We start from the raw sequence: 105973 nt of genomic DNA, 5'->3' as shown, positions 1-105973 counted from the left end.
TGGCGTCGAACGTCCTTCCGCAGAGGGAGGCATCGTCTTCAGCTGCGGCCAGGTCCTCGGTCCCGTGGCTGCAGATCCTGCTGCTGACCCTGGCCGTCATCAGCGTCTCCCTTGGCAGTACATCCTCGAGCGCAGTCAACAATTTCGTTGGCATCGTGATGGCCGTGTTCCTCGCAGTGGTGCTGATGAGGATCGAGTCCCGAGCGAAGCAGACGCTGCTTCCTTCCGGCGCTCTCCGGCTCCGCTCGCGGCTGGCCGCGTTGTATGGGCTGATGTCGCTGCTGGTGGTGATGATCACCAGCGGCGAGGTCTTCGTGCCACTGTTCCTGCAGGTGCTGCATCAGCAATCACCGCTTGCTGCGGGCTACCTCGCGGCGCTGATGGCGGCCGGTTGGACGCTCGGGTCGTTGGTCGGCTCCGGCTTCAGCGGGCGCGCCGTTGACCGGGCGTTGATGATCGGCCCGGCGCTGGGGTGGGTGGGCATGATCGGGCTGGCGCTGCGGGTGCCGGCTGCGGGCAGCGGTACGTGGTTGCAGATGGTGCCGATCTGCGTGGCGCTGGCCGTCATCGGGATCGGCGTGGGTCTGGCCTGGCCTCACCTGCTGACACGTGTTCTGACCTCTGCACCGCCGGAGGAACAGGAGCGCGCCGGTGCGTCGATCACCACCATCCAGCTGTTCGCCACCGCGGCCGGGGCAGCGCTTGCCGGGATGGTCGCCAATGCAGCGGGACTGATCGAGCCGGGCGGGGCCGAGGGAACCGCGCGTGCGGCCCGGTGGCTGTTTGCCACCTTCGCGTTGGCGCCGATGCTGGGCATGCTGCTGGTGAAGCGATGCCGCTTTCCGGCAGACGTGAACTGAGGAACGGAGGAGGGCGCAGCGACCTTGCCGGGCCGCTGCGCCATGCCATCAGTTGCTGGCTGCCTTCACGGCTTCGGCCGCGTCAATGATGCCTGGCCCGCAGCCACCCGGGCAGTTCGCTGCGGCGATCGGGTGCGCAGTGCGACGCAGGATGTCCTTGACCTGGTCGGTGGTCTTGGGCACCGGCGCCACCGCTTGCATCAGCGCGACGATGCCAGCGACGTGAGGCGCCGCCTTCGAAGTGCCGGACATGAAGTCGAAGGCGTTGTTACCCACCGTGGACAGGATGCCCTGCGCCGGATGCTGACGGGTCGGGGCGCAGTTGGCCTGGCTAGGCGGCGTGGCCAGCGGCAGGAACTCGCCGACGGACGCGCGGCAGGACCAGGTTTCACCACCGGGTGCGGTGATATGGATGCCTGCGCCATAGTTGGAGTAGAACGCGCGTCGCCCGCCCTGATCGTTGGCAGCCACCGCGATCACGCCCTTGCAGTTCGCCGGAGCAAACTCGGACACATCCAGATTGCTGTTGCCGGCGGCGACCACCACGATCGTGCCCTGCGCGGTGATGTCGTCGATTGCATCCTGCTCGGCCGGCGAGCAGGCGCGGCGGCCGCCCAGGCTGAGATTGATGACTTCGGCCGGGTTCGCATTGGCCGGGACGTTGGGCACGTTGATACCGGCACTCCAGAGCATGCCATCGATGATGTCGGCGGAACCGCCATTGCCCTGGTTGCCGAGTACGCGTACCGGCACGACCTTCGCGTTGTAGGCCACGCCGGCCACGCCGATCTGGTTGTTGGTCACCGCAGCGACCGTTCCGGCGACGTGGGTGCCGTGTGCGATGCCCGAGGCATCGAAGGCATCGGCGTCGCGTCCATCGCCATCGTCGGATCCGCCACAGCCGGGATTCATTCCGCCGATGATGCACTGCCAATCACTGAACGGACGGGTCGACGAGATCATGTCGTAGCCCGGCAGCAGGTTGGCCTGCAGGTCGTTGTTGTTGAGGTAGCCCGAATCGACCACAGCCACCACCACGCCCTGGCCAGTGGAGCGATCCCACGCGCCGGGCAGGCGCGCGCCACTGGTCGGATTGCTGTAGTGCCACTGCTCGCCGTAGCGTGGGTCGTTCGGTGTGGCGAATGCGCTCATCATGTAGTTCGGCTGCACATACTCGACATCCGGATCGTCGGCGATGCGCTGCATCAGGATCTGCGCTTCCGGGAGGTCCAGTGGCTTGTCCGTAGTAACGACGTCGGCCCCGCCGCCCATGCGGCGTTGATGGGTTACGGACGCGGCTGCTGGCGGTGCGCTTCCGATCGAACGCTTGCTGCGCTGCTGGACGCCGAGGCGTTTCTTCAGCGCATCCTGCGCGGTGGTGGCGGAGACGCGCTTGCTGCTGCCGTCCCGGTACTTGACGATGAAACTGCTGTACTGCTCGTTGCTGGCCATGCCTCGCGTCCATACCCGTTCGGTGGGTTGGGCGAAGGCGGGGGCGCTGGCCAGGACCAGGGTGATGGCGCTGGCAAGGGAAACCCGAAGCGACGTACGCATGGATACAGTTCCTTTGTGGAAGATGTGTCGAACAGGCCGTGCCCTTCGGGCTCGGCTTGGATGTGAAGGGTGCAGGTGTCCCGTGGTCTCCTTTTGATGGCGACCAAGGACGAACGGCTTCGCGGACACATCCCCCCCAAGGAGAGGGTAGGAAATTTCTGAAGTGGTTTAGTGATGTCGAAAGCGAGAGAAGATGACCGATGCCGACATGTCCTGTCGGACTTCGATCTATGTGGCGCCTTTTCAGGGAGTTTCACAGCGAAGCTGGTCGGGAAATGAAAAAGCCCGGAAACCCACGCTGGTGGAATTTCAGGGCTTCTTCGGTTCGTGACGAACCGTTTACTGCTGCCGGTCCAATCGAGCCATCGCGTACTAGCCCTTCAGCCTTCCGGACACAGAATAGAGCGGTTCCAGCAGCCATTCATAAAGCTTGCGACGCTCCCCCATGATATCTGCCTCGATTTGCATGCCAGGGCGAAGCGGCTCCATCCTCCCGTATGCCAGCACTCCCTGCTGATCCAACGAGACCAGGACTCGATATAGAGACTGCTTCGTGTCGCCGTCCTTCTGGTTCCCCGTCAAGGCGCTGCGAGAGTGTTGCCATGATGCGAGGCGACCATGGCCAGGCAGGCGAGCCCGCATTCAGCTGCCTCGGATTGAATCACGACTTCAATGGGCTAGACCCTCAATAATGTGATCTTGGGATGGAAAGAGAAGGCAGCGGAGACGCAAAGCGATGGTGCTGTCAGAATCGCCAAGCGGGCAGAAGCAGGGGAGGCAATTGATGGTTCCCGTTCCCCATGCTTTAGCGATAAATTATTCTAAAAAAGCGCCAACCCCGCTCCTGTGGTTACGATGACGAACCAAAGGTTGACTGAATAAATTCACGGAGTGTCGGATACAGAAGAACCCAATGCAGCATAGATAAATTGATGATGCCGTGAATTATTGATCGCTGCGCTGAGTTGAGATTGAAGAATTGCGTTCCGATGCAGAGGGTTACCGAGACGAGGAAGGCCGAAATCATTCCATCGACATGAACCGCTGCAAATAGCGCGCTTACGCCGATGGTGGCTGCCAGTTTCCCAAAGTAATGGGAGGCTCCATCCCAAAGGAGATGCCTCACAGTCTTCTCCTCAAATAGTGGAGCTACGATGCAGCTTGTCACTAGACCGAGGATATAGAACTTCAAGGGCACGTCCGATAGGAGGGGGAAGTTGGTTTCGTGCCTCTGGGGGAATCCAATGAAAAAAACCCAAATTGCCCCTCCCAATAGCCCGATAGTCACCAAGCTCAATCCAAGGGGGAATGTCCACTTTCTCCCCGGCTCATTGGGGAAAAGCCAAACGCAGACAAGGAAGGCTAGAAGTTCGGTCATGGCTTTCGATCCGAAAACGTCGAAATGGTTTAGAATTCCTTGCGCCGCACCGACGCTGACTATTGCGATCGCCGCCGCGAATATTTTGTTTTCTGCGATGGGGCGAGGCTTCCAGAGCGCTATCTTGTTGATCACAAATGTTGTTCCCATGTTCCAGGCCCCGACTCAGGTCGGGGCTTTGGTTACTGCATCACTTCATCATGATGTGCTTCCAGATCATCCCTGCAGCGCCGATTCCACTGAATGGTGCGATTCGGCCATAGCGGTACGCCATTTCTCCGATTTTCTCGGAGTTTCCGCGCACGTGAGTGCCGTTGCTCCGACCAATCTGGAATTGAATGCTACCCGAACCACCCGAAATCTCTGCAACTTCAGTTCTATTTAGATCACGGATATGGAATCCTTGTTTCCCCGTTGTTGGGGTGGTCATCCTTGCGAGCCCCCTCTGGACCTGTCAACCGTGTTGTGAGATTTCGTTTCTCGCAGCGCCGCCGCCGAGACGTGAACTTCGCCAAAAAAATGATCTGAAATCTCCGCAGCGATGGCTTCAGAATATGGGGCGAGTTCCAGTTCTACGATGCTCGATGGAATTCGAGATGCAGCGACTTTAGTGCTGAATCCTCGTTGGGGCGGCAGGGTGGATGTGGTCGAAGGCGACACCAAATTGTTCTGCAGCCCAATTAGTAGGCGCGCCTTGGGTCAGAATTGATATCGGAGATCATGAGTTTCAGCGACATTGTCCGGCCAGTCTGGGCCAAAGACGTCACTTTCGAGCTGAACTATGCCGTGGTGTACAACGACGGGGTCGGGTACTGGATCTCCCCGGCTAACGAAGTGCAGACCTCCCGCCGGGCGTGAAGTGGGAGGGTGCGTGAGAGCGACCGATGCTGGTGCAATGGTCGTAGGGATTGACCAGCTGGAGGCGGGCAACCGATTCAGAAATTGGTCCGGCTACAGGCCAATCGACGGCAGCTTCTCCTTGCCCGCGATGCGGTACTTCCAGCGCCCGCTGCGTGCATCGGTCGGGGTGAGGTAGAGGTACAGGTACAGGCCGCCGCCGTCGGTGATCTTCTGCGGCTTGGCGCGCCTGATGGCTGCGTCGGTCAGAGGCATTGGGGGTATCGCTTCAGTGGGTGCGGTCGGATACCCCCTGATATACCCCCACCGTCTCATGGATTGAAACGGATTGCCCCGGTCTGCTGCGGACAATAAAAAAGCCCGGAAACCCTTGTGATGCGGGGTTTCCGGGCTTCTCCGGTCCTTGACGAACCGTTCGTTGGTGGAGGTGGGCGGAGCCATTTGCGCCCATTTGCAACCTATTGAAAGCAAAAGATATTTAGCTTCCAAAAGGTGCAAATTTTGATGCCTCTGATGATACCCGGCATGGGGCCGAGGTGCAAAGCGCAACTGCTTAGGAGCAGTTGTGCGCATTGCATCGGTGATGGTGGTGTTGACCATTTGGCTTGGAGCGTGTGGTGAGGCCGTGGCGCAGGCCGGTTCAGTTCCGCCCGCCGGAACCAAACAGGGTTGGGAGCGCCAGCATCTGGGCGACCATGTCAGCGAACCCGGCGAGGCTTTACCGGACTTCCTCCGGCGCACCGGGCGAGTGCTTCATGACTACACCCGCCAGAGCGGGAACGAGGCCTGTGGCGCGATTGCCAGCGACGGCCAGCGTTTTTCCCTGCGCCTCTACACAGATGGTGTGCCACACGGCTGTGCCATACGGACCAGCGAGGTGATGGAAAGTTCTGCTTTCACCGGCGAAACCATCCACAGCCATCCTTGGCAGAAGTTGCTGACGATGACACCGGCCGCCAGGGCGTGGAGCCATTTCTACAAGGACGGCAATGCCGGGGCCCCGACCCTGCGCAACGACGGAGCAGTAGGGTTTAGCAGAGCCGACCGCGCTAACGGAGACGGTTGGCTGATTGCTGGCGGGCAGTTGCTGCATCTGGTCAACGGAAAGACCGAGCGCCTTGGCCCGGTCTTCCTCTCCACGGAGTGATGCAGGTCCGTGGCTTGACAACGCCTTGAGCTGCCTTAGATTTGGAACGTCGGCAGTTCACTGCCCTATGGGCAGCTTAGAAAAATTAAGGAAATTGCTTTGCCCGCCGATACCCAAAGCCCTCGCTCACGCGGTGGCTTTGCTTTTTTTTGGCTTGGCGCGGCTTGGCCTGGTCTCCCTCTCCACGGAGTGAACCAATAGCCGTTTACTGGCATTGGAACTCGAAGGCTGACCAGTCCGATGCGCCCACGGTCTGCCAGTAGAACGCCGAGCCATTCCCGACCACATCACAGGCGCACTCTGTTGGCCAATTGACTGGTCCGGTGCTTGGGGAACCAAATCCAGGCATTGGAGTCAGCTTCTGTTTAAGTGCGGCGACGCAGGTCCGGCACTCTGGCGTCAATGTCTGTTCTTGAGGTCTCGCGAGGCCGCCCGAAAACGTCGCGTCATCGTTGGTATTAACGCTCTGCGTGCAGTGAAATTGGTCAGCGAGGAACTGCGACACCGAGCAGAACACGCCCCAGCCGTAAAGCCCACCGTCGCCCCAGGAAATCCACGATTTTCCGGTGTAGGTCGGATAGGTTCTTGCCGGAGGCGTGCAGGTGTTGGAGGTGGTAACCCAGCCACTGGATGCCGTGTAGGTGCCGCTCCAGCTCTCTGAGGTGCTCGACACCGGGGACCCAGTCGCGGCCGGGCAGGACCAGGACGTGGTGCGCGTGCCGTTCTCAACGCGGTTGCGTTGTTGCCAGTGCTGACCTGCCTGCCCAGCCGGGCAACCCACGTTCTGGCTCTCTGCTGGCGAGGCGCGCGTGATTGCAACGCTGGTTGGCGGCGCAGACGTGCATGCGGGAGCACAGATACTCGCTGCTGCCGGTAACCAGGCTGACCATGGTCCCGTCAGCGCGATTGGGCTTGCGAACGGGTCGGGGCATGAATACGTCGTAGTGCGGGTGCGGGTCTGCGGAAAAGAAGTGGCGCCACTGATGGTGAGAGTGCCTGAAGGACAAACGCCCGTTTGCGCCGCGCTTTCGCTCAACGGTAATGGCGCTGAGCAGGCGGGTGTGATGACGGGAGGGACAATAGGAGGAGTGACGGCGGGTGGCGCCGGTGGTGCGGTTGGGATTGGAGGTTGAGCGGCGATTGGCACGCATAACGCCAGCGGAGACCAGCAAGCAGGAGCAGCTACCGAATTCCAAATAAACGAACACGTTTGACCCGTAGGTGCCGTTCCTGTGGCTGGAGCCGTGGGAGCCGCTCCGCAGCCAGGAGATGGAGCAGGTGGAGTAACAGCTACGGGCGGTGGCGCCACCACCGGGGCCGGTGGTGGCGGAGCTGATGTTGGAGGGGGCGGTGGCAGTGCAACGGGTGTGAGAACTTGCGCAGACAGGCCAGTAGCGCCGCCGTAGTATGTGAACGCGAGCCGTGCTGGATTCCTGCATCGTTGAGTCGCGGCCTGGATGTCCAATTGGGTCGGACGATGATTATTGCCGCGATTGAAGACCGATGTGTCGTCTATTTCGAGGTCATACATGCCTCCACTCGCTGCAGCAGCTAGCTTTAGGCACGCACGCGTTGGAACCGCATGGTAAACAATCTTCAACCCTGCGTTGGGGCGGCCATCAATAGTGGCAGGCTCAAGAATAACGGGTTGCGCCCATCGGCTCGTTAGGCCAATGCCAGAGTTCATTGAAACGGGTGGAACGCGGTCGGCAATAGCCTGAGCGGTTGTCAGTCCCGCATAGGAGCCGAGCGCTCCATAAGTCATATCTGCATTTCGAGCAATGGTGTGAATATTCGCTTGTTCCGCGCGAACATCTGCGTTGTTTTCCGATGCCTGATAGATAGCGAATGCCGCACCGGAAAGAAGTGTCATAGCACCCGTCGCAAACATCAGCTCGATCAATGAGATGCCACGCTGCGGATGCGGGCGGCTTGATGGCTTCATGGTTAGCGCTTCTTTGCGCGAGAGACTTCTCGCTCGGCTAGATGCATTCGCCCGCGCGTGCGCATCTCATTTCGTTGTTGAACGAAGGCCGGCTTTGAGATGTGCTCTCGATACCCAAGTAGGAGGCCAACAAGCTCAGCCTCATCCAGTGAATCAGCCCCAGCGGCGATGACCGCGCCGCCCAGGAGAATCTTGCGGTGCGCGTCTGCTTTGCGTTCGCTAGCTCTTGTCTTTGCTTTGATCTTTGCTCGGCCAGCATCTCCCGTGCTTTCAATTTTGCGAGACGCTCAGTAGCGGCGGTGATTTGTTCTTGTATAGAGCGTGTTGCCATTGTTGAGTTCTCGTAATGTCCTAAACCTCATGCAAACAGAAAATCGGCTATTGGCAAGTCATCGACTTGTCATATTGCAGTTCCCTGTCATCCTGAAATAGAGGGGCACAGGCGAGCGAGAGCGAGCCAGCCCTAGCGGGAAACGCGAGCGAAGCGAGCCCCGGTCTCTTGCCTGAAGCCGTCACGAATAGGGGCGGCAAGGATCAAAGCAAGAGCGCACTTATGGTTTCCCTGCGGGAAACCGTGCGCCGGGGCTCCGCCCCAGACCCCGGCCCGCTTCGCAGGCCGCCCCCGATGCTAGCCCCCTTCGGGGTGTCGCCAAAAACAAGAATAGGAGCAAGGACAAAAATCGAAATGGCCATTTATCACGCCACCGTCAAAGCCTTTTCGCGCGGCAAGGGTCATTCCTCTACTGCCGCTGCGGCGTATCGTGCGGGCATTGTGATTAATGACGAATTGACCGGTATCAAACACGGCTACACAAGGCGCAGTGGCGTTGCCTCGGTTGATATGTTGGCTCCGCAAAATGCCCCCGAATGGGCGCGAGATCCGGTCGCCTGTTTCAATCGCTCGGAAATGGCCGAGACCCGGCTAAACGCCAGGACGGCGCGAGAGCTTGAAGTTGCTCTGCCTGCAGAGCTGAACGAAGCGCAGCGTCGTGCGCTCGCGTGCGATTTGGGTCAGATGTTGGTTGACCGCTATCAGGTTGCGGTGCTTGTTGCAGTCCATGAGCCCGATAAGAAGGGAGATGAGCGCAATCACCATGTGCATCTCCTGATGACACCGCGTCAGATCGGTCCTGAAGGCCTGGGTGCACGTGCATGCGCTGAATTTGATGCGCGTGGTGGCGCAGGTCCGGAGGCTATCCGCATTCTTCGTGAAGCGGTTGCTGACCGTATCAATTCGCATCTGGAACGAGCACAGGTCGCTGAACGTGTCGATCATCGCAGTCTGGCTAAGCAAGCGCATGCCGCCGAAGCTGATGGCCATATTGGGTTCGCAGCCGTGTTGGCTCGTGAAGCCGCCCAGCACGAGGGTAAGGCAGCAACCGCGATGCGTAGGAGGGGTGAAGATAGCGAGCGGGGCACGGTAAACAACCAAATCCAAAACGCCAATCGCATTGAACTGCGTGACTACCTGGAACGCTTGGAGAAAGAGGGAAGGGTGATGGCGACGCCACGCTCCCATACGCAAGAAGCAGCTCAACGTGAGAGGCTTGCAGCGGTTGGAAAAGAAGTGCGGCAACCACACCTCGGGCAGTTTGCGGTGGCGCCCCCACGAGTGCAAACATGGCCAGTATCAGTAGCGCAGCGCGCTGGGCGAGTGGGGTCGGGCGCCTCGCGCTTTCCGCCAAGTCTCAAGCCAGCTTTGATGAAGGCGGCTAGCCGCCTTCGTAGCAAGATTGCGAACAAGCAAGCAGACGAGGCCATGGCTCGTTACGAAGCCGAAATAGAGCAGCTGGAGATGGAAGCGAGGCGGGTGTGGCTGGAGGGTATAGATGCCACCGTTCGGCAAAGCCTTTCGACGGTCGCCACGCTCTTTGACATGTCGAGCAGGGCGGGCGCCTACCCCCCCGAGGGCGTCATATCGAAACGATATGCGCGAGCTTCACAGTTCATTGAAACAGGTGGCTCGTGACACCACTCGATGGGAGCGCAGGTTACAGGCCGAAGTTAAGGCAGACATTTCACTCACGGAAGCCAAAATGAAATTGGAGACATGGGAGAGGAAGAATCCCAAGCCGTCGCCCTGGAGCAGTAGCAGGCGCGATTGGGCGCAGCGGCGTCGGAGTGGTGAAGAGCGCATTGAGCGACGCCGGACGCGGCGCGATGCTGCGCGTCTAGCGACAGGCCTGGCAGCACAGGTGAAGTATGCGGCACAGGCAGCTACGAGTGTAGAAGCTTTGGATAAGCTCGCAGCATCAATGCTGAAGCGCTATCCAATCACTGCTGATACAGCACAGCCGCACAAATCGCAGCGCTCTGGAACGACCCCAACGCGCACGCTTTCGGAGCAACTGACAAGGAGCGGGCAGCAGGTGAGCCAAGGCAAACAGCGCGGGCCTTGCCTCTGATACCTAGGATCCTTGGGTGGCCGAGCACCAAGTGAAGTGGCACGCGCTTTCTCAGCTCCACGCAAAATTATGAATGAATGATGAATATGGCCTCGAGTTGCACCGGGGGTGATGCGCTTCGTTCAGCGTTTTTGCTCTGTACAAGGCGGCGGAAGACCTAGAACCTTGCCTTCCTTCCCTTGTAATTGTTCCGTTTCGACGGAGAAGTGAGATCGATAGATGAAGAAGAAGCTAATTGGAATCTTTGTAGCCGCAGCAGCAGGGGCTGTCGTGATTGGTGCAGTTTTCGGCCACCGACTGCAAGCAAATGATGCGCAGCGAAAATCTGAGGAGAAGGAGGTCCAAGAGAATGCACCAATTGGAAGGGGCGATTCACCCGCCTTTCCCGCAACAAGCGCACGTAAATTGGAACTGGAGAAAAAGATCCCGCCCGGATCATATAAGGCTCTGGGCCCTAAAGCCTACGAGATCATCCGTGGTCGTGAATTCCGTCCTCCTGGCGACGCACTGGCCCATGTTAAGCAGTTGATTCAACGATCCGAATCGGGCGACGCCACGGCAACCTACGAAATATATCTAACCATTGATCAGTGCCGAACCTTCACATCAGATCGGGCCGACGAGTTGGCCGATTCTGCCTCGAGTCTCGGATCAGGCGGTTGGTTCCTTGAAAGATCAGAGCGGCTTCTCAAGGAGTGTGAATCATTGGTGCTGGATCAAAAAATTTACCGGGCCGATTGGCTCTCAAAGGCCGCGGCCATGGGGTCGCAGGAGGCGATGCTCGCTTATTCAGTATCGCCACAGGAAGTTATCGGATCGCTCGATGACGTTATTCATGATCCAGAGAAGCTTGCTCAATGGAAAGAGAATTCATCTAGATATCTCAATGAGATGGAAAGCCAAGGAAATTTTGCCGCGCTGGGAAGTTTAAAAAGAGCCTACACCTATGGGCGGACCCGAGAAAGAGACCCGGTCGCAGCAACGGCCTATACCCGTGTGCTTAGTCGCATCAATCCTCGACTTTACACCAGCGACGACGTTATCAAAGCGGAGAGCGATCTCAGCAGTAGGGAGCGAGCCGATGCGCTAGCGTTGTCTGAAAAAATCTTCCATAACTGTTGTGTCCCATGATAAAGGATGATCTATGCAAGCCATGAATGTGGGGGGTATTTTCCGTGTTAGCAATGCGTCCATTTTCACGCTGTTCGGGGTCGCGCTGCTGCTGGCATCTGGAGACCTCCTGGCGAGAAAACACCCGGGAGTAATTCAGTGCGCTATAGGTTGCACTTTAAGCACTCCAAATCCAGATGAGGGGACAAGTAAACTTCTTGCCGATGAGATAGATCGTCGCAACCCCACAAGAGGGAAAGTCTGGAATGTCTCACGGCCCGACCGAATTCTGGTGGGCGACATCGTTACCGTCTGCAATGGCATTTCCTGTGTTGAGTATACTTGGCGCGGTGAGCAATTCGACTCCGGCAAGGAAGTGTCGAACATCCTCCCGCCCCCCGCACGAGGTGGCGGTGGCGGTGGCGGTGGTGGTGGTGGTGGTGGTGGTGGTGGATGGATTGGTGGCGGTACCGGCGGCGGTGGCGGGTCTTGCTGTGGCAGAGTAACTGTAGACCCGCCAACGATGGTCCAATGATTTACAAGATCTGAAGAGTGCTGGCGGTAGCTTCCGAGCTGCCTGCGGTGTCTTAATCAACGCGCGCGTCCCGGCAATTCTCGTGTTTCATCCTGGTTAATCGCAAATTCCTTCCTCTTTTCATTTTCATCGGGTTGGCCCCTGTGCACTGGGGCCTTTTTTCTGGCAGAGCTGCCCCCCGGATAGTTAAGGCGCGATTGACGTTTCATGCCTCTGGAGCTGGAAAACAATGCCCCCGAATATTCTTCGGGGGCATTGACAGAATTGGCGTTGGCCTCATGCTGTTTTTTAGCGGCAGCGCGTTGTTAACAGCAACGGCTGCGAGTAGGTAGAAAGCAGCTCTACACACCCAGGCATCGGCCCCAAGCAACAACATAGCCGACATCGGGAAGAGCGCAACCCCTCGCAACCCAGCTAGAAGCAATGGCTATCGCACGGAGGTCCGATTAGTTCGCGCCCGGTGACAATCCGGGGCTATCCGTAGGACGCGGGTGGCGGCCTTGAACCGTGGAGGAATACGTCCACATCCGGCAGCATGGCTTCTGCGTCGCGGAGGTTCCAAGGCATGGGTTCCCTAGCTGGTCTTGGATTGTGTGCCCCGTCTCGGGTTGGCCATGTATGCGAAGGGCAAGATTGGATAGCGTCAGGCGACAGCCTGATCACGGGTCAAAGCCCATGGGAGAGACGCCAGTGAATGCTGGTGGCAGGACCCCAGCCCCGGCGCCATGTCAGGCGTGAACCTGCCGTAGCTGTGCATTGACAGTGATCACAGCGCCGACGATGGTCCTCTGCCCAGGCAAGAGTAGACCGACCCGGCAAAGGTCCCCAGACTCGCTTATTGTGGGTCGGGGGCGACTTTGCCTCGGTCGGTCGGCGGTTAGAAGCAAAGACCGAGGCAAAACAGCGGGCCCATAGTGTCCTGAGTCAGCAGGAGGATGTGTCCTGAATCAGATGCCGGAGGTGGCCTTGTCGGTAAAAGAGCACTTGGAGTTCTTCAGCAGAAAAACGGAGCGCGCCGAGAATTTTCGGGCGCCGGTGAATTTTTCAATGCTGGTTCAAAGAGACATCAGATCTGACCCCAAGGAAGGAAGAAGCGTCGCCCTACCTTCAGGGCGCGAATTCGGGCTTGCCAGTCACTGATCTGCTTTATGAAGGTATCGACGGGATACGCCGAGTGCTTGCATGCTGCTATTGAATTTAGAAGCTCATTGTTAACTTCCATCAAAGAAACTCCGGCGCGCTTGTGCTTGAGAAGGAAGAGCTCGGATGCTATCAGGTGAAGCTCTTCACTCTTATCTGAACTGATGATCTGTGTGTTACTGGCATCGCCCATGTAGTTGATTGATCGAATAGCTCGAAGTGCCTCGTATTTCAGCGCATTGAACTTTGAGAGCTTGGCCATCAGCAAGCCCGAGTAGTATCCAGCGGCCGTGCCGGGAATCAATGCCATCAGGAGGTCGTAGGCGAGGCTTGCCATTAGGGTCTTCCTTGCTGGCACCTAGGCATAGCGTAGGAAGTCGCCAGGCCGTTCGGTGCGCGTCACTTGACCATGGCGATGATTTGAAGCGCTGACAGGTCCTTGTAGGCTGTCTTTTTCCTTGCGTTGCTGGGCCAGTCGTGAAGCCCACTAAGAAACGCACGCACATGCGTCTGGCTCAGCTGCGACATTGGAACGTCTGGGCCAGCAATTTCCTTGAAGATTGTCAGTGTATTTTCGCTGTCCAGCAGGTTGCCGCTAGAGGTCTTCGCATTCCTCAGATCCTGCAGATACAAGTCAATTCGCGTAGCGAGGCTGTCGTTTGGGACTGGCTCGATGACCGAGGGCAGTGCGGCGCCGCGAGTTGCAAATTGGGTGGAGGACAAGCCATTGATGGTGTGGAGCAGTGCTTGGGCATCATCCTGGCCATTGACCTGGAGGTCAGTCAGTTTGGTGCCGTTGGGCAGCTCGATGTTGCCGGTCCAGCGGTCAATGGTTCCGGCCAACGCTCTCAGCAGGGCGTCCCGATCCTTCTCGGTCATTGGACTGCGTCTCATGCGGTCGAATGCCTGAGAGAGTGCCACAGCGGCGCTCGCCGCTGTAAGCCGCATCAGATCGATTGAAGCAGGGGACAGGCGTCGCACCAGATAACGGGATCCGACAAGAGGCTGCAGATCCGTAGGCACAAAAAACGGACGTATAGCCCGCTCGGTCTGCGTAGGAAAAATGGCTTTGGCACGGAGTGATACCTACTTTGATACCTGCAGACAGGCTCAGTTCGTGTATCACTCCGATGCCAAAACCCTTGCAAAATCAGCCGCTTAGCGATAGATTCTGCAAGCAGTTGGTGGAGGTGGGCCCTACCGCAATGTGTACGTAAGTTGTTGATGGCGCAGGTGATTGGTGGTGGTGTTCGAAATCGATACCCCCAGCAATACCCCCATTCTATGCAGCCTTGGCGGGTTCAATTCCATCCCGCTCGGCGACCCGGGCGGCCTGCCAGGCATCCACCTCGGCCTCAATCCAGCCTACCGCGTTGCCGCCCAGCGGCACAGGCGCCGGAAAGGTGCCGGCGCTGATCCGGTCATAGATCGTGGTCTTGCCCAGGCCCGTGCGGCGCTTGACCTCGGGCATCTTGATGAAAACGAGCGGCTCGGTAGCCATGGTGTCCTCCTTCAATTCGTGGCCAGCGCAGCGCGCAGCTGCTCGGTGGCGGTGTTCATGCGAACAGGTCCAGTTGGGCCGGTAGCGCCGGCAGCGGGCCCGGGGACGCGCGTTCAACGGTGGCCCCGGATTCGCGCAATCCGAGTTGCTCCATTCGCACCAGAAGTCGCGCGGCGTAGTTCTCGTTATTCCTGATGAACCATGAGAGCTGGGCGGCCCTAAATCTGTCCCCGGCGTGGCCACGCAGTAACAGTGCATCCCGCTCTTTGCGCAGCTCCCGGATGTGATGGATCGTTTGGGAGTAGGCGCCGGGCAGACGCCGGCGGTCGTACTCATCCTCATCGGGGTCAGGCACGTGCCTTGTGTCCTGGGCGATCATCGGAACATCTCCAGTTGCTGCGGCACGGTCAGACGACGAATGGCGTAAGGGCTGGGATCTTGCTCGTTGAGCAGGTCCTGAGCGATATGGAAGTGGTAGCCGCGGCCGTTCATATCGGTGATGCAGACCATCGGGAAGTAGCAGACCGCGATGGCCCCGGAGCAGAACAGGTAGTAGCCGCGACCACACGGCGCGCGGCCGGCCTCGGTGCTGCTGTCCAGCATGTCGCGCGTCCAGCCGGCGGCAATGCGGACGGCTATCGCGTTCGATGCGATCTCCCATGCTTCGCCACGGTCGATGATCCGTGAGGACACCATGCCCATGGTGCGCAGCGCTGCGTCCATGTCGCCGGCAGCGAGTGCCTGCAGCGCGTGACCTCGGGCCTCCCACAGGCGGGCATCCTGGGGAGCGATCGAGTCGAGCTCGACCCCGGACATGCTGGCCAGCTGTCGGCCGACCTCGCGGTGGTCTATTGCTTCAGCCATGAGCGCACCTCCGCCAGCACCAGCGCAGCCCTGCGCGCGCGGCGCGGCATGCGCGGCTGATCGCCCACAGGGTGGCGATGCCGGCCAGGAAACCGGCCAGGGTGATCATGTGGACCATTGCAGCGGTGAGCAGCTGGTCAGCCACGGAGAATCTCCAGGGGGAGTAGCGGCGTGGCAGAATGCCGGCCAGTACAAAGGGGAGAGAGCAATGGATTGGTGGCTTGGATTCAACCAATGTTGGCCGATGGGCCTTAGGTGCTCTGTAGATTGGTCTGCTTGGACTGTGCTCGTCGCGTTGCTCGCGATTGCGGTTGCTTGGTGTGGGGTTGTGGTTACCGCCGCTTCTGCAGCTGCCGTGTACTGGCTGGGTCGCCAAGCTAACGCTGTGGCCGCCGCAACTCACCAGATTGAAAATGAGGCCCGCGTGCGCGAAGGCCGCTTCATTCTGGCCTATCTCTACTCTGAGATTCTCGATGCCTTTTCGTCGGTTGATAGCTGGCTGGTACAGGCCAACGTCGTCAGCAATTTCTACCTTCAAATGAATGAGCAGCAGCGTCGGGAAGTTATGGAGGTAGTGAGAGATTTGGCTTTGAATGAAACGGAGCGCCGATTCGATCGACTGCACGTCATTGAACCGATGGTTGGTCTCAGACTTGCGCGCGCGTTGAGCACAATTCAACTTCTGCGTCTCGCATACGAACCACTCATAAGGCTTCAGAACGATCAGGATGGCCGCACCAGAATTGAGGCGACAATTGCTCACGTGACCAGTGCCAGAGACGATCTCAAAGTGGTTCTGCAGGCAGGCTTGGAAGCACGCCGATTCGTCGAACACTAAACGACCCACCCATTCGCCTCCCTTCCCTTCGATGCGCTCGTCGGCCTGTGTCAACCACTGCCGATAGGGGGCCTTCGTCGGCTGCCGCATGCGGGCAGGGATGCCGGGCACCTCCGGCGCCGGCACCAGTACCAGGCAGCTCACCCCCGGGCCTCGCGGCGGGCCTCGGCGAGGATCTCGCGCAGGTCGTCCAGCACCTTGCGGTCCTCGCCCTGGGCGACAGCGGCGGCCAGAGCGCGCTCCAGCGCGTAGACCCGGTCGTTCGGATGGATGTAGGTCATGGCAGAATCGGCTCCAACAGGGACGGGGGTGCAGCGTGGTGGAATATTTCTGGCGGTTGGTGGCGGGTGCGCTCTCTTGCGATCCTCGTGCGCCGACCTGCGTTATCGACTGGGACGTTGTCTCCGCAGTGGCGACAGCTTCCGCAGTAGTCGTGGCCATGGGTGCAATCTGGGTAGAGAACAAGCATCGAAACAACGAGCGAACCCGGGCCGATAGAATCCGCAAGGATGATCTGGACGCAGCTCTGAGGCGCGAAGAGACCGAAGCTGAGCGAATTGCCCAGGCTCGAAAGTCGCGGGCCAGGCGCCTCGCGAAGATCTTTGATCGTGAACTGACTGAGGCAGCGAGGCATCTGACCACGCTGAGCAAACTGCTGGAGGGTGCTACCGCGAAGGACATCTCCCAGTTCGAAAAAATCTATGCGAGACCGCTGGCGCCCGACGTGTTTAGGATGCACGAGCGGTTTCTTGATCAGCTTGATGTTTTTCCGGACATGCTTGCCATCTCCATCGTCAACAACATGACCAACTGGTCGAGCATTCCGCTGTTCTCCGAAGGTCTGGAGCAATCTCCCGGCATTGACATGCTCCGAGTTCGCAACAGGCTTTTGGCAGATATTGAGGAGCGTCTGGAACTCTTCGGCGAGACGAAGAACGAGCTTGCGCAGTACTTCGCTGACCTCCCGGGGCTGAAGTCCTTCACGTTCGATGAGATCAGGGCGATGAATGAAGCAGGTGCGGAGCGACGCCGTCAGAGGCGGGAGGGTAGTAGCAGTGCATAGGTAGGTGATTGAGCACTCGTTCATGCCACCATCCCCATTGCCACAAGGTCGATGTCGTCCACTTTGTCGCGCAGATGGCGTCGCGCGCGGCGCAGATGCCCGGCGATCACCGCCCGGTCCTCATGGGCGAAGAAGGTCTCTGCGTGCATGTGCAGCGCACGGCGGTGGTCGCGGCGGTACAGGCGCCAGGTGACGGCGCTGCCGTCCGTGGTCGGGAACCGGCCCCAGGCGAATCCTACGGTTTCCTTGGGCGCGCGGCGGGCGATGTGGCGGCTCATGCCTTCGCTCCCTTCTTCCCGGCGCGGCGGCCGTGGCCACCCTCGACCACCTGCCGGCGGCTGATCGTGCTCTTGTCGATGCCGGTGGTGCCCAGGACCTGGACCTTCCCGCCGGCGGCTTCGAAGCGCGCCATGTCTGCCTCCAGCTTCTGCCGGGCCTGGTCCTTCTCGCGGTCGGTCTCGCCACTGAAAGCGGGCTTCACGTGGATGCTGGTCATGCTGCATTCCTCAGCGGCACGCGGCGCACCGGCCCGTGCCACAGGTTGAAGGTGTTGTTGGGCCGGACTTGCTGCAGGTCTAGCTGCACAGGCGGCAGCGGCGCGCGCAGACGGCGCTGGTCGTTGAGGCACTGGACACAGTCCGGGCGGCGGCCCTGATCCCCTGCGCGCTGGAACGAATCCAGCGGCAGGGAGCGGCTGCACTTGCTGCAGGTCCGGCGTTCCATCACGCGGCCAGCGGGTACTGGTTGGCTGCGTGCTGCAGCCCGTGGATCATGGCCCGGCACATGTCCGGGAACTGCGCCTGGTCGTACAGCTTCGCCGCGCCGGTGGCGTTGATCGGCTTGAACCCCAGCAGAGCCAGACCTTCGGCGCTGATCGACAACGGGGTGATGCGCGCGTTGATGTCGCCCAGCTTGATCTTGACGACCTCGCGCGGCGCGGCGGCGGGTGCCGGGGCGCTGGCCACTGCCGTCGGGGCGGTACGCACCGGCGCTGCAGTTGCTGCCAGTGCGGCTGCCACCGGCTCGGCCTGCTGCTGGGGCGCTGCCGCCTGCGCTGCCTTGGAGGCCTGCTCCGCTGCTGCAGCTGCCGCATCGTCGGCTGCCTTCTTCTGCGTGCGGGCCTCCTCTTCCTTGCGGATCTTCTCGCGCTCGTCGTCCAGCCGCTTCTGTTCGGCCAGCTTGTGCTCAGAGATGCGGGCCGCCACTAGGTTGCGCAGATCGTCCGGCGCCTTGCTCGCGCACAGCTGGACGCGGTCAGCGAACAGGGTGGCGTAGTCCGGGTGCTCGGCGAGAATGGCGATGTTGGCGCGGATGCGGTCGGCCGCCTGGCTGGCAGTGATCTTGGCGTTGGTGGCCACCGCATCGACGGCATCTTGCATACTCGAGAACGAGCGCTTGCCCTTGATGGCGGCAGCAATGTCAGCCACCAGCGTCGCCGGCATCGGCACCGCGTGGGCGCCCAGCGTCTCGTTGATGCCGTGGATGTGCTCGATCACAGCGCGGCGAGCCGTGTTGCCGATCTCGGTGCGGCGTTCCTCCTTCCGCTTCGCAACCAGCTTGTCCAGCTCCAGGCGGATCTTGCGCGTCTCGGCCGCCACGTCGTCCATCGTGCGGAACACCGCATCGATGTCTGCCGTCTGGCCGAGAACCTGCTGCTTCGTCGCCTCGAGCCGTTCCTCGACGCCCTTGCACCAGCTGACAGTCTTCTCCGCATTGGCGAAGTCCTCATCGGACTGCAGTTCCCGGTTGATCGAACCCAGCACCGCCAGCGCGTTTTCCTTGAACTCGGCCAGGTTGGACGCGGTGACCATGCCCGTGACCTGGATGCTCAGCGCTGGCAGGGTCTCCGGCGCGCGGCCCACAGGCGCAGGCTCGCTGGCCGGCCCCGGCTCAAATGCTGCGACGTCCGCCTCCAGCTGGGCCCAGCCGGCGACGATGCGCGCGCGCAGTTCCGGGTTGGGCACGTACCAGCAGTGCCGCTGCTCGACCAGTTCCCAACCGCCGGAGGTCTGGCGCCACTCGGAAGCCATGAAGAACACGCGCTCGCTTTGGGAGACCATCGCCTGGTGCTCCATCTGGATCTGGTACATCAGCGGCAGGTCGGTACCGGTGCAACCATCGAACATGGCATCGCGCAGTGTCTGGTTCAGGCGCTTGTGCTCCCAGGCGATGTCCTCCAGCAGCGTCAGACCGTCGAAACTGGCCGAGTACTTCCCGACCACGCCGGTAACGGGGTAGAGATCCTCGCCCACCAGCTGCTCGGCAATGGCTCGGGCCTGGGCCTCGAACTCATGGCCCGGGTCGATAACGCGCTCCTGCACGAAGTCGCTGAACTCGCGCGGCACGCCTGCAGCCAGCTCCCGGATCAGATCGGTGCGGGAGTGGTTCGTGGAGGCACCGAGCATCGCCGGCGCGTCGCTGGCGTTTAGGTGCTGCGCGCGGTGCGCATGCCATTCCGGGGTGCCCTGGATCAGGTTCACGGTGCGCATGCTCAGCCCTCCACCGCTGTCTGGGTCGCGTCGTCGGCGGCGGAGGCAGCGTCGGTCGGTGCTTGGTTGGCATCCGCCTCATCCTTGGGAGGATTGCGGATCTCCTGCAGCTGGTCAGCGGTGAAGCGAGCCTTCGTCTGCAGCATGGCGATCAGGTCCTCGGCGGACTTCTTGCCGCTGGCGATGATGTCCCACCATTTCGGCAGGTTGGCCGCGAAGTCGGCTTCGGAGTAGAGCGGCAGCTGCTTGTCAGCCTGGCTCTCGATTGCGGCGCGTGCCGGCTCGCCGCTGGCAGCACCTGCCTGCGGGATGTCCATGACTTCCTCGGCGATGGGCATACCGCGCAGGACGTCCGGGAACACGTCGCGCAGGGCGAACGCCCGGGCGCGCATCTGGCGCATGCGCTTCGGGTACTGCGTCCAGGGACCGGTCTTGCCCAGCAGCCCGGCCACCTTGGCGTCGTCCATGTTGAAGGTGCGCACCTCCTCGGACTCTCCCCGACGCTTCACACGGCACACGGCGGTGCCGCCGTCGTCCGCCTCGGTGATGTACTCGCACAGCGGGGAGCTGCGCACCAGGGCGATGACCGCGTCACCCCACAGTGCGGGGCGGCCGTTGATGATGGCGATGTTCTGTAGCGCCTGGAGTGGCTTCAGGCCAAGCTCGGCCCCCCACTGCATTGCGATGAGGCAGTTGCCGGGCTTGCCCTTGAAGTCCTTCGGGACCAGGTCGCTGTCGGCGAGGATGTCGGCGAAGGTCAGGGCCTGCTCGAAAGTCTGCGGGCTGAGGTCGAATTGCTGGCGCGGCTGCACAACGAGGGCGCCGTCCTGCTGAACTTGGGCATTCATCGCGTTGGATCTCCAGCCGGCGGCGCCGGCGATACGGGAACAGGGGAGCCGGTTACGTCTCCGGCGCGGCCCGCTGCCGCAGCAGCTCCGCCGTCTGGGTTCGGTCAGGCCGCCTGCTGCTGCTCGGCGACCTTGTGGTACGGGTACTTCTCCGGGAACGGTTTGATGTACGCGCCGAAGTGCTTGCCGATGGACTCGGCGTCCTTGAACGCCTGGAACTCCTCGGCGCTGAAGTTGGCGTAGTGGTAGACCGAGCCCGGGCCGCGCGCATCGCCGCTGCCGCGCTTGAAGCAGATGGCGAGGGTGTTGGTGGCGGCGTCGTGGCCGATGCTGTGGATCTGCGAGCTGTCGACGTCGAACAGCTGGATGCGGCCGGTGGCCGTGGTGGTGCTGGTCATGTTGTGCTCCAGGGCGGTTAGAGAGGTGCCCGTCTGTTCCGGGCTGTCAGCCCTGCGCTGCAGGGGGAAGCGCAGGGCAGGGGATCAGGCAGCGATGTCTTCCTGCTGCGTGGCTTCGTTGGCCTGGCCCTGCTGCAGGGTCAGCACCACCGACTGGCGGATCAGCGCTTCGGTCAGCTCGGCCACTTCGTCGGGCGTCACGTTGCCGGAGGCCTTGAAGGTCAGGTCTACGCTGCCGCCTTCCTTCGCCGCCACGCCGAACTTCTTCACCTTCATGTCGGTGAGGAAGATCGGCTGGGTGCTATCGAGCTCACCGTCCAGCTGCAGCTCGTAGCCCTTGTATTCGTGGCTGAGCTTGATGGGCTCCAGGCCGGGATGCTTGATCTCGGTCAGCGGCTCACCGATGGTCGGCAGGGACTGCTGCTCGCCCTTCGCGGCCTTGCGGAACAGCGACTTGCGCAGGTCCTTGTCGAAGTAGTCCAGCACCTGGTTGCTGGTGCTGACGGAGAAGCTGATGTCGACCGCCAGATTCCGCTCCTCGCCGTGCTTCTCGATACGCACGTTGAGGTTGGTGATCGTGGCGACCTTCTTTTCGATCTTGAACATTGGGACCTCGTCGGTTGAGCCGGCCGGGCCGGCAGTGGGCTACTGCAGGTCGTCCGCCGCTACCGGCATGGCGGAGGTCAGCGACTGGATGGTGCTGCGGCGCTCGGCCAGTGCCTTTTCGGCACGGAACCACTCCAGGGCGGTCTGGTAGGCGGCACCGGCCAACACGGCGCGCGCCATCAGCAGCGACAGGTAGTTGCCGTGCACGACCGCGAGTAGGACACCAGCCACTGCAAAGCCGCAGATCAGCGCCCACATGGCCAGCGGCGCGAGGATGTAGGTCAGTCGCCGGCTCACGACATCACCGCCTGCAACAGGTCCTGGAAGATCAGCACGGCTGCCGCGCCGACGATGAAGCCGACCAGCGCGCCATAGGCCATGAACTCCAGCGACATACGCACCGTCTCCTTCCGGATGGTCTGTTCGAAGCTCATGCGGCCTCCGGACCGGGCTGGTTGTTGAACTCGGCGCGGAACTGGCGGCGCAGGCGCAGCGCGTTGTCGACCACCGACAGGCCGCGATAGCCCCGGCGCTGCTCGGCATTGAGGCGCTGGAACAGAGGCGCCGGGTTCAGGCCGGTGCAAGCGATCGCATCGCGCACGGCCTGGAACTCGCGGATCTGGCGAACGTTGGTGTTCATGGCGACTCCTTTGCGGTCGTGATCTGAATACGGCGCAGGCCGGCCAGCAATTCGTCGCTGACCTCTTCGCCTTGGCGGGAGAACCGGGCATCACCGGTGTCGAGTTGCTGCAGGTAGCGGCCGGCGTTCGTCATCGGCTCGGGCTTTGAAGCGAACAGGCCGCCGAACAGATAGAGGAAGGGGTTGTAGTCGGCGCTCATGCAGCCACCTGCCTGTCGGCCACGGCGACACGGGCCAGCTGCACGAGTTGCGCGTCCAGCGCTTCACCCTCGACACGGGCAAGCCGGTAGAGCTGGGTCAGCAGCTCCGTGCCCATGAGGTCGGCGGGGTGGGTGTGGTGGAGGCGGTGCAGGACCAGCTGCAGGTCGGTGTAGTACCGGCCGCCGAGCGTGCCGGCAGACCAGCTGGCCGCCTCGCGGCACAGGTCCGGATTGCTGCGGTAGCTGACGGCCAGCTCGGCAACACGCTCTTCGGCATACTCGGCCTCGAAACGCGCGTCTTCCTGGTTGTCTAGGCTGCGCTGGGCGCTACGTGCCCGGTCGCTGTATGGCTGCAGTGCCATGGTGAACCCCGTCATATGGCCCAGATGGGCCGACGGGTTCAATCTATGGCATCCCATAGTATATTGTCAATGGGATGCCATAGACCTGCGGCAAAAATTATGGCGACTCAGTGGCCGCCATTGGAATTGCTGATCTTCAGGAGCTGCAGGGGAACATTCTGGCCATCCCCAACAAGGCATACGTCGAGACACCTACCTCCACCCAACCCTTGTCCTTGTTGTAGGTTGAGGCGTTCTCGTTGATTTCTTGGTTTGCCGCAGCCTCAATCAATGCTGTCGTGACCGGCACCGATTTCGGCATGCAGATGAAAACCCCGGAGGCAACTGGGATGGGATAGTTGCTATCTCCGGATCGTTGCAGTGTCAGCACTTCCGCCATGGCCTGAAAGTACCCGTTCAGGGCACTGCCTGCATGGGATGCGAAAGGCTCCTTTCCATGCTTCACCGCATCTTTGAAGACTTTGTAGCCCTCAACATCAAGCGCATGCGCATACTGCAGTGACAGCGCAAAGATGAGCACCCCGCCTATCAGTCGTTTCATCCTTCCCAGCTCCCAATCCATCGAACACGGCCGATAATCTGGATAGGGTGGCGCGGACTATCCAGTCGTTTTGGTTTCCGCCAGTTGTGGTCGCCACGTGGGTTGTCGGCCTTGAAGAACACAAGGTCGTCGATCATCTCGCAGCGCTTTACGTGGTATTCCTTCGCCGCGCCACCACCGTCGACCATGACCACATACATCTGTCCGTCGCGAGGCGTGGTATCGCTCGTGTCGAACAGGATTGCGTCGCCGCTGCGAATGCGCGGCTCCATGCTGTCGCCCTTGCCGTACATGACTGCGAGGGCATTTGGGCGTAGGCGCTTTCGGGCCAGCGATTCGGCCCTGAACTTCAGCTTGTGGGTTTCGGCGTATTCCTGGGCTTCGGGACCACCGCCCAAGCCGATGGCCTGCGCGTAGCCACTGATATCGGCCCAATCGCTGTCGTCGTTGCTCGCTGCATTTCCTTCCATGGGTCCCCGGCCGGTTTGCAACCATTTCGGGGATACCCCAAGCGCCTCCGCTATCTGCGGTAGCTGCGTCGTCCCTGCCTGGTCGTTGTTCTCAATACCGGCGAGGGTGGGGTACTTCACGCGCGCAGCCTCGGCCAGCTGGGGGCGAGACATGCCCCGAACCTTCCGTGCTTCCTTGATTCGGTCACCTACGGTGTTCATGGAGGTGAGCATTACGGAAAGCCATTATGGGATGCCATTGACATGGATCTATGGCATTCCATAGAATCGACGCATCCCATAGGAACGCGCACATGGAAATCACCTGGGCAGACCGAATCAAGGCACTCGAACAGCGCGGCTGGTCCCTGACCGAGATCGGTCGGGCCATCGGCAAGTCGCCGCAGACCGTCAGTGATCTGAAGCAGGGCCGGACCAGAGAGCCGGGCGGGATGGCTGCGGTGAACCTGCACCACCTGTACAGCACTGGCGCTCGGCCGCCCGAGGCCGCCTGACATGGTGATCGATCGCTCAGCCGTTGAACTCGGAACCCCAAGTAAGGCGACTTCTGCTGTTGGCAGTGCGGTAGGTCTGCCGGCAAACCGGGCAACGCATGTATCCGTCGGCGCCGGGCTGCAGGACGACCTTTGTCCCGGCGTCGTAGCAGGGCTGGCAAAGGTAGTGGTCGGGCTGCGTGCGTCCTGGACTGTCGGTCCCGGCTTGCTGTGGGGCCAGGTTTGCGCGGTAGACGATGACGCCACCACCAAGGTCGAAAAGCTCATAGCCGGCCTTCTGCGAGAGAGCTTCCTTGAGTTCTCGCAGCTCCTTTGTGGCTTCGAAGTGCTCGTTCTGCAGCTGCAGCAACATGATGTTGTGCGCGAGCAGACCTTGCTGGGCTGCCAACAGTTTCTCGTTGATCTGAGCGATCGCAACAGCCGACTGGTTGAAGTCGCGCACAGCCAGGGTGGCAGCAGCGAGTTCCTGCGCGCTCTTGAGGGAGGCAATCGCCGTGGCGATTGAACTGAAATCCATGTCCGTCTCCGGTAGCAGTTTGGATGGGTCACACCCTCAATGCTACCGGCAGGCGGGCGCCGACGACGACCAGCAGGAGGCGCCCCATGCTGCCTGACCGGGATCGGGCCGGGCTCGCGAAGTGCGAGGCCAACTTCGAAGATCTGTACCGCCAGGTCGCTAGCGCAAGTTCGCCCTCGCGAACTCCAGCCATAGGTCTGCCTTCTGGTGAACCTTCAGCACGTATGCGGCTTGAGAGGGCGTCGGCGTTTCCATCGCCGCACGTGTCCCGGCCACCGACTTCAGTCTGGCGAGCGATTGCTCGATTTCTAAGAGCAGCTTTCCGGGCTCCGGGTGAGCTGTGACAAGCGCCGAGACCACTTCGTCCAACACCTGCAGTTGCGCAGCGATGACGGTCACTGCGCTCTCGTTCTGTTCCATGTCGCCCTCCTTGCGGGCTGTGCGTTTGGTGACCGCAGCCTACCGCAAGGAGGGCGACTCCCTTCATCCCTGATGTGACGTTGTCCATGGCGCCATCGTGCGCCGCCGTCGCCGCCCCGTCTCCAATCGAGAAATCCGCCCATGAATGTCACTGATGCCGCTTACGACACCGTCCACCAATACCCGGGCGGCAGTGAGGCCCTGGCGCCCAGGATGGGCATGTCTGCCGCGACCCTGCGCGGCAAGGTCAACCCGAACACCGGCCGTAACCTGCTGAGCCTGCAGGAGGCCGACGCGCTGATGGCGCGCACCGGTGATTACCGCATCCTGCATGCGCTGGCTGCGACGCACGGGTTCGTGCTGCAGGCGAGCACCGCCCCCAAGGGCGGCACGATCATCACCGCAATGCTGGCGGCGCAGGCCGCCAAGGGTGACCTGGCCGAGCTGGTGGCGGACGCGATGGCGGACGACCGAATCAGCGGCAACGAGTCCGACCGCATCACGCGCGGCGTCATGCAGGTGATCGTCAAGCTGCTGGAAGTGAGCCAGCACGCTGAGGCAGCGGCGGAGCGGGGTGGGGTATGAGCGTAACCCCGGCCCACATCGCGGCAGTTAGCGTGCACCGTCGCCGCCGGCGTGCCATAGGGTGGGTGTCCACCCGAAACGGAGGACATCCCATGAAAGCACGGCCCGACACGCTGCGACAGCTGCAGTGCTGTCTTGACGTCATCGCTAGCAGCGAACCCATGAGCGAAGCCGAGCGCACGGAGCATCGCAGCCGGTGTGCCGAGGAACAGGCCAGGGCTGAAGCGCGGCGGGCCGGAAACGCGGCCCCTGACCTACTGGGGGAGAAGTAATGGCCCGCATCCGCTCAATCAAACCGGAGTTCTGGTCCAGCGAGCAGGTGATGGAATGCTCGCCGATGGCTCGGCTGCTCTTCATTGGCCTCTGGAATTTCTGCGACGACGGCGGCAATCACGTCGCCAGCGCGAAGACTGTGAAGGCTGAAATCTTCCCCGGTGACGATATCTCCTCGACGGATGTTCAGGGAATGCTCGACGAGCTGTCGTCGAATTCCCTGATCGCCTTCTATACCAACGGTGACAAGCGGTATCTGCACGTCACAGGGTGGAAGAAGCACCAGAAAATCGACCGTCCCACCTTCAAGCATCCGGCATTCTCGAACGATGATCGTCGAGGGCTCGACGAGTCCTCCCCCCCCGGAGTGGAGGGGAGTGGAGAGGAGGGGAAGGGAAAAGGAGAAGAGCCCCCCCATACCCCCCCGGCTGCCGCCGGTGGGGCAGACGGTGGCAAATCTGGCCAGGGCAAGGCTGGCCGGCCCAAGCGGGAGAAGGTGACCTTCAACGCCTTCATCGAGACCTGTCGGACTGCCGGTGAGCGCCCGATCCGCACCGATGACCCGATTTTCGATTTCGCCGAGGACGCTGGCATCCCCCGGGAGTTCGTGGCGCTGGCCTGGCGCGAGTTCGCCATCAAGCACCGGGACGGCGGCAAGCAGCAGAAGGACTGGCGCGCTCACTTCCGCGATGCCGTGCGCCGCAACTGGTTCAAGCTGTGGTGGTGCCCGCCTGCCGGCGGCTGCGAGCTGACGACCAGCGGCGTGCAGGTCAAGCGGGAGCGGGACGCTGAGCGTGAGCGCGATCGGCAGAATCAGCTGGCCCAGCACGAGCAGGCCGCGTGAACGCTGTGCCGGGCTACCTGGACAACGTCGCCCAGCTGCGCGTGCCGCCGCATTCCGTACCGGCCGAGCAGTCGGTTCTCGGCGCGCTGCTGCTGGTAGGCGAGTCACTGGCGCAGATCCGCGACCAGCTGGCAGCGGAGGACTTCTACCGCCGCGAGCACCAGCTGATCTACCAAGGCATCTGCGGCGTGGCCGACCTGAAGCGCGAGGTCGACGTGGTGACCGTGGGCGACTGGATCACGGCGAACGTCGAGATCGGCGCCCAGGAGCTGGTGGCCACCATCTACGACCTGGCCGGCAGCACGCCATCGGCGGCCAACGTTCGCGCCTATGCGGAGATCGTGCGCAACAAGGCGCTGCTGCGGCAGCTGATCGAGACCACCACCGACATCGCCGACAGCGCCTACGGCGCCAGCGACGACGAAGCGGAGCGGGTGGTGTCAGCCTCGGCGACGAAGCTGGCCAGCCTGACCGTGAAGTCGAGTGGAAATGGCGGGCTGGTGATGGTTCGCAGCGGAGTGCAGAAGGCCTGGGACGAAATGGAAGCCCGGTTTCACGGCGAGGGCACGCAAGGCCTGGTGCCGAAGTGGAGCAGCGTTCGCCGGAAGATCCCGTACCTGGAGCCGACCGACCTGATGGTGCTGGGCGCACGCCCGTCTATGGGCAAGACCGCCCACGCACTGAACTGGGCCGAAGACGCTGCTGCCGGCGGCAGGAACGTCGCGGCCTTCAGCCTGGAGATGTCGGCCTCGCAGTGGAGTCTACGCCTCATGGCAGCACACGCCGGAGTAGACCTCAACCGCATGCGTGAGAAGGGTGCGCTGAACAACGACGAGTGGGCGCGACTCTCGCAGGCCCGCAACTACATCCAGTCGCTGCCGTTGGCGATCGATGACTGCGGCGCGCTGTCGGTCGATGCCTTGGCAGCGCGGGCCTCCCGCATGCATGCCAAGGTTCCGGGCGGCCTGGGCCTGATCGTCGTGGACTACCTGCAGCTGCTGACCGGAAAGGCCAAGTCTGAGAACCGAAACGACGAGGTGTCGTACATCTCGCGCCGCCTGAAGGGTCTGGCCAAGGAGCTGAACTGCCCGGTGATGGCGCTGTCCCAGCTCAATCGCAGCGTGGAGAAGAGCCTCGACAAGCGCCCCGGCATGGCCGACCTGCGCGAGTCCGGCGCCATCGAACAGGACGCAGACGTGATCGCGTTCCTCTACCGGGACGACTACTACAGCAAGGAGGCCTGCGGCGCGCCGGGCATCTCCGAACTGATCGTGGCGAAGAACCGCCAAGGCGAAACCGGCACCTGCTACCTGCAGCACCGGCTGCAGTGCAGCGCCTTCGATGACTACACCGGCCCCCGACCGAACTACACCATCAAGGGAACGGCCACTGCAGCCGGTGGCTACGACGAGTTTGATATGCCGAAGCCGCGCGCGACGAAGAAAGGTGGCAAAGACAGGTCTATGGGAGACGACGCATGACCCCGATCACCTTCATCCTGCGCACCGAGAGCGCCCGCGACCGCATGGCCCAGGCATGGCGCTTCGCCTGCCAGTTCCTGGAGCTGGGTCTGGACGTGCGAGTCACGGTGCAGGAGCACAAGCACAGCCGCAGCCTGGAGCAGAACGCGATGTTCCATGCCATCTGCGGCGAGCTGGCCGCCCAGGTGAAATGGGCCGGCCGCTACATCGACGCCGAAGGCTGGAAGCGCCTGTTGGTCGATGCATGGGCTCGCGAGTCCAACCGCCGGCAGGGCGAAGTCGTGCCTTCGCTGGACGGCGCCAGCATCGTGAACCTGGCCGTGCAGACCCGGCGCATGACCGTCGGCGAGATGGCCGACTTGATCACTTTTGCGCAGGCTTGGGCCGTGGAGAACGGCGTGCGCCTGAGCGACCAGGCCCCGAAGCGGCTGCAGAGGTATGCCGCATGAATATCACTGGCACCAACGTCCAACTATCCATGCATCAGCAGAGCGAACCAGTGCTTCTTCTTCCACCTTGCAATGATGGCCTGGGCCTCTTGGAACGAAGCGTCTATTTGCGCCGCCGAGTCTTTTGCGCTTTTTGCATGTTGTTCACGATGAACACCTCCGGCCGCGACGTACTGCCAAACCACATGCAGCACCCGCGCTGCTTCGTTAGATCGTCCAAGGGCGGGGATGTAGCTGGCATCAGTAGCGCTGTCCTGGATCATTGCCTCGCACGCAGCTTTGCTGGTCTCGATTTCGGCTTTGGCGGGAACCGGAGCTTTCACGTCGTCAAGAACAGCAACCAAACGCGCGGCAACTTCTTGAAGATTCTTGAGGCGAGAGACTGCGGATCGCATTCTCTCGAGATCGTCCAGCCTCTTCATTCGCACTGGGATGTAAAGGGCGAGGGCGATACCAACCAAAGCGGCGATGACTTGGATCCACGATGCCCACTCAGACTGGGTGAGGCAGGGCCATCCAAAAAGATCGAATCTCCAGCAAACAGCGGTCACGGGCTGCATAAGTCCTTCCTTGGCCAAAGGGGGAGAGCATGAAGCGCGGACGCAGCATCAGCAAGTCCACCGTCGAGCAGCAGCGCATGGACGCCATCAAGGACATCGGGTGCATCTTCTGCCACTACACCCGCGTGATGCTCGACGACGTGCGCGCGGACTACTGGCGGATGGTCAATGGTCATCAGTATGGGAAGACCGCATGAAATCAGTCCCCTTGCACGTAGTAGTTGTCCTGGCAGCCGGGCAAACGGTCAATACGAGCTGCCACGCTTTCCAGCTGAGGGCTGAGCTGAGTGGCAAAACCAATCGTTTTCTCGCAGTCATCGCATATTTGCTTGATCGCTGCATCCGTAAGAACCTCATGATGAATTACTTTCATTCCTTGCTGCAGCCAAAACAGGCTGGCAACGAAGAGGTTTGCAAGTTCGGCGGTCTCACCCAAGACGTGGAACGATGGATGAAATTGCCTAAGCGTCTCCGGAATGTCGAAGGCGTCCTCTGGTACTTTCTGGAGAGCGTCCACTGGCCGTTTTTCGCTCAATGCTTCGAAGAGGAACGAGGCGCGCCGTCGGTAGGCTGGAATGAATGGCTGGATGGCGCCAGCAACCACCTTGGCCTGGATCTTCTGCTCTTCCAACCGCGCCCTACGGTCGTTCCTGCGCTGCCAGGCGGGTACCCAAATTGCCGTGGCGATGGCAGCGACACTGCCTACCGCCTGGACCCAAGCTGGCCAGTCGATCTCATTAGGTGGCCTCGGCTGCGGCGGGTGCTTGCTCATCAGCGCCCAAACAGCAATTGCTCCGGCGAGAAAAGTCATGGCCGCAACGATTGCCCAGTCTCTGTCGGTCCTTCCGTTATTCATGGTTCCTCCCTGTCGTTCGGGAGGATTCTACCGGTCGGGGTCGCCGCGTGAGGACAAAGAACGGCAAGTCTCCAACACCTTCCGAGAAGCGGTACGTAGACGCGGTGAAACTGCTGCCGTGCAGCGTCTGTAGCCGTCTCGGCCCCAGTGATGCCCAGCACACCAAACAGGGCCAGCACTTCACGACCGTGGCCCTGCGCAAAGATTGCCACCAGCGCAGCTTCAAGGGCATCCACGGGCAGAAGCGCATGTGGCTGGTCATGAAGTTGGACGAGCTGACCGCCCTCAACGTCCCCCTTTCCCGGCTGTAGCTGCAGGAGGCCGCACGATGATTAACCTGACCCTGCCTTATCCAATCAGCGCGAACCGCTACTGGGCCGTGCGCGTCATCCCCAGAAGGCCGAAGCCGCTGGCGATAACCTACGTGACCGAAGAAGCGAAGGCCTACAAGGCTGCGGTCGGCCACCTGGCCAAGGTCGCGGGCATCCGCGTGCCGTCGATCGGCCGCGTGGGGCTGCACATCAAGCTGTTCCCGCACAGGCCGCAGGACTGGGTGAAGCGCGCGCGCAAGGATCCGCACACCTGGGACGACACCGTCCAGTGCATGGACCTTGGCAACTGCGAAAAGGTGCTGTCGGATGCCTTGAACGGTATCGCCTGGGTGGACGACAAGCAGATTCGGAGGACCCTGCTGGAACGCATGGAGCCGGACGAGAAGGGCGCGCGGCTGGAGGTGGCCATTGAGTATCTCGCTGCTGCGCCTTCACTCCTGGATGGTCTCGCCGCATGACCGGTGCCGAGCTGCGTATGCAGAAGCGGTACCGGTCCTACGTGCAGAAGCATGGCCGCTGCTCCGTCTGCCAGTTCCGCGCCGCGGGCACTGCGGGCTTCCACTGCAAGGGCTGGCCCAATCGGGCCGGTACCTGTGACACCGACGGCAAGCTGCCGACGTTCCGATTCGATGACGCCGTACTGGAGAGCATGCGCGATGCGCAACACTGATCCGCTGACCGAAGAACTGCGACGCTGGGGCCACGCCCAGGTGAATCGGTTTGCGCTGAGCCGCGCCAACAGGAGCGTGCATGTTCTGGACAAGGTTCGGGACCACGCTCCGATGACGCGGGAGCGGGCGCTGCAGGACCTGGTCGGCCGGGATGGCGCTGAACGCCGCCGGTTCATGGCCCAGCGAAGCGGCGTGCAGGACCTAGCCGTACTACCGATGTGGGCAGTGGACCCCATTCGCGCCTCCAACGACGCAGATCATCCCCACGACAACCCCGAGATCGCTGTCGATGTCGGCGTTCCGGATGAGCTGCGCTGGATCGACCGGGCGCTGGCATCGATGGAGCGGCAGTACCCGATGCGCGCCCTGATCGTCCGGACCGAGTTCACCGTATCGGCCAGCCAGGCGGTGAAGGGACGCATGGTGGCCGAGAAATATGGCGGCGTGCTGTCGGTCTGGCAGTACCGCCGGGAGTTGCAGCGAGGCGTGGATTGGTTGCGGGGAACCGCAGACGTTGCATAATCCATCCAAAGCGGAGTTCCGATCTGCACATCCATAGGAAATGAGATGCCTATCAATCGCAAGGCAGTGGGCAAGAGGACGGCGACCGATGCTCTTGGCAGCGTCACGCCGGAGCAAGCCAAGGCTATCGGGGAATCTGTTGCGGCAGTGGCGGAGAGTAGTGGGAAAGCATGGGAGGCAGAAGAAGCAACCCAACAATCGACCGAACGGCATACCGCTGAGTTCTATGTTGAAGCACTGAAACAAGCCGGATCGCCAGAAGAACGAGAGAGCATTAGAAAGGCGAGAGAGGCTGAACTGAACAAGGTTCGGGAAAGCCTGGAACTTCTCAGGTCTAGCCGGACCGTAACTCAGCGCGGAATGGCGTACCTTCCTGTGCTCGGTATTCTGGCTGGTGGCGCGATCTTGGCGACGATTGGCGCCAAGTACATCAACCTTGAGGATGTCGCAAAATTGCTCGGAAGGGATTGACAAGTTGCACGCGTAAGTGCCTTAATTCTGCAACTGTCAAGAATTGTCCCTGAAGCCCCGGCCCTGCGCTGGGGCTTCTGCGTTTCCGGGACCCAGAACACCGATCAACCACCGCGCCGAAACCCCCTCCGCTCGCAGTGAGGCGATTGGGGCTGGCGTCAACGCAGGCGGGCGGTCTGCGCACGGCCCTTGGAGGCCGGGCAGCGCCTAGGCAGCGGTGGTGATCGGCCCTCTACGCCCGCAGCCCCCCGGACCAACCACATCCTCGCGCACCAGCCGGTTGCGGGGCGGGCACCTATGCAGGAGAGACCATGGTGAGCACCGAAACCGTAGCGGCCGCCATGGGCGCCGGCCAGTACGCGCAGCCGCTGGAGGATGCGTGCATCCAGTTCGGCATTGTGACCGCGCTTCAGAAGGCGCACTTCCTGGCTCAGGTCGCGCATGAATCCGATGGCTTCCGCACTGCCACTGAGTACGCCTCCGGCCGCGCCTACGAAGGCCGGGCCGACCTTGGCAACTTGCAGCCGGGTGACGGCGTGCGCTTCAAGGGGCGCGGCCTGATCCAGCTGACTGGGCGCGAGAACTACGCGACCTTCAGCAACGCCATGGGCCGCGGCGACTATTTTCTGCGAGAGCCGCAGGCGGTGGCGATGCTCCCGTGGGCTGCGATCGCTGCCGGCTGGTTCTGGAAGCGCAAGGGTCTGAACTCCCTGGCCGACCGTGACGACGTGGTGGCTGTGACGAAGCGCATCAACGGCGGCACCAACGGCCTGGAGGACCGGAAGCTCAGGCTGGCACAGGCCAAGAAGCTGTTCGGCCTCGCATGACGGCGTCCAAGAAGAAGGCCAAGCTCTCACCGGTCAACCAGTTGCAGGGCGTGCTGGTGGTGCTGGAGAGTCAGAAGGCCAAGAACCCCACCGCCGAGCTGCTGTTTGCCATCCGCGAGATGGTCAGTGACGCGCTCGCTGTCCTGCAGGAACCCGATCCGACCAAGCAGCGAATCGCATTCGTGCTGCTGGCGGTGCAGCAGTCCACGCAGGTCGCCATCAAGGAAGTGCGCGGCAAGCGCCTCACCCGTGTGACCATCATCGACCAGCCGCTCTACCACTGGGCGCTGGAGGAAATTCACTCACTGGCAGGTGCCGCATGACCTTCGCGACCCGCAACATCGGCGCTGCGCGCGTCGGCATCGCCGTGCTGGTGCTGTTCCTGCTGGGCATGGCCATGGCCGCGTTGATCGCGGTGGCCATCCCACCGGAGAACAAGGATTCGTTCGGGATGCTGATCGGTGGCCTGAACAACGCCACCGGTATGGTCATCGGCTACTTTTTCGGTATGACCCGCAAGGGTCCGGGGGCCTGACATGAACCGGATCGCCATCTACCTGCTGGCTTTCGTAGCCTGGTCCGCTGGCATGTTCGGTGCCGGCTGGGCCTGGCGCGGTGACCGGGCCGAAATCGGGGAAGCTCGGCAGCAGGCCAGCACCAGCGCCGGGCAAGTCCAGCAGCTCACCGAGACCCGTGCCGTCGAGCACAGCCAGGCCGAGGCGCTGGCCACCATCGGAGCCAAGCATGAAGAAGATCGCACCGCGGCCACGGCCGTCCCTGCTGCTGTTGCTGCTGGCGTGCGTGATGGCAGCCTCCAGCTGCGCGACGACCTCGCCACCTGCAATACCGCTCGCCTGTCCGAAGCCGCCGCCGGCGCCGTCGAACGTGACCAGGAAGCCCAACTACGAGCAGAGGTCGCGGGAGCTCTTGTTCAAATCGGGCGGGACGCAGACGACCACGTCCGGGCCTGCCAGGCCGTGATTGCGGTAGATCGTGGAATGGATTCGGTCGCCGACGGAGGCTAATCCCTCCGTCGGCGCGTTCAGTTAGACCTACCAAGTCCGATTGCGCCTCTCGATTTCCTTGAGGCGGTTGAGTAGCTCCGGTTGCATGTACTCAGGGCATGCAGTTAGCGCACGCGCAATGATCCCATGTTGGATTGGAGTGAAGTCGACTTGTCCGGTTTCGGGCGCAGTGATCTGCATGGCCTTGATGTAAAGACCTGGGATTTCAGCAGTGATTTTGTTGAACTTGGTCATTTTGCGTTTCCTTCTTGAGTGGATGGGACGGTGTTGCCCTGACCAATTAGGATTCGCCGAAAAAAATTGCACACCTGCGTGATGAGGTCGAAATGACTACCGGCAGACGGCCAGCTTCTTCTTCGGCGGCCCTCACTCCCAAGCAGCATCGCTTCGTTCAGGAATACCTACAGGACCACAACGGCACCCAGGCGGCCATCCGCGCCGGGTACAGCGACAAGACAGCCAAGCAGCAGGGCTCACGGCTCCTGACCGAGCCGCGCATCCAGGCTGCGGTGCGCGCCGGCCAGAAGAAGGTGGCCAAGAAGGCCGAGGTGACCGTCGACAGCCTGATGGCCGAGCTGGAACAGGCCCGAAAGCTGGCGTTGAAGGAGAAGCAGGCCAGCGCGGCGGTCACCGCCACGATGGGCAAGGGAAAGCTGGCCGGCCTGCTGGTGGAGAAGCACAAGCACAGCGGCGCGATCGGCACCTACGACCTGAGCAAGCTTTCAGACCATGAACTCGACCGCCTTGAACAGATCCTCGGTCCGCTTGCCGACGCTGGCGGAGATCCGGGCGGAACGGGCGAGGAGGGCAGCTGAGCGAGAGCGCGCGCGCATCGCAGAGGATGTCGAAGGTATCCGGGCGCGATCGCAGACGCTGGAGGGCTTCATCAAGGAGCATTGGCGGGTTCTGGAGCCGACCAGGCCGCTGAAGTTTGGCTGGGCATTGCGGGCCATGTGCCGGCATCTGGAGGCGGTCACTGAAGGCCGCATCCAATTCCTGCTGATGACCGTGCCGCCCGGCATGATGAAGTCGCTGCTGATGGTGTTCTGGACCGCGTGGGAATGGGGCCCGGTCGGGCGCCCGGACCTGCAGACGCTGGCCACCTCCTACAGCCAGCCGAACGTCCTGCGTGACAACCTGAAGCTGCGGCGCCTCATCGAGAGCGACCAGTTCCAGGCGGCCTGGCCGATGAAGCTGCGCGGCGACCAGAACGCCAAGGGCAAGTTCGAGAACACCGGCAACGGCTTCAGCGAGGCCCGGCCCTTCAGCTCCATGACCGGCGGCCGCGGCGACCGGGTGAAGGTGGACGACCCGCATTCGACCGAGACGGCCGAAAGCGACGCAGAGCGAAAGACCGCCGTCCGCATCTTCCGGGAGGGCATCACCGACCGCCTCAACGACATCACGTCGTCGGCCATGGTCATCATCATGCAGCGCCTGCACCAGCAGGACGTCGCAGCGGTGGCCATGGAGCTGGACCTGGGCTTTGTGCACCTCAACCTGCCGATGGAGTTCGAGGCGGAGCGGCTAGACAAGGACGGCAAGAAGATCGGCGGCCCGTGCCGCACCTACATCGATGGTGAGCTGTTCTTCGAAGATCCGCGTACCGAGGACGGCGAGCTGCTGTTCCCCGAGCGCTTCCCGCGTGCGGAGATCGAACGGCTGAAGCGGGCAAAAGGCAGTTATGCCTATGCCGGCCAGTATCAGCAGCGCCCCACACCGCGCGACGGCGGTTCATTCAAGCGGGAATGGTTCGAGGTGGTCGAAGTGGCGCCGGCAATCTCGGCGGCGCGCAAGGTCAGGCGGTGGGACTTCGGCGCCACCGACCCGAAGGAGAAGACCAGTAGCGACCCCGACTACACGGTCGGGCTGCTGCTGGGCGAAATCGGCGGCACCTACTACGTGCTGGACGTGGTGCGCGATCAGGTATCGCCCGCTGGCGTCGAGCGGATGCTGAAGAACACCGCGCTGCAGGACGGCAAGTCGATCAAGGTCCGGATTCCGCAGGACCCTGGCGCCGCCGGCAAGAGCAACGCCGCGCACCAGATCAAGCTGCTGGCCGGCTGGGACGTGAAGGCGGCGCTGGAATCCGGATCCAAGGAGGTCCGGGCGACGCCGGTCGAGGCTCAGGCCGAGGCCGGGAACATCAAGCTGGTGAACGGCCCATGGGTGGCAGCGTTCTTGGACGAGATCGCCGAATTCCCCAACGCAAAGCACGACGACCAGGTGGACGCGCTGTCCGGCGCATTCGCTGAGCTGGTCACCGGCAGCACCTACAACCTTGGGAATGCGCTCTGATGGGCAAGCTCGCACAAATCAAAGATGGGCTGGTCAACCTGGTTGCCAACCTGGGGACGCCGCGCGACAAGGCGGCCTCGACGTTCTACGGCCTGCCGACCCTGTCGGAGCAGGAGGCAGACAACGCCTACCGCGGCACCTGGCTGGCGCGGAAGGTGATCGACATCCCGGCAATGGACAGCTGCCGGAAGTGGCGCGGCTGGAGCGCAGACCAGGAACAGATCACCGCGATCGAAGCAGAGGAAAAGCGGCTGGGCCTGCAGCAGAAGGTGCTGAAGGCAATGATCCGCGCCCGACTCACCGGCGGCGCCGCGCTCTACATTGGCACGGGTCAATCGGACCCGAAGCTGCCGCTGAAGCCTGAATCCATTGGCAAAGGCGGCATTCGCCACATCAACGTGCTTTCGAAGCGCGTGCTGCAGGCCGGCGAGCTGGACCTTGACCCGGAATCGCCGGGTTACGGCCTGCCAGCGTTCTACACCCTGAGCAGCGGCACGGCTGGGCAGGTTCAGATCCACCCGTCGCGCCTAGTGATCTTGCACGGTGCGGAAAAGCCAGATCCCGAGTTCGGCATCAGCGACGGATGGGGCGACTCGGTGTTGCTGGCGATCAGCAAGGCCATCAAGGATGCCGATGCCAGCGCGGCAAACATCGCGTCGCTGGTGTTTGAGGCGAAGGTCGACGTCATCAAGATCCCGAACTTCATGTCAATGTTGGCGGACCCGGAGTACGAAAAGCAGGTACTGCAGCGGCTGCAGCTGGCAGCGATGGCAAAGGGCATCAACGGCGCGCTGCTGCTGGACGCCGGCGAAGAGTATGAGCAGAAGCAGGCGCAGTTCGGCGGCTTGATCGACCTGCTGATGGGCTTCATGCAGCTGACCTCCGGCGCGTCGGACATCCCGATGACCCGCCTACTGGGTCAGTCGCCGGGCGGCCTCAACGCCAGCGGCGAGAGCGACCTGCGGAACTACTATGACCGCATCAGCAGCAACCAGGAGCTGGTGCTGCAGCCAGCGCTGCAAGTGCTGGACGAGTGCCTGATCCGCTCGGCGCTCGGCAGCCGGCCGGCTGAGGTGTTCTACAACTGGCGCAGCCTCTGGCAGACCACCGACACCGAACGCGCAACCATCGGCAAGACCACAGCAGAGACCATCAAGACCATCGCCGAGACCAAGCTGCTACCGGATGAGGTGATGTCTACGGTGGCGGTGAATATGCTCACCGAGGCTGGTGTGGCGCCTGGGTTGGAAGCCGAGATGCTGGAGTACGGCAAGGCCACGCCCGATGACGACCGCTCTGACGATGACGAGAGCCGCGCCGCAGTGACGCCGCGGCCCAGCGGCACCAACGAGGACTGACCGATGGAGATCTTCGACAGCCTGGCGCTTGATGCGTCCGGGCTCGCTTTCACGCGCGACGGTTTCCTGATCGGCGACGCCAAGGTCAGCCGTGCGGGCAACGTCCAGCAGTACCTGGGCCGGGAGCTGGGGCTGACCGGCGATGACGCCGGCCGGGTGTTCGGCGTCTACCGCGATCCGGCCACGGTGTTCGATGAGGACAGCATGCGCTCGCTTGTCGGCCGGCCGGTCACCCGCGGCCACCCGCCGAAGGGGATCACAGCCGACAACTGGAAGGAGCTGACGGTCGGGCAGGTGGGCGGTCGTGTAGTGCGCGACGGCGAACACGTGGTCGCCCCCATGGCAATCATGGACGCCGCGTCCGCCAAGGAGGTGGCCGCCGGTGCGCGCTCGCTGTCCGCCGGCTACTCGGTGGAGATCGTCGCCGACGAAGGCGTGGCGCCCGACGGCACCCCGTACCAGTACCGGCAAGCCGGACCGCTGCGCTTCAACCACGTGGCCTACCTGCCGGACAACAACCCGCGTGCCGGCAACACCCGCATGGGGGATTCGCAATGGGGTCCGGCCCCGCTCACGCAGTACGAACTCGCGCTAGTCGACCGGGCGCGTGGTCAGCAGCACCACCACGGCGACGACCACAATCCATCTACGAGGAAAGAACCCATGAGCGACAAGACCATCTTGGTCGATGGGCTGTCCGTCGTCACCAACGACGCCGGCGCCCAGGCCATTGGCAAGCTGCAGCAGCAGCTGAAGGACGCGCAGGCCGCCGCTGGCACCGCCGATGCCGCCCACAAGGCTGCAATCGATGCCAAAGACGCGGCTATCGCCAAGATCGAGGCCGAGCGCGATGCCCTGAAAGCCAAGGTGCTGAGCGACGCCGACTTGGATCAGCGCGCGCAGCAGCGCGGGGACCTGATCGCGAAGGCCAAGGCTGTGCACGACGCAGACTACAGCGGCAAGACCGATGCCGAGGTCCGCAAGACTGCCGTGGTCGCCAAGCTCGGCGATGCCGCGGTGGCGGGCAAGGCCGACGCCTACATCGAGGCCCGCTTCGACATCCTGGCCGACGAAGCCAAGCCGGTCGATCCGGTCGCCAAGGCGCTGCGCGACAGCGCCACCCACCGCCAGCCCGTGAAGGACAACGGCTACGCCGCGTCCGTGGCCGCCCTGGACCACCGCACCGCCGGCCAGAAGGAGGCCTAAGCCATGGCACTTCAGATCAACTATCCGGACACCCAGCCGGCCGCCATTGCGGGCGCGCCGGCCACCATGCTGCCGGCCACCGAGATCTCCCGCACCGTCGAAGGTGCAGCCATCGCCTTCGGCAAGGCCGTGGAGCAGGGCGCAACCGACAAGTCGGTTAAGACCTTCGCCGGCGGCAAGTATGTCGGCATCGCCCAGCTGGACCGCTCGGCATCCGGCTTGACCGTGGTCGCTGGCCAGGTCACCGGCCGTGCTACCGACGCGTTCGGCGTGGGCGAGTCGGCCCGTGTCCGCACCAAGGGCGACCTGTGGGTGGCCGCCGCAGTGGCGGTGGCCGCAGGCGACGCCGTCTACCTGACCGCCGCCGGTGCGTTCACCAACGTGGCAACCGACAACACCGCCATTCCTGGCGCCCGCTGGGACACCAGCACCACCGCCGCCGGTCAGCTGGCCGTCGTCCGTCTCGGCTAAGGAGCCCACCACATGAGCGCAATTCCCCTGATCGACGCCCAGGCAGCCCTGGGCTTCGTGATCGCCCAGGCCTCGATCATCGAGCCGGGCATCTACCGCACCGTCTACCCCGACGTGCAGTACCGCACCCTGGTGCCCGTTGACACCACCGGCAGCGAGTTCGCCACGTCGGTGACCTACATGTCGCAGGACCAGTACGGCAAGGCCGACTGGATCAACGGCAACGCCGATGACATCCCGAAGGCTGGCACTGTCCGCTCGAAGTTCGAGACGCCGGTCTACACCGCTGGTATCGGCTACGGATTCGGTTGGGAAGAGATCGGCCGCGCCCAGATGCTGGGCATCAACCTGTCGACCGAAGATGCAGCCGCCGCACGCCGGGCGTCTGAAGAGATGGTCGATCGCGTCGCGCTTCTGGGCGATGCCAGCAAGGGCTTCACCGGCCTGTTCAATGCTGCTGGCGTCACGCCCGTCGCGGCGCCGACCGGTGGCTGGGATGCGTCCACGAGCTCAGAACTGATCGTGGCCACGCTGAACCAGGCGCTGCTCAACGTGTTCAACGGCACGAACACGGCGTCGATCGCGAACACGCTGCTGTTGCCCTGGACGAAGTTCAACCTGCTCGCCACCCGCAAGATGAGCGAGCACAGCGACAAGACCATCATCCAGTGGTACCTGGAAAACAACCTGTACACCGTGCAGACCGGGCAGCAGCTGACCCTGCGCGGCGTGCGTGGCCTGGACACCGCCGGCGTCGGTGGCACCACGCGGCTGGTGGCGTACCGCAACGATCCGCAGGTGCTGAAGCTGCACATGCCGATGCCGCACCGCTTCCTGCCGGCCTGGCAGAGCGGCCCGCTGCGCTGGGACATTCCCGGCGTGATGCGCCTGGGTGGCCTAGACGTGCGCCTGCCCAAGGAAGTCGTCTACCTGGACGGCATCTGATCCCCACGGCCCCCGCCACGCGCCGGGGCCACAGCGGAGCGAAGCATGAAGATCAAGAACAACCACAATGGTCCGCTGGGCTTGCCCGACGGCACGATTCTGCCGCCGGGCGAGCAGACCCCTGTCGCGAACTGGGAGGAGCTGAAGAAGAACTCGGTGGTGCAGGGCTGGATCAAGGCCGAGATCCTGAGCATCACCGGTGGCGACGCCAGCGGCAGCGGGCAGGCCGCCGACGGCAACTCGGGCGGCGAGGGCGGCGCCGACAAGGACGCCCTGATCGCGCGCGCCAAGGAGCTGGGCATCGACGCGAAGGGCAACTGGGGTGTGCCGAAGCTGCAGGCGGCAATCGCCGATGCTGAAAAGGCCGCCGGCGGCAATTCGGGCGGCGAGGGCTGACCATGTACGGCACGCTGGAAGGCGCGAACAGCTACCACCAGGCGCGCGGTAATGCCGCTTGGGCTGCCGGCACGGAGCAGGCCCGCGAGGGTGCGCTGATCCGCGCCACGGATTACATCGACGGCCGGTACCGGGTCCTGCTGGCATCTGGCCGCTGGGCGTCGATGTTCCCGGGCGTGCGTACGGCCGGGCGGGGCCAGCCGAACGAGTGGCCCCGCACCGGTGCGATCGACTATGACGGTGACCCCATCCAGCCGGATGAGGTGCCCGACGAGGTGGAGCGCGCAGCCTACGAGGCCGCACTGCGCGAGCTGGCCAGCCCGGGTAGCCTGTCGCCGGACTACGTGGTCACCGAGGCAGTAACCAAGGAGAAGGTTGGCCCAATCGAGGTCACCTATGCCGATGCCACGGCCGCTGGCCAGGCGCCGAACAGGCCGGTGGTGCCGGCCATTGACGAGATCCTGGCACCGTTGCTGCGGACACCGGCGGTTGTGCCTGCGGTGCGTGTCGTATGAGCCGCTTCTACGACCGCATGCAGGCGACAGCCACGAACCTGATCGGTAGCTACGGCTACGGCACCCAACTGGAGCGCGACGGTGCTCCGACCGGGCCTCCGCACAACCCGCAGCCGGGTCCGCCGACGCGGCACGACTGCACGGTGGTGGAGCTGGACTACAGCCTGACCGACCGCGACACCACGCTGGTGCAGCAGGGCGACAAGCTGGGCCTGATCTCGACCGCAGTGGACATCCAGCCCGGCAAGGACGACCGGCTGCTGCTGGGTGGCCAGCTGTATCACCTCATCGACCTGCAGCCGCTCTCCCCGGGTGGTCAGGTCCTCCTGTATGAGTTTCACGCCCGACGCTGATGGCCAACCTCACACCCCGCGAGCTGGAACTGCTGGCACGGCGCCTGGAGCCAGCTATGCGTCGCGCGTTCGAGCAGGCCATCGCAGGCGTGCGGTCGCAGGTGCAGCTGGACCTGCTTGCGAGCCTCCTGCAGGCCGGGCAGGTGGACGCTGTACTGGAGGCGCTGGGATTCGACGGCGAGCGCTTCTCGCCGCTGGCCGAGCAGGTGCGCCAGGCGTTTGCCACCGGCGCAGAGGTCGGCATGAAGGAGCTGCCGACCCTGTCGCTACGGCAGCAGGTGCGCGGGCGGTACAACCCGGCCAACGACACGCCACTGCTGCGGTTCGGGTTCGACATGCGCAACCTCGGCGTGGAGAGCTGGCTGCAGTCGAACTCCTCGCGCCTGATCACCGGGGTGGTGGAAGATCAGCGGCAGCTAGTACGCCAGCATTTGGTCCGCGGCATGGCCGCCGGCCTCAATCCACGCCAGACGGCGCTGGAGCTGGTCGGCAGGGTGGGCGAGACCGGGCGCCGCAGTGGCGGCGTGGTTGGCCTCACTGCGCAGCAGGCGCAGTTTGTGGCCAATGTCCGGCAGCAGCTGGCCAGTGGTGATCCAGCGCAGATGGCGGAGTACTTCAGCCGCAAGCGGCGCGACAAGCGCCTGGACGGGATCGTCAGCCGGGCCATCAAGGCCGGGAAGCCGGTGGCGCCGGCAGACGTCGAGAAGATCGCCGCGCGATATGCGGACCGGCTGCTGGCGCTGCGTGGCGAGATGATCGCGCGCACTGAATCGCTGACGGCCATGGCCGCTGGTCGGGAGGAGGCGTTCCGGCAGCAGATCGAGAGCGGCCGCCTAGCGCCGGAGAACGTCGAGGGCACCTGGTCAGCCACCGGTGACGACAGGACCCGCCACAGCCACCAGGCGATGAACGGCCAAGTTCGCCGGTTCGGTGAACCGTTCCAGACGCCCAGCGGTGCGTTGATGCGGTTCCCTGGCGACACCTCGCTCGGTGCTGGGCCGGAGGAAACCATCGGCTGCCGCTGCATGAAGCAGTACCGGGTGAACATGGCGGCGGAGGTGAAGCGTGGCCAGTAAATTCGGAGCCCAGGTCCTGGCCTTCACGGAGAAGGCCAAGGCCATGCAGGGCGCGATCTTTCGCGAGTCGGCCACCAAGCTGATGGAGGAAGCCGGCACGCCCGAGGGGCAGGGCGGGAAGATGCCGGTGGATACGGGCTTCCTGCGCAACTCTGCCGCTGCATCGGTCGAGGGCATGCCATCGGACAGCGCGCAGGCCCCGGAGCTGGTGTTCGCCACCATGGAGTTGGGGCAGACCGTGTGGGCTGGCTGGACCGCGAAGTACGCCATGCGCATGGAGCACGGCTTCTTCGGCGAGGACAGCTTGGGTAGAACCTATGCGCAGGCGGGCAAAGGCTTCGCGCGCGCGGCGGCCCAGCGCTGGGATTTCATCGTGGCTGAGGTTACAGCGAGCGTGAAAGGACGGATGGGATGAGCGACACGGCGATCTATGACGCATTCGCCACGCTGGTGGGCCAGTTTGCCGCAGCGCAGAGCCTCGCCTGCTCCTACCCGGGGCAGGGGTTCAAGCCGCCAACCGGCAACGGCGCTCGCTGGCTGGAGCTGCAGTGGTTCCCCAACCGAACCGAGAACTACGGCATCGAAGACGATGGCCCGTTCCTGATGCAGGGTTTCGGCCAGCTGTCGGCCTGCTACCGGCCGGGGCAGGGGATCATGGTCGGTACTGCGATCACGGACCAGATCATCGCCACATTCGCCAAGGGCACGACCTTCGCAGGCATGCGGGTGGAGAGGAGGCCTTGGACCTCCAGCATCATCCAGGACCCGGAGCGGGTCATGCACCCTGTGACCATCCCTTGGCGGGGCTTTACGAGTTAATACAGTGGTAGCATTCGCAACAACTACGTACAGACATTGGCTCTATGAACGACCTGCTTGCTGCTATCGATATTGTTTCTCTGGATGGAGTAATGAAGGTAGACATTCCATTCCTCGATGAGCAGCGAGGAGCGATCCGCCTCTGGATTGGATCTGTGTCCCAGGGAGAAATGTCGGAGGAAACTAGGGCTGCGGTGTCGGAGGCGATCCAGCGATTTGCGGCGGCAGTAACATGCGCAAAGCGTAAGGCAAATGCAAAGCGACAAATCGATGAGGCCGAGGCAATCCTCAAAAAGCTTGATGCTAATCAGGCAGGCAAGCAGCGAAGTAACGAAGAGCTGGAAGACTTTAACGCGGTCGTCGCTAGAATTACGACTTTCACTAGTAAGTACAATGACTTGGATGGCGAGTTCAGATCGGCCTATAAGTTTGTTTCGATTGCGATCCCCGCAGAATGGGCGCATGGGTCCGGGATGAGAGCGTAAAGTGAACCATAAGCCGCCAAAACTGCACCTAGTCAGCAGCAACGAGATCCCGAACGAGGGCGAGCTGCAGGCCATGCGGGACGCCATTACCCGCATGAAGCGGAACCGGCAGCTGCTGGACGAGTTCTGCGCCGAGCAGGCGCGGTTCGTCCGGGCGGAATACTTGGCCTATGTGGAGGCGGGATTCACACGGCTGCAGGCCATGCAGCTGGTGGCGGCAAAGCTGGGCCCCAGCAAAAAGTAGGCGAATTCAGCCTGCCGGGCCTGTGAAGGCCGAAATCCTGTGGTAGTAAAGGCCCCAGCGGTGGCATGACGCCGCCGACAGGGGGCAACATGAAAGCGATCACAGCGTTGGCAGTTGTGGTGGTTGCGTGTGCGGGATGCTCCACCCTTAAGAATGAGCCGATCCATGTTTCTGACGGTGCCGTTCGGAAGACGGTTGGGACGGTGACAACCTGGAGTCCGGATAAGGCCGCCGCCGTCGTGGTGGACAACAAGGTCTGCATGCAGCTGCCGACCCGGATAGTCTCCCTCAGCACTGGTGGCAGGGGGATGGTCGCAGTCGACGGGAATGGCATCCCCATTTCGTCAGGAGGAAAGATCAAGGGTGCTGCCGGAGGCGATGGCAACTTTCAGTCCACTGCCGCGCCCACGTTCCATGCTTCCGAGCGAGTAACGTTCCTATCGCACAGCCTTTTCTACCTCTGCCAGTTGGCGATGAACGGCGCATTGGACAAGTCCCAGGTCAGCCAGATGATGCAGTTTGTGGTGGTTGAAGCGGCGAAAATCACCCCGCCGCCCGAACCTCCTGTGTTGAGGACAATGTCGGTGCCTTCAGGCCAATCTACGCCGCAGTACAAACAAGAGTGACATCAAGGCCCGCCCACAAGCGGGCCTTTCACTTTTCCAACGACCCCGCCCCGTGGCGGGTTTTTTTACGCCCATCGCGAGGAGATACGGCTATGGCCGAAGCACAAACCAACAGTGGATCCAAGCTCCACATCTGCGTCACTCCGCAGAATGAAGACCTCACCGAAACCGAGTTCAAGGCGCTGACCTTCGTGCAGGTCAGCAACGTGGGGTCGGTCGGTGAGCGCGGCATCAACACCAACATCGTTCAGTACGACACCTGGGACACCCTGGTCGCGAAGAAGGGCAAGGGCATCACCAACGCTGGCGATCCGCAGGTCGAGGTTGCGGAAAACCTGAAGGACCCCGGGCAGATCGCCATGCGTGCTGCCGGCGCCCCCAACGTTCCGGACGCCTATGCCTTCAAGGTCGAGCGGCCCGATGGCGCCATCGAGTTCCTGCGCGGCCTGGTCGCCGGCCCGAACAAGCCGGGCGGGCGCAATGAGGATTTCCGCCTCAACACATACACGCTCGGCTTGAATCAGGCCCCGATCGACGTGCCGGCGCCCGTCACCCCGTAACCCGAACACCTCGGGGGATAGGGCGGCCGCCTGACAAGCCGGAACTGATCCGGCCGGCTTCCCCCGGGGCTCTCTACCGGATCGCCATCAAGGATCCCGAACATGACCGAACTGACCAACATCGTGGCGGCAGAGCGCCGCCTGGACATCGTGCACCCGGCCACCCAGGAGCCAGTGGGCCTGGTGCTGATCCTGCTGCCTGACAGCCACCCGCAGGTGAAGGCCGCTGGACGCAAGGCAATCAATGACCGGATCAACCACCGCGGCAAGGTGGGCGCTGAGCAGATCGAAGCCAGTCGCACCAGCATGCTCTGTGCATCGATCGGTGGCTGGGAGTGGCAGGGGGAGCTGACCTTCCACGGGGAGAAGCCCGAGTTCAACCCGCAGACCCTGCAGCAGCTGCTGAAGGAACTGCCATGGGTGGGGGAACAGGTCGACGTCGCCCTGACCGACCGGGCGGAGTTCTTTCGCCGACCTGACGAAACGGACGGCTGACGCCGTCTACATCGCCGTCCGCTACGACATGGCGGATGAGAACGGCGAGACCCGGCGCCAGCGCAATGCGCGCTTCGGCCTCGCCGAATCACCAGAGCTGGAGGTCCCCGACGCGGCTGCCCACGTCTGGGGCTGGTTCTGGGAGCTATCAGGGCGCAGGCACAGCGGTCCGGAAGCGTTGACGTTTGCTGACATCGGCCAATGGGCCTCTCTCCTGCAGATCGAACTGCTGCCGGAAGAGGTCCAGATGCTGATGGCGATGGACGACCAGTACCTGCGCGCGGTGCGCGAAGACCAGAAGGCCGCGCGTGAGCGGGCAATGCAGAACAACGGGAGCCCCTGATGGACATCGCCGAGCTTGGCTACAAGGTCGACAGCAGCGGCCTGGTGGAGGGCACCAAGGCCCTGGACGAGAATGCTGCGGCTGCTGACAAGGCCGGCGCTGCAGCCGACCGCCTGGAGAGTTCGCAGAGTGCTGCCAGCAAGTCGGCGTCTTACTGGGCCAATGAGCAGGCCAAGATCAACGCCCGCGTGCAGGAGATGGAGCGGATCGAGCAGAGGGCTGCCGTAGCCACGCGACAGGCTGCCACCGCCACGGAAGCGCAAGAGCTGAACCTGCAGCAGCTACTCGGCCAGATCAACCCGACAGTGGCAGCGCTGAACAAGTTGGCCGAGCAGCAGGACCGGCTGGCGCGCGCACGGGACCTGGGCATGCTCAAGCCCCAGGTATGGCAGCAGTACCAGGCGAACATCGACGCCACGCGCGCGTCCATCCTCAATGCCACCGGTGCGCAGAACGGCATGGGTATGTCCGCGCGCCAGCTGCAGAACAACCTGCGCATGATCCCGATGCAGGTAACCGACATCACCACCAGCCTGATCAGCGGCCAGCCAGCGTGGATGGTGGCGATCCAGCAGGGTGGACAGCTGAAGGACCAGTTCGGTGGCATCGGTCCCGCCGCCCGTGCCGTGGGCGGCTATGTGCTGGGGTTGATCAACCCGTTGACGCTCACTGCGGCGGCACTAGCGGCCCTGGCCATCGCCGCGAAGCAGTCGGAAGACCAGCTGTTCGAGTTCCAGAAGGCTCAGATCCTGAGCGGGCAGGGTGCCGCCGTCGGTGCTGCTGGATTCCTGGAACTGGCCAACAGCATCGATCACCTGCAGGGCGTATCGCGAGGCGGCGCGGTGGCCGCTCTGACTGAGACCGCCAAGGCCGGCCGCTATGCGGGCGAACAGTTCGAGATGGTGGCAGCGGCGGCAGCCCGAATGGAGGCCTCGACGGGCCGGTCTGCACAGGAGACCGTGCGAGCGTTCGAATCCATCGCAAAGGAGCCGGTGGAGGGTCTACTGAAGCTAAACGATGCAGAGCGCTTCCTGACCGCCGCGCAGCTGCAGCGCATCACTACGTTGCGTGAGGAGGGGCGGTCACAGGAAGCGGCCAACGAGGCGATCCGGATCTACGCCGATCACCTGGACGACGTGGCCAACCGCACTGAGGCGGTGATGCCCGGGATGTCCAAGGCCTGGCGCGACATCAAGGACGACATCAGTGGAGCGTGGGGGGCGCTTGGCAGCTTCACCGGTGCAGTGGTCGACCTTGCCGGCGAATGGGGCATCCTAGCGCGCCTACCGCGTCTGAGCGACGTTCTAGGCCTCGGCCTTGCCGGTGGTGCCCTAGTGAAGTGGACCGGTTTACCGTCTCTCACCGAAGCGCTGAACGGCGCGGCTGCCCGCATGCGAGGACTGCCGCCGCTGCCCAAGCCCATCGATGAGGGGGGCGCGCTGGATCCGCAGACTGCCCGCGACCTTGCTGCGGTGACGCAGGAGCGCGCCACAGCCGAGCAGGCCGCTGCCGAGGCCATCAATGCCCAGGTGGCAGGGCTTGATCGGGCCAGTGCCAAAGAAGCGGCGCGGCTGAAGATCATCGCCCAGTACAACAAGCTGGCCGACAACGACGCCCGGCACTTCGATGGGTCCATGCAGCGGCTGATCGCGAAGGCCCAAGCCGACGTCGACAAGTCGTTCAATCGTCGCGACGGCGTAGGCAAGCGGAACGGCGACGATAGTGCCGCGCAGAACATGCTGGCGGCGGCACAACGGCAGATCGAGGCAAACAAGCAGCTGATGGAGACCGGGGTCAAGGTGACCGAAAGCGAGCGCCAGACGATGGCGATCGAGCAGGTGCTGGCCAAGGGCAAGAACACCATGACGGCGTCCACCCGGGCGCTGCTGGTGGCGGCGAGGGAGGAGCTGCTGGCGTCCGGTCAGAAGGCTGCGGCGTACGCCAAGGAGAAGGAGGCGGCTGAGGCGTTGGCTAGGCAGCAAGCAATCCTCGCGCAAGGCAGTAGCAACCGGGCACGCTCCAACGAGCTGGACCTGATGGGCATGGGCCGGGGCTCGGATGCGGTCGCCATGCTGCGCCGGCAGCTGGACATCCAGCGCGAGTACCAGGACGAGCTGAAGCGCATTGGCAGCCGTGACGTGGCTGCCGACAAGGCGTCTTGGGATCTGCTGGCGGCGAACGCAGCAACCTATCGCGACAGCGAGTTGGCCAAGGAGCGCGCATTCCAGGAGCAGCGCCTGGCGATGCTGAGCGACTGGCGTGCAGGAGCGCGCCGGGCATGGGAGGACTACTCCTTCGCCACCAGCAATGCCCTGGAGCAGGCCAACAGCGTGATGAACACCGCCCTGAGCGGCTGGGAGGATGCCTGGGTGCGGTTTGCCCAGACCGGGAAGCTGTCGTTCCGTGACATGGCCAACGCCATCATTGCGGACCTCGCCCGCATCGCAGCCAAGCAGGCCGCAGTAGGAATCATCAACGCAGTGGCAAGTGCTTGGGGCGCTAGCAGCGGAGTAACCGCAGCGGGCAATGCGGCGGCCACCAGCGGCACGCAGAGCATCAATGAGGGGTTGCTGGCCGGTTACGGCGGCGGAAGGGCGCGCGGTGGCCCGGTGAGCGGTTCCACGCTGTACGAGGTGGGCGAGGGCGGCAAGCCTGAGCTATTCAACGATGGCCGAGGGCGCACGTACCTGATCCCGGGCAACGACGGCCAGGTCATTCCTGCAGCGCCTGCCGCAGCGGCCGGTGCGGGCCCTGCTGGTGGTGCTTCCGTGATCAACGTGAACGTGGTCGTCAACAGCGATGGCACCACCGAGACCGATGCGGACACGTCTCTGATGAACCAATTCGGGAAAGACCTTGGGCAGTTCGTGGACATGAAGATCAGGGAAGCACAGGTCAAGTCCATGAAGCCTGGCGGTGTGCTGCACTCGATGGGGGCCGGCCGATGACCGACACCTTTACCTGGCGACCCACCAGCACCGGCGGCAGCACGATCAAGGACGTGGTGAAACGCGCCCAGTTCGGTGATGGCTACCGGCAGAGCGCTCCGGATGGCATCAACCCGCGCAGCCGTAGCTACCAACTCACCTTCACCGGCTCCAAGACGATGGTGGATCAGATCATCGCTTTCCTCGATGCCCACGTCGGGCGCTCGTTCTTGTGGCAGAGCCCGCGCGGCCTGCTGCTTTTCGAGTGCACAGCGCAGGGCGAGCCGTTCCACAACGGCTTGGTGCACAGCATCACGGCCACCTTCGAACAAACGTTCCAGCCGTAAGGGATCAACATGGCACGCCAAGTAATCGACACCACTACCGACCACGGGACCTACAAAGGCGATCCTGCGAAGGTTGCTTTCGAGAAGGTAAACGCCAATGACGCTGAGCTTTACCAGCGGGACGACGACAATTTCTCCACGCTGTCGGCTCAGATTGCTGCTGCGCCTGGGAAATCGCTGGACCGAGGCCTGATCAGCAGCAACGGCCTGCTGCTGTCGTTCTCCGGATCTACCCTGAGCTTGTCGCCTGGGGTGGCTTTCATCCCGTCCCTGAACAAGATCCTTGCAGTAACCACCGCGCTTTCGAAGGCGCTGAGCGGCATGACCCAGAACACCTGGTATCACGTCTATCTGTTCGCGAAGACCGACGGGACGCCAGACTTCGAGGTCGTCACCACTACTCCGTCAGCTGTCTACTTCGGCACGGCACGCACCAAGAGTGCTGACACTTCAAGGCGCTACGTGGGCAGCGTTCGGGTCGGGGCATCGGGCGTGCTGAAGTTCGAGCACCACGGCGACCGCGTGGTGTACCTGGAAGATACCCAGGGCGCGCCGTTCCAGGTGCTTGCTGCGGGATCGTCTACCGTGGCTGCAACTGTGAGTGCCGCACAGGTTGCGCCGGTCACCGCCTACGCGGTGCTGCTGAACGCGCTTAACGCCGCTGCCAACGGTGCATACACCCGACTTTCAAACAGCAAAGGCCCATCAGCTCAGAGCGGATACATGGCCTTGGCGGCGCCAAGTAGCGTCTCGGTTGTGCAGATGCCCGTCGACGGTGCCCAGGCCTACACCTACGCCTACGACCTTGCGCCATCGCCAGCCGGTGCGGCGTATCACCGCATCAACGGCTACTTCTTCGAACGGTGAACCATGTACGCATATACAGCGGATTCGTTTCGTTTCATTGGTGATGTTGGTACGCCCCTGCCGGGGGAGCAGATCGCGGAAGAGATTCCAAACGAGGTATTGGCTGCCATTGCAATCAATGAGGCCACATGGCGCCGGGATACCTTGCTTCGGTCCAGCGATTGGACCCAGCTGGGTGCGGGGCTGTCTGCAGAGAAGGTGCAGGAATGGGCCGACTATCGATCGGCGCTGCTGGCCCTCACCGATAGTCCGGACTTCCCGAACATGGCCTGGCCAGCGGAGCCGGCGCGATGATCACCGCCGATGCCCAGCAGCTCGAGCCGGGCGGCCGCGTCACGGTCTACGAGCTGGACGCCAGCAGCTTCGGCGCCGACCAGCTGTTCTTCCACGCACACCTGCAGTCGGGCGTGATCTGGTGGCAGGGGCAGGAGTACGGCGCCTGGCCGATTGAGGCCACGGGCTTCGAGCGCACCAGCGACCAGCCGCCGAACCCGAGGCTGAAGGTCGGCAACCTGGACGGCCGGATCTCGGCCATGTGCATGCTCTATGGCGACATGGTCGGGGCCAAGGTGATCCGCCGGCAGACGCTGGTGAAGTATCTGGACGGGAAGAACTTCCCTCCATTGCGTAATCGGCTGGTGAATAGCGGTTTTGGGTTGCGTCCTGCCGATGCGAATCCACCGACGAGCTGGACTTGGGGAGGGAACACCCCAGGTACTGTTCGCAGCTACATCCCATCTGGGCTGCCAGGCAGCGGCACGGCAGTCAGGATGAGCGGCACAGCTTCGGCCGTGAATCAGTATCTGGAACTACGCACGCCCGACCTGGTCGTTCCTGTTGAACCGAATATGCCGTTTGTTGCCAGCGCCTACCTGCGTGGAACGCTGGGGATGCCGTCCATCATCATCTGGTTCCTTGATTCGACAGGAGCCACGGTGGGGAGTGCGCAGCAGAGCGGCTTCGCGATGCCCGCGCAGTTCGAGAGGAAGTCCACTGTGCCCCGCATCGTGCCACCGAACGCAGCCTTTGCACGTGTCTACTTCCGTGTGCAGTCCACCGCTGCCAGCCAAGCGATCCAGATGGATGTGACCAACGTTCAGTTCGAGCAAGGAACTACTGCGACCGAGTATCAGTTTACCGGCGCTGATCTGGACGCTGGTCGTAACCCCACCGCCGACCCCAACGAGCACTTCCTGGACGAGATCTGGTTCATCGAGCGCAAGGTCTCCGAGACGAAGGAGGTGGTCGAGTTCGAGCTGACCACTGCGATCGACCTCAACGGCGAGCAGCTGCCCGGCCGGCAGATCATCTCGGGTGTTTGCGGTTGGTTGATCAGGGGCGGCTACCGCGGGCCGTTCTGCGGCTACACCGGCCCGGCCGTGGCCGACGCCAACGACGTGCCCACCACCGACCCGTCGCGCGACCAGTGCAGCGGGCTGGTGCGGGGCTGCAAGCTGCGCTTTGGCGCGGACAGCCCGATCCCTTATGGCGGATTCCCCGCGGCTGGGCTGTTGCGCACGTAGATCAGACGGAGTGTCCTGGTCCAAACATGAGCTCTCGAGCCCTTTCAAACATTCCTTTGTACTTCGGCACTATTGGTTCGCTACCGGGTGTGAATGTGACGACGCATTCTGTAACAAAGCTTCCGGCGCCTTCGGCCTTTTCCGCCATCTTATATTCGGCGCTCTGGCTGCCCTTGGTGAAATACATGGACGTCTCGACTGCAACGTCTAGCGTGTTGATGGTCGCGTTCGGCACCTGAGTGTCAGGGGCAGTTCGAATGGCGAGGGTTTCGATGGTGTGGTCCGTCAACTTCCGCTGAACAAGTTCTGCTTGGATCCGTCGCTTCATGTCCCACACCGTGCTGTTGTTGGAGAAGTGAGCAAATAAGTAGTGCGATGTGGCGCCATTTTTAGGGGCAATTTTCCATATGCCGTAGGTGCACACGGTAAGGGGTCCAGATGTCACTTTGGCATGTGATGCCGCGTTGAGTATGCGAATTTCATCGGCTGCGACAGTGAAGGCCATATTTCCTATTTTCTTTGCTGCGTTCTTTCCGAGTTGCGCTGACATTGGGGGAATCCTCTGTTTTGAACTGCCTAGATTCCACAGAGGCGTCGGGGTGAACCCGACAGTGCGTCTCAACCTCCCGTTGTTCCAATTGGATTCAACAGCATGGCTGGTGTTCTTCCGCCGCGAGAGTTTCTGAGGTGATCATGGAATCGAGAACGCTACAGGCCATCCAGACGCATGCCGTGGCTGAGTACCCGCGCGAATGCTGCGGCCTGATCGTGGCCGGCGCCGATGGCGAGGCCTACATTCCCTGCCGCAACCTGGCCACCACCCCCAGCGAGCACTTCCGGCTGCCGGCTGAGGACTACGCCGACGCGGAGGACCAGGGCGAGGTGCTGGCCGTCGTGCACAGCCACCCGAATGCCTCTGCGGCCGCGTCCGACGCTGACCGGGTCATGTGCGAGGCCAGCGGCCTGCCGTGGCACATCGTGAGCGTGGGCCAGTGCACGGGCGCAGAGCCGGAGTGTGGCGACCTGCAGTCCATCGAGCCCTGTGGCTACGAGGCGCCGCTGGTCGGCCGCCAGTTCGCCCACGGGGTGCTGGACTGCTACACCCTGGTGCGCGACTTCTACGCCCGCGAGCTGGGCATCCAGCTCAGCCAGTACGAGCGCGAGGACGACTGGTGGGAGAAGGGCCAAGACCTCTACAGCCTGAACCGGCTGCGCGCCGAAGGCTTCGAGCTGATCGATGGCGAGCCCCAGCGCGGCGACATGGTGCTGATGCAGATCCGCTCGCCCGTGCCGAACCACGCAGGTGTCTACCTGGGCGACGGCCAGATGCTGCACCACATGCACGGCCGCCTGTCGGAGACGGTGGTCTACGGCGGCATGTGGGCCGAGCGCACGCGCTACATCGTCCGGCACAAGGGGGCCCGCCATGGTTGATGCCATCACTCGGCACATGTATGGCGAACCTCGCAAGCGCACGATTCGCTTGTACGGGCCGATGGTGCCGCTGTTCGGCCGGGAGTTCCGCTTGGCTGTCAGCAGCCCAGCTGAGGCGATCCGCGCGCTGTGCGTGCTGCTGCCGGGCTTCCAGCAGTACCTGATGGGCGCCAAGGCCAAGGGCATGGAGTTCGCCGTGTTCGTTGGGCGGCAGAACCTGTCCAAGGATCAGCTGCGTGATCCGCCAGGTGGTGACGACATCCGAATCGCGCCGGTGCTGATGGGGGCGAAGCGCGCGGGTGCGCTGCAGACGATCGTCGGTGCCGTGCTGATCGTGGTGGGCGCGATCCTCTCCTATACCCCGGTGGGCGTACCGCTCATGAAGCTGGGTGTGGCCATGGCCGCCGGCGGCATCGTGCAGATGCTTTCCCCACAGCCTACCGGGCTTGGCGCGAAGGATAGTCCTGAGAACACCCCGAACTACAGCATGAACGGTGCCGTGAACACGCAAGCGCAGGGCAACCCTGTACCTGTTGCCTATGGGGGCCACGACACCAAGGGGATGTTCGTGGGCTCGGCGGTGATCAGCGGCGGCATCTACGCAGAGGACCAGCAGTGAACGTAGCCATCAAGTATCAGCCCACGCAGCTCGCGCTCGCCTGCTCGCCGGTGGCCATTGCCGGCGCTGGCGGCAAGGGCGGTGGGAACGCTCGCACGCCGGTCGAGACCCCAGACAGCCTGCACTCGATCTCCTACGCGAAGATCCTGGACCTGATCAGCGAGGGCGAGATCCGGGGCTTGGTGGCGGGCAATCAGTCCGTCTACCTCAACCAGGTTCCGATCCAGAACAGCGACGGCACCCTGAACTTTGCCGGCGTGCGCGTGGAAACCCGCGCGGGAACGCAGGACCAGGAGTACATCGCCGGGTTCCCGTCGGTCGAGAACGAAGTCACGGTCGGCGTCGAACTGCGTAGCAACGCACCTGTGGTTCGCACGATCTCAGGAGCCGATCTCTCGGCCGCGCGCATCCGCTTCGGTCTACCCGCACTCCAGCGCCAGAACACCGAAAACGCCGACATGGAAGGCTACGCGATCGAGTATGCGATCGATCTGTCGGTGAATGGTGGCGCTTTCAGCACCGTGCTGACCAATGCGTTCCGGGGCAAGACGACCAGCGAGTACCAGCGGAGCCACCGCATTGATCTACCGGCCGGCTCGCAGTGGCAGGCACGCGTCCGCCGCCTGACGCCGAACGCCAACAGCTCCACCGTTGCCGATACGGTGAACATCCTCTCGCTGACGGAGATCATCGACGCCAAGCTGCGCTATCCCAACTGCGCGCTGGCGGCGGTGCAGGTGGACGCGAGCGCCTTCCAGAACGTCCCCTCGCGCGCCTACCAGATCTGGGGTCGCATCATCCGGGTGCCGAGCAACTACGACCCGCGCACGCGGGCCTACAGTGGCATCTGGGACGGAACCTTCAAGTCGGCATGGACCAACAACCCGGCCTGGGTGTTCTTCGACATTGTCACCAACGACCGTTTCGGCCTGGGCAATCGGATCCCGCTGGATTGGGTGGACAAGTGGCGGCTGTACGAGATCGCGCGGTACTGCGATCAGCTGGTCAGCGACGGCATGGGCGGCCAGGAGCCCCGGTTCACCTGTAGCCTGTACCTGCAAACCCGAGCGGATGCGTACAAGGTCCTGCAGGACATGGCCAGCATGTTCCGTGGCATCAGCTTCTATGCTGCCGGTCAGGTCATGGCCTCAGCGGACATGCCGAAGGACCCGGTCTACACCTACAGCCAGGCCAATGTGGTCGACGGCCGGTTCGCCTACGAGGGTAGCGCGCGCAAGGTTCGCCATACCGTTGCGCTGGTGTCGTGGACCGATCCTGACGACTTCGGCCGGCAGAAGGTAGAGCCGGTGCAGCTGCACGACGGCATCGCCCGCTATGGTGTGAACCAGATTGAGGTCACCGCGCTGGGCTGCCATTCGAAGTCGCAGGCGCAGCGGGTGGGCAACCACATCCTCTACAGCGAGAACCTGGAGACGGAGACGGTCACCTTCGCAGTGGGCCTGGACGCGTTGAACTGCATGCCGGGTGACGTGATCCATGTGGCCGATGCAAACCGTGCCGGCCGCCGCAACTCTGGCCGCATCAGCGCCGCAACTGCCAACAGCCTGACGCTGGACGTGGTGCCTCCGACAATGGCCGTGGGTGATCGCCTGCGGGCGACGCTGCCGAGCGGCAAGACCGAGGCGCGCACCATCAACGGGATCAACCCGGCCACGCGCGTAGTGACTGTCTCGGCGCCGTGGAGTGCGGTGCCGGTGGCACAGTCGATCTGGGCGACCGAGTCGACCGACCTAGTGCTGCAGCAGTTCCGCGTGCTGAGCATCGCCGAGGAGGAGGGACTCACCTACCGCATCACGGCGCTGCAGCACCGACCGGACAAGTTCGCTGCCATCGATGACGGCACCCGTCTGGAGCCGCCGCCGATCAGCGTCATTCCGCCGAGCGTGCAGCCGCCGCCGGCCAACGTGCGCATGTCGTCCCATGTGGTGATCGACCAGGGCATCGCCACGCCGGTGCTGACGATTGAGTGGGATGCGGCCGACAAGGCCATCGCCTACGACGTGGAGTGGCGCCGGGACGACCTGAACTGGGTGCATGCTGGCAGGGTAGGGACCGCCAGCTGCGAGGTGCGGGGCATCTATGCCGGCAAGTACCTGGCCAGGGTTCGCGCGGTCAATGCGCTCAACGCGGTTTCGCAGCCGACGCTGAGCATGCTCACGGACATCAAGGGCAAGACCGAGCCGCCGCCGGCGCTGACCTCGCTGACCGCCACGCCGGTAGTGTTCGGCATCCAGCTGGCTTGGGGCTTCCCGCCTGGCGCTACCGACACCGAGCGGACCGAGATCTGGCGCAGTGCTGGGCCGGACCGTGCCAGCGCCACGAAGTTCGCGGACTTCGCTTACCCGCAGAATCGCTACCAGCTTGACGGCCTGGCAGCCGGTGCCAAGTTTTACTTCTGGGGCCGGCTGGTGGACAAGAGCGGCAATATCGGGCCGTGGTATCCGACGGGCACGGGCGTGATGGGAGAGGCCAGCACCAACCAGTCTGAATACGACGCCTACTTCTCCGGAAGGATCAGCGAGAGTGCGTTGGGCCAAGACCTACTGGCCAAGATCGAAAGCATCGACCAGATCGTGCCGCTGATCTGGGAGGCGGGCGCGACCTACGAGCCAGGCCAAACCGTGATCCACAACGGCAAGATCTGGCTGTGGAACGACAACGCGCCAGGCAATGAGGAGCCGCCGGGCACGAAGTGGAAGGACGTGGGCGATGCGGTCGCGCAGGCTGGTGCGGTGGCCGGCAGGGTTAACACCCTGGAGCTGCAGGTCAACGATCCGGAGACCGGCCTTCAGGCGATTGGCCAGAAGACCGACGGCCTTTTCGCGCAGCTCGATGTGCAGGCCGCCGGTGACAGTGACTGGGGCGCCGGTGACTCCACGGTGTTCGCTGGAACGCTCACCATCCAGACGGTAATCGCCGAAGGGGATTATTCACTGGCAAAGCGCGTGGACACGGCCGAGGCATCGGTGGGCGAGATGCAGGCCATCGTGCAGGAGACCGCGCAGGCGCTGGTGGACGTGAACGGCAAGATCAGCGCGTCTTGGAGTCTGAAACTGCAGATCGCCGCCAATGGCCAGTATTACGCCGCTGGCATGGGCATCGGCATCGAGAATCAGCCGGACGGCAGCTACCAGAGCCAGATCCTGTTCCAGGCCGACCGGTTCGCGGTGATCAACCTGGTGAACGGGAACGTCACGTCACCCTTTGTGATCCAGGGCGGGCAGATCTTCATCAGCCAGGCATTGATCGGCACCGGCTGGATCACCAACGCGATGATCGGGAACCAGATTGCGTCGTCGTCGGTGAATGGCGGCGGGCTTCCGCGCTGGGAGATCAACAAGGACGGTGGTCGCGTTGTTCGGGGCGACGGTTTCACCATCAACGAGCACCCGACCTATGGCTATCGCATGACCGACAACCAGACGGGCGTCAACTTCATCGAGATCGGGGAGCTGAGCTGATGGCAAGAGGGTTTCGACAGCGAGACCCCGGCACGGGGCAGATCCTGGTGGACATAACCACCAGGCTGCCCCGGATCATCGGGCGGGTTTCGATCACTGGTGGTGCCTCTGGTTCAATCACCGTGCCCAGCAGTGGGTCCAATCCAGCATTCTTCTTCTTCGCCCCATCCAATGACGGGAACTGCTCACCGACGTTCAGTCAATCTGCTGGGGCCGGGGACGTGATTTCTTGGACCTATAGCGGTTCTGTCGGCCAGATTCCAATCACGCCGATCGATGGAATCCTGTCCTACGGGAGGTATTGAAATGGTGCGAGGCGTCCGCATTCGAAGCACGGTAGATTCGCTGGTCCAGATCGACCCGAGCTACGAGAACCTTGCGCTGAAAACGTCGGGGGCGGTGACCACGGTGGTTGCCGGCTCGACGCCGGGACTCAATGAGTGCGGGATAGCAACTATCACCGTCGCGGGTTGCAACAATCCTGTTCTGGCAATCCGCTGCGACTCGAACTTTGTGGGCCTGCTGTCTAGAACGAGCTCGGGCGGCACATACACGTGGAAGATCATAGCCAACACCCCCGTTGTGACGGTCAGCTACTGGGTGTTCGATACCACTGACGTGGCACAGATGCAGTTCAACACCACACGGGGGATGCGTGTCCGGAACCCGGCCAACAACCGGGTGGTGTTCGACTCCCGCTACAAATACCTGCGCGTGATCGCTATGGCCAACAGCACACAGGCCAGCACCCATCCAATGCCGCAGGCAGACGGCTTCTGCGTGGCGCTTTCGAACGTGAGTGTGTTTACCGCAGTCACTTACATCGGTGCGGGTGGTGGGCCGCAGTTCTGGACGAGGTACGTGTTTACCAAGATGGTGGGATTTCGCACCGTCGCTGGTGCAGTCGAAACCCAAGGCTTCGACATCTATCGGAACGCCTACGAAACACCCACGCCATCCCCAATGCCGCCGCCTGCGTTCTACGGGTCCTATCAGGCAATCGGCATGGTTGCGGACGTCAGAAACTACTGACGGTCCGCACCCCGGTTGCATCCTGATACTTGACCGACCACGGCGTTACCAGATAGCCGGGACGGTCACGGTTGGCCAGCGAGAAGTGGTTCTCTCTGGCGTCTACGGCGGTGCCATTCACCAGAAGGTATGGAAGGCCGGACTGCGGCAACCCACAATCGCTCACGTAGCCGTCAGTCTTCAGTTGGATCGTATGCCGACCAGCGACCTGTTCGACCTGGCCGCAAACCGTGGCACGGGCGGTCTTCGACGCCTGCAGTGCACGCGGGGCGATTCTGACAACGAACGCATCCAGCGTCTCGCCATCGGTGGCGGTTTCTTGGTGCAGTTCAACTGTGCGGCCGTGGATCACACCTGGTGCGGTCGTGCAGCCTGCGGCAAGCATTGTCGCGATGAAAGCTGTGGTGATCAGTACGCGCATGACTCTCTCCCTGTGTTGTGCTGCGAACAAGGCAGAGGGTATCGCGTCGGACTGTCCCGGTCCTTACGGAGAACCATTCGGGTTTTCTGCGCGCGAATGTTAGGCGACCTGCTGCAGCAGGTCCTCGTGGTTGTTCGGCGGCATGTTCAACACGCGGCTGCCCTGTTGATCTCCATGGCCAGCGGCAACCGACAGCAACTTCGCCACGATCTTCATCGTGGACCTGACCGAGGTGCCGCTGGGGTTCGGCTAGGGCGCCGAGAGGCATTGGCGAGTGACTATTCGAACTTGGCCGTGTTGCACGCCAAATACGATCTATGTCTCGGTGGCGCAAATTTTCCTGCTCTAGAATCGACGTGCGGGCAAGACGCCCGCTGGAAATCTGTACGTCCATTCTCTAAGGAGTAGATGTGAAGAAGACGATTTTGATGTCGGCCATCCTTGCTGGCTCGCTCGCTTGGAACGCTTCCGCGCAGGAAGTCGACTATGTGGGAGCTACGCCAAGTGTCCTAGCCGAGGCGAATGCTCAAGCGGCTGATCTTCCGGCAGGTGTTCTATTGGTGGAGCTGGAGCGCTGGAAGAACAGGGAAGACACGTTCTCGGCCCGGCCCATTACTCACGCCGGTTCGAAGCATCCAGGTACACGGCAGGGTGTTCTAGGCTTTGTCTCGTACTACCCCTTCGAAGGCAGCGTCACCATTTATGCCTGTTTGCAGAACAACTGGTTGGATAGCTTCTCTTCGCGAGATCCGAACTGCGAAGGGCATATGCAGACGACCAATGGCATGCCCATCACTGGGTACATTGCTGGCACGCAGCTGCCTGGAACCGTACCGCTCTATCGCTGCCACCGCGGCGGGCTAAAGCCTAACAACTGGGCCGACCTTTTCGATACAACGGACGTCAATTGCGAGAACGTCAAGTATCCGCTGCTCGACCAGATATTGGGTTACATCTGGCTCTGATCCATCTGGATTAGTCCTGCATCAGAAGAGAGGCAGTCGCTACGCGACTGCCTCCAAGAGATCCTCGCGGTTGTTCCGCGGCGTGTTCACTGCCCAGCTGACGCGATAGGCCTGCATGGACCTGGGATGCTGCCCGCAGCAAGAGCGTTGCACCAGTTCGTGCTGCAACGCTCTGATCGAAGGGAGAGGCTGTCACATGCCTATTTCGATCTTCCCAAGGTCTTCAGAGTTCTGGCACATGAATTTGAATCGGATTCCCGTTCCGGGGTTCATCGTTCGGTCTGGGAATCGACCGCTTCCAGGTGCGCGAAGGATGTTTCCTTCTTTATCGAAGCAGGTGTAGCTCAAAGAGCGTTCTGGAACGATCAGGTTGGAATCGTTCTTCACTGTGCATACCGGTGATGCGGCGCTGTGGTCGCGTTTGCACTTGCCGATCTGTAGGCCTGCTTTTGAGATGCCCTCTGGCACCGAAAGCTCAAAGTCGCCTCCACATCCAGTGAGTACGGCAGCGACAAAGACGCCGAGCGAGAGTACTTTTTTCATCCTTAATCCCCCTTCCATTTTGGAGGCGAGATGATAGCCGGTCCCGTGTTCAGGTTCCATCCGAAAGGCCATACTCTTTCCGAAGGACCGGAAGCTCAACCCGAGGGCGCTTGAGCAGTGCCGCGCCGGCACCCGCCGAGTGACGATCAGGTGCGAGCGTCGCCGATTTGCTCGGTCAGAACCGTCAGTGATTGCTCGAAGGCCGCGGCGAAGAGATCGCTGCTGTCGACCCTGTGTTTGGCCGCAATATTTGGCAGAAGCTGATGCCACGCATTGGAGAGGTCGTTTGGTGCCGGGTGGGTCAGTACGCAGATTCGCAATGCGTACTCCATCGCCTTGAGGTAGCCGCGGTGCATTTCTAGTCCGGCCTCACAGGCTTGGAGGCGGTCTAGGATTTCATTGATCTCGGCGCTCATGGTGGTCTCGACAGGCAAGGCGGGGAAGGCGATAGTTCGCGGACGTCTAGACGAGCCCGCTATGAGCATCCTCAACGTTCTGATCAGCCGTGACCAGCTTGTCGTTGCAGTGGATACGCTTGCCGAGGATGCGCTGACTGGCGCCTACTCTGCTGGTGCCAAGGTTCTCCTGATACCTCAGCACAACGTGCTGCTGGCTACGAGGGGCGGGGCCCAGTTCTTTCTGAAGATCTACGAGCTGGCTCTGCAGGCGAGCTTCCGGGCCGACTTCTCTATTGAGCAGCTTTCGGCCGAGATGGGGCCTGTAATGGACCAACTGTGGTTGAACTATGAGAAGGCGGCCGCAGAGGCTGACCTGCCTATCGAACAGCTGGGGACGGAGATTGTCCTAGGCGGTTGGTCGCCCAGAAGCGGCAGGATGATGGCCACGGTCTACGCCAAGAGCGACAGCCGGCAGGCTACGTCAGTGCAGCCGATCGGCGGCCAGTTCGCGTCACCAGGCGATCCACTCAAAGGCGTGGCGCCGAGCATGCTGCAGGTCGACCTGATGGCTGCCGGGCGGCTCCAAGCGAACTACCTCAACGAGCAGATGGGCCGGCAGGTCGCCGGCGGCCGTCTGCTGATCGGGTTCTTGCAGCAGGGCCAGGCGGTTGTAAAGGATCTTGGAGCGATCTGACGATCAGCTGGGCGAATCGGCTGCGCATTGCAGGAGGGTAGCCCCGCCGGCCGTGGCCGGGGCGTGTAGGGACAGCCCGACCCGACAGGGCGAGGTTGGCTGATTTTGTCGAGGTTTGGTAGCAAGCCCGGTGGGGAATGATCCAGCGCAGGGGATTCAAGGGCCCGGAGTTGGCTCAGTCGCCGTAACTGCAAAATCGGGGAAGGAGTTAGGCTTGGCACGCCGGGCTTCGATTTTGTCGATCTTTTCCTGGAAGTACTCTTTCGGGTCCCATTGATATGCCTTTGACCTAGCGGTCAACTTCGCGTGCGCGCGCAAACGATCGGCAATATCAATGCAGTGCAGTCCAATTCGCGCGAACTGGTATTGCCGCTCCTCAAAGAACTCCTCATAGTCTGGCGGCATTGCGGCGTACTCACTAGCGGCGCCGATAGCCCCTTCGGCGAAAAGCAGCTGGTAGGGCAAATCTTGAATGTCGAACAAGAGATCCGGCGGAATGGTGCGCCACTCTACGTCTAGTTTTAGCGGATCGAACTGGGGATGCTCAGTCTTTGGATGACTGTATCCTTTGGAATCCACCTGGCCGCTATCACCGACCACGTCGCTGCAGCCGGAAATAAGAGTGTCCAATGCTCCGCCAACGATTGCTGCGAGGTACGCACCGTCGCTTTTGCTCTTGCGCTTACCGGCGAGGTACTCCCGAAGTGCAGTGATGCCTGCGCCGACGCAGACGCCCGCAAAGCCAATTAGCGCCGGGGTTATTGTCTGAATGAACTTCCAGGTTTGGGTCGATTCCATTGCGCGCCTTGGGTCGGTGAGGGGAGGCGTTAAGCCGCCTCGTCCTCAATATCCATTGCGGTCATCTTTTCCGCGACGTCGTCGGTGAAGTCCAGCACCATGTTAATTGGCTCTTCATCTGCATGGACGCGGTTCCAATGGGTCGCATCAAAGGTCAGCTGAAGAGCGTCACCGATCATCTGATCGCGGCGTTGGGTGAACGAACGATGCGCGACATGGCGGGGAGCTTCGTCGATGTCAGTCCAGAAGGTGAACTGCGTGCCGTCGGGCTTGTTCGTCGTGACTGCAAGATTCGCACGATAGGGACGGCCGGTGACCTCATCCTTTCGGATCTCTTCTCGAGCGGCCTTGGACAGCTCCTCGGCCAGGAGATCGATAGGATCTTTAGGCTTGGGAAGCTGCCAGCCCATTTCGGCAGCGAACTTCGCTACGTCCTGCATGACGACAGACGAGTTGCCCGTACGCTGCTTATAGAGCTTAATGATGTTCTGTAAGCGCTGACTCTTTGTAGACATAGAGCTACCTCCTACTGACCCAAGGGCGCGACGTCGCCCCACCCGTCGGTCGATGCGCCCGGGAGGACGATCGAACGAATTTTTACTAAGTGGCTCCGGAAACGATCGTACTTCCCAGTAGCGTGTTGTAGCTGTCCAGCTACGAGACCGGGATGAACGCCTAGGAGCGCGGAGAACCCAACGATGTCGCGTTCCGAAAACAGAGGCGACTTGCGCGCGATGAATCCGGCCAGCTTCTCGGGCGGCACCATGAATGCAGAGGCCGCCAAATTCGCCGCGCGCTCTTCTTCTGCAACCGCAGCGTCTGTTCGCCCGTCCATCTCAACATCGAGGGCAGGCGTGTGCTTCCCATCGCCCCGAAGAACATGCTCCAGCTCGTGGCGCAGCACGAACCAGAAGTTATCGATTCGATCGAAGCGCATGGACATGCCCACGACGGGCGCATCATCAGCCAGCCAGGTACATACGCCATCGATCTTTGCTGATGGCAGCGTCTCGACGACCACGAAGCGGATACCGGCTTCCGCAAGGATGCGAGGGACCTTGCGAGCTTCTTCGGCGGATCGTAGGAGAGGCTTGAGTCTCTCGATCGCTGCCTTTCCTGTCGTTGGTGTGTACTTCGGCACCAACATTTCAGCCGCGATTGACTTCACCCGATGAATCCATGCGAGCTGCGCGGGTGTAGCATTTGCTGCTACCTGAGTCCGCTTTGCGGCATGAGGCATGAACTCAATGTCGGGGATAGCTTTGACATCGAAGAATCGCGCGACTTCCGCCTCAACGGCGGCCACGTCTCGCGGATTCTCTACATTCAGCCATCCCCGTTTGATCATTTCGGAGATCGGAAGGGAGCCGAAGATCTCGGCTCGCATCGCTCGTTCGGGACTAGGCTGAAAGGCGATTCGAGCCAGGGCCAAGTCGTAGTCTTTCTGAAGAGCCAAAAAGCGCTCTGCCGGGACGTGGAAAAGCTCCTCCAGCCCAAGCGCGAGATCGGCGGTAATCGGCTTCTTATCTGCAGCTATTCGTGTGATGACTGACTCGTCGACCGCAAGTACGATCGCCAAGGTTCGTTTGGTCCAACCCTTCTCTTTAAGAAGGGCGGTAACGAGCTGTCCGGGAGTACGTGGTTCCATGGATCGGAGATTCGGACAAATTGACGTTTTTGTCAAATCGTCGATGCAAGATTTAACAATTCAGCGCTAGGGTTCTCCCGAACGATTCAGGCAGGTCGCCGCCGCGTTCGCAGGATCTGCGACGGCCGGTCGTATCCTTCCGGCCATGATCTCCTCCACCTACCAAGGCTTCCGCACCGCACCGATCCCGTCTGGCTGGGTCCAGACCGGGGAGCGTTGGGATCTGTGGTGGAACGGGCGCTCAGTCGCCAATATCACTCCGGCGCCCGGCCGCGGTGTCCGGCTTCACCTGGATGCGCGAAAGATCTTCGAGACCAAGAAGGTTTTTGCCGCCAGCGTGTCTCAGGGCAAGCGCTACGCCGAACGCTGGTGCGCCGCCAGGTTGTACTCCGACCTGCCTTTGCGCGAGGCCGTTGCCCGCTTGACCGACAGCCCCCCGATTCAGCCGGCACCGCCACCGCCAGGCCTTCCGCCAACCCGCGAGCAGCAGCAACAGGCCCGGCGCCTGGCTGAGGCAACGGCCACCGCCACGGCCCGGGTCAAGGAAGCGTTGGAGCCGGCCAAGCCATCGGCGACCAAGCCCCGCCCAAAGGACGCCCGCAAGGCGTGGATGAGGGCAGGGCTGCAGCAGATGCGGCGGGGTGTGTAGGCGTCATCCGGCCCGCAGCTTCACCACATTGCCATCGCGTAGTCCATCGAGGTAATCGGCCCAGACCTGCATCATCCGCACCCGCTCCTGCAGGTGCGATGTGCGGTTGTACGCCCGGCCGTTGGGATCCTTCACCGCGTGCGCCAGCTGGTGCTCGATGATGTCCGGCCGGAAGTGCAGGACCTCATCCAGAATGGTGCGAGCGGTCGCGCGGAAGCCATGGCCGGTCATCATCGTGCGGTCGTAACCCATGTTGCGCAGCGCTGCGGTAACGGCGTTCTCCGACATCGGGCGTTTGGGATCGCGGGCGCCAGAGAACACCCACTTGTGCCGCCTGGTGATCGGCTTGATGTCCTCCAAGATCTGCAGCGCCTGCTTGGACAGTGGAACCAGGTGTGCAGCACGCATTTTCATCTTGCTGGCGGGAATGGTCCACACGGCCGCGTCGAGGTCGAATTCGTCCCATTCCGCATGCCGCAGTTCGCCAGGACGCAAGAACACCAACGGTGCCAGCCGCAGCGCCGAGCGGGTGATGGCAGACCCGCTGTATGCCTCGATGGAGCGCAGCAGGCCACCCAGCTGCCCGGGGTCGGTAATCGCGGCATGGTGGGCCTCCTTCGGCGGCGCAAGCGCTCCCTTCAGGTCGGCAACCGGATTTCGCTCGGCGCGGCCGGTGGCCACGGCGTACCGCATGATCTGGCCGCAGTTCTGCATGATCCGGTGCGCGGACTCGATCGCACCGCGGTCCTCAATGCGCCGGGCCACCCGGAGGAAGTCCGGCGCGGTTAGGTCAGCTACAGAGCGCGAACCGAGCCACGGGAATACGTCGTTCTTCATCCAGGCTTCGACCTTCTCCGCATAGTTCGGCACCCAAGGGCGTGTGGCCAGCCACTCATTGGCGATGGTCTCAAAGCTGTCCGAGCCGAGGGCGGAGTGGGCTAGGGCAGCAGCCTTCTTCTGCGCGCCCGGGTCGACGCCTCGGGCCAGCAGCCGGCGGGCTTCGTCGCGGGTCTCGCGCGCGCGAGCTAAGGAGACATCCGGGTACAGGCCGATCGACAGCAGCTTCTCCTTGCCGGCGATGCGGTACTTCCAGCGCCAGCTGCGCGCGCCGGTCGGGGTGAGGTAGAGGTACAGGCCGCCGCCGTCGGTGATCTTCTGCGGCTTGTCGCTGGGCTTGGCGCGCCTGATGGCGGCGTCGGTCAGAGGCATTGGGGGTATCGCTTCAGTGGATGCGGTCGGATACCCCCTGATATACCCCCACCGTCTCATGGATTGAAACGGATTGCCCCGGTCTGCTGCGGACAATAAAAAAGCCCGGAAACCCTTGTGATGCGGGGGTTTCCGGGCTTCTCCGGTCCTTGACGGACCGTTCGTTGGTGGAGGTGGGCGGAATTGAACCGCCGTCCGAAGGCACTCCATCCCCAGCACTACATGCTTAGCTCACCGTTGGGTCTCGTCCCCGAACAGCACGGTGCGCAAAGCGCATCCGGGAACCAGCCTGTTGTGTTCTAGTGCCGGACTGACAGGCAGCCACCCAGCGCGATTCCATGATAGTGACTCTACACCGCGAGCATGGACACAAGCGGTTTCGAGGCTTAGGCCTTAAGCGGCCAGAGCGTAGTTGTCGTCGTTGGCAACTAGAGTTTTGCAGCTGGATTTACGAGGAAAGCTACCCCCTCGGCATGCGCCAGGCGACTTCACAACCCCCGTCGAAACCAATGCACCCCCGGTTTCTTCAAGCATTGCAAGGCTTTGGGGCCAATGCCGTCATAAAAGCTGACACTGACCCTGCCCAACGAGACGGATCTTACGGCAATCTTCCTGAACAGTCACGCGGGTGAGCGTCCGGCTCCCAGCTGATTGGCACGTTGCGATTCCTTGGGGCGCCGTGCTCGAATTTCCGGATACCACTCCACGGGGGGCTCATGGCCATTTCCGTCAGCCCCGGCAACTGGGGACAGTATCGGATCGGGCAAGAGGTGCGCGGTGGCATGCTGTCGGCTGAATCGTCCTGGTACATCCAGCCACACGCAGATCGGGCGGCGAAGGCCCTCGCGGCGGCGTTTCCGGCAACAGGTCCTGCATCAGGGCTGCAGGCCGATCTGTTGTTGAAGGCAGTGGCATCGGTCTGTGCTCAAGACGGGCCGCAATAGCGCCAAACGCTGAAGCGGGCCGGCGTAGGTGCGATCAGGCTTGATAGCATCCAGATTCCTGAAGTGGAGCCAGTGGAAGGACGCCATGACGCTTGACGTTGCAGTAACAGATGAACCCAGCGACGAAGCGCTGGAGGTGATTGGCACTGGCTTGGATCAGTTCAATGTTGACGCTGCGGGTTACGCCGATCGGCGCACACTGGCGGTGCTGGTCACCGATCCGGCCAGTGGCGAGGTGGTAGGGGGCCTTACCGGGCGAACCTCACTGGGCCTGTGGTTCGTGGATCTGTTCCATCTGCCAGCGGCCCATCGCGGCAACGGGCTGGGTTCGCGTGTGCTGAAGGCCGCAGAGGATGAAGCGCGGCGTCGCGGTTGCCGTTCCGGCGTGCTGTACACCCTCAGCTTCCAGGCGCCCGACTTCTATGTGAAGCATGGATGGGTCGTGTTCGGCCGTGTGCCATGCGATCCGGTCGGCACATGCAGGGTGTTCCTCAGCAAGGATCTGTCGGCGGGGTGAGCGCTGCGGGCGAGCCGCGCGTCCTGTCAATCCGCAACTTGTTGTAGAGCGTCTGTCATAGCGGATTGCTAACTTCGTGGGCACGAATTTGCGACACACTGGCGACGACCATCCGGGCCAGGACAGACACGGAGACTGTGGGTGACCGATGCAAGCCAACAACGCAGTCTGCGACAGCTGATCGGGCCGGTCGGTGCCGACTACCAGCGGCGTGCGCTGCCGCCCGGCTGGGTCTGGGCGGTGCTGGCGGTGCTGCTGGCGGCCACGTGGCTGACCGAGCTGCCGGCCACCGCCGCCGCCGCGTTGGTGGCCAGCGCGGTGGTGGTGCATTGGTCGCAGCGCGGCCGCATCCATTGGCTGGGGTGGCGCCTGCCGGGTCTGGCGGTGCTGGCGGCCCTGCTATGGGGGCCGGAAGTGCTGTCGCAGTGGTTCGAGCACGGATTGGCCGTGGTCCTGATGTCGCTGGCCAGTCTCAGTATCGGTGTGCACGTCTGGCAGTCGCGGCAGATGGCCCGACAGCTGCAGGGCGCGGCGGATTCGCTGGATGACGCCCAGTTGCTGGCGCTGCTGCCGGCCGATGCGGCCGAACTGGCCCGGAAGTGGCGGGCGGGCGATGACCGTTATGCGCCGGAACTGGCGGTGGTGATGCACCTGGCAGTGATGCACGCGGCGCTGGCGCCGCGGATGCGCAGGCAGGGCGTACTGGCGGGGTGACCTGCCTTTTGTAGCGTCGAGCCATGCTCGACTGCTTTTCTTACCGAAGCCGAGCATGGCTCGGCTCTACAGAAAGCCAAGGCAGTCGAGCATGGCTCGACTCTACATGGTCGTGTGCAGCCGCCTTATGCGTCGCGGTTCCCGCGACGCATCACACGCTGTTTCTCGATCGCCCAGTCGCGGTCCTTGGCGGCATCGCGCTTGTCGTGGGTCTGCTTGCCCTTGGCCAGCGCGACTTCGAGCTTGATCTTGTTCTTGCTCCAGTACATCGCCGTCGGCACGATCGTATAGCCATCGCGCTCGACCTTGCCGACCAGCTTGTCGATCTCGCTCCGGTGCAGCAGCAGTTTGCGCTCGCGCCGGTCATTGGCCACCACATGGGTCGAGGCCTGGATCAACGGGGTGATCTGCGCGCCGATCAGGAAGATCTCGCCGTGCTTCACATAGGCGTAGGCGTCGATGATGTTGCCGCGGCCAGCACGGATCGACTTCACCTCCCAGCCCTGCAGGGCCAGGCCGGCCTCGAAGCGCTCTTCGATGTGGTACTCGTGGCGGGCACGCTTGTTCAACGCGATGGTTTTGTTGGCCGTCGCGCTCTTTGCTTTATCCTTGCCGCTGTTCTTGCTCATTTCCGTATTGTCTCCGATTCGGGCCCGCCCGGTCGATTGCCGAAACGTCCTGTATTCATGCCTACTATCCGCCGCAGCGCCCTGGTCGAACATTCGGCCGCGCGCATGTTCGACCTGGTCAACGACGTCCAGGCCTATCCGCGCCGCTTCCGCTGGTGCTCGGCTGCCCAGATCCTGGAGCAGGGCGAGGACCGCCTGGTGGCGCGCCTGGACCTGGGCCTGGGTTCGTTCAGCACCTGGTTCCAGACGGAGAACACCCTGCAGCGCCCGCACAGCATCGATATGCAGCTGCGCGATGGCCCGTTCAAGCAGTTGCACGGTCGCTGGGAATTCCATGCGCTGGCCGAAGATGCCTGCAAGGTCACCCTCACCCTGGAATTCGAACCCAGCTCGCGCCTGCTCGGTCCGGCCCTGGCGATCGGCTTCCAGGGATTGGCCGATCGGATGGTCAATGATTTCGTCCGCGTCGCCGACGAGGCCTGAGCGATGATCGAGGTCGAGGTGGTGCTGGCCTGGCCGCAGCGGGTGCTGTCGTGCCGGTTGCAGCTGGACGAGGGCGCGACCGTGGCCGATGCCATTGCTGCTGCCGCGCTGGACGGCACTGCCGACTGCCCGGCGGTGGCCGTGCATGGCGTATTGGCACGTCCGCAGCAGGCCTTGTTGGATGGCGACCGTATCGAACTGCTACGCCCGTTGCTGGCCGACCCCAAGGACAACCGCCGGCGACGCGCGCTCGGCGGTTGATTCCCGCGACCCGTCCGCGAGGACGGGCAGGGGGCCTCAGCGGCCCTTCTTCTTCTTGTCCTTCGGCAGGTTGCGGCCGAACTGGCGCACGGTCTGCTGGGCCAGGGCCTTGTCGTTGCCCGGGAAGTAATCGCCTTCCCAGCGGGTCACGTTGTCATTGTCGAAGAACACGGTGAAGTTCTTCACCTCGGTACGGCCCAGGCGGTTCACGTGCTGGCTGGAGGTGTAGTCCCAGCGCTGGGCGTGGAACGGGTCTGGAATGGACGGGGTGCCCAGCAGCGCAGTGACCTGCTGCTTGCTCTGCCCGACCTGCAGCTTGGCCACGGCATCTTCCCGGATCAGGTTGCCCTGATAGATGGGTTGCTTGTAGATGATGCCGCACCCGGTGGTGGACAGGGCGACGGCGGCGACCAACAGGAGATTGCGCATCGGGACTGGCGGTTGGGGAAATCAAACCGATGATACACTCCCGGCGTGCCACCGCGACCCAATCCGAGGCAGCTGGCGCTAAATCGCCAATGAACGGAGACCTATGGAAACCCACGACCTGCGTAAAGTCGGCCTGAAGGTGACCCATCCGCGGATGCGGATCCTGGCGCTGCTCGAGCAGCGCAATGCCCAGCACCACATGACCGCCGAAGACATCTACCGCCAGCTGCTGGAGCACGGCGACGAGATCGGCCTGGCCACGGTGTACCGGGTGCTGACCCAGTTCGAGGCCGCCGGCCTCGTGCTCAAGCACAATTTCGAAGGCGGCCAGGCCGTCTACGAGCTGGACCGTGGCGGCCACCACGACCACATGGTCGACGTGGACAGCGGCAAGATCATCGAGTTCGAAAGCCACGAGATCGAAGAGCTGCAGCGCAAGATCGCGGCCGACCACGGCTACGAGCTGGAAGAGCACTCGCTGGTGCTGTACGTGCGCAAGAAGCGCAAGTAAGCCGTTCCAGCCAGCTGGATGCGACGAAACCCCGGGCTTGCCCGGGGTTTTTCATTGGGTGGGGTCAGAGCCCTTTCCCCTGGGAAAGGGCTCTGACCCCAGGGGTTTCGGATGCGCCCAGCAACACCTCCAGATCCACCGCCTCGGCCATCGCCCGGTTGCCCGCATCGCCCGGGTGCAGGTGGTCGCCTGAATCGTAGGCGGCAGCCATCCGTGACGGGTCGGACGGGTCACGCAGCGCCGCATCCAGGTCGATCACCGCATCGAACGGGCTGTCGCTGCGCAGCCAGGCATTGAGCTGTTGGCGCAGTGCTTCCTTCTCCGGCTGGTAGTAGTCGTCCAGCGGCGTGCCGGGCAGGGCGCCAGCGAACGGCGTCAGGGTGGCACCCAGGATGCGTAGACCCCGCCGATGGGCCAGTTCGGCCAGGGCGCGATAGCCGGTCTGCAGCTCGGCCAGGCTGGGCCGGGGTTGCGCGCGGGCAAAGGCGGTGCCGGGCCAGCTGATGTCGTTGATGCCGATCAGCACGATCATGCTGTCCACGCCGGGCTGATCCAGTGCGTCGCGCTGCAGGCGGGCCAGAACCGACTCGCCCATGCCGTCGCGCAGCAGGCGGTTGCCGGAGATGCCGGCGTTGACCACGGCTACACCGCGCGGAGCCAGGCGTACGGCCAGGTGGTCGGTCCAGCGCTGGTCCTGATCGAGGCTGGCGGTGGCGCCATCGGTAATCGAGTCGCCGATCACCACCACGCTGCGTGCGCTGTGGGCGGCCTCGACCTCGATCCCGGTCAGCAACAGGCGGGTGGTAGTGGAACTGGCCCCCTGCAGGTCGCGTGCCCGGGTCTGGTCAGCGCCGGCGATCCAGCTGGTCTGGCGGCCCTCCCAATGGAAGGTCTGCAGTGGCGTCGGCCCCGGCACAAAGACACTGACCTGCAACGCCTGGCGGTCTTCCGTGGCCAGTGGCAGCGGATCGCTCAGCCGTTCCTGACCGGGGCCGATCAGCACCCCGGGCTGGCCGTCGAAACTGAGCGGCTGCGGGGTGGCACCCGCCTGTGCGGCCACGCTGGCCGCCCCGATCCGCAGTGGCTGGGTGCCGTAGGCATTGCTCAGCCGCACCCGCAGCCGGGGCCCGCCCAGGCTGATGCGCGCGGTCTGCCGGAACGTCTGGTCCTGCAGTGTGGCCGGGACCAGGGTCGGGAACAGGAATTCGGCGCCCCAGACCGGTTGCGGACTGGCCTGCCAGCTGGCGACCCAGTGCGGGGCCGGGGCGGCGCTGGCTGCGCTGGACAGGACGATCAATGCGGTGGTGGTGAGCTGGTTGAAGCGGTTCATCGGGCAATCCCGGGAGGAGGGAGCGCCATGGTGATTTCCCGCTCATCTGTGAACTAGACTGCGCATGGATAATCATCTGTGAATCGGATTCATCATCATGGCGCGGCCTGACATCAACCGATCCGGCGAACTGGAAGTGTTCGTGCGGGTAATCGAGACCGGTGGCTTCTCCGCCGCCGCACGCACCCTGGACATGACGCCATCAGCGGTGAGCAAGCTGGTGGCCCGGCTGGAGCAGCGGCTGGGTACGCGCCTGCTGCAACGCTCCACCCGCCAGCTGCAGCTGACCCCGGAAGGCTGCGCGTTCTACGAGCGCGGCTTGCGCGTGCTGGCCGACCTGGAAGAGGCCGAGCGTTGCGCCAGCGCCCATGCCGAGCCGCGCGGGCGGCTGCGGGTCAACTCCAACGTGCCGTTCGGCCAGCATTTCCTGTTGCCGCTGCTGCCGGCATTCCTGGAGCGCAATCCGCAGGTGGGGGTGGATCTGACCTTGAACGACGAGGTGATCGACCTGCTTGAGCAGCGCACCGATGTGGCGGTGCGGGCCGGCCCGCTGAAGAGCTCCAGCCTGGTGGCGCGACGGCTGGGTGCGACGCGGATGATGATCGTGGCCGCGCCGGCCTACGCGCAGCGGCACGGCCTGCCACGCAACACCGAGGAGCTGCAGTCGCACAACCGTCTGGACATCGGCCACGCACGTGCGATGCAGGGTTGGCCGCTGTTGCAGGATGGTCGCGAACGCATGCTGCTGCCCAGTGGCAATGCCCGCGCCAGCAACGGCGATGCGCTGCGCCAGCTGGTGCTGGGTGGGCTGGGCATGGCGCGGCTGGCGACCTACCAGGTGCAGGAGGACATCGCTGCCGGACGCCTGTTGCCGGTGCTGGAGGAGGCCAACCCCGGTGACCTGGAAGAGGTGCACGCGGTGTTCCTGGGACAGGGTGGCTACCTGCCGCTGCGGGTGCGCGCCTTCCTTGATTTTCTGGTGGAAACGGTGGATCTGGCACTACCTCGCGCGTTGTAGATCCACGCCATGCGTGGATAACCGCGAACAGGCCTCAGACCTGCAGCAGCTTGCGTGCGGCGGCGCGCGCTTCCTTGCTCACTTCCACGCCGCCGAGCATGCGCGCCAGTTCTTCCTCGCGTGCCTTGCTGTCCAGCTTCTCCACTGCGCTCTGGGTCATGCCGTCCACCGGCGCCTTGCTGACCCGGTAGTGGGCATGGCCCTTGGAGGCGACCTGCGGCAGGTGGGTCACGCACAGCACCTGGCGCTTCTCGCCAAGGGCGCGCAGCTTCTGACCGACGATGTCCGCCACCGCGCCGCCGATGCCGGAGTCGACTTCGTCGAACACCATGGTCGGTACTGCATCCAGGTCCAGCGCGGCCACTTCGATGGCCAGCGAGATGCGGGACAGTTCGCCGCCCGAGGCGACCTTGCGCAGGGCGCGCGGCGGCTGGCCGGCGTTGGCCGCGACCAGGAATTCCGCGCGTTCGGCACCCTGCGGATCGGGCTTGCCGTTGTCCTGCGGCTCCAGTTCGATCAGGAACTGGCCGCCGCCCATGCCGAGCTCGGCGATGATGCCGGTGGTGGTGGCCGACAGTTCGGCGGCGGCACCGCGACGGCTGGCGGTCAGCACTTCGGCCTGTACGCGCCAGGCGGCGGCGGCCTTGTCGATCTCGCCGGCGAGGCGCTGCAGGCGTTCGTCGGCGCCGCGCAACTGTTCCACTTCGGCATGCATGCGTTCGCGCTGCGCGCCCAGCTCGTCCATCGGCACGCGATGCTTGCGCGCCAGGTCGTGCAGGCGGCCGAGGCGGCGCTCGTTCTCCTCGAACTGTTCCGGGTCGGCGTCGAGGTCGTCATGCACCCGGTCCAGCAGCGACAGGGCTTCGTGCAGCTGGATCGAGGCATTCTCGATCAGGCTGTCCACCTCGCCCAGGCGCGGGTCATGTTCGATCAGGCGCGACAGCTCGTGGCGCACCTGCTGCAGCAGGTCCAGCGCGGAACTGCCGTCGTCGCCGTTGAGCTGGTTGCTGGCCGCCTGGCAGGCGCTCAGCAGGGCGCTGGCATGGGCCTGGCGGCGGTGGCTGGCGCCGAGCGCGGCGATCGACTCCGGTTCCAGGTCCTCGCGGTCCAGTTCGCGCAGCTGGTGCTCCAGGAAGCCGATCCGGTCACTGACGTCGCCCTGTTGCGACAGTGCCAGTGATTCGTCGACCAGCGCCTGCCACGCGGCGGCGGCGCGGCGCACCTGGCGGCGCTCCGCCTCGTTGCCGGCATAGGCGTCGAGCAGGGCCAGCTGCGACGGGCGCGTCAGCAGGGCCTGCTGTTCGTGCTGGCCGTGGATCTCCACCAGCAGCGAGGCCAGGTCGCCCAGCTGGGCCAGGGTCACCAGGCGGCCATTGATCCACGCCCGCGAACCGCCATCGGCGCGGATCACGCGGCGCAGCTGGCACTGTTCCTCGTCGTCCAGCTCGTTGTCGGCCAGCCACTGGCGCGCGGCCTGCAGCTGGTCCAGCGCGAATTCGGCGGAAAGCTCGGCGCGCGCGGCGCCATGGCGGACCACGCCGCTGTCGGCGCGCAGGCCGGACAGGAAGCCCAGCGCGTCGACCATCAGCGACTTGCCGGCGCCGGTCTCGCCTGAAACCACGGTCATGCCTGGCCCGAACTCCAGTTCGGTGGCGCGGACGACGGCGAAATCCTTGATCGAAAGATGTCTGAGCATGGGTAAGGGGGTATCAGCAGCCGCGCAACGCTAGCACGCGGGCGAGGGAGGTCCAATGACTTGCCAAGGTGATGCGCCGCCATTATCTAGTGTCCGTGTCTCACAGGTTGATTCCATGCACGGTTCTCCCGACCAGCTTGCCCCGCGTGCGCGCCATCTGCTGCGCACGCTGATTGCGCGTTACATCCAGGACGGTGAGCCGGTCGGCTCGCAGACGCTGGCGCGCGTGGCTGGCCTGGAGGTCAGCCCGGCCACCATCCGCAACATCCTCGGCGACCTGGAAGACCTGGGGCTGCTGGCCTCGCCGCACACCTCGGCCGGGCGCATCCCGACCGCGCATGGCTATCGGGTGTTCGTCGACAGCCTGCTGCAGATGCAGCCGCCGGGCGAGGGCGAGCTGGCCCGGTTGCGCCAGGAACTGGCCAGTGGCGGCAGCACCCAGGCCCTGCTCGGCAGCGCCTCGGAGCTGCTGTCGGCGATGAGCCATTTCGTCGGCGTGGTCAGCGCGCCGCGGCGCGAGCAGTTCGCGTTCCGCCAGATCGATTTCGTGGCGCTGGACGGGCGCCGGGTGCTGGCGATCCTGGTGTTTGCCGACAACGAGGTGCAGAACCGCGTCATCGAGACCCGCCAGGAGTTCGCGCCAGGCCAGCTGGAGCAGGTCGCCAACTACCTCAATGCCCATTTCGCTGGCCTGCCGATGGCCGAGATCCGCACCCGTCTGCTGCTGGAGCTGCGTGATGCCCGTTCGGAACTGGAGCAGCTGCTGGCACACAGCATCGAACTGGCCGAGCAGGCCCTGCAGCCGGCCGCTGACGACATGCTGGTGGCCGGCCAGACCCGCTTGATGGGGGTGCAGGACCTGTCCGACCTGGAGCGCCTGCGCGAGCTGTTCGAGCTGTTCTCCAGCAAGCGCGAGATCCTGCAGCTGCTGGAACGGACCATCCAGGCCCCGGGCGTGCGCATCTTCATCGGCGAAGAGACCGGGATGATGCCGCTGCAGGGGGTCTCGCTGGTCACCGCCCCGTACACCGCCAATGGCCAGGTACTGGGCGTGCTGGGCGTGATCGGCCCCAAGCGGATGGCCTACGACCGCATGATTCCGCTGGTCCAGGCCACCGCCGATGTGCTCGGTGCGGCCTTTTCACCGGCCGGGCGCACTCCCGGAACATCCGACGCTTGAAACGCAGCATCCCGCCCACACTAGGGTGGGTGGAGGCGGAGATTGACCGCCAGGGACCCAGACATGAACCACGAACATCCAGATATCGAATCCCAGCAGACGGCCGCCGATGCGGCCGCCGCCGCCGGCGTCAACGACGAAGTGGAGCGCCTGCGCGCCGAAGTCGAGCAGATCAAGGCCGATGCGCTGCGTGAGCGCGCCGACCTCGAGAACCAGCGCAAGCGCGTTGCCCGTGACATCGAGCAGGCCCGCAAGTTCGCCAACGAGAAGCTGCTGGGCGAGCTGCTGCCGGTGTTCGACAGCCTGGATGCCGGCCTGAAGGCCGCGGGCGACGACCCGCATCCGCTGCGCGAAGGCCTGGAGCTGACCTACAAGCAGCTGCTGAAGGTCGCCGCCGACAATGGCCTGGTCCTGCTGGACCCGATCGGCCAGCCGTTCAACCCGGAACACCACCAGGCGATCAGCCAGGTGCCGACCCCGGGCGCCGCCCCGGGCAGCGTGGTGACCGTGTTCCAGAAGGGCTACCTGCTCAACGAGCGCCTGCTGCGGCCGGCGCTGGTGGTGGTGGCCGCCGATTGATCGGCCGGGCCGGGCGATGCCCGGTCCCGGTCGTGCCAGGCCATGCCTGGCAAGGTTTTCCAGGCGCTGAACACAGCGTTCGGGAGATGGCTTGAATGTTCCACGAGCCTCCCCCACATCGTATTCATCCACCGGCCGAGCGGCCGGACTGACCCCAACAAGCATCCTCAGGAGTCTCCCCCATGGGCAAGATCATTGGTATCGACCTCGGCACCACCAACTCGTGCGTGGCGATCATGGACGGCGGCAAGGCCCGCGTCATCGAGAATTCGGAAGGCGATCGCACCACCCCGTCGATCGTCGCCTACACCAAGGACGGCGAAGTCCTGGTCGGCGCCTCGGCCAAGCGCCAGGCCGTGACCAACCCGAAGAACACCTTCTATGCGGTGAAGCGCCTGATCGGCCGCAAGTTCACCGACGCCGAAGTGCAGAAGGACATCGCCCACGTCCCGTACAGCATCCTGGCCCATGACAATGGCGACGCCTGGGTGGCCACCAGCGACGGCAAGAAGATGGCCCCGCAGGAAATCTCGGCCAAGGTGCTGGAGAAGATGAAGAAGACCGCCGAGGACTTCCTCGGTGAGAAGGTCACCGAAGCGGTCATCACCGTGCCGGCCTACTTCAACGACAGCCAGCGCCAGGCGACCAAGGACGCCGGCCGCATCGCCGGCCTGGACGTCAAGCGCATCATCAACGAGCCGACCGCGGCCGCGCTGGCCTATGGCCTGGACAAGGGTGACAACAAGGATCGCAAGATCGTGGTGTACGACCTGGGCGGCGGCACCTTCGACGTCTCGGTGATCGAGATCGCCAACGTCGACGGCGAGAAGCAGTTCGAAGTGCTGGCCACCAACGGCGACACCTTCCTGGGCGGCGAAGACTTCGACAACCGCGTCATCGAGTACCTGGTTGAAGAGTTCAACAAGGACCAGGGCATCGACCTGCGCAAGGATCCGCTGGCCCTGCAGCGCCTGAAGGACGCCGCCGAGCGCGCCAAGATCGAGCTGTCCAGCGCCCAGCAGACCGAAGTGAACCTGCCGTATGTCACCGCTGACGCCTCGGGTCCGAAGCACCTGAACATCAAGCTGACCCGCGCCAAGCTGGAAGCGCTGGTGGAAGACCTGATCAAGAAGTCGATCGAGCCGTGCCGCGTCGCCCTGAACGATGCCGGCCTGCGTTCGAGCGACATCAGCGAAGTGATCCTGGTCGGTGGCCAGACCCGCATGCCGAAGGTGCAGCAGGCGGTGACCGAGTTCTTCGGCAAGGAACCGCGCAAGGACGTCAACCCGGACGAAGCCGTGGCACTGGGTGCTGCGATCCAGGGCGGCGTGCTCGGCGGCGACGTCAAGGACGTGCTGCTGCTGGACGTGACCCCGCTGTCGCTGGGTATTGAGACCATGGGCGGCGTGTTCACCAAGATCATCGAGAAGAACACCACCATCCCGACCAAGGCTTCGCAGGTGTTCTCCACCGCCGAGGACAACCAGTCGGCCGTGACCGTGCACGTGCTGCAGGGTGAGCGCGAACAGGCCCGCTTCAACAAGTCGCTGGCCAAGTTCGACCTGTCCGGTATCGAACCGGCCCCGCGTGGCCTGCCGCAGGTGGAAGTGTCCTTCGACATCGACGCCAACGGCATCCTGCACGTGTCGGCCAAGGACAAGAAGACCAACAAGGAACAGAAGGTCGAGATCAAGGCCGGTTCGGGCCTGTCCGAGGAAGAGATCGCGCGCATGGTCGCCGACGCGGAAGCCAACCGCGAAGAAGACAAGAAGTTCCAGGAACTGGTGCAGGCCCGCAACCAGGCCGACGCCCTGATCCACGGCACCCGCAGCGCCATCACCGAGCACGGCAGCAAGGTCGGCGGCGATGTCATCGGCAAGGTCGAGGCGGCGCTGGCCGACCTGGAAACCGCGATGAAGGGTGACGACAAGGCACAGATCGAAGCCAAGTCGAAGGCACTGGAAGAAGCCGGCCAGTCGCTGTTCGCCGCCGCTTCGGCCGACCAGGGCGGTGCCGCCCCGGGTGCCGACGCCGGCAATGCGGGCAAGCCGCAGGATGACGTGGTGGACGCCGAGTTCACCGAAGTCAAGGACGACAAGAAGTCCTGATCCGGACCGACACGGGACGCTGGCCATCAGCGTCCCGTTGTCGCATCAGGGTCCTGACCGCCCACCGGCGTGTCGGGGCGCCCGACGCAAGAGCGGACCTGGTTCCGCTCTTCCGCTTTGACGAATCCCGACTTTCCGGAACCCGATTCACGATATGAGCAAGCGCGATTACTACGAAGTGCTGGGCGTTGCCCGCACCGCCACCGACGACGAGCTGAAGAAGGCCTACCGTCGCTGCGCGATGAAGTTCCACCCGGACCGCAACCCGGGTGATGCGGCGGCCGAAGCCTCCTTCAAGGAGTGCAAGGAAGCCTACGAAGTGCTGTCCGACGGCAACAAGCGCCGCATGTACGACAGCCACGGCCACGCCGCGTTCGAGCACGGCATGGGCGGTGGCGGTCCGGGCGGCCCGGACATGAACGATATCTTCGGCGATATCTTCGGCAACATCTTTGGCGGTGGTGGCGGTGGTCCGCGCCAGGCCCGTCGCGGCGCCGACATCGGCTACGTGATGGAACTGGACCTGGAAGAGGCCGTGCGCGGCGTCGAGCGCCGGATCGAGATCCCGACCCTGGCCGAGTGCGGCGACTGCGATGGCAGTGGCTCGGAGGACGGCAAGGTCGAGACCTGCAATGTGTGTCATGGCCGCGGCCAGGTGCGCATCCAGCGCGGCATCTTCGCCATGCAGCAGGCCTGCCACAACTGCGGCGGCCGCGGCCAGATCATCGCCAAGCCCTGCAAGACCTGCCACGGCAATGGCCGTGTCGAGGAAGACAAGGTGCTGTCGGTGAAGGTGCCGGCGGGCGTCGATACCGGCGACCGCATCCGCCTGCAGGGCGAGGGCGAGGCCGGCCCGGCCGGTACGCCGCCGGGTGACCTGTACGTGGAAGTGCGCGTGCGCGAGCATGCGATCTTCCAGCGCGATGGCGACGACCTGCACTGCGAAGTGCCGATCCGCATCTCGCAGGCGGCGCTGGGTGACACCGTGCGCGTGGCGACCCTCGGCGGCGAAGCGGAAATCCGCATCCCGGCCGAGACCCAGACCGGCAAGCTGTTCCGCCTGCGTGGCAAGGGCGTACGTTCGGTGCGCAGCCGCAACGAGGGCGACCTGTACTGCCGTGTGGTGGTGGAGACCCCGGTCAACCTCACCAACGAGCAGCGCAAGCTGCTGGAGCAGTTCGAGGCCACCTTCGTCGGCGAGGAAGCACGCAAGCATTCGCCGAAGTCGGCCACCTTCATGGATGGCGTGAAGGGCTTCTGGGACCGGATGACGTCCTGAGTTTTTCGACGGAAGCGATGAACGATAGCGCCGGGCCATGCCCGGCGTTGTCGTTTGTGGTGCAGTAGATCCAGGCCATGCGTGGATGCCGTTCAAAGGATCAGCGGAAGAACGCCGCCGGCGTCTGCCCCAGCTGCCGCTTGAACATGCTGGTGAACGCGCTGGGGCTGTCGTAACCCATCGCCAGCGCGACATCGATGACTTTGTCGCCGACCGCCAGTCGCTCCAGGGCGGCCAGCAGCCGCGCCTGCTGCCGCCACTGCCCGAAGGTCATGCCCAGTTCGCTGGCGAAATGACGCTGGATGGTTTTCACGTCCACCTGCAGCGCCTGCGCCCAGTCCAGCAGGGTGGCGTCGTCGCCGGGATGCTTCTGGATGTGCTGGCAGATCCGCTGCAGGCGCGGGTCGGTGGGCGAGGGCAGGTGCAGCGGCAGCACGTCCATGCGGTGCAGCTCGTCCAGCAGCAGGCGCACCACGCGGCCATCCCGGCTGTCCTCTTCGTGTGCGGTCTCTATCAGGCTGGCGGCCAGCAGCAGTTCGCGCAGCAGCGGCGCTACCTGCACCGCGAACGCTTCGTCCGGCAGATGGGGCGCGAAATCCGGCTCCACGTACAGGCTGCGCATGTGTACTTCGGCAATGCAGTCCACCGCATGCGCCATGCCGGCCGGCACCCAGATCGCGCGGGTCGAGGGTACGACCCAGCGGCCGCCGTCCGCACGCACCACCATCAGTCCGGACATGGCGAACACCAGCTGGTGACGGCGATGCCGGTGGGGCGCGATGTGGGTGCCGGGTTTGTAGTGGCGGGCGCGGCAGGTCACCGGGCGGTGCACCGGAACCTCGTTCCACGGCGCAGTCTCGCGGACCGGGCAGGGAGTGTCCTTTTTGCGATATGCCATGACCCGAACGCGGCAGAAGGGAGGAGGAGCCCACCGTAGCATGCGTGGCTCGCCCCCAACCTGACTGTGTCCATGTCGACCCTGGCTTCTCCCGCAACGACCTCACGCCCGGTGGCCCCCGGCGTGCTGGCCGCCATCTCCACCTCGCATGTCGTCAACGACATGATGCAGTCGCTGATCCTGGCCATCTATCCGGTGATCAAGGGCGGCTTCAATCTCAGCTTCACCCAGATCGGCCTGATCACGCTGACCTACCAGCTTACCGCCTCGATCTTCCAGCCCTTGATCGGCATGGCCACCGACCGTCGCCCAGCCCCGTACTCGCTGCCGATCGGCATGGCCTCGACCCTGTGCGGCATGCTGCTGCTCGGCTTCGCACCGAACTACGCGGTGGTGCTGATGGCGGCGGCGATGGTCGGCATTGGCTCGGCCATCTTCCATCCGGAAGCCTCGCGCATCGCGCGACTGGCCTCGGGCGGCCGTCACGGCTTCGCGCAGTCGGTGTTCCAGGTGGGTGGCAATTTCGGAACAGCGCTGGGCCCGTTGATCGCCGCCGCAGTGATCGTGCCGTATGGCCAGCACGCTGCATCGTGGTTTGCCGGTGCTGCCCTGATCGGCATCGCATTGCTGACCTATGTCGGTCGCTGGTACGCGTTGCATCTGGGTACGCCTCGACCGGTCAGCACGGCTGCGATGGCGCCGCGGCATCCGCCGCGCACCGTGGCCAAGGTACTGGCGATCCTGCTGGTGCTGATCTTCAGCAAGTACTTCTACATGGCCAGCATCGGCAGCTACTTCACCTTCTACCTGATCCACCACTTCGGCATCCCGGTGGCGCAGGCCCAGCTGCATCTGTTCGCGTTCCTGGTAGCGTCCGCCGCCGGCGGCTTCCTTGGTGGCCCGCTGGGTGACCGCATCGGCCGCAAGCCGATCATCTGGACCTCGATCCTGGGCGTGGCCCCGTTCGCGCTGATGCTGCCGCATGCTGATCTGCTGTGGACGACCGTGCTGGCGGTGCTGATCGGCGTCGTGCTGTCGTCGGCGTTCTCGGCGATCGTGGTGTACGCGCAGGAGATGATGCCGCACCGCATCGGCATGGTGTCCGGCCTGTTCTTTGGTTTCGCATTCGGCATGGGCGGGCTGGGCGCTGCTGTGCTGGGCCTGCTGGCGGACAAGACCAGCATCGAGTACGTCTACCAGTTGACCGCGTTCCTGCCGCTGCTCGGCATCGTGGCGGCGTGGCTGCCGCCGTCGCGGCCTGCTGCTCACTGAGGGGGTTGGGTTTGCAGGGCTTGCAGCCCTGCACCCGCAGAGGCAACGTCAACAGCAGAAGCGGGCTATCCGTGGGTTGGCGGGGTGGGTCCGGTTGCAGGGGACGCCGTAAACCCATCCCTGGGGGCTTGGCCGCGGCATCCATGCGGCGGACACCCCTGCAACCGGACCCACCCCGCCTTCGACAGTTTTCCGTGATCTGCCGGAACGGCTTACTGCTCTGGTAGGTGTCGACCTTGGTCGACACGGTAGATCCACGCCATGCGTGGATGACTCATTCGATGTCTGACAGATGTGTCGACCAAGGTCGACACCTACCAACAGCCGCGCGGAACAACAGCCGCAGTTACCAACAGCCGTGTGAACCTGTCGAAGGCGGGGCACTGTGGGTTTGCGGGGTGTCAGCGGCATGGATGCCGCTGCCAAGCCTACAAGGACGTACTTGCGGCGTCCCCGCACTCCGACACCGCCCCGCCACCCCACGGAATGCCGCTTTGGCTTCGGCCGTTGCGGTTGCCGTTGCATTGAGCAGGTGCAGGGCTGCAAGCCCTGCCGAAAACTCCCTTGGGCGTAGAATGCGGGCATGAGCGAATCCCTTGATAACCACCTGGTCCACGGCCGCCGCCAGCGGCCCGATGGTCCGTCGCCGATCGATGTCATCTCGGTCCAGTCGCAACTCGTCTACGGTCACGCCGGCAACAGCGCCGCCGTTCCGCCGATGCGCGCGCTGGGCGTGCGCGTCGCGGAAATCCCGACCGTGCTGCTCAGCAACGCGCCGTTCTACGACACCACCCGCGGCCGCGTGCTGCCCGCCGACTGGTTCGCCGACCTGCTGCTGGGCACCCACGAGCGCGGCCTGCCGCAGCGGGCGAAGATGCTGGTTTCCGGCTACTTCGGCAGCACCGCCAACGGTGCCGCCTTCGCAGACTGGCTGGGCGAGATCCTGCCGGCCTGCCCGCAGTTGCGTTACTGCCTGGACCCGGTGATCGGTGACACCCATACCGGCCCCTACGTGGAACCGGGCCTGGAGGCGATCTTCGCCGAGCGATTGCTGCCTCATGCCTGGCTGGTGACCCCGAACGCCTTCGAACTGAATCGTCTGACCGGCATGCCGGCACTGGCCGAGGCCGATGCCATCGCCGCCGCGCGCACGCTGTTGGACCGTGGCCCGCACTGGGTGATCGCGCACAGCGTGGGCGGTAACCCGGGTGAGCTGGTGACCCTGGCGGTCGGTCGCGAGGAGACCTGGCGCTGGACTTCGCCGCTGCTGCCGGTGGACGTGGCTGGCACCGGTGACGTGTTGATGTCGTTGGTGGTGTCGTTCCTGTTGCGAGGTGAATCGATGCAGCAGGTGATCTCGCGTGCGATTGCCGGTACTCATGCGGCATTGGAAGCGACTCTGGACAACGGCTTCGAAGAATTCGACGTGATCGCGGCGGCGCCTGCCGCGCTGGCCGAAGGCACGCGCTTCCGTGCCGAACGCGTGGCATGAGCGGTCTGCACGAACGCACGCCGCGCACGGTCGGTATCGTCGGTAGTGCTGGCGCCTATGGGCGCTGGCTGACCCGTTTCTTCCAGCAGCACATGCAGCTGCAGGTGATCGGCCACGATCCGGCCGATCCGGATTCGCATACGCCGGAACAGCTGCTGGCGCAGGCTGATGTGCTGGTGTTCTCGGCGCCGATCCGGCATACGCCGGCGTTGATTGCCGAGTACGTGCAGCAGTCGGCAGGCCGCGAGCGGGGCAGGTTGTGGCTGGACGTGACCTCGGTGAAGGAAGCGCCGGTGCAGGCGATGCTGGGTTCGCAGGCAGAAGTGGTCGGCCTGCACCCGATGACTGCGCCCCCCAAGGCGCCGACCCTGAAGGGCCGGGTGATGGTGGTCTGCGAAGCGCGGCTGCAACACTGGCAGCCATGGGTCGATACGCTGTGCACGGCGCTGCAGGCCGAGTGCGTGCGGGCCACGCCGCAGCACCACGACCAGATGATGGCGCTGGTACAGGCGATGGTGCATGCCACCCACCTGGCCCAGGCCGGTGTACTGCGCCAGTACCAGCCACAGCTGGGCGATCTGGCCGCAATGATGCCGTACCGCTCGGCGTCGTTCGAGCTGGATACGGCGATCATTTCGCGCATCCTGTCGCTGAACCCGGCGATCTACGAAGACATCCAGTTCGGCAACCCGTACGTGGCGCCGATGCTGGAGCGGCTGGTCGGCCAGCTGCAGGCGCTGCAGGCGCAGGTCGGGCAGGGCGACGACCGTGCGCGTGGTGCATTCCGCGAGCAGCTGCTGTCGGCCAACCGCAGTGCCTTCGGTGAGCAGGCCGTGGCCGAGGGCAACTACACCTTTGAACGCGTGGGTTATCTGCTGGCCGACCTGACCGAGCGCAATGCGTTGTCGGTGCACCTGCCGGAGGATCGGCCGGGTTCACTGCGTGAGCTGCTGAACGTGTTCGAGCAGCACCACATCAGCCTGGCCTCGATCCACTCCTCGCGGACGCCTGGCGGTGAGGTGCATTTCCGTATCGGATTCGTGGCCGGCAGCGATGCTGCAGCGATCGCCCGGGCGGCGGCCGAGGTGGACGCCAGCGGCATCGGGCGGGTACTGGGCTGAATTCATCCACAGGCGGTGTGGATGGATTCTGAGCAAACGTGTGGATAACCTTGTGCAGGCCTTGCCAGGCAAGGCTGTCAAGATGCCTGGCCAAAAAATGATCACGCCTTTTGTAGAGTCGAGCCATCCTCGACCGCCTTGGGCAAAAAGGCGTGTCGACCAAGGTCGACACCTACCAGAGGCAAAAGGCGTGTCGACCAAGGTCGACACCCACCAGAGCGGGGCGATACGGAATCCGGTAGCGCCGGGCCATGCCCGGCGAACCTCAGATCGTCAGTCGCAGTTCGCCGCCGCTGGTGGTGAATTCGCGGCCATTGCGAACCAGATGACGCCCGTCATCCAGCTCGTAACGCGGCGTGGCTTCAGAGTGATGCCCGCTGCCATTCGCCTCGGGCTTGAACTCGATGATGATGTGGCTTTCGCCATTGCTGTCCACTGCAGGGAACTGACGGAACGACATCGTGCACCTCCTTCAACGGATGCTGCTGTTCGCCGCCAGCTTGGTCCCGTCGACGTTAGCCGGCCGTCATCAATCGATGAACTGCAGGCGTGCAAGTTCAGCGTACAAGCCACCTTCGGCCAGCAGTTGCGCATGCGTGCCCTCGGCGACGATACGGCCCTGGTCCATCACCACGATGCGGTCGGCCTTGAGCACGGTGGCCAGGCGGTGGGCGATGACCAGCGTGGTGCGGCCGGCCATCAGCCGCTCCAGCGCCTGCTGCACGCTGTGCTCGCTCTGCGCATCCAACGCGCTGGTGGCTTCGTCCAGCAGCAGGATCGGCGCGTCCTTGAGCAGTGCACGGGCAATTGCCACGCGCTGCTGCTGGCCGCCGGACAGGCGGGCACCGCGCTCTCCCAGCTCGCTGTCGTAGCCCTGCGGCAACGCGCGCAGGAAGCCATCGGCCTCGGCCGCTCGCGCGGCATCTTCGACTTCGGCGTCACTGGCCTGCAGGCGGCCATAGCGGATGTTGTCGCGCGCACTGGCCGCGAACAGGGTGGGCTGCTGCGGCACCAGCGCCAGTTGCGCGCGCAGCTCGGCCGGGTCCACCTGGCGCACGTCGATGCCATCCACGCAGATGCGGCCATCGGCCGGGTCGTGGAAGCGCAGCAGCATCGAAAGCACGGTGCTCTTGCCCGCCCCCGACGGACCCACCAGCGCCACGGTCTCGCCCGGACGCACGTGCAGGTTGAAGTGGTCCAGCGCAGCCTGGTCCGGGCGTTGCGGATAGTGGAACACCACATCATTGAACTGGATCTCGCCGCGCAAGGGCTGCGGCAACGCGTGCGGCTGTGCCGGCGCACGGATCTCGATGTCTTCCTGCAGCAGTTCGCCGATGCGGCCCATGCCGCCGGCCGCGCGCTGCAGCTCGTTCCATACTTCGGCCAGTGCGCCCACCGAGCCGCCGCCGATCAGTGCATACAGCACGAACTGGCCCAGCGTACCGGCGCTGAGGCGGCCGTCGATGACGTCGTGCGCGCCCAGCCACAACACACCGACGATGGCGCCGAATACCAGCAGGATGGCGCTGGCGGTGACCAGCGACTGTGCGCCGATGCGGCGACGGGCGGCGCCGATGGCATCACCGAGAGCCTTGTCGAAGCGTCCGCGCTCGTACGGCTCGCGCGCATGTGCCTGCACCGTGCGCACCGCCCCCAGGGTTTCACTGGCCAGGCTGTTGGCATCGGCGATGCGGTCCTGGCTGTTGCGTGCGACCGTGCGCAGCTTGCGCGCGCCGATGATGATCGGCAGCACCGCCAGCGGAATGCCGAGCAGCGACCATGCGGCCAGCCGCGGACTGGTGACGAACAGCATTGCCAGGCTGCCGATGACGGTGACCGTGCTGCGCAGCGCCACGGACATGGTCGAGCCGACCACGCTGCGCAGCAGTTCGGTGTCCGCGGTCAGGCGCGAGACCAGTTCTCCGCTGCGGCTGCGGTCGTGGAAGCCCGCGCCCAGCTGGATCAGGTGGGCATACAGCTGGCTGCGCAGGTCGGCCACGACCTTTTCGCCAAGCAGCGATACGAAGTAGAAACGCGCGGCGGTACCCAGCGCCATCACCACCGCGACCAGCATCAGCAGGGCGAAAGCGCGGTTGATCTGGCCACCGCTGCTGAAACCGTGATCGATCATCTGCTTCACCGCCGGAGGCAGGCTCAGCGTGGCGGCCGAAGACACCGCCAGGGCCAGCAGCCAGGCTGTGAACAGGCCACTGTGGCGGCGCACGAACGGCCACAGCGCACGCAGGCTGCCGAGGCGGCGCAGCGGCGGGGTCGAAGCGGGAGCGTCGTCCTTGTCAGTCATCCTGGTCGTCGTCTTGTATGCGGATACGGTCACGGGTGGCGTCGCGCAGGCGGATTTTCAATGCGTCGACCTGATCGGCGGGCAATTCGACCCGCAGGCACACGCCATTGGCATCGAACTGTTCATCGCGCTTCTCGGCCCCGAAGGCGGGCAGGGCAGCATGCAAGGTGCCCAGGTCTTCAAAACCAGCCAGCAGCTGCAGGCGGGACATGGCGACCAGCGGCAGGCGTGGCGCGGTGCGCAGGCATTCGGCCGCAGCGCCGCCATAAGCGCGTACCAGGCCGCCTGCACCGAGCTTGATGCCGCCAAACCAGCGCGTCACCACCACCATCACCCGGTCGAAGCCCTGCCCATCAATGGCGGCAAGAATCGGCCGCCCAGCGGTACCCGCGGGCTCGCCATCGTCGCTGGAACGGTAGTCCTGCCCGTGCCGGTAGGCCCAGCAGTTGTGCGTGGCATCGACCACCGCGACCTGCTGCAGAAACGCCATCGCCGCTGCGGGGCCATCGATCAGCGTGGCATGGGCGATGAAACGGCTGTGCTTGATTTCCAGCGTGTGGCTGACCGGCTGGGCGAGGGTATCGGGCATTCCCACCATTCTACGGTGTTGCTGCCGATTTCCGTGGCACTCAGTCGTCCAGCAGCGGGCGCAGGTCGCGCGGCAGACGCGATTCCGGGTACTGCTGGATGTAGCGTTCCAGGCTGGCGCGGGCGAGGTCGCGCTGGCCCTGATCGCGGCGTTCGCGGATCTTTTCCAGCCATTGCCGGCGCGGCAGGCGTGCATCCGCGCTTACTTCAGCCTGCACCGCATCCGCGCTCAGGCCCGCATCGCTGTTGCGCTGCATGACGCCGGGCGCGGAACGGCGGGTCGCCTCGCGCTTCATCGAAGTGATCTCGACCCGGTCCTGCATCACGGCGGGTTCGGCGTCGACGTCGGCGGCGTTGGCGACCGGTGCCGCCGCCGTACGCGCCTTCAATGCGGCTGCAGGAGCCGGAGCCGGCAAGGTGGGGGCCGGTGCCGAGTACGCAACAGGGGCCGGCGGCGCAGGAGGTGCCGCGGCTGGTGGCGGCGGCAACGCTGCGAACGCGGTATCGGCGGCGGCTTCTGCGGCCATCGATGGTGCGGCCCGCACCGGCGCTGGAGGCGCTTGCGCCGGGGCAGGCTGGCGCAAGCGCGCGATGGCAGGTGCGGGGGTATCGGCGGCCGGGATTGCAGCCGTCTTCGGGGGCGCAAGCGGTGCGGTCGGCGCGGCGGCCGGCGCCGCAGCCGCGCTGTCGGCCGCACCGCTATCAGCAGCCTGGTCGGCGGTGGAGACGTCGGCGGCCGCCGGTGCCGCGGCAACAGCGGCCTCACCGGCAGGAACCGGGGGCGGCTCCGGGCGCAGCTGCCAGGCAATGCCGATTGCGAAGACCATCGAGGCGGCGATACCGAACACCGCCGGCCAGCGTGGGCGCGCGCGTCGCGCGCGCGCGGCGTCCGGCGAGGCGGCGGCATCGGCGGACGGAGCGTCCACGGCGGCGCGGGCCGCAGCCAGGATGGCGGCATCCAGGGCAGCTGGCGGTGCCTGTTCGGCGCGATGGCCGAGCAGGCGGGCCAGCTCGCGTTCTTCCGGCGTCAGCGGTTCGTCTCGGTTCATGCGTTCAATCCCGCACGCAGCTTGTCCATCGCATAGCGCAGCCGCGATTTCACGGTTTCCCGGCCTACGCCGGTGATCTGGCCGATCTCCTCCAGGCTCAGTTCCTGATCCAGCCGCAGTTGCAGCACTTCGCGCTGCTCCGGCGGCAGTTGTTCCATCGCCAGCTGGATGCGGCGACGCTGTTCGAATTCGGAAAGCTCCGCTTCCGGGGTCTGCCCATCCTCGATTGCGGCCAGGCGCAGATCGGCGTCGGCCGGCGCGGCGGGGCGATGGCGGGCGGCGCGCCAATGGTCGTTCAGGCGGTTGTGGGCGATGCGGAACAGCCAGGTGCTGAACGCGGCCTCGGGCTGCCAGCCGGCGCGGGCGCTGATCACCCGTTGCCAGACGTCCTGGAAGATCTCTTCGGCCAGCGCGTTGTCGCGCAGTTGCCGCAGCAGGAAGCCGAACAGGCGCTTGCGATGGCGCGCATACAGGCTTTCGAAGGCACGCAGGTCACCACCGGCCCAGGCCAGCATCAAGGCTTCATCGGTTGGCAGTGCGCTGGCTTCCACGGCGTACAGGGTAAGGCCTGCAGGTGATGGCGCATAGCCGGTGGCGGCGGCGGGCAGGGCGAGGGTCATGGCTCGGAAGGGGCTACGGTCATCAGGAAAAACGTACGGGCGCACGATTCGGGGTTTACGGGCTTCCATTGCCCCCCGGGTGGCGCGCTATGCTCGGCGGCTCAGGGGAGGCGACGCACAGACGGCGCCAAGAGATTGTCATTTGTCCACGCATGCTGAACCGGCGGAAGAGCCACCACACGAGGCTGTGCTGAGCACGGCGCTGGTGCGCGCGTTGCATGCGCTTTTGCCGGAAACGGCCGTGGTCCGCGTCGGCTGGGACGACCCGCAGCTTGGCCGTGGCCAGGGCGGCTGGCCGTCGCCGGCAGTTGCCGGCCACGTGGCCGCGGAGCCGGGAACCGGCGATGGCCAGCATGGCTGGGAGTACGACGGTGCTCGGCTGCTGTTGTCGGTGGCCGGAGCGGCGCCTTCGCCGGCCTGGTGGGGGGTGGCCCGGCAGGCGATGGAGCTGGCGCTGCAGCGCGGCCGCCAGGCCGGCCAGATCAAGGCGCTGGAAGAGGCCGAGCGGCTGCAGCAGGCGTTGTTCCAGATTGCCGATCTGGCCGGTGCCGACCTGGAAATGCCCGAGATGCTGCGCCACGTGCATGGCGTTCTGGGCACGCTGATGTATGCGGAGAACTGCTACATCGTCGAGTACGACGACGTGCGCGACCAGATACGCTTCCTGTACTTCGCCGATCAGGTGGACGACTTCGTCGCCGATCCCACGCAGAGCCATGACGCCAGCGAGATGCCGCGCAGCCTGACCGTGGCGCTGCTGCGTCATGGCAGGCCGCTCAGTGGTCCCTCGCGCAAGCTGCTGGCGCAGGTGATGGAGCAGGAACACGACCCGCAGCGCGGCCCGGAAAGCCTGGACTGGCTGGGTGTGCCGATGCTGCGCGATGGCCGCGTATGCGGTGCCATCGTGGTTCAGAGCTATGAACAGGCGGCCCGCTATGGCGAGGCCGAGCGCGCATTGCTGGGCTTCGTTGCGCAGCACGTACAGACCGCGATGGACCGGCGCCAGGCGCAGGTGCGGCTGGAACAGCAGGTGGCGCGGCGCACCCAGGAACTGCAGCGCGCCAACCACAGTCTGCAGGACGAGGTGGCCGAGCGTCGTCGCGCCGAACAGCTGCAGACCGCCCTGTACAACATCGCCGAGATGGCGATGTCGGCCGACAGCCTGGCCCAGTTCTACGGACAGGTGCATGGGGTGGTCGGGCGCCTGCTCGACGCTCGCAATTTCTACATCGCCCTGGTGAACCCTGCCGGCAACGGCCTGGACTTCGTCTATTCGGTGGACGAACACAACGCCAGCCGCGCGCCGCGACCGTTCAGCCGTGGCCTGACCGAATACGTGGTACGCAACCGGCGCCCGCTGCTGGCTTCGCGTGGGCAGATCGACGCGTTGCTGGCCAGCGGCGAAGTGCGCGAATCCGGTACGCGCTCGCACTGCTGGCTGGGCGTGCCACTGCTGCGCGACGACGAAGTAGTTGGCGCGATCGTGGTGCAGAGCTACAGCGAGAGCAGCGCCTTCAGCGTGCACGATCAGCGTCTGCTGACCTTCGTCGCGCAGAACATCGGCACCGGGCTGGCCCGCCAGCGTGACCAGCAGCGGCTGCGCTCGGCGCACGCCGAGCTGGAGAAGCGCGTGGAAGAGCGAACCCGCGAACTGGCCGAAGTCAACGAAAAACTGCTCGGCCAGATCGGCGAGCGCCTGCGCGCCGAACAGCGCCTGACCCACCAGGCCATGCACGATGCGTTGACCGGCCTGCCCAACCGCCTGCACCTGCTGGATCGCCTGCAGGATGCGCTGGCGCTGGCCCGGCGCGAGGGCGGCCCGGTGTTCGCCGTGCTGTTCCTCGACCTGGACCGCTTCAAGCTGGTCAACGACAGCATCGGCCATGCCGCCGGCGACCGCATGCTGGTGGAAGTGGCCAAGCGCATCGTGTCGATGGCCGGCACCGAGGACGTGGTGGCCCGGCTGGGCGGCGACGAATTCGCGGTGCTGCTGCAATGCCCGCAGGGCCTGGCGCAGGCCTTGGACTTTGGCCAGCGCCTGCTGCTGGCATTGCAGGAATCGATGTGGATCGCCGGGCGCGAACTGTTCCCGTCCGGCAGCCTGGGCATCGCCTTGTGGAACCCCCGCTACCGCACCGGCGAAGAGCTGCTGCGTGATGCCGACGCTGCGATGTACCGGGCCAAGGCGCAGGGCCACGACCGCTGCGCGATATTCGACGAGGACATGCGCGAGCAGGCCATGCGCAGCCTTGATCTGGAAGCCGACCTGCGCCGTGCGATCAACAACCGCGACTTCGTGCCGTTCTACCAGCCGATCGTGCGCCTGTCCGATGGCGAGGTGGTGGGTCACGAGGCGCTGCTGCGTTGGCAGCACGAGCGCCGTGGGCTGCTGTTGCCTGGCGCGTTCCTGGAGCTGGGCGAGGAGAGCGGCCTGATCGAACAGGTCGACTGGCTGATCTACGAGCAGGTCATCGCCGGCCTGGTCGAAGGCGGGCACAGCTATGTATCGGTGAACGTGTCACCGCGCCATTTCCGCTCCGCGGAGTTCAGCGACCGCCTGTTCGGCCTGCTGGACGAGTATGGTGCGGATCCGCAGCGACTGCGCCTGGAAATTACCGAGGTGGCGCTGCTGGATGATGGTCCGCACACCCTGCGCATCCTGCAGGGCCTGCGCGAGCGCGGCATCCAGGTGCAGCTGGACGATTTCGGTACCGGCTTCTCGGCGCTGTCCTACCTGCACCGCTTCCCGATCAGTACGCTGAAGATCGACCAGAGTTTCATCGCCGGCCTGCATGGGCCGGAAGTGCAGAGCACGCGCGCGCTGGTCGAGGGCGTGCTGTCGCTGGCGCGCACGCTGGGCATCGAGACCATCGGCGAGGGCATCGAGACCGAGGCGCAGCAGCAGACGCTGCGCGAACTCGGCTGCGACTACGGCCAGGGCTATCTGCTGGGGCGGCCCGCACCGCGGGGCTGCGCGGCGGTCTGAGCCGCCGCGCAGGGAAGCATCAGCGCAGGGCGGCGCGACGCTTTTCGTCGATCCACTTCGAGGCCTGCGCCGGCTGGTAGTTCTTCATCCACTCCAGCATCGCTTCGATGTCCGAGCCGTACCACAGGTCCTGGCGCTGGTCCGGGTGCAGGAAGCGCTCTTCCACCATGCGGTCGATCATGCCGATCAGCGGGGCGTAGAAACCTTCCACGTCGAGGAACGCGCACGGCTTGTTGCCGATGCCCAGCTGGCGCCAGGTCAGCATCTCGAAGATCTCTTCCATGGTGCCGAAGCCGCCGGGCAGCGTGACGAAGCCATCGGCGAGGTCGAACATGCGCGACTTGCGTTCATGCATCGAACCGACGATCTCCAGTTCGGTCAGGCCGCGGTGGGCCACTTCCCAGTCGGCCAGCTGGCGCGGAATCACGCCGGTCACCTCGCCGCCGGCGGCGAGCACGGCATTGGCCACGGTTCCCATCAGGCCGACGTTGCCACCGCCGTACACCAGGCGCAGGCCATCACGGGCGATGCGGTCACCCAGTGCAATGGCGCGTTCGGTATAGGCCGGCTTGCTGCCAGCGTTGGAACCACAGTACACACAGATCGATTTCATGGATCTTCCTGTCTCTTGGCCGGAAACGAAAACGCCCCGTCGCCGACCGCAGGGCGGTCAGGGACGGGGTGTCTATGGATTATGGACCTTCGTGGTTGCTGCCTGTAGAGCCGCGCCGCGCTCGGCTGTTATTCGTTCAGTAGAGTCGAGCTTGCTCGACTATCGCGTTACCTGAACGAAGTGCAGTCGAGCAAGCTCGACCCTACAAAGAACGAGGCTTACGCCGCGGCGGCCTGCTCGCGGCGCGGGCCTTCACGCAGGGCGCGGCCCACCAGGCCCACCAGCAGGTCCAGCTCCTCGCTGTCCATGCCGAAGTGCGGGGTGAAGCGCAGCGAGTTCTCGCCGCCGTGGATCACGTTGATGCCGTGCTGGCGCAGCCATTCTTCGGTGGAGTTGGCGCCGTAGCACTTGAACTGAGGAGCCAGCTCGCAGGAGAACAGCAGGCCGGTGCCCTGCACCTTGGTGATCAGGCCGCCCAGCTCGTTCTTCAGCTGTTCCAGCTTGCGCACGGCCTCGGCACCACGCTCGGCGATGTTGGCGCGCACCTGCGGGGTCAGCTGGGCCAGGGTGGCACAGGCCACGTCCAGCGCACGCGGGTTGCTGGTCATCGTGTTGCCATAGATGCCCTTGCGGTACAGCTGCGCGGCATGCTCGGTCACCGCCAGCACCGACAGCGGGTACTGCGCGGCGTTGAGCGCCTTGGAGTAGGTCTCCATGTCCGGCGGGTCCAGGCCTTCGAAGCCCGGGTAATCGACCACCGACAGCACGCCATGCGCGCGCAGGCCGGCCTGGATCGAGTCGAGCAGCAGCAGGCTGCCATGGGCACGGGTCAGTTCGCGGGCCACGGCATAGAACGACGGCGGCACCGAGCGGCCCGGGTCGCCTTCGCCCATCACCGGCTCCAGGAACACTGCCTCGATGAACCACTGGTTGCGCGCGGCATCCTCGAACACCTTGCGCAGGCCGGCTTCGTCGTACGGCGCCACGGTGATCACCGAGTCTTCGCCACGGTAGCTGGCCAGGTGCTGCATGTAGCTCTTGCGGCTGGAATCCGAATAGAGGGCAGGGCGGTCGGTACGTCCATGGAAGCTGCCCTTGACCACCACGCGCTTGATCGCAGCACCGGCGTGGCGGGCGCCCGGGTCGGTCTGCAGCTTGGCGTTGACGTCGGCGATGCGCGCGGCCAGGCCAACGGCCTCTGAACCGGAATTCAGGCACATGAAACGGGTGAACGGGCAGCCGCCACGGCGATGGCCGATCTCGGCGCGCAGGGCGGTGATGAAACGCTGCTGCGACAGGCTGGGGGTCATGATGTTGGCCATCACCTGCGGGCGGGCCATCGCCTCCAGCACGGCATCCGGGGTGTGCCCGAAGCCGAGCATGCCGTAACCGCCGGCGTCGTACAGCACGGCGCCCTTCAGGGTGACCACCCACGGGCCGCGCGCGGCCAGTGCCACGTATGGGGTCACCGCGTCATCGGCGTAGAAATTGACGAAACCGTCCTGCATCGCGTCGATCTGCGCCTGTTCGTCCTGCGCCAGCAGCGGCCCCAGGTCGGCCTGCACGCGCGCGAATTCCTCGGCGGCGGCATCCACCGCGGCGATCAGCTGCGGATGGTTGGCGGACAGGGCGGTCAGGGTGGCATCGTCCAGGCCGGAGGTGAGGCGGGTGCCGGGCTGGTTGCGCAGGGGGGCGAGGCGTTCGATGAAGCTCATTGCAGATCTCCTGAAACAATGGGTCGCACGGGTCTTCAAAAGCAAAACGCGCGTCATCACGCGCGCTTGGGGCAGGCTCGTGCAGCGGACTTCCGGTTCGATGCTAGCACTTGTTTTTTTGCGCGATAACCCCGCAGAAACCTGCTGCATAGCAGCATTTTGCGCGACGTTCGCCGCGAAGCGCGCCGGCTCGCAGACGCTGGACGTACAATGCGCGCCATTGTCGACCTGTTGCCGCCCACCGCCTTGAAGAAGTCCGATTTCAACTACGACCTGCCGGCTGAACTGATCGCGCAGGCGCCCCTGGCCGAACGTTCCGCCAGCCGCCTGCTGCTGGTGCCGCAAGCCCCCGCCGCGTTCACCGACCTGCAGGTGCGTGACCTGCCGTCACTGCTGCAGCCCGGCGACCTGCTGGTGTTCAACGACACCCGGGTGATCCCGGCGCGCCTGTTCGGGCAGAAGGCCAGCGGCGGCCGCGTGGAGGTCCTGATCGAGCGCCTGCTGGGCGCCCAGCAGGCCCGCGCGCAGGTGGGGGCCAGCAAATCGCCGAAGGCCGGCAGCCGCATCGCGTTGGACGCAGGCGGCGAAGCCGAGGTGCTGGGCCGCGATGGCGAGTTCTACGTGCTGCAGTTCCATGTGCCGGAATCACTGGAGCAGTGGCTGCTGCATGCCGGTCGCCTGCCGTTGCCGCCGTACATCCAGCGCGAGCCGGGTGTGGATGACCGCGAGCGCTACCAGACCGTGTTCGCGCGTGAAGTGGGCGCGGTGGCGGCACCGACCGCCGGCCTGCATTTCGACGAACCGCTACTGGCCGCATTGAAGGACAAGGGCGTGGACTTCGGTCACGTCACCCTGCACGTGGGTGCCGGCACCTTCCAGCCGGTGCGTGCCGATGACCTGAAGGACCACGTGATGCACCGCGAGTGGCTGAATGTCGGTGCCGAGCTGGTGCAGCAGGTGCGGCGCACGCGCGCCGCCGGCGGCCGCGTGATCGGCGTCGGCACCACCGTGGTGCGCGCGCTGGAAAGCGCGATGCGCGAGGGTGAACTGCTGCCGTTCGCCGGCGAGACGCAGATCTTCATCACCCCGGGCTACCGCATCCGCAGCGTCGACGCGATGGTGACCAACTTCCACCTGCCGGAAAGCACGTTGCTGATGATGATTTCCGCGTTCGCCGGCAAGGAGCGCGTGTTCGAGGCCTACCAGCACGCGATCGAGCAGCGCTACCGCTTCTTCAGCTACGGCGACGCGATGCTGCTGTTCCCGCAGGCGGGGTAGTGCAGCCTGGGAGGGCAGGGTCCCCTGTGGGTGTGCACCTTGGTGCGCACGCCTTCTTGGGAGACAATAGGCAACTATTTGCCTGAATGACCGCTCCATGTCCCGACTGCAGTTCCAGCTCAAGACCCGCGACGGCCGTGCCCGCCGTGGCCGCCTGACCTTCCCGCGTGGCACGGTGGAAACGCCGGCCTTCATGCCGGTGGGGACCTATGGCTCGGTCAAGGGCATCCTGCCGGACCAGGTGCGTGCGCTGGGCGCCGAGATCATCCTCGGCAACACGTTCCACCTGTACCTGCGCCCGGGCCTGGACATCATTGCCGACCACGGCGGCCTGCACGGCTTCTGCCGCTGGGACGGCCCGATCCTGACCGACTCCGGCGGCTTCCAGGTGTTCTCGCTGGCCCACCGCCGCAAGATCACCGAGCAGGGCGTGACCTTTGCCTCGCCCACCGACGGTGCCCGCGTGTTCCTGGGCCCGGAAGAGAGCATGAAGATCCAGAAGGTGCTCGATTCGGACGTGGTGATGATCTTCGACGAGTGCACCCCGTACCCGGCCACCGAGGACGTCGCCCGCCGCTCGATGGAGCTGAGCCTGCGCTGGGCCCAGCGCAGCCGCAATGCGCATGACGAGCTGGGCAACGACGCGGCCCTGTTCGGCATCGTCCAGGGCGGCGTGCACACCGATCTGCGCAGCCGCTCGGCCGAGGCCCTGCAGGCGATCGGCTTCGACGGTTACGCCATCGGTGGCCTGGCCGTGGGCGAGCCGGAGCACGAGCGCAACGCCATGCTCGACCACCTAGACCCGGAACTGCCGGGCGACCGTCCGCGCTATCTGATGGGTGTGGGCCGGCCGGAAGACCTGGTCGAGGGTGTCGCACGTGGCGTGGACATGTTCGACTGCGTGATGCCGACCCGCAACGCCCGCAACGGCCACTATTTCACCTCGTTCGGCACCGTCCGCATCCGCAATTCCCAGTACGCGCGCGACATGGACCCGATCGAGCCGGGTTGCGGCTGCGTGGCCTGCACCGGTGGCTATACCCGTTCCTACCTGCGCCACCTGGACCGCTGCAACGAGATGCTGGCGCCGATGCTGGGCACCCTGCACAACCTGTTCTATTACGAAAAGCTCATGGCCGACATCCGTGCGGCGATCGAAGCGGGAACCTTCCTGGCCTTCCGTGAGTCTTTCTACGCGGCACGCGGGGCGGTAGCCCCCCCCCTGTAACCCGAACACCCCCTGCCAAACGGCCCAAGGACGAACGCCCGGGGCCGTGGCATACTTCAAGGCTGACCCAGATCCGCGGTCGACACCCCGTGCCCGTGAAAGGGCCGGAGCGCCGCCCAACCAAAGGACCAACGATGAACCTGCTTGCCTTCCTGATTCCCGCCGCCCACGCCCAGGCCGCCGGCGGCCAACCGCAGGGCATGGGCCTGACCACGCTGCTGTTCCCGATCATCCTGATCGCCATCATGTACTTCCTGATGATCCGCCCGCAGATGAAGCGGCAGAAGGAACACAAGTCCATGCTGGAGAAGATCAAGCGTGGTGACGAAGTGCTGACCAATGGCGGCATCGCCGGCAAGGTCACCGACATCGGCGACAACTTCATCACCATCGAAGTGGCCGAGAACGTGCGCATCCGCGTGCAGAAGGGCGCTGTTGGCAGCGTGCTGCCGACCGGTACCCTGGATTCGGCCAAGTAAGCCACTCCCTTTCCGATGCACAACCGCGGCGCCGGGGATGGCGCCGCGCGGGACCCAAGCAATGCTCGAATTTCCACGCTGGAAGTACGTCGTCATCCTGATCGTACTGGCGCTCAGCGCGCTGTACGCGCTGCCCAACATCTACCAGAAGGACCCGGCCCTCCAGATCACCGCCAACCGTGGCGGCCAGATCGACGATGCGCTGCGCGACCGTGTGCTGGCCGACCTGAAGACGGCCGGTGTCACCACCATCGGTGTCGAGAAGGAAGGGGAAAGCCTGATTGTCCGCCTGCCGGACCTGAAGGCGCAGTCCGCTGCCAGCGACGCCCTGCGTGACACCATCGGCGAGAAGTACACCGTGGCCCTGAACCTGGCCTCGACCGTGCCGGACTGGCTTGCCAACCTCGGCGGTCGTCCGATGGTGCTGGGCCTGGACCTGCAGGGCGGCGTGCACTTCGTGCTGCAGGTCGACCAGAAGGCCGCCCTGGACAAGCGCCTGGATGCCTACACCGAAGACGTGCGCAGCACCCTGCGTGATGCGCGCATCCCGTACCAGTCGGTGGAACGCCGCGCTGACAGCAGCATCGTGGCCAACCTGAGCCCGTCTGCCGGTGACGATGCACCGCAGCGTGCCCGCGCCGCGCTGGTCAAGGCGCAGCCGACCCTCGGCTACGACGTCAGCGGCAACCGCATCACGGTGACCGTGCCGGAAACCGAGATCACCCAGATCGCCAATGGCGCCATCGAGCAGAACATCAACACCCTGCGCAACCGCGTGAACCAGCTCGGCGTGTCCGAGCCGATCATCCAGCGCCAGGGTGCCGACCGCGTGGTCGTGCAGCTGCCGGGCGTGCAGGACACCGCCGAAGCCAAGCGCATGATCGGCGCCACCGCCACCCTGGAATACCGGGCCGTGGTGGACGGTAATGCACAGGACGCCATCAACTCCGGGCGCATTCCGCCGGAAGCGAAGGTCTACCAGCGTCGTGATGGCGGTGGCCCGATCCTGCTGAACAAGCGCGTGATCGTGACCGGCGACCAGATGGTCGGTGCACAGGCGGTGACCGATTCGAACAGCGGTTCCCCGGCGGTCAGCGTGACGCTGAACAACGTCGGCGGCCAGCGCATGTTCGACTTCACCAGCGCCAACGTGAACAAGCCGATGGCGGTGGTCTACACCGAGCGCGTGCCCACCGTGACCGTCGTCGACGGCCAGGAAGTGCGTGGCTTCAAGGTCAACGAGGAAGTGATCTCGGTGGCCAACATCAACGGCGTGTTCGGCAAGAACTTCCAGACCACCGGCCTGCAGAAGAAGGAAGCCGAGGACCTGGCCAAGCTGCTGAAGTCGGGCTCGCTGGCCGCGCCGATGGACTTCGTCGAAGAGCGCGTGGTCGGCCCGAGCCTGGGTGCCGAGAACGTCAAGAACGGTATGCGCGCGGTGGTGTTCGCGTTCCTGTTCACCCTGGTGTTCTTCAGCGTCTACTACCGCATGTTCGGCGTGATCACCTCGATCGCGATGCTGTTCAACCTGCTGATCGTGGTGGCGGTGATGTCGCTGTTCGGCGCGACCATGACCCTGCCGGGCTTCGCCGGCCTGGCGCTGTCGGTCGGCCTGTCGGTGGACGCCAACGTGCTGATCAACGAGCGTATCCGTGAAGAGCTGCGTGCCGGCGTGCCGGGCAAGACCGCGATCGTGACCGGTTACGAGCGTGCCTCGGGCACCATCCTCGACGCCAACCTGACCGGCCTGATCGTCGGTGTGGCGCTGTTCGCATTCGGTACCGGTCCGCTGAAGGGCTTCGCGCTGACCATGATCATCGGTATTTTCGCCTCCATGTTCACCGCGATCACCGTGTCGCGTGCGCTGGCGACGCTGATCTACGGCCGCCGCAAGAAGCTCCAGAACGTGGCCATCTGACGGGACGACACGCACATGAAACTGTTTCCGCTGCACATCCTCCCGAACGACACCAAGATCGACTTCATGCGCTGGCGCCATGTCGCGATGGTCGTCACGGTCATCGTGTTCCTGGCCTCGGTCGCCATCATCGGCGTCAAGGGCTTCAACTACGCCCTGGACTTCACCGGCGGCACGCTGATCGAAGCCCGCTTCGACAAGGCGGTGGACGTCGAGCAGGTCCGCACCAAGCTCGAGCAGAACGGCTTCGAAGGCGCCCAGGTGCAGAGCGTCGGTGGCAACACCGACCTGCTGATCCGCCTGGCCCCGCATGGTGAGCACGCTGCCGGTACCGGCGACGCCGCACACGAGGACAAGGCCACCGCCGCAGCCGTGGTGAAGGCGCTGTCCACCGCCGACAACCAGGCCACCGTGCTCCGCAACGAGTTCGTGGGTCCGCAGATCGGCAAGGACCTGGCGATGAATGGCCTGTACGCCACCATCTTCATGCTGGCCGGCTTCCTGATCTACATCGCGGTTCGCTTCGAGTGGAAGTTCGCGGTCACCGCCAGCATCGTGGCGATGTTCGACCTGATCGTGACGGTCGCTTACGTGTCCCTGCTGGGCCGTGAGTTCGACCTGACCGTGCTGGCCGGCCTGCTGTCGGTGATGGGCTTTGCGATCAACGATCTGATCGTGGTCTTCGACCGCGTCCGCGAGAACTTCCGCAGCCTGCGCGTGGACTCGATGGAAGTGCTGAACCGTTCGATCAACCAGACGCTGTCGCGTACGGTGATCACTGCGGTGATGTTCTTCCTGTCGGCGCTTGCCCTGTACATGTACGGCGGCAGCTCGATGGAAGGCCTGGCCGAGACGCACATGATCGGTGCGGTGATCGTGGTGCTGTCCTCGATCCTGGTGGCGGTGCCGATGCTGACGATCGGTTTCCTGCGCGTCAGCAAGCAGGACCTGCTGCCGAAGGCGAAGGACGTCGAGGCCCTGGCCCGTCGCCCGTAAGCACCTGCTGCCTGCAGCACACAGAGAACCCCGCGCAAGCGGGGTTTTTTGTTGGCAGGGCTGGTACGCGTCATCGCATGCGCGCTGTCGCTCCCACGCTTCGCTGCGCGAACCGTGGGCCCCACTTACCAGCTCCCAGACCCCCGCCGCTTCGCGGCCGCCCCCTGACTCAGGGGGCTCTGCCCCAGATCGTTTCCTGCGGCTGTTGGTAGGTGTCGACCTTGGTCGACACATCTGTCAGATATTGAACAATCAAGATGGGGTCAGATCCGTTTTCCTGCGGAAAACGGATCTGACCCCACGAGCTTGCCTGACAGATCGCGGAAACCTGTCGAAGGCGGGGTGGGTCCGGTTGAGGGGGCGTGAGCCGCATGGATGCGGCGACCGAGCTTACATGGACGTACTTGCAGCGTCCCCCGCAACCGGGCCCACCCCGCCACCCCACAGGAACCCAGCTTTTGACGTTGCTCCGGCTCCGGCCGTTGCTCCGGCCTCTGCAGGTGCAGGGCGCAGCCCTGCAAAAAGAAACCCCACCCTACGCCAGCGTCGGTTGTGCAATCTTCCCCCGCGCACTACGATCCTGCGGTTCGCGCGCGCAGGCGCGCGCCCGTATTCCTGCTGAGCGCCCCGCGCGCCGCATCTGCCAACCCGAGGTATCCATGGTCATCAAACCGCGCGTCCGCGGCTTCATCTGCGTCACCACCCACCCGACCGGCTGCGAGGCCGCGGTCAAGCAGCAGATCGACTACATCCGCGCACGCCCGCCGATCCAGAACGGCCCGAAGCGCGTGCTGGTGATCGGCGCCTCCACCGGCTACGGCCTGGCCGCACGCATCACTGCCGCCTTCGGCAGCGGTGCTGCGACGCTGGGCATTTTCTTCGAGCGTCCGGGCAGCGAGAGCAAGCCGGGTACCGCGGGCTGGTACAACTCGGCTGCGTTCCACAAGTACGCCGACGAAGCCGGCCTGTACGCCAAGAGCATCAACGGCGATGCCTTCTCCGATGAAGTGAAGGCGAAGACCATCGAGATGATCAAGGCCGACCTCGGCCAGGTCGACCAGGTCGTCTACAGCCTGGCCGCGCCGCGCCGCAAGCACCCGAAGACCGGCGAGATCATCAGCTCCACGCTGAAGCCGATCGGTGAGCAGATCACCCTGCGCGGCCTGGATACCGACAAGGAAGTAATCACGGAAACCACCCTGCAGCCGGCGACCCCGGAAGAGATCGCTGGCACCGTCGCGGTCATGGGTGGCGAAGACTGGCAGATGTGGATCGATGCGCTGGCTGACGCCGGCGTGCTGGCCAATGGCTGCACCACCACCGCCTTCACCTACGTGGGCGAAGAGATCACCCAGGCGATCTACTGGAATGGCTCGATCGGTGCGGCCAAGAAGGACCTGGACACCAAGGTGCTGGGCCTGCGCGAGAAGCTGGCCAAGATCGGTGGCGACGCGCGCGTGTCGGTGCTGAAGGCCGTGGTCACCCAGGCCAGCTCGGCCATTCCGACCATGCCGCTGTACCTGTCGCTGTTGTTCAAGGTAATGAAGGAAAAGGGCACCCACGAGGGCTGCATCGAACAGCTCGACGTGCTGTACGACATCCTCTACGGCGGCAAGGCCGAGGGCGTGGCGGTCGATCGCCTGCGCCATGACCTGGTCGACGGTGATGGCCACACCGTCGCGCTGGTCGATGACGAAGGCCGCCTGCGTGCCGACTACAAGGAAATGGCCGCGGACGTGCAGGGCAAGGTGGTCGCGCTGTGGCCGCAGGTGACCAACGAGAACCTGTACGAGATCAGCGATCTGGCCGGCTACAAGGCCGACTTCCTGCGCCTGTTCGGTTTTGGCGTGGAGGGCGTCGACTACGAGGCTGACGTCAATCCGGACGTGAAGATTGAAAACCTGGTCGACATGACCTGATCAACGAAGAGGCCGGCGAAAGTCGGCCTTCTCTTTGGGTGGTGCCGGCCGCTGGCCGGCAATCCCGGCTACCTGAGGTTGCCGGCCAGCGGCCGGCACTACCATCGGTCATCCGAACTCGAAACCCATCTCCGGCAACGCCGGGCCGACGAAGTCGCCCTGCACATAGTCCACGCCGGCACTGAACAGCAGGGTCATCGAATTGGCATCGCTGACGAACTCGGCGATGGTGCGGATGCCGGCTTCCTGCGCGCGCGCGGTGATCTGGCTGATGCGATCGATGTTCTCGCGGGTGGCTGCCAGGTCGCTGGTGAAGCCACGATCCAGCTTGAGGAACTGTGGCTGGAAGTGGGCCAGCAGCTGGAAGGAATCCAGCCCCGAGCCGAACTGCTCCAGGCCGATGCGGCAGCCCAGTGGAGCCACCTCGGCGAGGAACTGCTGCGCACTGCGCAGGTGGGTGAACACCTTCGCTTCCGGCGCGTGCAGCCACAGCCGCTCGCCGGGCACGCCCTGTGCCTGCAGCTCGCGGCGCAGGGTGGCAATCATCTGCGGGTCATCGAACGATTCCGGGGTGACCTTCACCAGCACCTGCGTGGCATGGCCGTCACGTGCACGCTGGCCCAGCACCGCGATGGCCCGTGACACCACCCAGCGGTTGATGTCGGCCAGCAGGCCGTGTTCCTCCGCGATACCGAGGAACGCGGTCGGGCTCAGCAGTTCGCCGTTGTGCTCCAGGCGCAGATACGCCTCGTACAGCTCCAGTGACTCGCCCTGCAGGTTCAGCACCGGCTGGTAGTGCAGCTGGAAGCCATCACCGGCCAGCGCTTCACGGATACGGGCGACCCAGCGCAGGACGCGCTCTTCCTCCACGCGGTCGGCGGCGGCCGGATCGAAGATGCGGCAGGTGTTGCCCAGTTCGGCTGCGGCCTGCGTGCATTCACTGGCGCGCGCCAGCACCTGGCCGATGCTGGCGATCTTCTCGCCCACCTGCACGCCACCGATGCTGACCGTCACCGTCGCCGAGCGCGCGCCGATGCTGAAGACGTGTGCGGCGTAGGCTTCGCGGATGCGCTCGGCCAGTGCCACGGTCTGCGCGTAGGGCCCGGCCTGCAGCACGGCGAAATTGTGTTCGCCGAAGCGGGCCAGCTGCGCGTCTTCGCCAACGACCTCGGCCAGCAGCGCGGCGAGCGCGCCGATCAGGGTGTCGGCCGACGCCAGGCCGATGTCGGGCAGCAGGCGCGCATAGTGGTCCGGCTCGATCAGCAGCAGGCCGAACTGGCCCTCGCTGCGTCCGGCCTGGGCTACAGCGCTCTCCAGCTGCAGCATGAAGGTCGGGCGGTTGAGCAGGCCGGTGACCTGATCGCGCTGGCGCAGGTCTTCGACCTCGCGCGCCAGCTCCGGATCGAATTCCATGCGGCGGCGGAGCACCACCTGCAGGCAGGATTCGCCCTCGTAGGTGGCGGCCGTGAATTCCATCGTCGCCGGGAACGCGCTGCCATCCTCATGACGGGCATCAAGCTGGTACTGCGGCGGCGGCGCTTCGCCACGGCTGAGGCCCTTCAGCAGCTGCTTGAAGCCTTCCACGTGCTGGGCGGCGACCATGTCCAGCAGCGAGATGCCCTCGATGTCGTCGAAATGCTCGTAACCGAACATCTCCAGATAGGCGTCGTTGGCGCGGATGTGCATGCCTTCATGCACGTAGGCGATGGGGTCGCGCGAGGAGGCGATCAGCGCGTCGCAGCGGCGCTCGGTTTCGCGCATCTGCGCCTCGATGCGGCGCAGGCCGCGACGCGCCTGCAGGTCCACCCACTGGTCACGGACCACGGCGAGCAGGTGCTCCGGGCGTTGGCGCAGGGCGAGGGCGCGGATGCCGTGGCTGCTGGCCTGCACCAGTTCGTCCTCGTCGATGCGCTCGGCCAGCAGCACCAGCGGAATGTCCTTGCCGCTGGCGGCGATGTGCTGGGCCACCAGCGGCAGCGGGATGCCCGGCGAGGGTGAGACCAGCACCAGGTCGATGGCCTGGCTGGCCAGCACCTGGGCCAGCTCGGCCGCATCCTGTGGGCGCCACGGGCGCACCGCGATGCCGCTGTTGCGCAGGGTGCTGACGATGGCTTCGGCATTCTCGCCGCTGTCATCGACGATCAGCAGGCGGATGGTGATGTCGTTCGCGTTCTGCATGCACTGCTCCCCAATCTGCGAATCTAGATACACGATGCGCGGCGAACCGTCCATGCGCGCACCCCTTGCGCGCGTCGAACGGCGATGTGGTTCACACCACGCCGCCGGCCGCGTGGCCGCTGGCCCAGGCCCACTGGAAGTTGTAGCCGCCCAGCCAGCCGGTCACATCCAGCACCTCGCCGACGAAATGCAGGCCGGGCACGCGCTTGGATTCCATCGTCGAGGACGAGACCTCGGCGGTATCCACGCCGCCCAGGGTGACCTCGGCGGTGCGGTAGCCCTCGGTACCACTGGCCACCAACGGGAACGCGCCCAGCAGCTGCGCGGCCTGGCGTAGCACTGGCTCGTCCAGCTGGCGCACGGGCCGGTCAGGCAACCAGTGCTCGCACAGGCGTTGCGCCAGCCGCTTCGGCAGCACCTCGCCCAGTACCGTACGCAGTTCCGCGGCAGGCCGCTCGCGCTTCATCTGGCGCAGCCACTCGCCGGCATCCTGGCCGGGCAGCAGGTCCAGCTCCAGCGCATCGCCGGGTTGCCAGAACGAGGAGATCTGCAGGATCGCCGGGCCACTCACGCCGCGATGGGTCAGCAGCATGAAGTTCTGGAAGCTCTTTCCGTTGCAGCGCGCCTCGATGGGGAGAGCAACGCCGCTGAGATCGGCCAGTCGTTCCTGGTGCTTGCCGCTGAGCGTCAGTGGCACCAGGCCGGCGCGGGTCGGCAGCACCTGGTGGCCGAACTGTCGGGCCACGTCATAGCCGAAGCCGGTGGCGCCCATGCTCGGAATCGACAGGCCGCCGGTGGCGACCACCAGCGAGGCGCAATGGAACAGGCCCTGCGTGGTGTGCACGCGGAAGCCGTCGCTGCCGTGCTCGATGCGCTGCACACTGCAGTCCGTGCGGACCTGCACGCCTGCTGCCTGGCATTCGTCCACCAGCATCTTCACGATCTGCTTGGACGAGATGTCGCAGAACAGCTGGCCCAGTTCCTTCTCGTGGTAGGCGATGCCGTGCTTGCTGACCAGCTCGATGAAGTGCCAGGGCGTGTAGCGGGCCAGCGCCGACTTGCAGAAGTGCGGGTTGGCCGACAGGAAGTTGGCCGGGGTGGTACCGGTGTTGGTGAAGTTGCAGCGGCCACCGCCGGACATCAGGATCTTCTTGCCAACCTTGTTGGCATGGTCGATCACCTGCACCTGGCGGCCGCGCTGGCCAGCGGTGATCGCGCTCATCAGTCCGGCCGCACCGGCGCCGATGACCACCACATCGCAGCGGATCGTGCTCATGCCTTGGCGCGCTTGCGCCAGTTCGGGATCACGTCGAGCTGCATCTGGTCGTTGAGCAGCTGCACCTCGCCATCCTGGATCAACACGCTCCAGCGCATGGCGCGCTGAATCTGCTGGCCCCAGCGCTCGACGAATTCACCGTCCAGATCAACCACCGAGAGATTGTCGAAGCGCGCCAGGCCCTTGCCCTGCTTGCTCCACCAGATCTCCGAGGCGTTGCCGCCGTAGTTGACCACCTGCACCTGACGGCTGCGGTTGCTGGCCTTGCGGATGCGCGACTCGTCCGGATGGCCCAGGTCGATCCATTGCAGGATGTCGCCGGTGTAGTCGTGTTCCCACAGATCGGGTTCGTCATCGGTGCTCAGGCCGCGGCCGAATTCGAGGCGATCGCCGGCATTGAGGGCGAAGGCGAGCAGGCGCACCATCAGGCGTTCGTCGGTCTCGGACGGATGCTGGGCCAGGGTCAGGTTGTGGGTCGCGTAGTAACCGCGATCCATGTCGCTGATCTGCAGTTCGGCCTTGCGGATGGTGGCAGTAAGAGC

General features: G+C 64.2%; 126 protein-coding genes, 1 other RNA gene and 1 pseudogene (2 of these 128 only partly in view). 73 read left to right on the top strand and 55 right to left on the bottom strand.

Annotation, left to right across the window (positions count from 1 at the left end; translation table 11 throughout):
• A protein-coding gene (locus tag D5301_RS05695; RefSeq protein WP_153855110.1) for an MFS transporter crosses the window boundary here: on the top strand, window positions 1-860 show its 3' portion. The gene continues 574 nt to the left of window position 1, outside the view; the window shows 860 of its 1434 coding nt (coding positions 575-1434); the start codon falls outside the window, past its left edge; the stop codon is at window positions 858-860.
• A gap of 48 nt (window positions 861-908) precedes the next feature.
• Here D5301_RS05695 and D5301_RS05690 read toward each other — a convergent pair whose 3' ends face one another.
• The 3 genes and pseudogenes from D5301_RS05690 to D5301_RS05680 all read right to left on the bottom strand — a co-directional run bounded on the left by D5301_RS05690 (window position 909) and on the right by D5301_RS05680 (window position 3792).
• Window positions 909-2414: a S8 family serine peptidase gene (locus tag D5301_RS05690; RefSeq protein WP_228756331.1), complete on the bottom strand. Its 1506-nt coding sequence runs from the start codon at window positions 2412-2414 to the stop codon at window positions 909-911.
• A gap of 372 nt (window positions 2415-2786) precedes the next feature.
• Window positions 2787-3008, bottom strand: a pseudogene (locus D5301_RS24180) (hemolysin D); the annotation flags it as partial.
• A gap of 256 nt (window positions 3009-3264) precedes the next feature.
• Window positions 3265-3792 (bottom strand): CPBP family glutamic-type intramembrane protease, encoded by a 528-nt coding sequence (locus D5301_RS05680; protein WP_228756330.1) that lies wholly within the window; start codon window positions 3790-3792, stop codon window positions 3265-3267.
• Here D5301_RS05680 and D5301_RS24175 point away from each other — a divergent pair.
• Together D5301_RS24175 and D5301_RS05675 are read left to right on the top strand one after the other, a co-directional pair.
• Window positions 3791-4177 (top strand): hypothetical protein, encoded by a 387-nt coding sequence (locus D5301_RS24175; RefSeq protein ID WP_228756329.1) that lies wholly within the window; start codon window positions 3791-3793, stop codon window positions 4175-4177. The two genes, D5301_RS05680 and D5301_RS24175, sit on opposite strands and share 2 nt — an antisense overlap.
• A gap of 335 nt (window positions 4178-4512) precedes the next feature.
• Window positions 4513-4650: a hypothetical protein gene (locus D5301_RS05675; RefSeq protein ID WP_153855108.1), complete on the top strand. Its 138-nt coding sequence runs from the start codon at window positions 4513-4515 to the stop codon at window positions 4648-4650.
• A gap of 93 nt (window positions 4651-4743) precedes the next feature.
• Here D5301_RS05675 and D5301_RS05670 read toward each other — a convergent pair whose 3' ends face one another.
• Window positions 4744-4905 (bottom strand): integrase arm-type DNA-binding domain-containing protein, encoded by a 162-nt coding sequence (locus D5301_RS05670; protein ID WP_219635146.1) that lies wholly within the window; start codon window positions 4903-4905, stop codon window positions 4744-4746.
• A gap of 310 nt (window positions 4906-5215) precedes the next feature.
• Here D5301_RS05670 and D5301_RS05665 point away from each other — a divergent pair, with 310 nt between their 5' ends.
• Complete coding sequence (locus tag D5301_RS05665) at window positions 5216-5797, top strand: hypothetical protein (RefSeq protein ID WP_324187273.1); 582 nt, start codon at window positions 5216-5218, stop codon at window positions 5795-5797.
• 205 nt (window positions 5798-6002) lie between these two features.
• Here the strand turns inward: D5301_RS05665 and D5301_RS05660 are convergent, their stop codons facing one another.
• The gene (locus D5301_RS05660) at window positions 6003-7670 is read right to left on the bottom strand and encodes a type 4 pilus major pilin (RefSeq protein ID WP_228756347.1); all 1668 of its coding nucleotides are present in this window, start codon (window positions 7668-7670) and stop codon (window positions 6003-6005) included.
• A 74-nt stretch (window positions 7671-7744) separates the two neighbouring features.
• The gene (locus D5301_RS24170) at window positions 7745-7912 is read right to left on the bottom strand and encodes a hypothetical protein (protein WP_324187283.1); all 168 of its coding nucleotides are present in this window, start codon (window positions 7910-7912) and stop codon (window positions 7745-7747) included.
• 455 nt (window positions 7913-8367) lie between these two features.
• Here D5301_RS24170 and D5301_RS05650 point away from each other — a divergent pair, with 455 nt between their 5' ends.
• Together D5301_RS05650 and D5301_RS05645 are read left to right on the top strand one after the other, a co-directional pair.
• Window positions 8368-9711, top strand: a complete 1344-nt coding sequence (locus D5301_RS05650; protein ID WP_228756328.1) for a MobA/MobL family protein — start codon at window positions 8368-8370, stop codon at window positions 9709-9711.
• Between the two features lie 655 nt (window positions 9712-10366).
• A complete protein-coding gene (locus D5301_RS05645; protein ID WP_110711965.1) occupies window positions 10367-11278 on the top strand; it encodes a hypothetical protein in 912 nt (303 codons plus the stop codon).
• A gap of 1580 nt (window positions 11279-12858) precedes the next feature.
• Here the strand turns inward: D5301_RS05645 and D5301_RS05635 are convergent.
• The 7 genes from D5301_RS05635 to D5301_RS05605 form a co-directional block, all read right to left on the bottom strand.
• A complete protein-coding gene (locus D5301_RS05635) occupies window positions 12859-13269 on the bottom strand; it encodes a hypothetical protein (protein WP_153855106.1) in 411 nt (136 codons plus the stop codon).
• A gap of 62 nt (window positions 13270-13331) precedes the next feature.
• A complete protein-coding gene (locus D5301_RS24165) occupies window positions 13332-13811 on the bottom strand; it encodes a hypothetical protein (RefSeq protein WP_228756327.1) in 480 nt (159 codons plus the stop codon).
• Window positions 13812-14214: 403 nt separating this feature from the next.
• Window positions 14215-14433 carry an AlpA family transcriptional regulator gene (locus tag D5301_RS05625; RefSeq protein ID WP_065183319.1) on the bottom strand — a complete coding sequence of 73 codons (219 nt, stop codon included), beginning with the start codon at window positions 14431-14433 and terminating at the stop codon, window positions 14215-14217.
• A gap of 55 nt (window positions 14434-14488) precedes the next feature.
• On the bottom strand, window positions 14489-14812 hold the full coding sequence (locus tag D5301_RS05620; protein ID WP_153855105.1) for a hypothetical protein: 324 nt from the start codon (window positions 14810-14812) through the stop codon (window positions 14489-14491).
• Window positions 14809-15297, bottom strand: a complete 489-nt coding sequence (locus tag D5301_RS05615) for a hypothetical protein (protein WP_153855104.1) — start codon at window positions 15295-15297, stop codon at window positions 14809-14811. The genes D5301_RS05620 and D5301_RS05615 overlap by 4 nt, the downstream gene beginning before the upstream one ends.
• Complete coding sequence (locus D5301_RS05610; protein WP_153855103.1) at window positions 15290-16279, bottom strand: hypothetical protein; 990 nt, start codon at window positions 16277-16279, stop codon at window positions 15290-15292. Before D5301_RS05610 ends, D5301_RS05615 begins: the two co-directional genes overlap by 8 nt.
• Complete coding sequence (locus D5301_RS05605; RefSeq protein WP_153855102.1) at window positions 16276-16416, bottom strand: hypothetical protein; 141 nt, start codon at window positions 16414-16416, stop codon at window positions 16276-16278. Before D5301_RS05605 ends, D5301_RS05610 begins: the two co-directional genes overlap by 4 nt.
• A 38-nt stretch (window positions 16417-16454) precedes the next feature.
• Between D5301_RS05605 and D5301_RS05600 the strand changes: the two genes are divergently transcribed.
• Window positions 16455-17198 (top strand): hypothetical protein, encoded by a 744-nt coding sequence (locus D5301_RS05600; protein WP_153855101.1) that lies wholly within the window; start codon window positions 16455-16457, stop codon window positions 17196-17198.
• A 20-nt stretch (window positions 17199-17218) separates the two neighbouring features.
• Here D5301_RS05600 and D5301_RS05595 read toward each other — a convergent pair whose 3' ends face one another.
• From D5301_RS05595 to D5301_RS05535, 13 genes are all read right to left on the bottom strand, one after another.
• Complete coding sequence (locus D5301_RS05595; RefSeq protein WP_153855100.1) at window positions 17219-17476, bottom strand: hypothetical protein; 258 nt, start codon at window positions 17474-17476, stop codon at window positions 17219-17221.
• A complete protein-coding gene (locus tag D5301_RS05590; protein WP_153855099.1) occupies window positions 17473-17694 on the bottom strand; it encodes a hypothetical protein in 222 nt (73 codons plus the stop codon). The genes D5301_RS05595 and D5301_RS05590 overlap by 4 nt, the downstream gene beginning before the upstream one ends.
• 226 nt (window positions 17695-17920) lie before the next feature.
• Window positions 17921-19687 (bottom strand): YqaJ viral recombinase family protein, encoded by a 1767-nt coding sequence (locus tag D5301_RS05585; protein ID WP_153855098.1) that lies wholly within the window; start codon window positions 19685-19687, stop codon window positions 17921-17923.
• A 2-nt stretch (window positions 19688-19689) separates the two neighbouring features.
• On the bottom strand, window positions 19690-20535 hold the full coding sequence (locus D5301_RS05580) for a hypothetical protein (protein WP_153855097.1): 846 nt from the start codon (window positions 20533-20535) through the stop codon (window positions 19690-19692).
• A 104-nt stretch (window positions 20536-20639) separates the two neighbouring features.
• A complete protein-coding gene (locus tag D5301_RS05575) occupies window positions 20640-20933 on the bottom strand; it encodes a KTSC domain-containing protein (RefSeq protein WP_153855096.1) in 294 nt (97 codons plus the stop codon).
• Window positions 20934-21017: 84 nt separating this feature from the next.
• A complete protein-coding gene (locus D5301_RS05570; protein WP_153855095.1) occupies window positions 21018-21539 on the bottom strand; it encodes a hypothetical protein in 522 nt (173 codons plus the stop codon).
• 39 nt (window positions 21540-21578) lie between these two features.
• The gene (locus tag D5301_RS05565; protein ID WP_153855094.1) at window positions 21579-21836 is read right to left on the bottom strand and encodes a hypothetical protein; all 258 of its coding nucleotides are present in this window, start codon (window positions 21834-21836) and stop codon (window positions 21579-21581) included.
• Complete coding sequence (locus tag D5301_RS05560; RefSeq protein ID WP_153855093.1) at window positions 21833-21973, bottom strand: hypothetical protein; 141 nt, start codon at window positions 21971-21973, stop codon at window positions 21833-21835. Before D5301_RS05560 ends, D5301_RS05565 begins: the two co-directional genes overlap by 4 nt.
• Entirely contained in the window at window positions 21970-22179 is a 210-nt protein-coding gene (locus D5301_RS05555; protein WP_153855092.1) for a hypothetical protein, read from the bottom strand. The genes D5301_RS05560 and D5301_RS05555 overlap by 4 nt, the downstream gene beginning before the upstream one ends.
• Entirely contained in the window at window positions 22176-22379 is a 204-nt protein-coding gene (locus tag D5301_RS05550; protein WP_153855091.1) for a hypothetical protein, read from the bottom strand. The genes D5301_RS05555 and D5301_RS05550 overlap by 4 nt, the downstream gene beginning before the upstream one ends.
• A complete protein-coding gene (locus D5301_RS05545; protein WP_153855090.1) occupies window positions 22376-22741 on the bottom strand; it encodes a hypothetical protein in 366 nt (121 codons plus the stop codon). Before D5301_RS05545 ends, D5301_RS05550 begins: the two co-directional genes overlap by 4 nt.
• A 136-nt stretch (window positions 22742-22877) precedes the next feature.
• On the bottom strand, window positions 22878-23282 hold the full coding sequence (locus D5301_RS05540; RefSeq protein ID WP_153855089.1) for a hypothetical protein: 405 nt from the start codon (window positions 23280-23282) through the stop codon (window positions 22878-22880).
• The gene (locus tag D5301_RS05535) at window positions 23279-23953 is read right to left on the bottom strand and encodes a helix-turn-helix transcriptional regulator (protein WP_153855240.1); all 675 of its coding nucleotides are present in this window, start codon (window positions 23951-23953) and stop codon (window positions 23279-23281) included. Before D5301_RS05535 ends, D5301_RS05540 begins: the two co-directional genes overlap by 4 nt.
• A gap of 92 nt (window positions 23954-24045) precedes the next feature.
• Here D5301_RS05535 and D5301_RS05530 point away from each other — a divergent pair, with 92 nt between their 5' ends.
• Window positions 24046-24246, top strand: coding sequence for a helix-turn-helix transcriptional regulator (locus D5301_RS05530; RefSeq protein ID WP_111097938.1), 201 nt, complete (start codon window positions 24046-24048; stop codon window positions 24244-24246).
• Between the two features lie 16 nt (window positions 24247-24262).
• Here D5301_RS05530 and D5301_RS05525 read toward each other — a convergent pair whose 3' ends face one another.
• Both D5301_RS05525 and D5301_RS05520 read right to left on the bottom strand, forming a co-directional pair.
• On the bottom strand, window positions 24263-24763 hold the full coding sequence (locus D5301_RS05525; protein ID WP_153855088.1) for a hypothetical protein: 501 nt from the start codon (window positions 24761-24763) through the stop codon (window positions 24263-24265).
• 159 nt (window positions 24764-24922) lie between these two features.
• Entirely contained in the window at window positions 24923-25183 is a 261-nt protein-coding gene (locus D5301_RS05520) for a hypothetical protein (protein ID WP_153855087.1), read from the bottom strand.
• A 141-nt stretch (window positions 25184-25324) separates the two neighbouring features.
• Here D5301_RS05520 and D5301_RS05515 point away from each other — a divergent pair, with 141 nt between their 5' ends.
• From D5301_RS05515 to D5301_RS05495, 4 genes are all read left to right on the top strand, one after another.
• Window positions 25325-25768: a phage regulatory CII family protein gene (locus D5301_RS05515; RefSeq protein WP_153855086.1), complete on the top strand. Its 444-nt coding sequence runs from the start codon at window positions 25325-25327 to the stop codon at window positions 25766-25768.
• A 271-nt stretch (window positions 25769-26039) separates the two neighbouring features.
• The gene (locus D5301_RS24160; RefSeq protein WP_228756326.1) at window positions 26040-26885 is read left to right on the top strand and encodes a hypothetical protein; all 846 of its coding nucleotides are present in this window, start codon (window positions 26040-26042) and stop codon (window positions 26883-26885) included.
• Entirely contained in the window at window positions 26882-28366 is a 1485-nt protein-coding gene (gene dnaB / locus D5301_RS05500; protein WP_153855085.1) for a replicative DNA helicase, read from the top strand. The genes D5301_RS24160 and dnaB overlap by 4 nt, the downstream gene beginning before the upstream one ends.
• Window positions 28363-28815, top strand: a complete 453-nt coding sequence (locus D5301_RS05495) for a recombination protein NinB (protein WP_153855084.1) — start codon at window positions 28363-28365, stop codon at window positions 28813-28815. Before dnaB ends, D5301_RS05495 begins: the two co-directional genes overlap by 4 nt.
• A 23-nt stretch (window positions 28816-28838) precedes the next feature.
• On the opposite strand, the gene D5301_RS05490 is transcribed toward D5301_RS05495, so the two are convergent.
• A complete protein-coding gene (locus D5301_RS05490) occupies window positions 28839-29375 on the bottom strand; it encodes a hypothetical protein (RefSeq protein ID WP_153855083.1) in 537 nt (178 codons plus the stop codon).
• 29 nt (window positions 29376-29404) lie between these two features.
• On the opposite strand from D5301_RS05490, the gene D5301_RS05485 reads away from it, so the two are divergent.
• Window positions 29405-29572: a hypothetical protein gene (locus tag D5301_RS05485; RefSeq protein WP_153855082.1), complete on the top strand. Its 168-nt coding sequence runs from the start codon at window positions 29405-29407 to the stop codon at window positions 29570-29572.
• A gap of 2 nt (window positions 29573-29574) precedes the next feature.
• Here D5301_RS05485 and D5301_RS05480 read toward each other — a convergent pair whose 3' ends face one another.
• Complete coding sequence (locus D5301_RS05480; RefSeq protein ID WP_153855081.1) at window positions 29575-30231, bottom strand: hypothetical protein; 657 nt, start codon at window positions 30229-30231, stop codon at window positions 29575-29577.
• A 104-nt stretch (window positions 30232-30335) separates the two neighbouring features.
• On the opposite strand from D5301_RS05480, the gene D5301_RS05475 reads away from it, so the two are divergent.
• The 9 genes from D5301_RS05475 (at window position 30336) to D5301_RS05435 (ending at window position 34079) form a co-directional block, all read left to right on the top strand.
• Entirely contained in the window at window positions 30336-30542 is a 207-nt protein-coding gene (locus tag D5301_RS05475; RefSeq protein WP_228756325.1) for a hypothetical protein, read from the top strand.
• Between the two features lie 17 nt (window positions 30543-30559).
• On the top strand, window positions 30560-31021 hold the full coding sequence (locus tag D5301_RS05470; protein ID WP_153855080.1) for a RusA family crossover junction endodeoxyribonuclease: 462 nt from the start codon (window positions 30560-30562) through the stop codon (window positions 31019-31021).
• Window positions 31018-31233 (top strand): hypothetical protein, encoded by a 216-nt coding sequence (locus tag D5301_RS05465; protein ID WP_153855079.1) that lies wholly within the window; start codon window positions 31018-31020, stop codon window positions 31231-31233. The genes D5301_RS05470 and D5301_RS05465 overlap by 4 nt, the downstream gene beginning before the upstream one ends.
• On the top strand, window positions 31220-31756 hold the full coding sequence (locus tag D5301_RS05460) for a hypothetical protein (protein WP_153855078.1): 537 nt from the start codon (window positions 31220-31222) through the stop codon (window positions 31754-31756). The genes D5301_RS05465 and D5301_RS05460 overlap by 14 nt, the downstream gene beginning before the upstream one ends.
• A 45-nt stretch (window positions 31757-31801) precedes the next feature.
• Window positions 31802-32227 carry a hypothetical protein gene (locus D5301_RS05455; protein ID WP_153855077.1) on the top strand — a complete coding sequence of 142 codons (426 nt, stop codon included), beginning with the start codon at window positions 31802-31804 and terminating at the stop codon, window positions 32225-32227.
• Between the two features lie 311 nt (window positions 32228-32538).
• Complete coding sequence (locus D5301_RS05450) at window positions 32539-33054, top strand: hypothetical protein (RefSeq protein WP_065183291.1); 516 nt, start codon at window positions 32539-32541, stop codon at window positions 33052-33054.
• Window positions 33051-33377: a hypothetical protein gene (locus tag D5301_RS05445; protein ID WP_065183290.1), complete on the top strand. Its 327-nt coding sequence runs from the start codon at window positions 33051-33053 to the stop codon at window positions 33375-33377. The genes D5301_RS05450 and D5301_RS05445 overlap by 4 nt, the downstream gene beginning before the upstream one ends.
• Window positions 33374-33589, top strand: coding sequence for a hypothetical protein (locus tag D5301_RS05440; RefSeq protein WP_043034789.1), 216 nt, complete (start codon window positions 33374-33376; stop codon window positions 33587-33589). The genes D5301_RS05445 and D5301_RS05440 overlap by 4 nt, the downstream gene beginning before the upstream one ends.
• A gap of 1 nt (window position 33590) precedes the next feature.
• Window positions 33591-34079, top strand: coding sequence for a lysis system i-spanin subunit Rz (locus tag D5301_RS05435; RefSeq protein WP_153855076.1), 489 nt, complete (start codon window positions 33591-33593; stop codon window positions 34077-34079).
• A gap of 27 nt (window positions 34080-34106) precedes the next feature.
• Here the strand turns inward: D5301_RS05435 and D5301_RS05430 are convergent, their stop codons facing one another.
• Entirely contained in the window at window positions 34107-34313 is a 207-nt protein-coding gene (locus D5301_RS05430) for a hypothetical protein (protein WP_153855075.1), read from the bottom strand.
• 92 nt (window positions 34314-34405) lie between these two features.
• Between D5301_RS05430 and D5301_RS05425 the strand changes: the two genes are divergently transcribed.
• The 23 genes from D5301_RS05425 (at window position 34406) to D5301_RS24155 (ending at window position 51933) form a co-directional block, all read left to right on the top strand.
• On the top strand, window positions 34406-34894 hold the full coding sequence (locus tag D5301_RS05425) for a terminase small subunit (RefSeq protein WP_153855074.1): 489 nt from the start codon (window positions 34406-34408) through the stop codon (window positions 34892-34894).
• Entirely contained in the window at window positions 34809-36377 is a 1569-nt protein-coding gene (terL, locus tag D5301_RS05420) for a phage terminase large subunit (RefSeq protein ID WP_228756324.1), read from the top strand. The genes D5301_RS05425 and terL overlap by 86 nt, the downstream gene beginning before the upstream one ends.
• Complete coding sequence (locus tag D5301_RS05415) at window positions 36377-37735, top strand: phage portal protein (protein WP_153855073.1); 1359 nt, start codon at window positions 36377-36379, stop codon at window positions 37733-37735. The genes terL and D5301_RS05415 overlap by 1 nt, the downstream gene beginning before the upstream one ends.
• Window positions 37736-37738: 3 nt before the next feature.
• A complete protein-coding gene (locus D5301_RS05410) occupies window positions 37739-38941 on the top strand; it encodes a DUF2213 domain-containing protein (protein WP_153855072.1) in 1203 nt (400 codons plus the stop codon).
• A 3-nt stretch (window positions 38942-38944) separates the two neighbouring features.
• Window positions 38945-39412, top strand: coding sequence for a DUF2190 family protein (locus tag D5301_RS05405; protein WP_153855071.1), 468 nt, complete (start codon window positions 38945-38947; stop codon window positions 39410-39412).
• Between the two features lie 12 nt (window positions 39413-39424).
• Window positions 39425-40357, top strand: coding sequence for a major capsid family protein (locus tag D5301_RS05400; protein WP_153855070.1), 933 nt, complete (start codon window positions 39425-39427; stop codon window positions 40355-40357).
• Between the two features lie 45 nt (window positions 40358-40402).
• A complete protein-coding gene (locus tag D5301_RS05395) occupies window positions 40403-40753 on the top strand; it encodes a hypothetical protein (RefSeq protein WP_153855069.1) in 351 nt (116 codons plus the stop codon).
• 2 nt (window positions 40754-40755) lie between these two features.
• Entirely contained in the window at window positions 40756-41268 is a 513-nt protein-coding gene (locus D5301_RS05390; RefSeq protein WP_153855068.1) for a DnaT-like ssDNA-binding protein, read from the top strand.
• Window positions 41265-41621, top strand: a complete 357-nt coding sequence (locus D5301_RS05385) for a hypothetical protein (protein WP_153855067.1) — start codon at window positions 41265-41267, stop codon at window positions 41619-41621. The genes D5301_RS05390 and D5301_RS05385 overlap by 4 nt, the downstream gene beginning before the upstream one ends.
• Window positions 41621-42697, top strand: coding sequence for a phage minor head protein (locus tag D5301_RS05380; protein WP_153855066.1), 1077 nt, complete (start codon window positions 41621-41623; stop codon window positions 42695-42697). Before D5301_RS05385 ends, D5301_RS05380 begins: the two co-directional genes overlap by 1 nt.
• Window positions 42687-43112 carry a hypothetical protein gene (locus D5301_RS05375; protein WP_324187272.1) on the top strand — a complete coding sequence of 142 codons (426 nt, stop codon included), beginning with the start codon at window positions 42687-42689 and terminating at the stop codon, window positions 43110-43112. The genes D5301_RS05380 and D5301_RS05375 overlap by 11 nt, the downstream gene beginning before the upstream one ends.
• On the top strand, window positions 43109-43516 hold the full coding sequence (locus tag D5301_RS05370; RefSeq protein WP_153855065.1) for a phage tail terminator-like protein: 408 nt from the start codon (window positions 43109-43111) through the stop codon (window positions 43514-43516). Before D5301_RS05375 ends, D5301_RS05370 begins: the two co-directional genes overlap by 4 nt.
• Before the next feature lie 44 nt (window positions 43517-43560).
• Window positions 43561-44001: a hypothetical protein gene (locus D5301_RS05365; protein WP_153855064.1), complete on the top strand. Its 441-nt coding sequence runs from the start codon at window positions 43561-43563 to the stop codon at window positions 43999-44001.
• Window position 44002: 1 nt separating this feature from the next.
• On the top strand, window positions 44003-44245 hold the full coding sequence (locus tag D5301_RS05360) for a hypothetical protein (RefSeq protein WP_153855063.1): 243 nt from the start codon (window positions 44003-44005) through the stop codon (window positions 44243-44245).
• Window positions 44246-44334: 89 nt separating this feature from the next.
• Window positions 44335-44871: a hypothetical protein gene (locus D5301_RS05355; protein WP_153855062.1), complete on the top strand. Its 537-nt coding sequence runs from the start codon at window positions 44335-44337 to the stop codon at window positions 44869-44871.
• A 92-nt stretch (window positions 44872-44963) separates the two neighbouring features.
• Window positions 44964-45431, top strand: coding sequence for a hypothetical protein (locus D5301_RS05350; protein ID WP_153855061.1), 468 nt, complete (start codon window positions 44964-44966; stop codon window positions 45429-45431).
• 102 nt (window positions 45432-45533) lie between these two features.
• On the top strand, window positions 45534-45926 hold the full coding sequence (locus tag D5301_RS05345; RefSeq protein WP_153855060.1) for a hypothetical protein: 393 nt from the start codon (window positions 45534-45536) through the stop codon (window positions 45924-45926).
• A gap of 28 nt (window positions 45927-45954) precedes the next feature.
• Window positions 45955-46269, top strand: coding sequence for a hypothetical protein (locus D5301_RS05340; protein ID WP_153855059.1), 315 nt, complete (start codon window positions 45955-45957; stop codon window positions 46267-46269).
• Window positions 46269-49217, top strand: coding sequence for a phage tail length tape measure family protein (locus D5301_RS05335; RefSeq protein WP_153855058.1), 2949 nt, complete (start codon window positions 46269-46271; stop codon window positions 49215-49217). Before D5301_RS05340 ends, D5301_RS05335 begins: the two co-directional genes overlap by 1 nt.
• Window positions 49214-49543, top strand: a complete 330-nt coding sequence (locus D5301_RS05330; RefSeq protein ID WP_153855057.1) for a phage tail protein — start codon at window positions 49214-49216, stop codon at window positions 49541-49543. Before D5301_RS05335 ends, D5301_RS05330 begins: the two co-directional genes overlap by 4 nt.
• 9 nt (window positions 49544-49552) lie before the next feature.
• Window positions 49553-50410 carry a hypothetical protein gene (locus D5301_RS05325; protein WP_153855056.1) on the top strand — a complete coding sequence of 286 codons (858 nt, stop codon included), beginning with the start codon at window positions 49553-49555 and terminating at the stop codon, window positions 50408-50410.
• A gap of 3 nt (window positions 50411-50413) precedes the next feature.
• The gene (locus D5301_RS05320; protein WP_153855055.1) at window positions 50414-50704 is read left to right on the top strand and encodes a phage tail assembly chaperone; all 291 of its coding nucleotides are present in this window, start codon (window positions 50414-50416) and stop codon (window positions 50702-50704) included.
• A complete protein-coding gene (locus D5301_RS24155) occupies window positions 50701-51933 on the top strand; it encodes a phage minor tail protein L (RefSeq protein ID WP_228756323.1) in 1233 nt (410 codons plus the stop codon). The genes D5301_RS05320 and D5301_RS24155 overlap by 4 nt, the downstream gene beginning before the upstream one ends.
• A gap of 1 nt (window position 51934) precedes the next feature.
• On the opposite strand, the gene D5301_RS05305 is transcribed toward D5301_RS24155, so the two are convergent.
• On the bottom strand, window positions 51935-52483 hold the full coding sequence (locus D5301_RS05305; protein WP_153855054.1) for a hypothetical protein: 549 nt from the start codon (window positions 52481-52483) through the stop codon (window positions 51935-51937).
• Between the two features lie 143 nt (window positions 52484-52626).
• Between D5301_RS05305 and D5301_RS05300 the strand changes: the two genes are divergently transcribed.
• The 4 genes from D5301_RS05300 to D5301_RS05285 all read left to right on the top strand — a co-directional run bounded on the left by D5301_RS05300 (window position 52627) and on the right by D5301_RS05285 (window position 58500).
• Window positions 52627-53367 (top strand): C40 family peptidase, encoded by a 741-nt coding sequence (locus D5301_RS05300; RefSeq protein WP_153855053.1) that lies wholly within the window; start codon window positions 52627-52629, stop codon window positions 53365-53367.
• The gene (locus D5301_RS05295) at window positions 53360-53986 is read left to right on the top strand and encodes a tail assembly protein (protein ID WP_228756322.1); all 627 of its coding nucleotides are present in this window, start codon (window positions 53360-53362) and stop codon (window positions 53984-53986) included. Before D5301_RS05300 ends, D5301_RS05295 begins: the two co-directional genes overlap by 8 nt.
• Complete coding sequence (locus tag D5301_RS05290) at window positions 53983-57468, top strand: host specificity protein J (RefSeq protein WP_324187271.1); 3486 nt, start codon at window positions 53983-53985, stop codon at window positions 57466-57468. The genes D5301_RS05295 and D5301_RS05290 overlap by 4 nt, the downstream gene beginning before the upstream one ends.
• A gap of 306 nt (window positions 57469-57774) precedes the next feature.
• Window positions 57775-58500, top strand: a complete 726-nt coding sequence (locus D5301_RS05285; RefSeq protein ID WP_121503648.1) for a hypothetical protein — start codon at window positions 57775-57777, stop codon at window positions 58498-58500.
• Here the strand turns inward: D5301_RS05285 and D5301_RS05280 are convergent.
• A complete protein-coding gene (locus tag D5301_RS05280) occupies window positions 58487-58921 on the bottom strand; it encodes a hypothetical protein (RefSeq protein WP_153855052.1) in 435 nt (144 codons plus the stop codon). The genes D5301_RS05285 and D5301_RS05280 overlap by 14 nt on opposite strands.
• A 410-nt stretch (window positions 58922-59331) precedes the next feature.
• Between D5301_RS05280 and D5301_RS05275 the strand changes: the two genes are divergently transcribed.
• Complete coding sequence (locus D5301_RS05275) at window positions 59332-59886, top strand: hypothetical protein (RefSeq protein ID WP_153855051.1); 555 nt, start codon at window positions 59332-59334, stop codon at window positions 59884-59886.
• A 192-nt stretch (window positions 59887-60078) separates the two neighbouring features.
• On the opposite strand, the gene D5301_RS05270 is transcribed toward D5301_RS05275, so the two are convergent.
• Both D5301_RS05270 and D5301_RS05265 read right to left on the bottom strand, forming a co-directional pair.
• Entirely contained in the window at window positions 60079-60429 is a 351-nt protein-coding gene (locus D5301_RS05270) for a hypothetical protein (protein WP_153855050.1), read from the bottom strand.
• 146 nt (window positions 60430-60575) lie between these two features.
• A complete protein-coding gene (locus tag D5301_RS05265) occupies window positions 60576-60845 on the bottom strand; it encodes a hypothetical protein (RefSeq protein ID WP_153855049.1) in 270 nt (89 codons plus the stop codon).
• Window positions 60846-60906: 61 nt separating this feature from the next.
• Between D5301_RS05265 and D5301_RS05260 the strand changes: the two genes are divergently transcribed.
• Window positions 60907-61521: a hypothetical protein gene (locus D5301_RS05260; RefSeq protein ID WP_153855048.1), complete on the top strand. Its 615-nt coding sequence runs from the start codon at window positions 60907-60909 to the stop codon at window positions 61519-61521.
• A 156-nt stretch (window positions 61522-61677) separates the two neighbouring features.
• Here the strand turns inward: D5301_RS05260 and D5301_RS05255 are convergent, their stop codons facing one another.
• From D5301_RS05255 to D5301_RS05245, 3 genes are read right to left on the bottom strand one after another with little or no spacing between them, the layout of a single operon-like run.
• Window positions 61678-62319, bottom strand: coding sequence for a hypothetical protein (locus D5301_RS05255; protein WP_153855047.1), 642 nt, complete (start codon window positions 62317-62319; stop codon window positions 61678-61680).
• 29 nt (window positions 62320-62348) lie between these two features.
• Complete coding sequence (locus tag D5301_RS05250; RefSeq protein WP_111118821.1) at window positions 62349-62834, bottom strand: hypothetical protein; 486 nt, start codon at window positions 62832-62834, stop codon at window positions 62349-62351.
• An 11-nt stretch (window positions 62835-62845) separates the two neighbouring features.
• Window positions 62846-63967, bottom strand: a complete 1122-nt coding sequence (locus D5301_RS05245; protein WP_153855046.1) for an XRE family transcriptional regulator — start codon at window positions 63965-63967, stop codon at window positions 62846-62848.
• Between the two features lie 145 nt (window positions 63968-64112).
• On the opposite strand from D5301_RS05245, the gene D5301_RS05240 reads away from it, so the two are divergent.
• Window positions 64113-64616: a hypothetical protein gene (locus tag D5301_RS05240; protein ID WP_153855045.1), complete on the top strand. Its 504-nt coding sequence runs from the start codon at window positions 64113-64115 to the stop codon at window positions 64614-64616.
• Window positions 64617-64619: 3 nt separating this feature from the next.
• Here the strand turns inward: D5301_RS05240 and D5301_RS05235 are convergent, their stop codons facing one another.
• Window positions 64620-65825, bottom strand: coding sequence for an integrase arm-type DNA-binding domain-containing protein (locus D5301_RS05235; protein WP_228756321.1), 1206 nt, complete (start codon window positions 65823-65825; stop codon window positions 64620-64622).
• Window positions 65826-65990: 165 nt separating this feature from the next.
• Window positions 65991-66344: a transfer-messenger RNA gene (ssrA, locus tag D5301_RS05230) on the bottom strand.
• 197 nt (window positions 66345-66541) lie between these two features.
• Between ssrA and D5301_RS05225 the strand changes: the two genes are divergently transcribed.
• The 3 genes from D5301_RS05225 to D5301_RS05215 all read left to right on the top strand — a co-directional run bounded on the left by D5301_RS05225 (window position 66542) and on the right by D5301_RS05215 (window position 68000).
• Window positions 66542-66769: a hypothetical protein gene (locus D5301_RS05225; RefSeq protein ID WP_228756320.1), complete on the top strand. Its 228-nt coding sequence runs from the start codon at window positions 66542-66544 to the stop codon at window positions 66767-66769.
• A gap of 85 nt (window positions 66770-66854) precedes the next feature.
• Window positions 66855-67286, top strand: coding sequence for a GNAT family N-acetyltransferase (locus D5301_RS05220; RefSeq protein ID WP_049462621.1), 432 nt, complete (start codon window positions 66855-66857; stop codon window positions 67284-67286).
• Window positions 67287-67427: 141 nt separating this feature from the next.
• Window positions 67428-68000 carry a hypothetical protein gene (locus D5301_RS05215; protein WP_110711985.1) on the top strand — a complete coding sequence of 191 codons (573 nt, stop codon included), beginning with the start codon at window positions 67428-67430 and terminating at the stop codon, window positions 67998-68000.
• 125 nt (window positions 68001-68125) lie between these two features.
• Here D5301_RS05215 and smpB read toward each other — a convergent pair whose 3' ends face one another.
• Window positions 68126-68629, bottom strand: a complete 504-nt coding sequence (gene smpB, locus D5301_RS05210) for an SsrA-binding protein SmpB (protein WP_005409231.1) — start codon at window positions 68627-68629, stop codon at window positions 68126-68128.
• Window positions 68630-68686: 57 nt separating this feature from the next.
• Here smpB and D5301_RS05205 point away from each other — a divergent pair, with 57 nt between their 5' ends.
• Both D5301_RS05205 and D5301_RS05200 read left to right on the top strand, forming a co-directional pair.
• A complete protein-coding gene (locus D5301_RS05205; RefSeq protein ID WP_087922269.1) occupies window positions 68687-69112 on the top strand; it encodes a type II toxin-antitoxin system RatA family toxin in 426 nt (141 codons plus the stop codon).
• Window positions 69113-69115: 3 nt separating this feature from the next.
• On the top strand, window positions 69116-69373 hold the full coding sequence (locus D5301_RS05200) for an RnfH family protein (RefSeq protein WP_110711986.1): 258 nt from the start codon (window positions 69116-69118) through the stop codon (window positions 69371-69373).
• Window positions 69374-69409: 36 nt separating this feature from the next.
• On the opposite strand, the gene bamE is transcribed toward D5301_RS05200, so the two are convergent.
• Window positions 69410-69802, bottom strand: coding sequence for an outer membrane protein assembly factor BamE (gene bamE / locus D5301_RS05195; RefSeq protein WP_153855043.1), 393 nt, complete (start codon window positions 69800-69802; stop codon window positions 69410-69412).
• A 103-nt stretch (window positions 69803-69905) separates the two neighbouring features.
• Between bamE and fur the strand changes: the two genes are divergently transcribed.
• On the top strand, window positions 69906-70313 hold the full coding sequence (gene fur, locus D5301_RS05190) for a ferric iron uptake transcriptional regulator (protein ID WP_005409235.1): 408 nt from the start codon (window positions 69906-69908) through the stop codon (window positions 70311-70313).
• 64 nt (window positions 70314-70377) lie between these two features.
• Here the strand turns inward: fur and D5301_RS05185 are convergent, their stop codons facing one another.
• Entirely contained in the window at window positions 70378-71643 is a 1266-nt protein-coding gene (locus D5301_RS05185; RefSeq protein ID WP_153855042.1) for an SGNH/GDSL hydrolase family protein, read from the bottom strand.
• Window positions 71644-71740: 97 nt separating this feature from the next.
• Between D5301_RS05185 and D5301_RS05180 the strand changes: the two genes are divergently transcribed.
• On the top strand, window positions 71741-72661 hold the full coding sequence (locus D5301_RS05180) for a LysR family transcriptional regulator (protein ID WP_153855041.1): 921 nt from the start codon (window positions 71741-71743) through the stop codon (window positions 72659-72661).
• Window positions 72662-72695: 34 nt separating this feature from the next.
• Here D5301_RS05180 and recN read toward each other — a convergent pair whose 3' ends face one another.
• On the bottom strand, window positions 72696-74357 hold the full coding sequence (gene recN, locus D5301_RS05175) for a DNA repair protein RecN (RefSeq protein WP_153855040.1): 1662 nt from the start codon (window positions 74355-74357) through the stop codon (window positions 72696-72698).
• Window positions 74358-74472: 115 nt separating this feature from the next.
• Here recN and hrcA point away from each other — a divergent pair, with 115 nt between their 5' ends.
• The 4 genes from hrcA to dnaJ all read left to right on the top strand — a co-directional run bounded on the left by hrcA (window position 74473) and on the right by dnaJ (window position 79503).
• Window positions 74473-75537 (top strand): heat-inducible transcriptional repressor HrcA, encoded by a 1065-nt coding sequence (gene hrcA, locus D5301_RS05170; RefSeq protein ID WP_107432375.1) that lies wholly within the window; start codon window positions 74473-74475, stop codon window positions 75535-75537.
• Between the two features lie 63 nt (window positions 75538-75600).
• Complete coding sequence (grpE, locus tag D5301_RS05165; RefSeq protein ID WP_032128290.1) at window positions 75601-76116, top strand: nucleotide exchange factor GrpE; 516 nt, start codon at window positions 75601-75603, stop codon at window positions 76114-76116.
• Between the two features lie 182 nt (window positions 76117-76298).
• A complete protein-coding gene (gene dnaK / locus D5301_RS05160; protein ID WP_093999974.1) occupies window positions 76299-78224 on the top strand; it encodes a molecular chaperone DnaK in 1926 nt (641 codons plus the stop codon).
• Window positions 78225-78378: 154 nt separating this feature from the next.
• Entirely contained in the window at window positions 78379-79503 is a 1125-nt protein-coding gene (dnaJ, locus tag D5301_RS05155) for a molecular chaperone DnaJ (RefSeq protein ID WP_153855039.1), read from the top strand.
• 100 nt (window positions 79504-79603) lie between these two features.
• On the opposite strand, the gene D5301_RS05150 is transcribed toward dnaJ, so the two are convergent.
• On the bottom strand, window positions 79604-80401 hold the full coding sequence (locus D5301_RS05150; protein WP_153855038.1) for a helix-turn-helix transcriptional regulator: 798 nt from the start codon (window positions 80399-80401) through the stop codon (window positions 79604-79606).
• Window positions 80402-80473: 72 nt separating this feature from the next.
• Between D5301_RS05150 and D5301_RS05145 the strand changes: the two genes are divergently transcribed.
• The 3 genes from D5301_RS05145 to D5301_RS05135 all read left to right on the top strand — a co-directional run bounded on the left by D5301_RS05145 (window position 80474) and on the right by D5301_RS05135 (window position 84286).
• Window positions 80474-81673, top strand: a complete 1200-nt coding sequence (locus D5301_RS05145; protein WP_153855037.1) for an MFS transporter — start codon at window positions 80474-80476, stop codon at window positions 81671-81673.
• A 583-nt stretch (window positions 81674-82256) separates the two neighbouring features.
• On the top strand, window positions 82257-83165 hold the full coding sequence (gene pdxY, locus D5301_RS05140; RefSeq protein ID WP_153855036.1) for a pyridoxal kinase: 909 nt from the start codon (window positions 82257-82259) through the stop codon (window positions 83163-83165).
• The gene (locus D5301_RS05135) at window positions 83162-84286 is read left to right on the top strand and encodes a prephenate dehydrogenase (RefSeq protein WP_110711995.1); all 1125 of its coding nucleotides are present in this window, start codon (window positions 83162-83164) and stop codon (window positions 84284-84286) included. Before pdxY ends, D5301_RS05135 begins: the two co-directional genes overlap by 4 nt.
• Window positions 84287-84551: 265 nt before the next feature.
• Here the strand turns inward: D5301_RS05135 and D5301_RS05130 are convergent, their stop codons facing one another.
• The 5 genes from D5301_RS05130 to D5301_RS05110 all read right to left on the bottom strand — a co-directional run bounded on the left by D5301_RS05130 (window position 84552) and on the right by D5301_RS05110 (window position 88740).
• Window positions 84552-84746 (bottom strand): hypothetical protein, encoded by a 195-nt coding sequence (locus D5301_RS05130; RefSeq protein WP_049466425.1) that lies wholly within the window; start codon window positions 84744-84746, stop codon window positions 84552-84554.
• A 69-nt stretch (window positions 84747-84815) separates the two neighbouring features.
• The gene (locus tag D5301_RS05125) at window positions 84816-86588 is read right to left on the bottom strand and encodes an ABC transporter transmembrane domain-containing protein (RefSeq protein ID WP_153855035.1); all 1773 of its coding nucleotides are present in this window, start codon (window positions 86586-86588) and stop codon (window positions 84816-84818) included.
• Window positions 86581-87177, bottom strand: coding sequence for a YigZ family protein (locus D5301_RS05120; RefSeq protein WP_153855034.1), 597 nt, complete (start codon window positions 87175-87177; stop codon window positions 86581-86583). Before D5301_RS05120 ends, D5301_RS05125 begins: the two co-directional genes overlap by 8 nt.
• Before the next feature lie 40 nt (window positions 87178-87217).
• A complete protein-coding gene (locus D5301_RS05115; RefSeq protein ID WP_153855033.1) occupies window positions 87218-88225 on the bottom strand; it encodes a hypothetical protein in 1008 nt (335 codons plus the stop codon).
• A complete protein-coding gene (locus tag D5301_RS05110) occupies window positions 88222-88740 on the bottom strand; it encodes an RNA polymerase sigma factor (RefSeq protein ID WP_229298213.1) in 519 nt (172 codons plus the stop codon). Before D5301_RS05110 ends, D5301_RS05115 begins: the two co-directional genes overlap by 4 nt.
• Window positions 88741-88987: 247 nt before the next feature.
• On the opposite strand from D5301_RS05110, the gene D5301_RS05105 reads away from it, so the two are divergent.
• Window positions 88988-91831 (top strand): EAL domain-containing protein, encoded by a 2844-nt coding sequence (locus D5301_RS05105; RefSeq protein WP_153855032.1) that lies wholly within the window; start codon window positions 88988-88990, stop codon window positions 91829-91831.
• Window positions 91832-91850: 19 nt separating this feature from the next.
• Here D5301_RS05105 and D5301_RS05100 read toward each other — a convergent pair whose 3' ends face one another.
• On the bottom strand, window positions 91851-92444 hold the full coding sequence (locus D5301_RS05100) for a TIGR00730 family Rossman fold protein (RefSeq protein WP_010484495.1): 594 nt from the start codon (window positions 92442-92444) through the stop codon (window positions 91851-91853).
• 218 nt (window positions 92445-92662) lie between these two features.
• Window positions 92663-94159 carry an aminotransferase class III-fold pyridoxal phosphate-dependent enzyme gene (locus tag D5301_RS05095; RefSeq protein WP_153855031.1) on the bottom strand — a complete coding sequence of 499 codons (1497 nt, stop codon included), beginning with the start codon at window positions 94157-94159 and terminating at the stop codon, window positions 92663-92665.
• Window positions 94160-94369: 210 nt separating this feature from the next.
• Between D5301_RS05095 and queA the strand changes: the two genes are divergently transcribed.
• The 6 genes from queA to fabV all read left to right on the top strand — a co-directional run bounded on the left by queA (window position 94370) and on the right by fabV (window position 101977).
• Window positions 94370-95437, top strand: a complete 1068-nt coding sequence (gene queA / locus D5301_RS05090) for a tRNA preQ1(34) S-adenosylmethionine ribosyltransferase-isomerase QueA (protein WP_153855030.1) — start codon at window positions 94370-94372, stop codon at window positions 95435-95437.
• 97 nt (window positions 95438-95534) lie between these two features.
• Entirely contained in the window at window positions 95535-96665 is a 1131-nt protein-coding gene (gene tgt / locus D5301_RS05085; protein ID WP_006434331.1) for a tRNA guanosine(34) transglycosylase Tgt, read from the top strand.
• 134 nt (window positions 96666-96799) lie between these two features.
• Window positions 96800-97144 carry a preprotein translocase subunit YajC gene (yajC, locus tag D5301_RS05080; RefSeq protein WP_014036867.1) on the top strand — a complete coding sequence of 115 codons (345 nt, stop codon included), beginning with the start codon at window positions 96800-96802 and terminating at the stop codon, window positions 97142-97144.
• A 61-nt stretch (window positions 97145-97205) separates the two neighbouring features.
• Window positions 97206-99062, top strand: coding sequence for a protein translocase subunit SecD (gene secD / locus D5301_RS05075; RefSeq protein WP_153855029.1), 1857 nt, complete (start codon window positions 97206-97208; stop codon window positions 99060-99062).
• A 15-nt stretch (window positions 99063-99077) separates the two neighbouring features.
• Complete coding sequence (gene secF / locus D5301_RS05070; RefSeq protein WP_014036869.1) at window positions 99078-100058, top strand: protein translocase subunit SecF; 981 nt, start codon at window positions 99078-99080, stop codon at window positions 100056-100058.
• A gap of 659 nt (window positions 100059-100717) precedes the next feature.
• The gene (gene fabV, locus D5301_RS05065; RefSeq protein WP_153855028.1) at window positions 100718-101977 is read left to right on the top strand and encodes an enoyl-ACP reductase FabV; all 1260 of its coding nucleotides are present in this window, start codon (window positions 100718-100720) and stop codon (window positions 101975-101977) included.
• Window positions 101978-102085: 108 nt separating this feature from the next.
• On the opposite strand, the gene D5301_RS05060 is transcribed toward fabV, so the two are convergent.
• The 3 genes from D5301_RS05060 to D5301_RS05050 form a co-directional block, all read right to left on the bottom strand.
• Window positions 102086-104155 (bottom strand): EAL domain-containing protein, encoded by a 2070-nt coding sequence (locus D5301_RS05060; RefSeq protein WP_153855027.1) that lies wholly within the window; start codon window positions 104153-104155, stop codon window positions 102086-102088.
• Between the two features lie 91 nt (window positions 104156-104246).
• The gene (locus tag D5301_RS05055) at window positions 104247-105431 is read right to left on the bottom strand and encodes an NAD(P)/FAD-dependent oxidoreductase (RefSeq protein ID WP_153855026.1); all 1185 of its coding nucleotides are present in this window, start codon (window positions 105429-105431) and stop codon (window positions 104247-104249) included.
• Window positions 105428-105973 carry the 3' portion of a YaeQ family protein gene (locus D5301_RS05050; RefSeq protein ID WP_153855025.1) on the bottom strand. The gene runs 3 nt beyond the window's last position, so 546 of the gene's 549 nt are visible here — the last part of the coding sequence; its start codon lies off the right edge, out of view; it ends in the stop codon at window positions 105428-105430. Before D5301_RS05050 ends, D5301_RS05055 begins: the two co-directional genes overlap by 4 nt.

Source organism: Stenotrophomonas sp. MH181796 (assembly GCF_009659995.1).
Lineage (GTDB): Bacteria > Pseudomonadota > Gammaproteobacteria > Xanthomonadales > Xanthomonadaceae > Stenotrophomonas > Stenotrophomonas riyadhensis.
Note: the sequence above shows the minus strand (reverse complement) of the source record. Positions and strands in the feature narration are given on the sequence as shown.

What these genes read in the sequence shown, in the direction of transcription:
- D5301_RS05435 (WP_153855076.1), top strand. Translation starts at nt 33,591, where the DNA reads ATGAACCGGATCGCCATCTACCTGCTGGCTTTCGTAGCCTGGTCCGCT.
- D5301_RS05590 (WP_153855099.1), bottom strand. Translation starts at nt 17,694, where the DNA reads ATGACCAGCATCCACGTGAAGCCCGCTTTCAGTGGCGAGACCGACCGC.
- D5301_RS05095 (WP_153855031.1), bottom strand. Translation starts at nt 94,159, where the DNA reads ATGAGCTTCATCGAACGCCTCGCCCCCCTGCGCAACCAGCCCGGCACC.
- D5301_RS05490 (WP_153855083.1), bottom strand. Translation starts at nt 29,375, where the DNA reads ATGCAGCCCGTGACCGCTGTTTGCTGGAGATTCGATCTTTTTGGATGG.
- D5301_RS05410 (WP_153855072.1), top strand. Translation starts at nt 37,739, where the DNA reads ATGGAGATCTTCGACAGCCTGGCGCTTGATGCGTCCGGGCTCGCTTTC.
- D5301_RS05675 (WP_153855108.1), top strand. Translation starts at nt 4,513, where the DNA reads ATGAGTTTCAGCGACATTGTCCGGCCAGTCTGGGCCAAAGACGTCACT.
- D5301_RS05545 (WP_153855090.1), bottom strand. Translation starts at nt 22,741, where the DNA reads ATGGCACTGCAGCCATACAGCGACCGGGCACGTAGCGCCCAGCGCAGC.
- D5301_RS05425 (WP_153855074.1), top strand. Translation starts at nt 34,406, where the DNA reads ATGACTACCGGCAGACGGCCAGCTTCTTCTTCGGCGGCCCTCACTCCC.
- queA (WP_153855030.1), top strand. Translation starts at nt 94,370, where the DNA reads ATGCGCGCCATTGTCGACCTGTTGCCGCCCACCGCCTTGAAGAAGTCC.
- D5301_RS05625 (WP_065183319.1), bottom strand. Translation starts at nt 14,433, where the DNA reads ATGGCTACCGAGCCGCTCGTTTTCATCAAGATGCCCGAGGTCAAGCGC.
- D5301_RS05415 (WP_153855073.1), top strand. Translation starts at nt 36,377, where the DNA reads ATGGGCAAGCTCGCACAAATCAAAGATGGGCTGGTCAACCTGGTTGCC.
- D5301_RS05280 (WP_153855052.1), bottom strand. Translation starts at nt 58,921, where the DNA reads ATGCGCGTACTGATCACCACAGCTTTCATCGCGACAATGCTTGCCGCA.
- D5301_RS05450 (WP_065183291.1), top strand. Translation starts at nt 32,539, where the DNA reads ATGGTGAGCACCGAAACCGTAGCGGCCGCCATGGGCGCCGGCCAGTAC.
- D5301_RS24175 (WP_228756329.1), top strand. Translation starts at nt 3,791, where the DNA reads ATGGCTTTCGATCCGAAAACGTCGAAATGGTTTAGAATTCCTTGCGCC.
- D5301_RS05550 (WP_153855091.1), bottom strand. Translation starts at nt 22,379, where the DNA reads ATGAGCGCCGACTACAACCCCTTCCTCTATCTGTTCGGCGGCCTGTTC.
- D5301_RS05335 (WP_153855058.1), top strand. Translation starts at nt 46,269, where the DNA reads ATGGACATCGCCGAGCTTGGCTACAAGGTCGACAGCAGCGGCCTGGTG.
- D5301_RS05205 (WP_087922269.1), top strand. Translation starts at nt 68,687, where the DNA reads ATGCCTACTATCCGCCGCAGCGCCCTGGTCGAACATTCGGCCGCGCGC.
- smpB (WP_005409231.1), bottom strand. Translation starts at nt 68,629, where the DNA reads ATGAGCAAGAACAGCGGCAAGGATAAAGCAAAGAGCGCGACGGCCAAC.
- D5301_RS05580 (WP_153855097.1), bottom strand. Translation starts at nt 20,535, where the DNA reads ATGAATGCCCAAGTTCAGCAGGACGGCGCCCTCGTTGTGCAGCCGCGC.
- D5301_RS24160 (WP_228756326.1), top strand. Translation starts at nt 26,040, where the DNA reads ATGGCCCGCATCCGCTCAATCAAACCGGAGTTCTGGTCCAGCGAGCAG.
- secF (WP_014036869.1), top strand. Translation starts at nt 99,078, where the DNA reads ATGAAACTGTTTCCGCTGCACATCCTCCCGAACGACACCAAGATCGAC.
- D5301_RS05300 (WP_153855053.1), top strand. Translation starts at nt 52,627, where the DNA reads ATGGAATCGAGAACGCTACAGGCCATCCAGACGCATGCCGTGGCTGAG.
- D5301_RS05560 (WP_153855093.1), bottom strand. Translation starts at nt 21,973, where the DNA reads ATGAGCTTCGAACAGACCATCCGGAAGGAGACGGTGCGTATGTCGCTG.
- D5301_RS05245 (WP_153855046.1), bottom strand. Translation starts at nt 63,967, where the DNA reads ATGGAACCACGTACTCCCGGACAGCTCGTTACCGCCCTTCTTAAAGAG.
- terL (WP_228756324.1), top strand. Translation starts at nt 34,809, where the DNA reads ATGAACTCGACCGCCTTGAACAGATCCTCGGTCCGCTTGCCGACGCTG.
- D5301_RS05305 (WP_153855054.1), bottom strand. Translation starts at nt 52,483, where the DNA reads ATGTCAGCGCAACTCGGAAAGAACGCAGCAAAGAAAATAGGAAATATG.
- D5301_RS05465 (WP_153855079.1), top strand. Translation starts at nt 31,018, where the DNA reads ATGACCGGTGCCGAGCTGCGTATGCAGAAGCGGTACCGGTCCTACGTG.
- D5301_RS05385 (WP_153855067.1), top strand. Translation starts at nt 41,265, where the DNA reads ATGAGCCGCTTCTACGACCGCATGCAGGCGACAGCCACGAACCTGATC.
- D5301_RS05250 (WP_111118821.1), bottom strand. Translation starts at nt 62,834, where the DNA reads ATGTCTACAAAGAGTCAGCGCTTACAGAACATCATTAAGCTCTATAAG.
- D5301_RS05405 (WP_153855071.1), top strand. Translation starts at nt 38,945, where the DNA reads ATGGCACTTCAGATCAACTATCCGGACACCCAGCCGGCCGCCATTGCG.
- D5301_RS05650 (WP_228756328.1), top strand. Translation starts at nt 8,368, where the DNA reads ATGCTAGCCCCCTTCGGGGTGTCGCCAAAAACAAGAATAGGAGCAAGG.
- D5301_RS24165 (WP_228756327.1), bottom strand. Translation starts at nt 13,811, where the DNA reads ATGACCGAGAAGGATCGGGACGCCCTGCTGAGAGCGTTGGCCGGAACC.
- D5301_RS05345 (WP_153855060.1), top strand. Translation starts at nt 45,534, where the DNA reads ATGACCGAACTGACCAACATCGTGGCGGCAGAGCGCCGCCTGGACATC.
- D5301_RS05265 (WP_153855049.1), bottom strand. Translation starts at nt 60,845, where the DNA reads ATGAGCGCCGAGATCAATGAAATCCTAGACCGCCTCCAAGCCTGTGAG.
- D5301_RS05380 (WP_153855066.1), top strand. Translation starts at nt 41,621, where the DNA reads ATGGCCAACCTCACACCCCGCGAGCTGGAACTGCTGGCACGGCGCCTG.
- D5301_RS05605 (WP_153855102.1), bottom strand. Translation starts at nt 16,416, where the DNA reads ATGACCTACATCCATCCGAACGACCGGGTCTACGCGCTGGAGCGCGCT.
- D5301_RS05390 (WP_153855068.1), top strand. Translation starts at nt 40,756, where the DNA reads ATGTACGGCACGCTGGAAGGCGCGAACAGCTACCACCAGGCGCGCGGT.
- D5301_RS05060 (WP_153855027.1), bottom strand. Translation starts at nt 104,155, where the DNA reads ATGCAGAACGCGAACGACATCACCATCCGCCTGCTGATCGTCGATGAC.
- D5301_RS05130 (WP_049466425.1), bottom strand. Translation starts at nt 84,746, where the DNA reads ATGTCGTTCCGTCAGTTCCCTGCAGTGGACAGCAATGGCGAAAGCCAC.
- D5301_RS05220 (WP_049462621.1), top strand. Translation starts at nt 66,855, where the DNA reads ATGACGCTTGACGTTGCAGTAACAGATGAACCCAGCGACGAAGCGCTG.
- D5301_RS05340 (WP_153855059.1), top strand. Translation starts at nt 45,955, where the DNA reads ATGGCGGATGAGAACGGCGAGACCCGGCGCCAGCGCAATGCGCGCTTC.
- D5301_RS05150 (WP_153855038.1), bottom strand. Translation starts at nt 80,401, where the DNA reads ATGGCATATCGCAAAAAGGACACTCCCTGCCCGGTCCGCGAGACTGCG.
- D5301_RS05200 (WP_110711986.1), top strand. Translation starts at nt 69,116, where the DNA reads ATGATCGAGGTCGAGGTGGTGCTGGCCTGGCCGCAGCGGGTGCTGTCG.
- D5301_RS05690 (WP_228756331.1), bottom strand. Translation starts at nt 2,414, where the DNA reads ATGCGTACGTCGCTTCGGGTTTCCCTTGCCAGCGCCATCACCCTGGTC.
- D5301_RS05455 (WP_153855077.1), top strand. Translation starts at nt 31,802, where the DNA reads ATGCCTATCAATCGCAAGGCAGTGGGCAAGAGGACGGCGACCGATGCT.
- D5301_RS05515 (WP_153855086.1), top strand. Translation starts at nt 25,325, where the DNA reads ATGAATGTCACTGATGCCGCTTACGACACCGTCCACCAATACCCGGGC.
- D5301_RS05295 (WP_228756322.1), top strand. Translation starts at nt 53,360, where the DNA reads ATGGTTGATGCCATCACTCGGCACATGTATGGCGAACCTCGCAAGCGC.
- D5301_RS05495 (WP_153855084.1), top strand. Translation starts at nt 28,363, where the DNA reads ATGACCCCGATCACCTTCATCCTGCGCACCGAGAGCGCCCGCGACCGC.
- D5301_RS05325 (WP_153855056.1), top strand. Translation starts at nt 49,553, where the DNA reads ATGGCACGCCAAGTAATCGACACCACTACCGACCACGGGACCTACAAA.
- D5301_RS05635 (WP_153855106.1), bottom strand. Translation starts at nt 13,269, where the DNA reads ATGGCAAGCCTCGCCTACGACCTCCTGATGGCATTGATTCCCGGCACG.
- pdxY (WP_153855036.1), top strand. Translation starts at nt 82,257, where the DNA reads ATGAGCGAATCCCTTGATAACCACCTGGTCCACGGCCGCCGCCAGCGG.
- D5301_RS05485 (WP_153855082.1), top strand. Translation starts at nt 29,405, where the DNA reads ATGAAGCGCGGACGCAGCATCAGCAAGTCCACCGTCGAGCAGCAGCGC.
- D5301_RS05670 (WP_219635146.1), bottom strand. Translation starts at nt 4,905, where the DNA reads ATGCCTCTGACCGACGCAGCCATCAGGCGCGCCAAGCCGCAGAAGATC.
- D5301_RS05185 (WP_153855042.1), bottom strand. Translation starts at nt 71,643, where the DNA reads ATGAACCGCTTCAACCAGCTCACCACCACCGCATTGATCGTCCTGTCC.
- D5301_RS05370 (WP_153855065.1), top strand. Translation starts at nt 43,109, where the DNA reads ATGAGCGACACGGCGATCTATGACGCATTCGCCACGCTGGTGGGCCAG.
- fabV (WP_153855028.1), top strand. Translation starts at nt 100,718, where the DNA reads ATGGTCATCAAACCGCGCGTCCGCGGCTTCATCTGCGTCACCACCCAC.
- D5301_RS05620 (WP_153855105.1), bottom strand. Translation starts at nt 14,812, where the DNA reads ATGATCGCCCAGGACACAAGGCACGTGCCTGACCCCGATGAGGATGAG.
- bamE (WP_153855043.1), bottom strand. Translation starts at nt 69,802, where the DNA reads ATGCGCAATCTCCTGTTGGTCGCCGCCGTCGCCCTGTCCACCACCGGG.
- D5301_RS05100 (WP_010484495.1), bottom strand. Translation starts at nt 92,444, where the DNA reads ATGAAATCGATCTGTGTGTACTGTGGTTCCAACGCTGGCAGCAAGCCG.
- tgt (WP_006434331.1), top strand. Translation starts at nt 95,535, where the DNA reads ATGTCCCGACTGCAGTTCCAGCTCAAGACCCGCGACGGCCGTGCCCGC.
- D5301_RS05320 (WP_153855055.1), top strand. Translation starts at nt 50,414, where the DNA reads ATGTACGCATATACAGCGGATTCGTTTCGTTTCATTGGTGATGTTGGT.
- D5301_RS05480 (WP_153855081.1), bottom strand. Translation starts at nt 30,231, where the DNA reads ATGAATAACGGAAGGACCGACAGAGACTGGGCAATCGTTGCGGCCATG.
- D5301_RS05595 (WP_153855100.1), bottom strand. Translation starts at nt 17,476, where the DNA reads ATGAGCCGCCACATCGCCCGCCGCGCGCCCAAGGAAACCGTAGGATTC.
- D5301_RS05535 (WP_153855240.1), bottom strand. Translation starts at nt 23,953, where the DNA reads ATGAACACCGTAGGTGACCGAATCAAGGAAGCACGGAAGGTTCGGGGC.
- D5301_RS05270 (WP_153855050.1), bottom strand. Translation starts at nt 60,429, where the DNA reads ATGAAAAAAGTACTCTCGCTCGGCGTCTTTGTCGCTGCCGTACTCACT.
- D5301_RS05145 (WP_153855037.1), top strand. Translation starts at nt 80,474, where the DNA reads ATGTCGACCCTGGCTTCTCCCGCAACGACCTCACGCCCGGTGGCCCCC.
- D5301_RS05470 (WP_153855080.1), top strand. Translation starts at nt 30,560, where the DNA reads ATGATTAACCTGACCCTGCCTTATCCAATCAGCGCGAACCGCTACTGG.
- D5301_RS05395 (WP_153855069.1), top strand. Translation starts at nt 40,403, where the DNA reads ATGAAGATCAAGAACAACCACAATGGTCCGCTGGGCTTGCCCGACGGC.
- D5301_RS05525 (WP_153855088.1), bottom strand. Translation starts at nt 24,763, where the DNA reads ATGGATTTCAGTTCAATCGCCACGGCGATTGCCTCCCTCAAGAGCGCG.
- recN (WP_153855040.1), bottom strand. Translation starts at nt 74,357, where the DNA reads ATGCTCAGACATCTTTCGATCAAGGATTTCGCCGTCGTCCGCGCCACC.
- D5301_RS05400 (WP_153855070.1), top strand. Translation starts at nt 39,425, where the DNA reads ATGAGCGCAATTCCCCTGATCGACGCCCAGGCAGCCCTGGGCTTCGTG.
- dnaK (WP_093999974.1), top strand. Translation starts at nt 76,299, where the DNA reads ATGGGCAAGATCATTGGTATCGACCTCGGCACCACCAACTCGTGCGTG.
- D5301_RS05330 (WP_153855057.1), top strand. Translation starts at nt 49,214, where the DNA reads ATGACCGACACCTTTACCTGGCGACCCACCAGCACCGGCGGCAGCACG.
- D5301_RS05350 (WP_153855061.1), top strand. Translation starts at nt 44,964, where the DNA reads ATGGCCGAAGCACAAACCAACAGTGGATCCAAGCTCCACATCTGCGTC.
- D5301_RS05615 (WP_153855104.1), bottom strand. Translation starts at nt 15,297, where the DNA reads ATGGCTGAAGCAATAGACCACCGCGAGGTCGGCCGACAGCTGGCCAGC.
- D5301_RS05555 (WP_153855092.1), bottom strand. Translation starts at nt 22,179, where the DNA reads ATGAACACCAACGTTCGCCAGATCCGCGAGTTCCAGGCCGTGCGCGAT.
- secD (WP_153855029.1), top strand. Translation starts at nt 97,206, where the DNA reads ATGCTCGAATTTCCACGCTGGAAGTACGTCGTCATCCTGATCGTACTG.
- D5301_RS05460 (WP_153855078.1), top strand. Translation starts at nt 31,220, where the DNA reads ATGCGCAACACTGATCCGCTGACCGAAGAACTGCGACGCTGGGGCCAC.
- dnaJ (WP_153855039.1), top strand. Translation starts at nt 78,379, where the DNA reads ATGAGCAAGCGCGATTACTACGAAGTGCTGGGCGTTGCCCGCACCGCC.
- D5301_RS05585 (WP_153855098.1), bottom strand. Translation starts at nt 19,687, where the DNA reads ATGCGCACCGTGAACCTGATCCAGGGCACCCCGGAATGGCATGCGCAC.
- D5301_RS05285 (WP_121503648.1), top strand. Translation starts at nt 57,775, where the DNA reads ATGGTGCGAGGCGTCCGCATTCGAAGCACGGTAGATTCGCTGGTCCAG.
- D5301_RS05120 (WP_153855034.1), bottom strand. Translation starts at nt 87,177, where the DNA reads ATGCCCGATACCCTCGCCCAGCCGGTCAGCCACACGCTGGAAATCAAG.
- D5301_RS05530 (WP_111097938.1), top strand. Translation starts at nt 24,046, where the DNA reads ATGGAAATCACCTGGGCAGACCGAATCAAGGCACTCGAACAGCGCGGC.
- D5301_RS05110 (WP_229298213.1), bottom strand. Translation starts at nt 88,740, where the DNA reads ATGCTGGCCTGGGCCGGTGGTGACCTGCGTGCCTTCGAAAGCCTGTAT.
- D5301_RS05430 (WP_153855075.1), bottom strand. Translation starts at nt 34,313, where the DNA reads ATGACCAAGTTCAACAAAATCACTGCTGAAATCCCAGGTCTTTACATC.
- D5301_RS05225 (WP_228756320.1), top strand. Translation starts at nt 66,542, where the DNA reads ATGGCCATTTCCGTCAGCCCCGGCAACTGGGGACAGTATCGGATCGGG.
- fur (WP_005409235.1), top strand. Translation starts at nt 69,906, where the DNA reads ATGGAAACCCACGACCTGCGTAAAGTCGGCCTGAAGGTGACCCATCCG.
- D5301_RS05115 (WP_153855033.1), bottom strand. Translation starts at nt 88,225, where the DNA reads ATGAACCGAGACGAACCGCTGACGCCGGAAGAACGCGAGCTGGCCCGC.
- grpE (WP_032128290.1), top strand. Translation starts at nt 75,601, where the DNA reads ATGAACCACGAACATCCAGATATCGAATCCCAGCAGACGGCCGCCGAT.
- hrcA (WP_107432375.1), top strand. Translation starts at nt 74,473, where the DNA reads ATGCACGGTTCTCCCGACCAGCTTGCCCCGCGTGCGCGCCATCTGCTG.
- D5301_RS05540 (WP_153855089.1), bottom strand. Translation starts at nt 23,282, where the DNA reads ATGAAACGACTGATAGGCGGGGTGCTCATCTTTGCGCTGTCACTGCAG.
- D5301_RS05575 (WP_153855096.1), bottom strand. Translation starts at nt 20,933, where the DNA reads ATGACCAGCACCACCACGGCCACCGGCCGCATCCAGCTGTTCGACGTC.
- D5301_RS05680 (WP_228756330.1), bottom strand. Translation starts at nt 3,792, where the DNA reads ATGACCGAACTTCTAGCCTTCCTTGTCTGCGTTTGGCTTTTCCCCAAT.
- D5301_RS05180 (WP_153855041.1), top strand. Translation starts at nt 71,741, where the DNA reads ATGGCGCGGCCTGACATCAACCGATCCGGCGAACTGGAAGTGTTCGTG.
- D5301_RS05440 (WP_043034789.1), top strand. Translation starts at nt 33,374, where the DNA reads ATGACCTTCGCGACCCGCAACATCGGCGCTGCGCGCGTCGGCATCGCC.
- D5301_RS05570 (WP_153855095.1), bottom strand. Translation starts at nt 21,539, where the DNA reads ATGTTCAAGATCGAAAAGAAGGTCGCCACGATCACCAACCTCAACGTG.
- D5301_RS05355 (WP_153855062.1), top strand. Translation starts at nt 44,335, where the DNA reads ATGAAAGCGATCACAGCGTTGGCAGTTGTGGTGGTTGCGTGTGCGGGA.
- D5301_RS05260 (WP_153855048.1), top strand. Translation starts at nt 60,907, where the DNA reads ATGAGCATCCTCAACGTTCTGATCAGCCGTGACCAGCTTGTCGTTGCA.
- D5301_RS05660 (WP_228756347.1), bottom strand. Translation starts at nt 7,670, where the DNA reads ATGACACTTCTTTCCGGTGCGGCATTCGCTATCTATCAGGCATCGGAA.
- D5301_RS05645 (WP_110711965.1), top strand. Translation starts at nt 10,367, where the DNA reads ATGAAGAAGAAGCTAATTGGAATCTTTGTAGCCGCAGCAGCAGGGGCT.
- yajC (WP_014036867.1), top strand. Translation starts at nt 96,800, where the DNA reads ATGAACCTGCTTGCCTTCCTGATTCCCGCCGCCCACGCCCAGGCCGCC.
- D5301_RS05055 (WP_153855026.1), bottom strand. Translation starts at nt 105,431, where the DNA reads ATGAGCACGATCCGCTGCGATGTGGTGGTCATCGGCGCCGGTGCGGCC.
- D5301_RS05445 (WP_065183290.1), top strand. Translation starts at nt 33,051, where the DNA reads ATGACGGCGTCCAAGAAGAAGGCCAAGCTCTCACCGGTCAACCAGTTG.
- D5301_RS05125 (WP_153855035.1), bottom strand. Translation starts at nt 86,588, where the DNA reads ATGACTGACAAGGACGACGCTCCCGCTTCGACCCCGCCGCTGCGCCGC.
- D5301_RS05365 (WP_153855064.1), top strand. Translation starts at nt 43,561, where the DNA reads ATGAACGACCTGCTTGCTGCTATCGATATTGTTTCTCTGGATGGAGTA.
- D5301_RS05235 (WP_228756321.1), bottom strand. Translation starts at nt 65,825, where the DNA reads ATGCCTCTGACCGACGCCGCCATCAGGCGCGCCAAGCCCAGCGACAAG.
- D5301_RS05135 (WP_110711995.1), top strand. Translation starts at nt 83,162, where the DNA reads ATGAGCGGTCTGCACGAACGCACGCCGCGCACGGTCGGTATCGTCGGT.
- D5301_RS05520 (WP_153855087.1), bottom strand. Translation starts at nt 25,183, where the DNA reads ATGGAACAGAACGAGAGCGCAGTGACCGTCATCGCTGCGCAACTGCAG.
- D5301_RS24155 (WP_228756323.1), top strand. Translation starts at nt 50,701, where the DNA reads ATGATCACCGCCGATGCCCAGCAGCTCGAGCCGGGCGGCCGCGTCACG.
- D5301_RS05255 (WP_153855047.1), bottom strand. Translation starts at nt 62,319, where the DNA reads ATGGAATCGACCCAAACCTGGAAGTTCATTCAGACAATAACCCCGGCG.
- D5301_RS05240 (WP_153855045.1), top strand. Translation starts at nt 64,113, where the DNA reads ATGATCTCCTCCACCTACCAAGGCTTCCGCACCGCACCGATCCCGTCT.